Source organism: Alkalihalobacillus deserti (assembly GCF_020734105.1).
GTDB lineage: Bacteria > Bacillota > Bacilli > Bacillales > Bacillaceae_D > Halalkalibacter > Halalkalibacter deserti.
Genome location: NZ_JAJAFR010000002.1, coordinates 230,686 through 346,028, shown reverse-complemented (window position 1 = coordinate 346,028; position 115,343 = coordinate 230,686). Strand labels below are relative to the sequence as shown.

The 115,343-nt window shown below is 38.1% G+C and carries 115 protein-coding genes, 1 pseudogene and 1 other annotated feature (1 of these 117 running past the window's edge); of the genes and pseudogenes, 9 read left to right on the top strand and 107 right to left on the bottom strand.

The window, feature by feature from the left end:
• The 20 genes from topA to smc form a co-directional block, all read right to left on the bottom strand.
• Nucleotides 1-666: the beginning of a type I DNA topoisomerase gene (gene topA / locus LDX58_RS05270; protein WP_227935799.1), read on the bottom strand. 1,410 nt of this gene lie to the left of the window's left edge; 666 of the gene's 2,076 nt are visible here — the first part of the coding sequence; the start codon lies at nt 664-666; its stop codon lies beyond the left edge, outside the window.
• 129 nt (nt 667-795) lie between these two features.
• On the bottom strand, nt 796-1,671 hold the full coding sequence (gene dprA / locus LDX58_RS05265) for a DNA-processing protein DprA (protein WP_227935798.1): 876 nt from the start codon (nt 1,669-1,671) through the stop codon (nt 796-798).
• 71 nt (nt 1,672-1,742) lie between these two features.
• Complete coding sequence (sucD, locus tag LDX58_RS05260) at nt 1,743-2,657, bottom strand: succinate--CoA ligase subunit alpha (protein WP_227935797.1); 915 nt, start codon at nt 2,655-2,657, stop codon at nt 1,743-1,745.
• A gap of 18 nt (nt 2,658-2,675) precedes the next feature.
• Nucleotides 2,676-3,836: an ADP-forming succinate--CoA ligase subunit beta gene (gene sucC, locus LDX58_RS05255; RefSeq protein ID WP_227935796.1), complete on the bottom strand. Its 1,161-nt coding sequence runs from the start codon at nt 3,834-3,836 to the stop codon at nt 2,676-2,678.
• A gap of 243 nt (nt 3,837-4,079) precedes the next feature.
• Nucleotides 4,080-4,238 (bottom strand): hypothetical protein, encoded by a 159-nt coding sequence (locus LDX58_RS05250; RefSeq protein ID WP_227935795.1) that lies wholly within the window; start codon nt 4,236-4,238, stop codon nt 4,080-4,082.
• A gap of 166 nt (nt 4,239-4,404) precedes the next feature.
• On the bottom strand, nt 4,405-4,677 hold the full coding sequence (locus LDX58_RS05245; RefSeq protein WP_227935794.1) for an EscU/YscU/HrcU family type III secretion system export apparatus switch protein: 273 nt from the start codon (nt 4,675-4,677) through the stop codon (nt 4,405-4,407).
• On the bottom strand, nt 4,674-6,365 hold the full coding sequence (locus tag LDX58_RS05240; protein WP_227935793.1) for a hypothetical protein: 1,692 nt from the start codon (nt 6,363-6,365) through the stop codon (nt 4,674-4,676). The genes LDX58_RS05245 and LDX58_RS05240 overlap by 4 nt, the downstream gene beginning before the upstream one ends.
• 10 nt (nt 6,366-6,375) lie before the next feature.
• A complete protein-coding gene (rnhB, locus tag LDX58_RS05235) occupies nt 6,376-7,143 on the bottom strand; it encodes a ribonuclease HII (protein ID WP_227935792.1) in 768 nt (255 codons plus the stop codon).
• 224 nt (nt 7,144-7,367) lie between these two features.
• Nucleotides 7,368-8,216 carry a ribosome biogenesis GTPase YlqF gene (gene ylqF / locus LDX58_RS05230; RefSeq protein ID WP_227935791.1) on the bottom strand — a complete coding sequence of 283 codons (849 nt, stop codon included), beginning with the start codon at nt 8,214-8,216 and terminating at the stop codon, nt 7,368-7,370.
• Nucleotides 8,217-8,230: 14 nt separating this feature from the next.
• The gene (gene lepB, locus LDX58_RS05225) at nt 8,231-8,764 is read right to left on the bottom strand and encodes a signal peptidase I (protein ID WP_227935790.1); all 534 of its coding nucleotides are present in this window, start codon (nt 8,762-8,764) and stop codon (nt 8,231-8,233) included.
• 126 nt (nt 8,765-8,890) lie between these two features.
• The gene (gene rplS / locus LDX58_RS05220; protein WP_034629686.1) at nt 8,891-9,235 is read right to left on the bottom strand and encodes a 50S ribosomal protein L19; all 345 of its coding nucleotides are present in this window, start codon (nt 9,233-9,235) and stop codon (nt 8,891-8,893) included.
• A gap of 486 nt (nt 9,236-9,721) precedes the next feature.
• Nucleotides 9,722-10,456: a tRNA (guanosine(37)-N1)-methyltransferase TrmD gene (gene trmD, locus LDX58_RS05215; protein WP_227935789.1), complete on the bottom strand. Its 735-nt coding sequence runs from the start codon at nt 10,454-10,456 to the stop codon at nt 9,722-9,724.
• Nucleotides 10,457-10,978 carry a ribosome maturation factor RimM gene (gene rimM, locus LDX58_RS05210; protein WP_227935788.1) on the bottom strand — a complete coding sequence of 174 codons (522 nt, stop codon included), beginning with the start codon at nt 10,976-10,978 and terminating at the stop codon, nt 10,457-10,459.
• Entirely contained in the window at nt 10,962-11,381 is a 420-nt protein-coding gene (locus LDX58_RS05205; RefSeq protein WP_227935787.1) for a YlqD family protein, read from the bottom strand. Before LDX58_RS05205 ends, rimM begins: the two co-directional genes overlap by 17 nt.
• Nucleotides 11,382-11,616: 235 nt before the next feature.
• Nucleotides 11,617-11,841, bottom strand: a complete 225-nt coding sequence (locus LDX58_RS05200; protein ID WP_227935786.1) for a KH domain-containing protein — start codon at nt 11,839-11,841, stop codon at nt 11,617-11,619.
• A 172-nt stretch (nt 11,842-12,013) separates the two neighbouring features.
• Nucleotides 12,014-12,286 carry a 30S ribosomal protein S16 gene (gene rpsP, locus LDX58_RS05195; protein ID WP_227935785.1) on the bottom strand — a complete coding sequence of 91 codons (273 nt, stop codon included), beginning with the start codon at nt 12,284-12,286 and terminating at the stop codon, nt 12,014-12,016.
• 87 nt (nt 12,287-12,373) lie between these two features.
• Nucleotides 12,374-13,732, bottom strand: a complete 1,359-nt coding sequence (ffh, locus tag LDX58_RS05190) for a signal recognition particle protein (RefSeq protein WP_227935784.1) — start codon at nt 13,730-13,732, stop codon at nt 12,374-12,376.
• Nucleotides 13,733-13,743: 11 nt separating this feature from the next.
• On the bottom strand, nt 13,744-14,073 hold the full coding sequence (locus LDX58_RS05185; RefSeq protein ID WP_227935783.1) for a putative DNA-binding protein: 330 nt from the start codon (nt 14,071-14,073) through the stop codon (nt 13,744-13,746).
• A gap of 96 nt (nt 14,074-14,169) precedes the next feature.
• Nucleotides 14,170-15,162 carry a signal recognition particle-docking protein FtsY gene (ftsY, locus tag LDX58_RS05180; protein ID WP_227935782.1) on the bottom strand — a complete coding sequence of 331 codons (993 nt, stop codon included), beginning with the start codon at nt 15,160-15,162 and terminating at the stop codon, nt 14,170-14,172.
• A 141-nt stretch (nt 15,163-15,303) separates the two neighbouring features.
• On the bottom strand, nt 15,304-18,882 hold the full coding sequence (gene smc, locus LDX58_RS05175) for a chromosome segregation protein SMC (protein ID WP_227935781.1): 3,579 nt from the start codon (nt 18,880-18,882) through the stop codon (nt 15,304-15,306).
• A gap of 130 nt (nt 18,883-19,012) precedes the next feature.
• Here smc and LDX58_RS05170 point away from each other — a divergent pair, with 130 nt between their 5' ends.
• Nucleotides 19,013-19,234, top strand: a complete 222-nt coding sequence (locus LDX58_RS05170) for a DUF1128 domain-containing protein (RefSeq protein ID WP_227935780.1) — start codon at nt 19,013-19,015, stop codon at nt 19,232-19,234.
• Nucleotides 19,235-19,294: 60 nt separating this feature from the next.
• Here the strand turns inward: LDX58_RS05170 and rnc are convergent, their stop codons facing one another.
• The 11 genes and pseudogenes from rnc to LDX58_RS05110 form a co-directional block, all read right to left on the bottom strand.
• Nucleotides 19,295-20,092, bottom strand: a complete 798-nt coding sequence (rnc, locus tag LDX58_RS05165; protein WP_289623460.1) for a ribonuclease III — start codon at nt 20,090-20,092, stop codon at nt 19,295-19,297.
• A 165-nt stretch (nt 20,093-20,257) separates the two neighbouring features.
• Complete coding sequence (acpP, locus tag LDX58_RS05160; protein WP_227935779.1) at nt 20,258-20,491, bottom strand: acyl carrier protein; 234 nt, start codon at nt 20,489-20,491, stop codon at nt 20,258-20,260.
• A gap of 124 nt (nt 20,492-20,615) precedes the next feature.
• The gene (fabG, locus tag LDX58_RS05155; RefSeq protein WP_227935778.1) at nt 20,616-21,359 is read right to left on the bottom strand and encodes a 3-oxoacyl-ACP reductase FabG; all 744 of its coding nucleotides are present in this window, start codon (nt 21,357-21,359) and stop codon (nt 20,616-20,618) included.
• Nucleotides 21,359-22,306: an ACP S-malonyltransferase gene (gene fabD / locus LDX58_RS05150; RefSeq protein ID WP_227935777.1), complete on the bottom strand. Its 948-nt coding sequence runs from the start codon at nt 22,304-22,306 to the stop codon at nt 21,359-21,361. Before fabD ends, fabG begins: the two co-directional genes overlap by 1 nt.
• A 12-nt stretch (nt 22,307-22,318) precedes the next feature.
• Nucleotides 22,319-23,314, bottom strand: a complete 996-nt coding sequence (plsX, locus tag LDX58_RS05145; RefSeq protein ID WP_227935776.1) for a phosphate acyltransferase PlsX — start codon at nt 23,312-23,314, stop codon at nt 22,319-22,321.
• Nucleotides 23,311-23,892, bottom strand: coding sequence for a transcription factor FapR (gene fapR, locus LDX58_RS05140; RefSeq protein WP_227935775.1), 582 nt, complete (start codon nt 23,890-23,892; stop codon nt 23,311-23,313). The genes plsX and fapR overlap by 4 nt, the downstream gene beginning before the upstream one ends.
• 89 nt (nt 23,893-23,981) lie before the next feature.
• Nucleotides 23,982-26,030: an ATP-dependent DNA helicase RecG gene (gene recG, locus LDX58_RS05135; RefSeq protein ID WP_227935774.1), complete on the bottom strand. Its 2,049-nt coding sequence runs from the start codon at nt 26,028-26,030 to the stop codon at nt 23,982-23,984.
• A pseudogene (locus LDX58_RS05130) lies at nt 26,027-26,143 on the bottom strand (L-serine ammonia-lyase, iron-sulfur-dependent, subunit alpha); the annotation flags it as partial. The gene recG and the pseudogene LDX58_RS05130, both read right to left, overlap by 4 nt.
• A 367-nt stretch (nt 26,144-26,510) precedes the next feature.
• Nucleotides 26,511-27,368, bottom strand: a complete 858-nt coding sequence (locus tag LDX58_RS05120) for a DegV family protein (protein ID WP_227935773.1) — start codon at nt 27,366-27,368, stop codon at nt 26,511-26,513.
• Between the two features lie 26 nt (nt 27,369-27,394).
• Nucleotides 27,395-29,086 carry a DAK2 domain-containing protein gene (locus LDX58_RS05115; RefSeq protein ID WP_227935772.1) on the bottom strand — a complete coding sequence of 564 codons (1,692 nt, stop codon included), beginning with the start codon at nt 29,084-29,086 and terminating at the stop codon, nt 27,395-27,397.
• 17 nt (nt 29,087-29,103) lie between these two features.
• A complete protein-coding gene (locus tag LDX58_RS05110; RefSeq protein ID WP_227935771.1) occupies nt 29,104-29,469 on the bottom strand; it encodes an Asp23/Gls24 family envelope stress response protein in 366 nt (121 codons plus the stop codon).
• Between the two features lie 221 nt (nt 29,470-29,690).
• Between LDX58_RS05110 and rpmB the strand changes: the two genes are divergently transcribed.
• Nucleotides 29,691-29,879, top strand: a complete 189-nt coding sequence (rpmB, locus tag LDX58_RS05105; protein ID WP_227935770.1) for a 50S ribosomal protein L28 — start codon at nt 29,691-29,693, stop codon at nt 29,877-29,879.
• Nucleotides 29,880-29,960: 81 nt separating this feature from the next.
• On the opposite strand, the gene spoVM is transcribed toward rpmB, so the two are convergent.
• From spoVM to LDX58_RS05030, 15 genes are all read right to left on the bottom strand, one after another.
• Nucleotides 29,961-30,041 carry a stage V sporulation protein SpoVM gene (gene spoVM, locus LDX58_RS05100; protein ID WP_227935990.1) on the bottom strand — a complete coding sequence of 27 codons (81 nt, stop codon included), beginning with the start codon at nt 30,039-30,041 and terminating at the stop codon, nt 29,961-29,963.
• A 510-nt stretch (nt 30,042-30,551) separates the two neighbouring features.
• Nucleotides 30,552-31,202: a ribulose-phosphate 3-epimerase gene (rpe, locus tag LDX58_RS05095; protein ID WP_227935769.1), complete on the bottom strand. Its 651-nt coding sequence runs from the start codon at nt 31,200-31,202 to the stop codon at nt 30,552-30,554.
• Nucleotides 31,202-32,086, bottom strand: a complete 885-nt coding sequence (gene rsgA, locus LDX58_RS05090) for a ribosome small subunit-dependent GTPase A (RefSeq protein WP_227935768.1) — start codon at nt 32,084-32,086, stop codon at nt 31,202-31,204. Before rsgA ends, rpe begins: the two co-directional genes overlap by 1 nt.
• 65 nt (nt 32,087-32,151) lie before the next feature.
• Entirely contained in the window at nt 32,152-34,164 is a 2,013-nt protein-coding gene (gene pknB / locus LDX58_RS05085) for a Stk1 family PASTA domain-containing Ser/Thr kinase (protein WP_227935767.1), read from the bottom strand.
• Nucleotides 34,161-34,901: a Stp1/IreP family PP2C-type Ser/Thr phosphatase gene (locus LDX58_RS05080; protein WP_227935766.1), complete on the bottom strand. Its 741-nt coding sequence runs from the start codon at nt 34,899-34,901 to the stop codon at nt 34,161-34,163. The genes pknB and LDX58_RS05080 overlap by 4 nt, the downstream gene beginning before the upstream one ends.
• A gap of 10 nt (nt 34,902-34,911) precedes the next feature.
• The gene (gene rlmN / locus LDX58_RS05075) at nt 34,912-36,003 is read right to left on the bottom strand and encodes a dual-specificity RNA methyltransferase RlmN (protein ID WP_227935765.1); all 1,092 of its coding nucleotides are present in this window, start codon (nt 36,001-36,003) and stop codon (nt 34,912-34,914) included.
• 22 nt (nt 36,004-36,025) lie between these two features.
• On the bottom strand, nt 36,026-37,372 hold the full coding sequence (gene rsmB, locus LDX58_RS05070; protein ID WP_227935764.1) for a 16S rRNA (cytosine(967)-C(5))-methyltransferase RsmB: 1,347 nt from the start codon (nt 37,370-37,372) through the stop codon (nt 36,026-36,028).
• Nucleotides 37,365-38,315 (bottom strand): methionyl-tRNA formyltransferase, encoded by a 951-nt coding sequence (fmt, locus tag LDX58_RS05065; protein WP_227935763.1) that lies wholly within the window; start codon nt 38,313-38,315, stop codon nt 37,365-37,367. Before fmt ends, rsmB begins: the two co-directional genes overlap by 8 nt.
• Nucleotides 38,316-38,585: 270 nt before the next feature.
• Nucleotides 38,586-40,982, bottom strand: coding sequence for a primosomal protein N' (priA, locus tag LDX58_RS05060; RefSeq protein ID WP_227935762.1), 2,397 nt, complete (start codon nt 40,980-40,982; stop codon nt 38,586-38,588).
• Nucleotides 40,979-42,190 (bottom strand): bifunctional phosphopantothenoylcysteine decarboxylase/phosphopantothenate--cysteine ligase CoaBC, encoded by a 1,212-nt coding sequence (coaBC, locus tag LDX58_RS05055; RefSeq protein ID WP_227935761.1) that lies wholly within the window; start codon nt 42,188-42,190, stop codon nt 40,979-40,981. The genes priA and coaBC overlap by 4 nt, the downstream gene beginning before the upstream one ends.
• Nucleotides 42,191-42,331: 141 nt before the next feature.
• The gene (gene rpoZ / locus LDX58_RS05050) at nt 42,332-42,553 is read right to left on the bottom strand and encodes a DNA-directed RNA polymerase subunit omega (protein ID WP_227935760.1); all 222 of its coding nucleotides are present in this window, start codon (nt 42,551-42,553) and stop codon (nt 42,332-42,334) included.
• Complete coding sequence (gmk, locus tag LDX58_RS05045; RefSeq protein ID WP_227935759.1) at nt 42,554-43,168, bottom strand: guanylate kinase; 615 nt, start codon at nt 43,166-43,168, stop codon at nt 42,554-42,556.
• A gap of 51 nt (nt 43,169-43,219) precedes the next feature.
• Complete coding sequence (remA, locus tag LDX58_RS05040) at nt 43,220-43,480, bottom strand: extracellular matrix/biofilm regulator RemA (RefSeq protein WP_227935758.1); 261 nt, start codon at nt 43,478-43,480, stop codon at nt 43,220-43,222.
• A gap of 94 nt (nt 43,481-43,574) precedes the next feature.
• Entirely contained in the window at nt 43,575-44,456 is an 882-nt protein-coding gene (locus LDX58_RS05035; RefSeq protein WP_227935757.1) for a YicC/YloC family endoribonuclease, read from the bottom strand.
• Nucleotides 44,457-44,624: 168 nt separating this feature from the next.
• Nucleotides 44,625-47,330 carry a calcium-translocating P-type ATPase, SERCA-type gene (locus LDX58_RS05030; protein WP_227935756.1) on the bottom strand — a complete coding sequence of 902 codons (2,706 nt, stop codon included), beginning with the start codon at nt 47,328-47,330 and terminating at the stop codon, nt 44,625-44,627.
• 315 nt (nt 47,331-47,645) lie between these two features.
• Between LDX58_RS05030 and LDX58_RS05025 the strand changes: the two genes are divergently transcribed.
• Nucleotides 47,646-49,352, top strand: coding sequence for an Rqc2 family fibronectin-binding protein (locus tag LDX58_RS05025; protein ID WP_227935755.1), 1,707 nt, complete (start codon nt 47,646-47,648; stop codon nt 49,350-49,352).
• 163 nt (nt 49,353-49,515) lie between these two features.
• Here the strand turns inward: LDX58_RS05025 and LDX58_RS05020 are convergent, their stop codons facing one another.
• The 45 genes from LDX58_RS05020 to LDX58_RS04800 all read right to left on the bottom strand — a co-directional run bounded on the left by LDX58_RS05020 (nt 49,516) and on the right by LDX58_RS04800 (nt 97,387).
• Nucleotides 49,516-50,169, bottom strand: a complete 654-nt coding sequence (locus tag LDX58_RS05020) for a class I SAM-dependent methyltransferase (RefSeq protein WP_227935754.1) — start codon at nt 50,167-50,169, stop codon at nt 49,516-49,518.
• 29 nt (nt 50,170-50,198) lie between these two features.
• Nucleotides 50,199-50,831: an orotate phosphoribosyltransferase gene (gene pyrE / locus LDX58_RS05015; RefSeq protein ID WP_227935753.1), complete on the bottom strand. Its 633-nt coding sequence runs from the start codon at nt 50,829-50,831 to the stop codon at nt 50,199-50,201.
• A gap of 2 nt (nt 50,832-50,833) precedes the next feature.
• Nucleotides 50,834-51,541, bottom strand: a complete 708-nt coding sequence (gene pyrF, locus LDX58_RS05010) for an orotidine-5'-phosphate decarboxylase (RefSeq protein ID WP_227935752.1) — start codon at nt 51,539-51,541, stop codon at nt 50,834-50,836.
• Entirely contained in the window at nt 51,523-52,452 is a 930-nt protein-coding gene (locus LDX58_RS05005) for a dihydroorotate dehydrogenase (protein ID WP_227935751.1), read from the bottom strand. The genes pyrF and LDX58_RS05005 overlap by 19 nt, the downstream gene beginning before the upstream one ends.
• On the bottom strand, nt 52,449-53,228 hold the full coding sequence (locus LDX58_RS05000; protein WP_227935750.1) for a dihydroorotate dehydrogenase electron transfer subunit: 780 nt from the start codon (nt 53,226-53,228) through the stop codon (nt 52,449-52,451). Before LDX58_RS05000 ends, LDX58_RS05005 begins: the two co-directional genes overlap by 4 nt.
• Before the next feature lie 15 nt (nt 53,229-53,243).
• Nucleotides 53,244-56,435: a carbamoyl-phosphate synthase large subunit gene (gene carB / locus LDX58_RS04995; protein ID WP_227935749.1), complete on the bottom strand. Its 3,192-nt coding sequence runs from the start codon at nt 56,433-56,435 to the stop codon at nt 53,244-53,246.
• A gap of 18 nt (nt 56,436-56,453) precedes the next feature.
• Nucleotides 56,454-57,542, bottom strand: coding sequence for a carbamoyl phosphate synthase small subunit (locus LDX58_RS04990; protein WP_227935989.1), 1,089 nt, complete (start codon nt 57,540-57,542; stop codon nt 56,454-56,456).
• The gene (gene pyrC / locus LDX58_RS04985) at nt 57,539-58,822 is read right to left on the bottom strand and encodes a dihydroorotase (RefSeq protein ID WP_227935748.1); all 1,284 of its coding nucleotides are present in this window, start codon (nt 58,820-58,822) and stop codon (nt 57,539-57,541) included. The genes LDX58_RS04990 and pyrC overlap by 4 nt, the downstream gene beginning before the upstream one ends.
• 20 nt (nt 58,823-58,842) lie before the next feature.
• Nucleotides 58,843-59,751, bottom strand: a complete 909-nt coding sequence (locus tag LDX58_RS04980; RefSeq protein ID WP_227935747.1) for an aspartate carbamoyltransferase catalytic subunit — start codon at nt 59,749-59,751, stop codon at nt 58,843-58,845.
• Nucleotides 59,752-59,933: 182 nt separating this feature from the next.
• Complete coding sequence (locus LDX58_RS04975) at nt 59,934-61,229, bottom strand: solute carrier family 23 protein (RefSeq protein ID WP_227935746.1); 1,296 nt, start codon at nt 61,227-61,229, stop codon at nt 59,934-59,936.
• 135 nt (nt 61,230-61,364) lie between these two features.
• Nucleotides 61,365-61,901: a bifunctional pyr operon transcriptional regulator/uracil phosphoribosyltransferase PyrR gene (pyrR, locus tag LDX58_RS04970; RefSeq protein WP_227935745.1), complete on the bottom strand. Its 537-nt coding sequence runs from the start codon at nt 61,899-61,901 to the stop codon at nt 61,365-61,367.
• Between the two features lie 197 nt (nt 61,902-62,098).
• Nucleotides 62,099-63,013, bottom strand: coding sequence for an RluA family pseudouridine synthase (locus tag LDX58_RS04965; RefSeq protein WP_227935744.1), 915 nt, complete (start codon nt 63,011-63,013; stop codon nt 62,099-62,101).
• Nucleotides 63,013-63,480, bottom strand: a complete 468-nt coding sequence (lspA, locus tag LDX58_RS04960) for a signal peptidase II (protein WP_227935743.1) — start codon at nt 63,478-63,480, stop codon at nt 63,013-63,015. Before lspA ends, LDX58_RS04965 begins: the two co-directional genes overlap by 1 nt.
• Nucleotides 63,481-63,552: 72 nt before the next feature.
• Nucleotides 63,553-64,203, bottom strand: a complete 651-nt coding sequence (locus tag LDX58_RS04955) for a TraR/DksA C4-type zinc finger protein (protein ID WP_227935742.1) — start codon at nt 64,201-64,203, stop codon at nt 63,553-63,555.
• A 313-nt stretch (nt 64,204-64,516) separates the two neighbouring features.
• Nucleotides 64,517-67,273, bottom strand: coding sequence for an isoleucine--tRNA ligase (gene ileS / locus LDX58_RS04950; RefSeq protein WP_227935741.1), 2,757 nt, complete (start codon nt 67,271-67,273; stop codon nt 64,517-64,519).
• Nucleotides 67,274-67,405: 132 nt separating this feature from the next.
• Nucleotides 67,406-67,622: a binding site (T-box leader), on the bottom strand.
• A gap of 72 nt (nt 67,623-67,694) precedes the next feature.
• Nucleotides 67,695-68,180: a DivIVA domain-containing protein gene (locus LDX58_RS04945; protein ID WP_227935740.1), complete on the bottom strand. Its 486-nt coding sequence runs from the start codon at nt 68,178-68,180 to the stop codon at nt 67,695-67,697.
• Between the two features lie 137 nt (nt 68,181-68,317).
• Nucleotides 68,318-69,088 (bottom strand): YlmH family RNA-binding protein, encoded by a 771-nt coding sequence (locus LDX58_RS04940; RefSeq protein ID WP_227935988.1) that lies wholly within the window; start codon nt 69,086-69,088, stop codon nt 68,318-68,320.
• A 19-nt stretch (nt 69,089-69,107) separates the two neighbouring features.
• On the bottom strand, nt 69,108-69,371 hold the full coding sequence (locus LDX58_RS04935) for a YggT family protein (RefSeq protein WP_372459102.1): 264 nt from the start codon (nt 69,369-69,371) through the stop codon (nt 69,108-69,110).
• Between the two features lie 13 nt (nt 69,372-69,384).
• On the bottom strand, nt 69,385-69,840 hold the full coding sequence (locus LDX58_RS04930) for a cell division protein SepF (RefSeq protein ID WP_227935739.1): 456 nt from the start codon (nt 69,838-69,840) through the stop codon (nt 69,385-69,387).
• A 22-nt stretch (nt 69,841-69,862) separates the two neighbouring features.
• Nucleotides 69,863-70,543, bottom strand: coding sequence for a YggS family pyridoxal phosphate-dependent enzyme (locus LDX58_RS04925; protein WP_227935986.1), 681 nt, complete (start codon nt 70,541-70,543; stop codon nt 69,863-69,865).
• A gap of 2 nt (nt 70,544-70,545) precedes the next feature.
• Nucleotides 70,546-71,373: a peptidoglycan editing factor PgeF gene (pgeF, locus tag LDX58_RS04920; protein ID WP_372459117.1), complete on the bottom strand. Its 828-nt coding sequence runs from the start codon at nt 71,371-71,373 to the stop codon at nt 70,546-70,548.
• Between the two features lie 127 nt (nt 71,374-71,500).
• Nucleotides 71,501-71,794 carry a YlmC/YmxH family sporulation protein gene (locus tag LDX58_RS04915; protein ID WP_227935737.1) on the bottom strand — a complete coding sequence of 98 codons (294 nt, stop codon included), beginning with the start codon at nt 71,792-71,794 and terminating at the stop codon, nt 71,501-71,503.
• Between the two features lie 113 nt (nt 71,795-71,907).
• On the bottom strand, nt 71,908-72,693 hold the full coding sequence (gene sigG / locus LDX58_RS04910) for an RNA polymerase sporulation sigma factor SigG (protein ID WP_227935736.1): 786 nt from the start codon (nt 72,691-72,693) through the stop codon (nt 71,908-71,910).
• Nucleotides 72,694-72,999: 306 nt separating this feature from the next.
• Entirely contained in the window at nt 73,000-73,713 is a 714-nt protein-coding gene (gene sigE, locus LDX58_RS04905) for an RNA polymerase sporulation sigma factor SigE (RefSeq protein WP_227935735.1), read from the bottom strand.
• Between the two features lie 24 nt (nt 73,714-73,737).
• Entirely contained in the window at nt 73,738-74,664 is a 927-nt protein-coding gene (gene spoIIGA / locus LDX58_RS04900) for a sigma-E processing peptidase SpoIIGA (RefSeq protein WP_227935734.1), read from the bottom strand.
• A 355-nt stretch (nt 74,665-75,019) separates the two neighbouring features.
• On the bottom strand, nt 75,020-76,183 hold the full coding sequence (ftsZ, locus tag LDX58_RS04895) for a cell division protein FtsZ (RefSeq protein WP_227935733.1): 1,164 nt from the start codon (nt 76,181-76,183) through the stop codon (nt 75,020-75,022).
• A 37-nt stretch (nt 76,184-76,220) separates the two neighbouring features.
• Nucleotides 76,221-77,501, bottom strand: coding sequence for a cell division protein FtsA (gene ftsA, locus LDX58_RS04890; protein WP_227935732.1), 1,281 nt, complete (start codon nt 77,499-77,501; stop codon nt 76,221-76,223).
• Between the two features lie 193 nt (nt 77,502-77,694).
• Nucleotides 77,695-78,048, bottom strand: a complete 354-nt coding sequence (locus tag LDX58_RS04885; protein ID WP_227935731.1) for a small basic family protein — start codon at nt 78,046-78,048, stop codon at nt 77,695-77,697.
• Nucleotides 78,049-78,051: 3 nt separating this feature from the next.
• A complete protein-coding gene (locus LDX58_RS04880) occupies nt 78,052-78,759 on the bottom strand; it encodes a DUF881 domain-containing protein (protein WP_227935730.1) in 708 nt (235 codons plus the stop codon).
• 7 nt (nt 78,760-78,766) lie between these two features.
• Nucleotides 78,767-79,483 carry a DUF881 domain-containing protein gene (locus tag LDX58_RS04875; protein ID WP_227935729.1) on the bottom strand — a complete coding sequence of 239 codons (717 nt, stop codon included), beginning with the start codon at nt 79,481-79,483 and terminating at the stop codon, nt 78,767-78,769.
• Nucleotides 79,467-80,246, bottom strand: coding sequence for a cell division protein FtsQ/DivIB (locus LDX58_RS04870; protein WP_227935728.1), 780 nt, complete (start codon nt 80,244-80,246; stop codon nt 79,467-79,469). Before LDX58_RS04870 ends, LDX58_RS04875 begins: the two co-directional genes overlap by 17 nt.
• A gap of 130 nt (nt 80,247-80,376) precedes the next feature.
• Nucleotides 80,377-81,297, bottom strand: coding sequence for a UDP-N-acetylmuramate dehydrogenase (murB, locus tag LDX58_RS04865; protein WP_227935727.1), 921 nt, complete (start codon nt 81,295-81,297; stop codon nt 80,377-80,379).
• A gap of 172 nt (nt 81,298-81,469) precedes the next feature.
• A complete protein-coding gene (gene murG / locus LDX58_RS04860) occupies nt 81,470-82,567 on the bottom strand; it encodes an undecaprenyldiphospho-muramoylpentapeptide beta-N-acetylglucosaminyltransferase (RefSeq protein WP_227935726.1) in 1,098 nt (365 codons plus the stop codon).
• A 204-nt stretch (nt 82,568-82,771) separates the two neighbouring features.
• On the bottom strand, nt 82,772-83,869 hold the full coding sequence (gene spoVE, locus LDX58_RS04855; protein ID WP_227935725.1) for a stage V sporulation protein E: 1,098 nt from the start codon (nt 83,867-83,869) through the stop codon (nt 82,772-82,774).
• 235 nt (nt 83,870-84,104) lie between these two features.
• On the bottom strand, nt 84,105-85,454 hold the full coding sequence (murD, locus tag LDX58_RS04850) for a UDP-N-acetylmuramoyl-L-alanine--D-glutamate ligase (RefSeq protein ID WP_227935724.1): 1,350 nt from the start codon (nt 85,452-85,454) through the stop codon (nt 84,105-84,107).
• On the bottom strand, nt 85,455-86,429 hold the full coding sequence (gene mraY, locus LDX58_RS04845; RefSeq protein ID WP_227935723.1) for a phospho-N-acetylmuramoyl-pentapeptide-transferase: 975 nt from the start codon (nt 86,427-86,429) through the stop codon (nt 85,455-85,457).
• A 166-nt stretch (nt 86,430-86,595) separates the two neighbouring features.
• Nucleotides 86,596-88,050 (bottom strand): UDP-N-acetylmuramoyl-L-alanyl-D-glutamate--2,6-diaminopimelate ligase, encoded by a 1,455-nt coding sequence (locus LDX58_RS04840; RefSeq protein WP_227935985.1) that lies wholly within the window; start codon nt 88,048-88,050, stop codon nt 86,596-86,598.
• Nucleotides 88,051-88,118: 68 nt separating this feature from the next.
• The gene (locus LDX58_RS04835; RefSeq protein ID WP_227935722.1) at nt 88,119-90,044 is read right to left on the bottom strand and encodes a stage V sporulation protein D; all 1,926 of its coding nucleotides are present in this window, start codon (nt 90,042-90,044) and stop codon (nt 88,119-88,121) included.
• Nucleotides 90,045-90,136: 92 nt separating this feature from the next.
• The gene (locus tag LDX58_RS04830) at nt 90,137-92,314 is read right to left on the bottom strand and encodes a penicillin-binding transpeptidase domain-containing protein (protein ID WP_227935721.1); all 2,178 of its coding nucleotides are present in this window, start codon (nt 92,312-92,314) and stop codon (nt 90,137-90,139) included.
• A gap of 83 nt (nt 92,315-92,397) precedes the next feature.
• Complete coding sequence (ftsL, locus tag LDX58_RS04825; protein WP_227935984.1) at nt 92,398-92,751, bottom strand: cell division protein FtsL; 354 nt, start codon at nt 92,749-92,751, stop codon at nt 92,398-92,400.
• A 19-nt stretch (nt 92,752-92,770) separates the two neighbouring features.
• On the bottom strand, nt 92,771-93,703 hold the full coding sequence (gene rsmH, locus LDX58_RS04820; RefSeq protein ID WP_227935720.1) for a 16S rRNA (cytosine(1402)-N(4))-methyltransferase RsmH: 933 nt from the start codon (nt 93,701-93,703) through the stop codon (nt 92,771-92,773).
• A 98-nt stretch (nt 93,704-93,801) separates the two neighbouring features.
• A complete protein-coding gene (mraZ, locus tag LDX58_RS04815) occupies nt 93,802-94,233 on the bottom strand; it encodes a division/cell wall cluster transcriptional repressor MraZ (protein ID WP_227935719.1) in 432 nt (143 codons plus the stop codon).
• 153 nt (nt 94,234-94,386) lie between these two features.
• Nucleotides 94,387-96,006, bottom strand: a complete 1,620-nt coding sequence (gene bshC / locus LDX58_RS04810) for a bacillithiol biosynthesis cysteine-adding enzyme BshC (RefSeq protein WP_227935718.1) — start codon at nt 96,004-96,006, stop codon at nt 94,387-94,389.
• An 81-nt stretch (nt 96,007-96,087) separates the two neighbouring features.
• The gene (locus LDX58_RS04805; RefSeq protein ID WP_227935717.1) at nt 96,088-96,471 is read right to left on the bottom strand and encodes a DUF3397 domain-containing protein; all 384 of its coding nucleotides are present in this window, start codon (nt 96,469-96,471) and stop codon (nt 96,088-96,090) included.
• The gene (locus LDX58_RS04800; protein ID WP_227935716.1) at nt 96,464-97,387 is read right to left on the bottom strand and encodes a 2-dehydropantoate 2-reductase; all 924 of its coding nucleotides are present in this window, start codon (nt 97,385-97,387) and stop codon (nt 96,464-96,466) included. The genes LDX58_RS04805 and LDX58_RS04800 overlap by 8 nt, the downstream gene beginning before the upstream one ends.
• A gap of 168 nt (nt 97,388-97,555) precedes the next feature.
• On the opposite strand from LDX58_RS04800, the gene LDX58_RS04795 reads away from it, so the two are divergent.
• Nucleotides 97,556-98,077: an N-acetyltransferase gene (locus LDX58_RS04795; RefSeq protein ID WP_227935715.1), complete on the top strand. Its 522-nt coding sequence runs from the start codon at nt 97,556-97,558 to the stop codon at nt 98,075-98,077.
• 45 nt (nt 98,078-98,122) lie between these two features.
• Here LDX58_RS04795 and LDX58_RS04790 read toward each other — a convergent pair whose 3' ends face one another.
• The 4 genes from LDX58_RS04790 to LDX58_RS04775 form a co-directional block, all read right to left on the bottom strand.
• Nucleotides 98,123-98,683 (bottom strand): RsfA family transcriptional regulator, encoded by a 561-nt coding sequence (locus LDX58_RS04790; RefSeq protein WP_227935714.1) that lies wholly within the window; start codon nt 98,681-98,683, stop codon nt 98,123-98,125.
• 234 nt (nt 98,684-98,917) lie between these two features.
• Nucleotides 98,918-99,679, bottom strand: coding sequence for an enoyl-CoA hydratase/isomerase family protein (locus tag LDX58_RS04785; protein WP_227935713.1), 762 nt, complete (start codon nt 99,677-99,679; stop codon nt 98,918-98,920).
• 196 nt (nt 99,680-99,875) lie between these two features.
• Nucleotides 99,876-100,049, bottom strand: coding sequence for a 50S ribosomal protein L32 (rpmF, locus tag LDX58_RS04780; RefSeq protein ID WP_227935712.1), 174 nt, complete (start codon nt 100,047-100,049; stop codon nt 99,876-99,878).
• A gap of 95 nt (nt 100,050-100,144) precedes the next feature.
• A complete protein-coding gene (locus LDX58_RS04775) occupies nt 100,145-100,660 on the bottom strand; it encodes a YceD family protein (RefSeq protein WP_227935711.1) in 516 nt (171 codons plus the stop codon).
• A 204-nt stretch (nt 100,661-100,864) separates the two neighbouring features.
• Between LDX58_RS04775 and LDX58_RS04770 the strand changes: the two genes are divergently transcribed.
• Nucleotides 100,865-102,079 (top strand): nucleotidyltransferase, encoded by a 1,215-nt coding sequence (locus LDX58_RS04770; RefSeq protein WP_227935710.1) that lies wholly within the window; start codon nt 100,865-100,867, stop codon nt 102,077-102,079.
• 120 nt (nt 102,080-102,199) lie between these two features.
• Here the strand turns inward: LDX58_RS04770 and LDX58_RS04765 are convergent, their stop codons facing one another.
• Both LDX58_RS04765 and LDX58_RS04760 read right to left on the bottom strand, forming a co-directional pair.
• The gene (locus LDX58_RS04765; RefSeq protein ID WP_227935709.1) at nt 102,200-103,237 is read right to left on the bottom strand and encodes a SepM family pheromone-processing serine protease; all 1,038 of its coding nucleotides are present in this window, start codon (nt 103,235-103,237) and stop codon (nt 102,200-102,202) included.
• A complete protein-coding gene (locus tag LDX58_RS04760; RefSeq protein WP_227935708.1) occupies nt 103,221-104,027 on the bottom strand; it encodes a patatin-like phospholipase family protein in 807 nt (268 codons plus the stop codon). Before LDX58_RS04760 ends, LDX58_RS04765 begins: the two co-directional genes overlap by 17 nt.
• A 123-nt stretch (nt 104,028-104,150) precedes the next feature.
• Between LDX58_RS04760 and spoVV the strand changes: the two genes are divergently transcribed.
• Complete coding sequence (spoVV, locus tag LDX58_RS04755) at nt 104,151-105,377, top strand: dipicolinic acid transporter SpoVV (protein WP_227935707.1); 1,227 nt, start codon at nt 104,151-104,153, stop codon at nt 105,375-105,377.
• Nucleotides 105,378-105,525: 148 nt separating this feature from the next.
• Here the strand turns inward: spoVV and coaD are convergent, their stop codons facing one another.
• Together coaD and rsmD are read right to left on the bottom strand one after the other, a co-directional pair.
• A complete protein-coding gene (gene coaD / locus LDX58_RS04750; RefSeq protein WP_227935706.1) occupies nt 105,526-106,011 on the bottom strand; it encodes a pantetheine-phosphate adenylyltransferase in 486 nt (161 codons plus the stop codon).
• A gap of 19 nt (nt 106,012-106,030) precedes the next feature.
• Nucleotides 106,031-106,582: a 16S rRNA (guanine(966)-N(2))-methyltransferase RsmD gene (gene rsmD, locus LDX58_RS04745; RefSeq protein ID WP_227935705.1), complete on the bottom strand. Its 552-nt coding sequence runs from the start codon at nt 106,580-106,582 to the stop codon at nt 106,031-106,033.
• Nucleotides 106,583-106,976: 394 nt separating this feature from the next.
• On the opposite strand from rsmD, the gene LDX58_RS04740 reads away from it, so the two are divergent.
• The gene (locus LDX58_RS04740; RefSeq protein ID WP_227935704.1) at nt 106,977-107,366 is read left to right on the top strand and encodes a DUF7147 family protein; all 390 of its coding nucleotides are present in this window, start codon (nt 106,977-106,979) and stop codon (nt 107,364-107,366) included.
• 166 nt (nt 107,367-107,532) lie between these two features.
• Here LDX58_RS04740 and LDX58_RS04735 read toward each other — a convergent pair whose 3' ends face one another.
• The 4 genes from LDX58_RS04735 to uvsE all read right to left on the bottom strand — a co-directional run bounded on the left by LDX58_RS04735 (nt 107,533) and on the right by uvsE (nt 111,061).
• Nucleotides 107,533-108,771, bottom strand: a complete 1,239-nt coding sequence (locus LDX58_RS04735; RefSeq protein ID WP_227935703.1) for an MFS transporter — start codon at nt 108,769-108,771, stop codon at nt 107,533-107,535.
• Between the two features lie 182 nt (nt 108,772-108,953).
• Nucleotides 108,954-109,232 carry a YlbG family protein gene (locus LDX58_RS04730; protein ID WP_227935702.1) on the bottom strand — a complete coding sequence of 93 codons (279 nt, stop codon included), beginning with the start codon at nt 109,230-109,232 and terminating at the stop codon, nt 108,954-108,956.
• A gap of 358 nt (nt 109,233-109,590) precedes the next feature.
• Complete coding sequence (locus tag LDX58_RS04725; protein WP_227935701.1) at nt 109,591-110,028, bottom strand: YlbF/YmcA family competence regulator; 438 nt, start codon at nt 110,026-110,028, stop codon at nt 109,591-109,593.
• A gap of 58 nt (nt 110,029-110,086) precedes the next feature.
• Nucleotides 110,087-111,061, bottom strand: a complete 975-nt coding sequence (gene uvsE, locus LDX58_RS04720; RefSeq protein WP_227935700.1) for a UV DNA damage repair endonuclease UvsE — start codon at nt 111,059-111,061, stop codon at nt 110,087-110,089.
• A 183-nt stretch (nt 111,062-111,244) separates the two neighbouring features.
• Here uvsE and LDX58_RS04715 point away from each other — a divergent pair, with 183 nt between their 5' ends.
• Nucleotides 111,245-112,030: an ATP-grasp domain-containing protein gene (locus LDX58_RS04715; protein ID WP_227935699.1), complete on the top strand. Its 786-nt coding sequence runs from the start codon at nt 111,245-111,247 to the stop codon at nt 112,028-112,030.
• Here the strand turns inward: LDX58_RS04715 and LDX58_RS04710 are convergent.
• The 3 genes from LDX58_RS04710 to LDX58_RS04700 all read right to left on the bottom strand — a co-directional run bounded on the left by LDX58_RS04710 (nt 112,008) and on the right by LDX58_RS04700 (nt 113,242).
• Nucleotides 112,008-112,445: a hypothetical protein gene (locus LDX58_RS04710; protein WP_227935698.1), complete on the bottom strand. Its 438-nt coding sequence runs from the start codon at nt 112,443-112,445 to the stop codon at nt 112,008-112,010. The two genes, LDX58_RS04715 and LDX58_RS04710, sit on opposite strands and share 23 nt — an antisense overlap.
• A 92-nt stretch (nt 112,446-112,537) precedes the next feature.
• Entirely contained in the window at nt 112,538-112,801 is a 264-nt protein-coding gene (locus LDX58_RS04705; protein ID WP_227935697.1) for a YlbE-like family protein, read from the bottom strand.
• A gap of 18 nt (nt 112,802-112,819) precedes the next feature.
• Nucleotides 112,820-113,242, bottom strand: a complete 423-nt coding sequence (locus LDX58_RS04700) for a YlbD family protein (RefSeq protein WP_227935696.1) — start codon at nt 113,240-113,242, stop codon at nt 112,820-112,822.
• Nucleotides 113,243-113,379: 137 nt separating this feature from the next.
• Here LDX58_RS04700 and LDX58_RS04695 point away from each other — a divergent pair, with 137 nt between their 5' ends.
• Nucleotides 113,380-113,883: a PaaI family thioesterase gene (locus LDX58_RS04695; RefSeq protein ID WP_227935695.1), complete on the top strand. Its 504-nt coding sequence runs from the start codon at nt 113,380-113,382 to the stop codon at nt 113,881-113,883.
• 250 nt (nt 113,884-114,133) lie between these two features.
• Here the strand turns inward: LDX58_RS04695 and LDX58_RS04690 are convergent, their stop codons facing one another.
• Nucleotides 114,134-115,219: a CAP domain-containing protein gene (locus tag LDX58_RS04690; protein ID WP_227935694.1), complete on the bottom strand. Its 1,086-nt coding sequence runs from the start codon at nt 115,217-115,219 to the stop codon at nt 114,134-114,136.
• Nucleotides 115,220-115,343 lie beyond the last annotated feature (124 nt).

Genomic DNA, 115,343 nt, shown 5'->3' with positions numbered 1-115,343 from the left:
ATCTTCTGATGAAAGCTCCTTTTTCTTACCTTCAATCCCGTAAAACTTTGCATCAAATGTCTCTTCTTCAAGAGAAAATTGTGCCGGAATACTCCAGTATTCTTCAGGAACAAAACTTTGGATCTCTTTTTCACGTTCAATTATCATTTTAACAGCAACAGATTGCACCCGTCCGGCACTTAGCCCTTTTTTCACTTTCTTCCATAGTAAAGGACTAATGTTATAACCAACTAAACGATCAAGAATACGCCTCGCTTGTTGAGCATCTACTAAGTCCATATTAATAGGACGAGGAGTTTTAAATGCATCTTTAATTGCTTGCTTTGTTATTTCATTGAAAACAACTCTGCAATCAGAGTTTTCATCGATATTAAGACTGTGAGCAAGATGCCAAGCAATTGCTTCACCTTCTCTATCGGGGTCAGCCGCGAGATAAATTCTTTTTACTTTTTTGGCAGCTGTTTTTAACTCTTTCAAAACGGGACCTTTTCCACGTATTGTAATGTACTTGGGCTCATAACTTTTTTCTACATCTACTCCCATTTGACTTTTTGGTAAGTCTCTAACATGTCCCATTGAAGCTTTAACAATATATTTTTTCCCTAAATATTTTCCAATGGTCTTTGCTTTGGCGGGAGATTCAACGATTACTAAATAATCGGCCATATAGCAACTCCCTCTCTCGAAGATATAATTAAAATCTTCCCTATTATTAAACAGACATTTGGTATTTGTCAAACAGCAGTTGGTAAATGAGGGAAGAAGAGAGGGGTGAAACATGTCGTTTTTTGTAGATTAATCATTTAACTCTAGCAAAATATCTTCTGCTTGTGTAATTAATTTTGCTCCTTGTTGGATTAGATAATTGGTTCCCTTCGATTGCTTTGAAAAAATAGATCCTGGTACAGCAAACACATCTCTACCTTGCTCTAATGCTTGGTCTGCTGTAATCAAAGACCCACTTTTTTCCTTTGCTTCTATGACAAGCACAGCTTGAGATAAACCGCTAATAATTCGATTACGAGCTGGAAAATGCCACTTTTTTGGAGGAGTATGTGGAGGATATTCTGTAAGGAGTAAATTATTTTGTGACAATTTTAAAAATAGTCCGATATTTTCTTTCGGATAAATATAATTAAACCCTGAACCTAATACAGCAATTGTATGACCCGACGTGTTAATTGTGTTCCAATGAGCTAATGAATCAATTCCTCTCGCCAATCCGCTTACAATTGTCCAACCTTTTTCAGCGATAGGAGGAATTAATTCAGTTACTGTTGCCACACCCACTTTACTTGGTATTCGGGTGCCAATAACAGCTAATCTTCTTTCCTCTAATAGTATTTCTATTCTACCCATCCCATATAAGACAAAAGGAGGATCAAAAATTTGCTTTAACAAATGAGGATAGTCCTTATCTTCTATAGTAATAATGTGAATGTTCTTTTTTTGAAAGTAGTTTAATAGTTGTGGTGGTGTGTATGAGTGGAGATGCTTAAAGAGGGATTCTGCAGTTTGTGGTGAGAGTTGTAACAACACCTTCCATTGATTAATCGAGTAGTCATAGATTGATTTTAATTCATTATCTAAGTTTAAAATCTTACATAATGCGTTTCTACTAAGCTCTCGGCAACTATGAAGATGGATTAAACGTTGTCTAAAGTCATACATTAGAACTCCCCTTTCTTTTTCATTACAAAGAAAGCCCTCAAATTCGAGGACTTTCAATAGGAAATCAATCGTTAGTTTGTTACTTTGTGTGTTATACATTTTTCAAGTAAATCGTTCTCTTTTAAAGCAGCGATAAGAACCTCACCCATAACAGAAGGTGTTTCTGCTACTTTGATTCCGCAACTTTCAAGAGTTTTAACCTTTTCAGTTGCTGTACCCTTACCACCAGAAATAATCGCACCAGCATGGCCCATGCGCTTTCCTGGAGGCGCTGTTTTACCACCAATGAAGCCGACAACAGGTTTAGTCATATTCGCTTTTACCCATTCAGCAGCTTCTTCTTCCGCTGTACCACCAATTTCACCAATCATGATAACAGCATACGTATCTGGATCTTCATTGAATAGGTTTAATACGTCAATGAAGTCTGTGCCGTTAACTGGGTCTCCACCAATACCTACAGCAGATGACTGTCCTATACCATTAGTTGATAATTGATGAACGGCCTCATACGTAAGGGTACCAGAACGTGATACAACACCTACATGACCTTTTTTATGAATGTATCCTGGCATAATACCAATTTTACACTCTTCAGGCGTAATTACTCCTGGGCAGTTTGGTCCGATTAAGCGAGTTTTCTTTCCTTCCATATAACGCTTAACATTAACCATATCCATTACAGGAATTCCTTCTGTAATACAAATAGCTAAATCAAGTTCAGCATCAGTTGCTTCCATAATCGCATCTGCAGCAAATGCAGGTGGTACGTAAATAACGGAAGCATTAGCTCCTGTTGCTTTTACTGCTTGTTCTACTGTATCAAATACCGGAATTCCTTCAACCTCTGTACCACCTTTACCAGGTGTTACACCACCAACGATTTTCGTACCATATTCAACCGCTTGCTTCGTATGGAACAAACCAGTAGCTCCTGTAATACCTTGAACAATTACTTTTGTATCTTTGTTAATTAGGATACTCATTTTCTACGTCCCGCCTTTCTATTTCACTAATGAAACGATTTTTTGTGCGCCGTCAGCCATTGAATCAGCAGCTGTAATATTTAATCCAGAATCTTTAAGGATTTGCTTTCCAAGATCGACATTTGTACCTTCTAGTCGAACAACAAGTGGGATTTCAAGACCAACTTGTTTTGTAGCTTGAATTACACCTTCAGCAATGATGTCACATTTCATAATACCACCAAAGATGTTAACGAAAATTCCTTTAACGTTTTCATCAGAAAGAATAATTTTAAATGCTTCTGTAACTTTTTCAGCCGTCGCACCGCCACCAACGTCAAGGAAGTTAGCCGGATCGCCACTGTAATGTTTAATGATATCCATTGTTGCCATTGCAAGACCGGCACCATTAACCATACATCCGATATTACCATCTAATGAAATATAGCTTAGGTCATATTTAGATGCTTCAATTTCTTTTGCATCTTCTTCTTCAAGGTCACGATAGGCAAGAATATCTTTTTGACGATAAAGGGCATTAGAATCAAAATTAAATTTTGCATCTAGTGCCATTACCTTGCCATCACCTGTAGTAACAAGTGGGTTAATTTCCGCAATTGAACAATCCTTCTCCGCGAAAACTTTATAAAGTCCCATCATGAATTTAACAGCTTGTCCAACTAATTCTTTTGGAATGTTAATGTTGAAAGCAAGACGACGTGCTTGGAAGCCTTGAAGGCCAACAGCCGGATCAATGACTTCTTTAAAAATCTTTTCAGGAGTTGCTTCAGCAACTTCTTCAATTTCAGTACCGCCTTCTTCAGAAGCCATCATGACAACTCTTGAAGTATCACGATCCATTACTAAACCAATGTAATACTCACTTTTAATGTCGCAGCCTTCTTCAACAAGTAAGCGCTTTACCTCTTTACCTTCTGGGCCTGTTTGATGAGTTACTAATGTTTTACCAAGTATCTCATTTGCATATGTACGAACTTCATCCAAACCTTTGGCAACTTTAACACCGCCAGCTTTTCCGCGGCCACCTGCATGGATTTGTGCCTTTACTACACTTACACTAGAACCTAATTCTTTTGCTGCTTCTACTGCTTCGTCAACTGAGAACGCTACTTTCCCGTTAGGAACAGCAACACCATATTTACGAAGGAGCTCTTTTCCTTGATACTCGTGGATATTCATTCTCTCTCCAGCCTCCTATCAATTGCTTGTAATTTCAGACCATCCAGTCCATTTAATCATGAATGGCTGAATCCTTCTTTATTCTAACATTGTTTTCACAAAATAGGGAGGGAAAATTCCCTCCATCTTTCAAATAAATAATAAAGTTCGACATTTGCAACGAATACAAGAATTATTCATTTGACTTTTCATCTTTATCAAAATTACTCACGTTTTTCATCCACTAACTAATTCGACCACAACTTATTCCTTAGGTTTTTCTTCTTTCTCATTTTTCTTACCTTTTTGTCCCAAAAGAAATTTAGCCAAATCGATCTTCGCATCGGATTCTTGTACGGAATGATGAATACCTAATTCATGAGCATACTCTTCATTTTCTTGATTAACTTTTCTATTATGCATCTTTCATTCCTCCCATATCGTCTGGATTACATGGCCTGCATTATTAAGTTTGTCCAAAAAAATAAAAACTAAAAAGGAGAATGAAAAAGTTAATAACCACTTTTCGTCCTCCCCTTAAAACAGACTCCCATAATTAAGTATGTGCCTGATTTAACACAATCCTTTTTTACTTAGCCTTTTGGTCAATCCGATATATAAAAGCAAAAACTTCTGCTACTACTTCATATAACTCTGGTGGAATGGATTGATTTACTTCGAGCTGACTAAGCATTTGAATTAGCGAAGGATCTTCTTGAATAGGAATATGATGCTCCTTAGCCAATGAGATGATTTCGTCTGCCATTATTCCTTGACCTTTTCCAATCACTTTAGGTGACTCGTCTTTATCGGCCTGATAACGAAGTGCAATTGCCTTTTTGCTATCTAGATTTGTTTTCATATTCTTATGTCTACTCCTTGATAACTGTTTCTTGGTTGATAGACTGAAGCAGGCCTTTTTTCTTGTTGTTCACTAATTTTTTTCCAAATAATTGATGATAGCTGATAATCCTGCTTAGCAAGAGCTCGCTTCAAAGAAGGTGAAAGCAGGTCAATTAAAGCATGTGGTTTATCTTCCTCGTTGTAAACCGTTACAGTAACAACTCGGTTTTGAATTTGTAAATCGATAACAGTTTCTTGTAAACGCTCCAAGGTTAGGTAAAACAGAACACGACAAAATGTAGGATCAAGCTCTCCTTCCTCATTCTTTTTTCCTTGCCATTGCATCGTTAGCTCTGTTTGATATGAACCTAAAGCAATAGGTAACTGAAAGAGCATGTGATGAAAAGGTCCAGTTTGTTCCTGTAAAAGCAGCTGTTGTCCTGTTATACGAAGTAAAGTTTGATTGACCTGATCTTTAATAGTCTGAGGCAAATCTTGTTGTTGTAGCGACAAAAGCAATCCTTTTAACCGTTCAGAATGAATTGATTCACGTTCGCCATCCCCTTGCAGAAAACGTGTAACATCATGTTCATATTGTAGTCCTAGCATTGATAAAATTGATTTTAGGTGTGACCCTGCCGTTTTTTCACTGCTGGAAAAACTAGTCGCTGACTCTAAAACCTGCTGTAGGATAGCCCTTTCTTCTTTTCCTAAAGTATTAGTTGGTAATTGAAGCCATTTAGTTTGTACTTCTTCAGCTGACGCAGGAGTTTTAAGTAAGGTTAGGAGCTGATCTAACTTATGCATTCCTTCTTTCCCCGCAGGTATTTGGAGTTTGGCCACCAGAGACTGCATTTCTAGAGTTCCGTTATTAGAGAATCCTGGCCATAGTCGGTCAACTACTTGTTGATTGCCTTGGTTTAATAAGGCTTGTCTCATATGCTCGTGTAATTGTTGAGTAGAAGTTCCCCCTTGGATAATCCCCAATCGAACTAAAAGCTGCATGGCACCAGGCTCGTTATTCATTACAAGAGAGAGTAACTGGGCAATCGGTGAGTTGGCAGTTTGAAAAAAGCCAGGTTTCAGCATTGTTCCAATCAGTTCTTTTACATCTTGGGCTGTTCCTAAATGAACATTCTCTAATGAGGTTTCGAGTTGAATCAACTGCATTGTTAAGGATGGTTGATTTGCCATCGATTGGTAAGCCAAGAACGACTCTTTAGTAATTGGCAATTGCTTTTGCGACATTTTTGCAATAGACTGATAGCCTTCCTCATTTAATTGATTTAGCTCTGTAAGCACTTGAAATCCATTGAGTAATGCCTCTTTTGAAAATGGTGTTTTAAGAGCCGTCAGCTGACTGACAAAGCTCTCCATAGCTTTAGAAGGAGACAACCCTAGTTGCTGTAGCAATTTTTCGGTTGCCGTATTAGCAGAAGCACCTTCACGTCTCATATTGTTGTCATCTAGAACTTTTAGACGTGGGAGTCCAGTTGCATCCTTCACTTCAAACCAATAGCGCTGCCCTACTGTAAGCGCCGCTTCTAAACGAGCCGTTAACTGCATTCCAGTTGCTGATAATGCTGCAACATTATTCGGAAATATTTTTGTGATTCTCCCTTGGAATAACTGTCCAGCTGATAATGAAAGAGTCCTCGCTTGCTTTACAGAATGAACAGATGTCGATTGATTTTGTACGTGAATCATGGACTCCCCCCTACTTATTCAAATCTTTAATTGGACGGAAACTTTTACGATGTTCTTTCGTAATACCTAATTTAGCGACGGCCTCCAAATGCTCTTTAGTACCATATCCGACGTGTTGCTTAAAACCATAACCAGGGAACTCTTGATCCCTATCTGCCATATATTGATCTCTAGCCACTTTAGCCAATACTGAACTAGCAGCAATCGTCAGACTTTTTTGGTCACCTTTAATAAGCGAGGTTTGTGGTAATGGTAAGTCTAGACTCATTGCATCAATCAGTAAATGGTCAGCTGCAACGTCAAGTTCTTGAACGGCCCTTTTCATTGCTAGTTTAGTAGATTCATAAATGTTTATTTCATCAATCTCCACAGCATGGACCATTTGAATTGAAAAGGCAACCGCTTGCTCCTTAATAACCTCAGCGAAAACTTCTCTTTTTTCTTTTGAAAGCTTCTTTGAATCCGTTAAACCCAATAATTTAAAGTTTTCAGGTAAAATAACGGCCGCAGCGACGACAGGACCTGCAAGTGGACCTCTTCCAACTTCATCAATTCCAGCTATACATGTATACCCTTGATGTCTTATGTCTATTTCATATTGTGTCATTTCTTCATGCATCTCTTTTAATGTATTGATTTTTAACTGAATAGCTTCATAACGCTTCAACAGTTTTTGAACGCCTATTCTTTTATCACTTTGCAACGAAACAAATAAAGTTTCATCTAATTCTTTCGTATGTAAAATTTTTTCTTCTAATTCTTTGATCGAGAGGCTCATAAAATCATCTCCTTAAGTATATCGGCTATTTTTCTGCTTGTATAAGCAGTAATTTTTAAAAATGAGATGCTATGGCAAGCGCCATTTAATGCTACAAGTAGTAAATATGACTGGGTAAGTCTTTTTACTCTTGATTGTCATTGAACCGACCACGTGTTAAAAGGTCGTTTATACCATTAACAAAGAAAAAAACCGCTGAAAAGCCCACGGGCTCTTTCACCGGCTTATTCATTTGGGCGTTCTAATGATATTCGTCCAAGCATACCTGATCGCATCTCTCGTAAAATAATTTCTGCAGCTTTATCATAATCCACATAGCCGCCACCAAGAAGACAACCACGCTTCTTACCAATTTCATCAAAAAGGGCAAGTCCATCTTCAGGAACACTTTCTAACTTATATCGTTCTTGAATCAGACTTGGGTAGAAGTCTTTCAAATAATTCAATAAAAATAATGCAATATCTTGAAAATCAAGAAGTTCATCTTTAATGGCACCAGTAGCAGCTAATCGATACCCAATAATTTGATCCTCAAACTTCGGCCACAAGATTCCAGGAGTATCAAGGAGTTCTAATTCAGTTCCTACTTTAATCCATTGTTGTCTTTTTGTTACACCTGGACGATCTCCAACCTGAGCTGTACGTTTTGATGCTAACCGATTAATCAATGTTGACTTACCAACATTAGGAATTCCTAAAATCATTGCACGAATGGCTCTTGGCTTCATTCCTCTAGAAACCATTTTTTCAATTATTGGTTTTGCTAATTGCTTACAAGCATTTGGAATTTTTTCTGTTCCTTTGCCGTTTTGGGCATTAATAGAGAGCACAGTTGCCCCCTTAGCTTCAAAATATGATTTCCAACTAGCTGTTACAGTTGGATCAGCTAAATCAGCTTTATTAAGTAGAATTAATCTAGGCTTATGCGAGACTAATTCATCTATCATTGGATTACGTGAGGCTAGCGGGATTCGCGCATCAAGAAGTTCAATTACAACATCAATAAACTTGAGCTTTTCTGTGACTTCTCGTCGCGCCTTCGCCATATGGCCAGGAAACCATTGAATTGTCAAAACCTTCCACCTTCCTATTTTGCAATACGAATATTTGAGACAGGCCAGAATACGACATTAGCTTTCCCAATTACTTCATCAATATCAATCGTACCAATATCTCGACTATCTTTGCTTCTCCCACGGTTATCACCCATTACGAATAATTCACCTTCAGGGACTGTTACTTCTTGAAAATCTCTCGTTAACAGGTCTCCATTATAGGCCTGCTTTAACTCATCTAAATAAGGCTCAGGTAGAGCTTCCCCGTTTACATATAGAACATCATCACGATACTCAATTTCATCACCAGGTAAGCCTATAATACGTTTAATATAATCTTTGCCAGCCGGCGCGTGAAAAACAATAATATCAAACCGATCCGGTTCACCGAATGTATAGCTAATTTTGTTGACAATCATCCTATCATTATGTTCAAGTGTTGGCATCATTGACTCTCCATCAACAATTACTGGAGCAAACAAAAAATGACGGATAACAAATGCAAGGACAAGTGCTATAACGACCGCTTTCAGCCACTCCCACGACTCTTTCTTCCCCTTACTCATGCTAGCGCCCTCCATCTATGTAATAATCACAAGGATTAGTTTATCATACTCTCTATAAAAGCTCATCATTTTCTATCTAACCTGAAGAAAAAAGAGCTTAGTCTCCTAAGCTCTTTTCTTTGCTCTTTATCGAATTTCTTTAATACGAGCTTTTTTACCACGTAGGCTACGTAGGTAGTAAAGTTTAGCACGACGTACTTTACCGCGACGCTTCACTTCGATCTTAGCGATCTTAGGTGAATGTAATGGGAATGTACGCTCAACTCCTACACCGTACGAAATCTTACGCGCTGTGAAAGTCTCGCTAATACCAGTACCACGACGCTTGATAACAACGCCTTCGAATAACTGAATACGCTCACGAGTTCCCTCAACAACTTTAACGTGGATAACTAAAGTGTCACCAGGACGAAACGCTGGAAGATCACTACGTAGTTGCTCACTAGTAATTTCACGGATAATGTTGTTCATATAATTCCACTCCTTCCATACAGATGCTCATGTCAGCTTAAACTACAGCGGAACATCGTAATAACAGGCCATAAGCCACAAAATCTATAATAGCATATTCTAGCAGTGATAACAAGGAGTTTCTACAAAAAGGTCGCACTTTACCTTTTTGTAGAAACTCCGATGCAATGAGCGCAGCCGATGCCTTCTTTTAAGGCTGTTCTGAGCGCTCTTTTCAGAACAGCCGCGCATCGTGCGGAGCCATTGCAGACTCCATCTATCACGCTCTCTATAATTGAGTCGCACTTCACCTTTTTATAGAAACTCCGATGCAAACTCAACATACCCGCTCATCTCAAATCTAATAATTGCACAAAACTCCATGATCATTGCACGAAAAACTGATTAATTGCACGGGTTAAAAAATTATTGCACCAAATCTATCTACTTTTGCACAAGTTAAGCACATGAACGTATTTCGTCGATCACTATCAGACTAAACCATCACTACTCTTCTTTTCTAAAGTCCGCAATCCATAGTTGTTCTTTTTCACTTAATTTTTTTTCTTTAAGTAAATCAGGGCGTCGTTCCCATGTACGCTTAAGAGATTCTCGCTGTCTCCACTCATCTATATTTGCATGATGACCCGATAATAGTATATTTGGTACGCTCATACCACGAAACTCAACAGGTCTTGTATAGTGAGGGTGCTCTAATAAACCATTTGAATAAGAATCAGTAACTGCAGATTCTTCATTTCCTAGTACTCCAGGTAGTAACCGAGTCACACTATCTGCAATAACCATCGCACCGAGTTCTCCTCCCGTTAATACATAATCACCAAGAGACACTTCATCGGTTACTAGATATTGCCTCACACGTTCGTCATAGCCTTCGTAATGACCGCAAAGTAAAATCAGATGCTCCTCCATCGCAAATTCTTCTGCTTTTTTTTGCGTGTACCTTTCCCCTTGGGGACAAAGCATAACAATGCGTGGTTTATTACTACTCTTTTGCTGCAAATCTTCAACAGCATCGAAAATCGGCTGGGCCCGCAACACCATCCCAGCCCCACCACCGTATGGATAGTCATCCACTTTTTTATGCTTATTGTCTGCGTACTGGCGAAAATCGGTAACTTCAAATGTGACATGTCCTGCTTCCTTAGCGTGCTTTAAAATGGAAGAACCAAAAACACCAGTGAACATTTCAGGAAAAAGTGACAAGACATCAATTCTCATTCAGTCAATCAACCCTTCCATAACATGGATACGTATCATTTTTTCTTCTATATTAATTTCCTTTACAACATCCTCAATATAAGGAATTAAAATATCTTTTCCTGCTCCCGAACGTTGAATGACCCAAACATCATTTGCACCTGTCTCTATGATTTCTTTAATTTTCCCTAATTCCTCGTCGGATTCCGTTATCACTTTACAACCAATAATTTCATGATAGTAAAATTCGCCTTCTTCTAATTCTTCTAGTTGTATCTCTGAAACATAGAGAGTTGCTCCTTTAAAGCGCTCCACTTCATTTATCGAATGGTAATTTTCAAATTGAAGTAAGTCAAAGTTTTTATGTCGACGGTGATGACGAACACCCACAAGAACCTCTTCTTTTGCTCCTTCATGTTTAATCATTAATTCGGTGCCAATTGCATAGCGCTCTTCTGCAAAATCTGTTGAAGATATAACTCGAATTTCTCCTCTTACCCCGTGTGTATTAACAATTTTTCCAACTTTAAACCATTCTGTCATCATTATTCCTACTTTCTCGTATTTCTATTATGATTCCATCTTTTATAATAATTTCCGCTGCTTGGTTAATGTTAGGCCAAGAGTCACCAATGTCTACATCAATGATGCTATCGACTTTTCCTTCTTGAATTTCGATTCCCATTTCAAGTTTTTGCATTTGATCTATTTGAAACGAGATGTTTTTTAATTTTTCCTCACGAGATTGAATGTCTTTATTATATCTAACATGTACCTTTTCTTGGTCACATTCATTAGCATTACGCAGTGCTTTATGTAATTGAAAGGTTAATTGTTCAATCTCACGTTTAGTTTGAATCCAGTCTTCTTTAAAGTCCTGAATGATTTGAGATTTCTTCTTTTCGGTTACAATGTGTTTTACGATAACAGGTCGTATTAGCCTCATCATTCACCTCATCCATTATTACTAGGTTGTTCAAAGATAAAACGTCTTAGACATACATTTAAAGAGGATGCAACGGCCCCACTAGTCGTCCTTTCAAGAAAAATCATTTGATTTTTTAAAATGCAGCAGCTTCTCTCATTGCTTCTAGGTTGTTCAAAAGAAGGGAAACAACTCTTTTGAACAACCTAGAAAATACAAAAAGGGAGAGGTTATCCCTCACCCTTTTCTGGCGTTACTAATCCACGATGTCTAATCGAACTCGCTGCGATGGCGATGCGGCATATAAAACCGAACGAATTGCTTTTGCGGTTCGACCTTGTTTCCCTATGACCTTACCCATATCATCAGGATGGACAGTTAATCGTAGGTTAAGGGTTTTTCCCTCTTCTACTTCTTCAACTTGAACGTAGTCTATGTGGTCAACAAGAGCCTTAACAATGTGTTCAACTAACGCTTTCATTTGCAATTCTCCTTTTAAAATCGACTTAATAAAAAGAGAGGGCGATGGCTCCACACGCTGCACGTTTAATCGAAGAAAACCACTCCGATTAAACTTAAAACATTGCAGCGGCTCCGCTCATCGCTTCGATTTATTTCAAAAAAGCAAAACCGGCTTTTTTGAAATAAATCTCTTACTTTTGGTTCTTTGCGTTGTGAAGCTTTTCCATTAAGCCTTGTTTAGAGAAAAGGTTACGAACTGTATCAGAAGGCTTAGCACCTTTTAACATCCAGTCAAGAGCTTTTTCTTCAGCAATATCAACCTTAGCTGGTTGAGTTAATGGGTTGTACGTTCCGATCTCTTCGATGAAACGACCATCACGCGGTGCGCGTGAATCTGCTACTACTACACGATAAAATGGGGCTTTATTAGAACCCATACGCTTTAAACGAATTTTTACTGCCATTCGTGGGACACCTCCAAAAATATTTACACAATAGTTTATAATATCATCAATTTTTCTAATTATCAACTAGAAAAAGCGACTTCTCAATTAAAATGGAAGCTTAAAGCCTCCAAGACCTTTGCCTCTTTTCTTACCTTTACCTGAGGTCATACCAGTCATTTGTTTCATCATCTTTTTCATATCCTCAAATTGCTTTAAGAGTCGGTTCACATCTTGAATCGTTGTTCCACTTCCCTTAGCAATTCGACGACGTCTGCTTGCATTCATCAGACTAGGATCTTGCTTTTCCTTCTTCGTCATTGAACGAACAATTGCTTCAACTTTACCAATTTGCTTATCATCGACTTTCAAGTCTTTCAAGCCTTTTGCTTTGTTCATTCCTGGCATCATTCCAAGCAATTCGTCTAACGGTCCCATACTACGGACTTGATCGAGCTGTTCTAAGAAATCATCAAACGTAAAATCCATCGTTCGCATTTTTTTCTCAAGTTCACGAGCTTTATCTTCATCTACATTAGATTGAGCTTTTTCAATTAACGAAAGCACATCTCCCATACCAAGTATTCTAGATGCCATTCGGTCTGGGTGAAATGGTTCGAGTTGGTCGATTTTTTCTCCCATACCCGCAAATTTAATCGGTGTATTTGTGACAGCCTTTACTGATATAGCTGCACCACCACGTGTATCACCATCGAGCTTCGTTAGAACTACACCTGTTATATCGAGTTGTTCATTAAAACTTTCGGCAACATTAACAGCATCTTGACCAGTCATTGCATCAACAACAAGTAAAATCTCATCAGGTTTAGCGATTTCCTTTACTTCTTGTAATTCCCCCATTAAGGTTTCATCAATATGCAAACGACCTGCTGTATCAATTAAAACATAATCATGATGATCTTCTTTCGCCTTTGCAATTGCTTGTTTAGCAATTTCTACCGGACTAACTTGATCGCCAAGTGAGAATACAGGCATGCTTAGTTGCTTACCAAGTGTTTCTAACTGTTTGATCGCCGCAGGACGATAAATATCAGCAGCTACTAAAAGGGGCTGACGATTATGTTTCTTTCTTAAGTGGTTGGCAAGCTTTGCCGTTGTAGTTGTTTTACCTGCCCCCTGCAACCCTACCATCATAACAACCGTAGGTGCTTTTGGCGCAACAGCAATTTTACTTTGCTCCCCACCCATTAAAGCCGTTAATTCTTCATTAACTACTTTAATCACTTGTTGTCCAGGCGTTAAGCTTTTCATCACTTCTTGCCCAAGTGCTTTTTCTTTCACACTTGCAATAAATTGTTTGACAACTTTAAAGTTAACATCCGCTTCAAGCAATGCAAGTCGAACTTCGCGCATCATATCTTTGACGTCTTGTTCGCTCACTTTTCCTTTACCGCGAATTTTTGTTAATGTACCTTGTAGTCGTTCCGCCAAACCTTCAAAAGCCATGTTGTCGCCTCCTAGTCCAATTTCTCAAGAGAGTCAATCAGTGACATGATCTCCTCAGGAGTCGCGTTAATTTCCATTGCTAATTTCATTTGAGCAACAAGTTCTGTGCGTTTCTCGAATTTAGAGAAAAGCTTTAACTTGTCTTCGTAGTCTTCTAGCATCGCTTCTGTACGCTTGATGTTATCATAGACTGCTTGGCGACTAATTTCAAATTCTTCAGCAATTTCACCTAACGAGAAATCATCAAGATAGTATAATGACATATACTTATGCTGCTTCTGTGTTAGCAAGGATTGATAGAAATCGAACAAATAATTCATCCTAAGTGTCTTATCTAACACACAACCAACTCCTTGTTAAGTGATTTCCCTTTACGAGATATCATGTTACAACATCAACAGATAAGTGTCAAGTTTTTTTCTTAACATCGTTTTTAATTATTGTTCTTCCGTTTCTGCCTCAACAAGTTCACGGAATAGCCCGTACACAAATTGTTCTGAATTAAACACTTGTAGGTCATCCACTTTCTCTCCAAGACCTACAAATTTAACCGGTATATCAAGTTCATGGCGAATAGCAAGGACGATACCACCTTTAGCAGTCCCATCAAGCTTCGTTAACACAATTCCTGTTACATCTGTTGTTTGTCCAAAAGTTTTTGCTTGTGACATCGCATTTTGGCCTGTTGTTGCATCAAGAACCAACAGAACCTCATGCGGGGCACCTGGAACTTCACGTTCAATTATTCGCTTAACCTTCTCAAGCTCATTCATTAAATTGACCTTGTTTTGAAGTCGACCCGCTGTATCACATAACAACACATCAATATTTCGTGATTTAGCTGCTTGGAGAGCATCATACATAACTGCAGCCGGGTCTGAACCCGCTTGTTGTTTAATGACTTCAACGCCAACGCGCTCCCCCCAAACTTCCAACTGCTCAATCGCACCCGCCCGAAACGTGTCACCAGCAGCCATCATGACTGATTTCCCTTGTTCTTTTAAGTGATGGGCAAGCTTTCCTACCGAAGTTGTTTTCCCTACTCCATTTACACCAACAACGAGAATAACCGTCATACCATTTTCTTGAATAGCAAGAGCTGCATCATCTCCTTCTTTTTCTAGTAACTCGGACAATTTCTCTGAAATAACGGGTTGGATTTCTTCGGTGTCTTTTATATTTCTTAAGCGAACTTCATCTTTTAATTGATCAATTAGTTCCATAACAGTTGTAACACCAACATCGGAACTAATTAACAACTCTTCTAGTTCTTCAAAGAAATCCTCATCGACTTTACGATACTTATAAACAAGTTCATTCATCTTCCCGACAAATGAATCACGTGTTTTTTCCAATCCTTCTTTAAACTTATCTGATACTTCTGTTGTTTGGCTTGTAATTTTTTCTTTTAGTTTCTTAAAAAAACTCATATAATCACCTAACTTTCTAAAAATTATCGTAATGATTTCGCAGGTGGCATGCCTGTTCCTAGAAAACACTAAGAGGATACTTAAAATGTAAGACATCTGAAGGCCAAAAACGGCTACGTCATTTCTTTGACATTGTGCAAATCAACCTTTTTGCACAATGTCTAATAATTCTTTTGTTTCTTCTAATTTGACAGACACGAGCCTAGAAACCCCTGATTCTTGCATCGTGATACCATAGAGAACATCCGCTTCTTCCATTGTTCCTTTTCGGTGCGTAATAACAATAAATTGAGTGGCCTCACTGAAATCCTTTAAAAAATGAGCAAAGCGACTAACATTGGCTTCATCAAGGGCCGCTTCTACTTCATCAAGGATACAAAACGGAACGGGCCTTACTTTTAAAATAGCAAAAAGTAAAGCAATTGCGGTCAGTGAGCGTTCTCCACCAGAAAGTAAAGCAAGGTTTTGCATTTTCTTCCCTGGAGGCCTAGCAATAATTTCGACACCTGTTAACAGGAGGTTTTCGGGATCTGTTAAGACAAGGTCTGCCTGACCACCACCAAACAAGTCACTAAATACTGTTTGAAAATGGGATCTTATTTGCATATAAGATTCATAAAAACGCTTTGTCATTTCCTCATCCATTTCGGAGATAACAGCGTGTAGTGTTAATTGGGCTGCTTGAAGATCTGTTTGCTGTTCATGAAGAAAATCAAATCTTTCTTTTACTCGTTCAAATTCTTCTATTGCGCCAATATTCACTGTCCCTAATTCCTCAATCGCTAATTTAATTAATTTCACCTTTGTTCTTGCCTCTTCAGGATTCATTGCTAACTTATGATTTTCTTTTGCTGCTTGAAAAGAAAGTTCATATTCCTCCCGCAAATGAGTAAGACGGTTATCTAAATCGACATCCATTCGATTTACCTTCACCTCAATTTTACGGCACTCTTCAGCTAAATACTGGTGATCTGCTTGTTGCTCTTTTAACTTTCGTTCAAGTTCTGCATAAGAATGATCGACATTTTCTCGTTCCTTCTTCATGTTCGCGATTTGCTCAGCTAGCTCATCCTTCTTTTGTCTTGCCAACTTAATTCGTTCATCTAAACTACTTTCTCCATTTGAGCGGTCAGACATTTCCCCAATGAGCAAGCCAAAATGATCTTTTAGTTCACTCAATTCTTCTTCGATTTGCTGTTTCGTTAGTGACAATCTTTTGGCTTGTCCTTCAACTGCTAGGAAACGTTCTTTAGCAGCGGCTAGATCTATTTTATCACTCATTAACTCTTCTTGAAGATGGTCACGTGATTTACGTTGTTCCATCCGCTGTTCTTCAAGAAGCTTTACTCGATGATCAAGATCATTGATTACTTTAGTAGCAATACTATATCTTTCTTCTAACTGAACCAACCGTTCTTGGATTCGCTTAATTTCATTGGCAAATCCTTGCTTATCCCGATCAAACCTTGAGAATTGATCCTGAGATCTTTCTACCTCTCGTTCAAGATCACGCACCTTCTCTTTTGCCTCTTGGACCATTAAACGAATCTGCTCGCCTTTTAATCTAAGCTCTTCTAGGAGTTGCTCTTTTTCAGCTTGCTGCTGTTTTGATTGCTTGACCTCTTCTTCAAGTTGTTTAGTTACAATTAAAAGTTTTGCAAGCTTTTCCTTTAAATCATCAAGTTCACGTTTACGCCCAAGTAACGGGGTTTGTTTTTGCTTAACAGATCCTCCTGTCATCGATCCTCCAGGATTCACAACGTCTCCCTCAAGCGTCACAATGCGATAACGATGTCCTGATATTTTAGCTAGTTCATTTGCTCCTTGAAGTGTATTGGCCACAACCACATTCCCCAGTAAATTGGAGATCACATTTTCATACTTTTTTTCAAAAGAAAGCAGAGATGCTCCAATTCCAACAAACGCTGAATGATTTTTTAGCTGTTCAAGCTGAAAATCAGGAATGACTTTTGGCTTCATCACAGGTAATGGCAGGAATGTTGCTCGTCCAATTCGATTTTGCTTTAAAAATTGAATCGCTTTTCTGGCGTCCGATTCAGTTTCCATCACAATATGCTGAGAAGCACCACCTAAGGCGATTTCAAGTGCCGTTTCATAATCTTTAGGAACTTGAATTAATTCAGCAACAGCACCTTGAACTCCCGTCAGGTTCCCTTCCCGTGCTTTTAAAATCTCTTTTACACCATGAAAGAAGCCCGAAAAGTCGGCCTGCATTTCTTCTAAAACATCTGCTCTTGACTGCAAGCGTTGCGTTAGTTGATACGTTTCATATAGCTTTGATTCTTTTTTATGATAACGTTCTTTAAACTGCTCAAACTGTCTAGTATGCGTCCGGAACTTCTCTCCCAGTTCTGCGAGTGTCGTTTCGTGTTTCACCACTTCTTCTTGAGCCTCTTCTAATTCTTTTGATAGCTCCTGGCGGTTCCCTAGTAAATCTTTATTTTCTGTTAGCAGGCGCCCTTGCTTCCTTTGTTGTTGTCGCAATTGCTCTTCAAGATAACGCCTTTCATTCCTTATACTTGCTTGTTCATTTAGCCCTTCAATATAATCAGCTTTTAGCTGGTCAATTTCTTCCTCTACATCCGTTTCTGTTCTCTCAACGATTTGCTGTTTATTAGAAACAGCTTCTTTAAGTTCTTTTAGTCTTTCCTTCGCTAAATTAAAATCAGCATGTCCCACTTGCCATTCTTGTTGAATTTTTTCTAGTTGAGTCGTCTTATCACGTATCGAACGTTCTAGCTGATCTTTATTTTGTGTCGCATTTTTTTTACGTTCTTTTAAAACTTCCCGTTTGCCTTCTCTTTTCTCTAAGTCCTCACTCGCGTGTAGTAATTCTTCCTGTAATTTTGTGAACTGATTAGATAGTTGATTTGTTTTATCTCGTAATGACACTCTATCGGCTTCCATTTCTTCAAGAGCTTTTTGCCTATCTTGATAAGACCCCATTAGCGATTGAAGTTTTTCTTTTTGCGTTGTCCATGTTCCATGGAGCTCGTCAATTTCATAAACAAGTAAAGCAATGTCGACTTCTTTCAATTCTTCACGCTTATGTAGATAGTCTTTTGCTATTGAAGCTTGAATTTCAAGAGGTTCGACTTGCCCTTCCAATTCATGTAAAATATCTTCAACCCGATTTATATTATCTTGGGTTTCTGAAAGCCGCTTTTCTGCTTGGACTTTTCTGTTTTTGTATTTTAAGACCCCTGCTGCTTCTTCAAAAATGACTCGACGATCCTCAGCTTTATTGCTTAGGATCTCTTCTACTTTCCCTTGTCCAATAATCGAATATGCTTCTCTTCCTAGGCCGGAATCCAAAAATAAATCGACAATGTCCTTTAAGCGACAGGTTTGTTTATTAATCATATACTCGCTCTCTCCTGAACGATATACCCTTCGCGTTACGCTAACCTCACTATAGTCAATGGCGAGATGCTGATCCTCATTATCCAAGATCAAACTAACTTCCGCGTAATTTAACGCTTTTCTACTATCACTACCGGCAAAGATAATATCTTCCATCTTTGCACCTCGCAATGATTTGGCTGACTGTTCTCCTAATACCCAGCGAATACTATCTGAAATATTACTTTTTCCACTTCCGTTTGGCCCAACAACTGCTGTAACACCAGGAACAAAATCAATATTAATTTGTTCAGCAAATGATTTGAACCCCACGACTTCAAGTCGCTTGAGGAACATATTCCTTCCCCCTATCATTATTACCAACTAAATTATTTTACCATAAGACCTTTCTTAATTACAGGTAGTGAGGACAAATGGACCACACTATGATACGATGAATGTATCTAGATATTTAGGAGTGAAACTCATGAATCTTGAAGCCAATACTCGCGACAATATTGAATACATGCTTGAAGCAATCAAATCTAAGTTACAAATCGTTAATGCAGCTGCTCTTAATGCCAAAAGCTTCGATACCGATCAATATGAAGATTTGCGTGATATCTATCAAATGATTGAACGTAAGTCATCGTTTTCAGTAAGTGAATTAGACGCAATTGTAACTGAATTAGGTAAACTACGTAAATAGTCGCATTTAAAGTGACTATATAAAAAAATGTCCTCTCTAATCTTCGGAGAGGACATTTCTTTATTTTAATTTATCTTGATCACTTAATTTCATTAAGGCTTGTTGTGCAGCATGTTGTTCGGCTTCTTTTTTAGATCTTCCAGTACCAATACCAAGTGCAGACTCATTAAGTTGGACTTCAGAAACGAACTCACGGTTATGAGCAGGCCCTCGTTCTTGCACAATGATATATTGTATTTGTCCAAGGTTATCACGTTGAATAAACTCTTGAAGCTGACTTTTGAAATCCATCATATGAGAAAAAGCACCTTCGTTAATTTTAGGATAGATCGTATCAGTTAGAAATTGAAACACCGCATCAAGTCCTTGATCGAGGTATAGAGCTCCGATAAATGCCTCAAATACGTCCGCTAGCAAAGCAGGTCTAGCACGGCCGCCCGTCATCTCTTCCCCTTTTCCAAGTAAAACAATGTTTCCAAAACTCAATTCCTCAGCAAATAGAGCTAATGAAGGCTCACAAACAATCGATGCACGAAGTTTTGTCATATCCCCTTCACTCATTGCCTTAAATTTTTTGAATAAGAATTGAGATACAGCTAACTCAAGGACAGCATCACCTAAAAATTCTAATCGCTCATTATCTTGAAACGAATAAATTCGGTGCTCATTCACATATGATGAATGGGTGAAAGCTTGGATTAAGAGCTTTCTATTTTCAAAAGTCAACTTCGTTTGTTCCATCAACTCGTCAAATCTTCTTTTTTGTTCTTCTGTAAGGATCATTTTTCTGTTTCCCCGTCTTCGATCATTTCCTTGATGGGGTCTCGATTTACGTTGGTATTTCGAAGATTGTGGCATAGTATCCTCCAACATCATAAATTAGCAACCACTGTGTTAAGGTGATGAAAAAGTAGTTTTAATACAAACCTTGCCAACAAACCCTTAAGTACAATGTGTAGTGTGTTCCCATTAAGTTTTAAAAGCAAGCCCCACATGGAGTAACCACATGGGACTTTTCGTACCTTACTGACGGCTGTTTATGTAATCAACTACATCAGCTACAGTTGAAATTTTTTCTGCTTCTTCATCAGAAATCTCAAGATCAAACTCATCTTCAAGTTCCATTACAAGTTCAACCACATCTAATGAATCTGCGCCTAAATCATCTTTAAAAGAAGCTTCTGGTTTCACTTCAGCCTCTTCAACACCAAGACGATCAACGACGATTTTTGTAACACGTGAAATTGTATCTGCCATGTCATTCACCCCCTCTCAAGAATAAACTTTAAGCTCATTCTTAGTAAATAATTGGACGAAGGCTAGGAAAAGTTTACCGATGAATAACCCCTTCTGTCAAGCAATCATTTTATTTGCATGATTTTTATGGCATCACCATACCACCATCTACATGAAGTGTTTGACCAGTCATGTAATCAGCATCTGAACTAGCTAAAAAACGAATGACGCGAGCAATGTTCTCAGGTTTTCCTAGCGAAGCTAACGGAATTTGTCCTAACAGGTGCGCCTTCATATCATCTCCAAGTTCATCAGTCATATCAGTTTCAATAAAACCTGGTGCAACTGCGTTCACATGAATGTTTCGATTAGCAAGCTCCCTCGCCATTGACTTTGTCAAGCCAATTACCCCTGCTTTTGCAGCAACGTAATTGGCTTGACCTGCATTTCCTAACACTCCAACAACTGAGGCAACATTAATAATACGACCGTAACGTTGTTTCATCATCTGACGCGTAACGGCTTTCCCGCAATTAAACACGCCTTTTAAATTCGTGTCGATAACCGCATCCCACTCATCTTCTTTCATTCTCATAATCAAATTGTCTCTCGTAATCCCTGCATTATTAACGAGAATATCAACTCGTCCAAACGCTTCGATGGTTTCTTTTACCATTGCTTGTACTTGTTCGCTATTGGCTACATCTGCTTGGATAGCAAGACCATCTACACCCAATGCCTTGATTTCAGCAACAACCTGTTCAGCTCTTTCTTGGCTTCCTGCGTAGTTTACTACGACATGAGCCCCATTACGTGCAAACTCAATCGCAGTTGCTCTTCCGATCCCACGTGATGCACCTGTGACAATGGCTACTTTTCCTTGCAACATTATTCAGTCACTCCTTCTACTAATTCTTTAACTTTTAGAACCCCTTCACGGTTGCTTACAGCAACTGCTTGTACCCGTCTTTCTACCTTGCGCACAAGTCCGGTTAGTACATTACCTGAGCCGACTTCTACAAAGGTATCTACTCCTAACGCAAGTAGCTCTCTAATCGTATCCTCCCATAGAACAGGTGAATAAACTTGTTCTAATAGATTAGAACGAATGACTGACGCGTCTTGCACTGCTTCTGCCGAGACATTAGCAATAACGGGTATTGTTGCACCTTTGATCGTTAATTGATCTAGTACCTTATCTAACTTATCTGCAGCAGGTTTCATTAAACTAGAATGAAAAGGTCCACTAACTTGTAATGGAATTACTCTTTTAGCCCCTGCCTCCTTTGCTTTTTCGCTTGCTAACTCGACACCTTTAGCAGAGCCAGAAATCACAATTTGACCTGGACAATTTAAATTAGCTAGTTCAGCGATTTCATTAGAATGACTAACATTTGAACATACATCTTCAAGAGTCGCTCTTTCTAGACCAAGAACAGCGGCCATTGCGCCTTCCCCAAACGGAACAGCTTCTTCCATAAACAATCCTCGATTTCTAACAGCAAATACTGCGTCCTCAAATGACATCGCTTCTGCTGCAACAAGTGCGCTGTATTCACCTAAACTATGACCTGCAACATAATCAGGTTGAATTCCCTCTGCTTTAAGAAGCTCTAAGACCGCTGTACTCATTGTCACTAAAGCTGGTTGTGTATGTTCTGTACGTTTTAACGTTTCTTCAGGACCTTGAAGCATTATTGAAGACAAGGAATACTTAAGTGTTTGATCTGCTCGATCAAAAATCGCTTTACATGCTTGTTCTTGTTCCACTAAATCCTGACCCATTCCAACCGTCTGAGATCCTTGGCCTGGAAACAGAAATGCAATTTTCCCCATATAAATCCTCCTCTATTCTTTTTCTTCCGTTTTAGCTACTTCATTTTTAATAATCGTAACAACCTGCTGTTCCACCATGTCACGAGTCTGACGGATTGCATGGAAAATCGCAGTTGAATCAGAAGAGCCATGTGCTTTTATGACTGGCGCTTTTAAGCCAAATAATCCTGCTCCACCATACTGAGAATAACTCATCTGGTTTTTAATATCTTTAAAATTCGACTTTAAAACACCAGCTGCTAACTTGTTAACCAAAGAACTTGTCAATTCTTTCTTCAACAAAGAAAATAAAGTTCCTGCTGTTCCTTCAATCGTTTTTAAGACAAGATTTCCAGAAAAACCGTCACAAACGACAACATCTGCTACTCCAGATAATAAATCACGAGCTTCGACGTTCCCAATAAAGTTTATATCACTTGACTGAAGTAAGGAGAAAGCCGCTTTTGTAAGTTCATTTCCTTTTCCACGTTCCGATCCTACATTCAAAAGACCAACGCGAGGTTTGCGAACATTCTTCACCATTTCCATATAAGTATTCCCAATAATTGCATATTGTCGAAGCTGCTCTGGTTTTGCATCCATATTTGCTCCAACATCTAAAAGAAGGAACCCTTTCCCATCAAGAGTTGGAAGCATTGGAGCCAATGCAGGGCGATCAATTCCTTTTATTCGACCAACATATAAGAGCCCCGCTGTCATTAGTGCGCCCGTATTCCCTGCAGAGATACAGGCATCCGCTCTTCCTTCTTTCACTTCTCTTATAGTAAGAACCATCGAGGAATCTTTTTTACGACGAACCGCTGTTGTAGGTTGGTCCGTATCCTCTATTTTGTCAGTTGTATGTAAAATCTTAATTTGTTTATCATTCTTAAGATGCTTTTTAATTTCTTCTTCATTTCCTACTAAAGTAATATTCAGCTCAGGAAAAGCTTCAATTGCTTGTTGAGCAGCTTCAACATGAGCTACGGGCGCGCAGTCTCCTCCCATCGCATCTATTGAGATATTCATTCAGACCCTCTCCTTTTTTTCTCTCTTTCATTCGTTCGATACATGACAAATTCTCCTGAAAAAACAAGTTCCTGGTCTACATAACTTTTTACATCTACCGTTGTTCTTTCTTTCTCAATATCGACAACATTCGCTTTGGCAATGACACGTTCACCAGCTTGTACTTGTCTTGTAAATCGAATCATAGCCCTTGCTGTTAGAGCAAGTTCATCATTTATAATGGCAACTGCCAAAGAATTCGCCTGCGCAAATAAATGGTGGCCTCTCGCTATTCCGCTTCTTGTAAAAACATGTTCATTTCCAACATCTAAAATCGATATAGCCCGTTCATCCAATTGAAGATCTACAATCTCTCCAATGACTTCCTCTAGCGATAATGCTTTTACATCATCGAGTTGCTGCTGAGCTACTCCTTTAATCCGTTCTCTTAATTCTGGTATCGCTAATTCTAAGCGATCAAGGCGGATCGTTTGAATGCTCACAGAGAACTGATCAGCTAAAGTCTCATCAGTCATAAAAGGATTTAATTCCAGTGTTTGTTTAAGGAGATCTTGTCGTTCTTTCTTTTTTCGCTTCATTACATTCCACCGTCCGCTTATCCTCTTCATCAGATTATATGACTAGGTACTAAGAGTAGTATATAATTGCTTCTCGTCGATTTCAATAGTTAATCAATTTTTTGACCATTTAGCACACCCTGATCTTCTATATAATTACGCAGACCTTCATATTCTTTCTTTGTCCAAAAATCGTTTGAATGTATTAACTTCACAGCATCCTGTCTTGCTACTTCAAGTGCCCTGTAGTCATGTACGACATCAGCTACTTTGAAGTCAGGCAAGCCACTTTGCTTTGCTCCAAAAAAGTCACCAGGTCCCCTTAGCTCCAAGTCTCTTTCCGACAAAACAAATCCATCGTTCGTTTCGGTCATAATTCTCATTCGTTCTTTTCCGACTTCTGATTTAGGATCGGCTAATAAAATACAATAAGATTGTTCTTGGCCACGTCCAACTCTTCCTCTTAGTTGGTGTAACTGCGCTAACCCAAAACGTTCAGCATCGTAAATAACCATTACGGTGGCATTCGGAACATTAACCCCCACTTCAACAACCGTTGTCGACACTAATATTTGTGTTTCATTTTTACTAAATGCTTCCATAACATCATCTTTTTCAGTTGCACGGAGACGACCGTGCATAAGTCCCACATCCCAGATGCCTTTGTAATGCTGATTGAGAATCATATGGACATCAATAGCATTTTGAACATCGAGCTTTTCTGATTCCTCAATTAACGGGCAGATCACATAAGCTTGACGTCCTTTTTGTAATTCTTTTTGAATAAAATCAAGAACACGCTCAAGCATATCTGGTTTTGCCCAATATGTTTCAATTTTTTTTCTTCCAGCGGGCATCTCATCAATAATCGAAACATCCATATCACCAAAAACAGAAATAGCCAATGTTCTTGGAATGGGTGTAGCCGTCATAAAAAGGACGTCTGGGTTTTCGCCTTTATCACGTAACACTCGACGTTGCTCAACACCAAATCGATGTTGCTCATCGGTAATAACAAGACCTAATTTTTGAAATCGAACATCGTCTTGAATGAGAGCATGAGTCCCAACCACTAATGAGAGTTCTCCATTTTCCAAAGCAGTTAGTTTCTCCGCACGCTTTTTTCCTTTTACAGAACCAGAAAGCAGCTCAACCGTAATTCCTAAAGGTTCAAATATTTCTTTGAGTGATTGAACATGTTGTTCAGCTAGAATTTCAGTTGGAACCATTAATGCAGCCTGATAACCAGCTTGAATCACTGCATACATACAAATTGCTGCAACGACTGTTTTCCCAGACCCTACATCGCCTTGCAAAAGTCTATTCATACGATAAGGTGAGCTAATATCCTGTATGACTTCACTAACAACTCTTTGCTGAGCGCCTGTTAACGGGAAAGGTAGCTGTTTGATAAAGGATTCAATTTCTTTTTCAGGTATGTCTAAAGCCCTTCCATTTGTCCGATCTCGATTCGCTTTTCTAAAGGCCTGCATTTTCAATTGAAATAGGAGAAATTCTTCATACACCATTCTTCTCCTAGCATGCTTCATTGATTCTGCATTAGGCGGAAAATGCAGTCTTGAGAGCGCCTCTTTTTTGGTTGGAAGTTTGTAGGACTTTAGCAATTGGTCTGGAATGAGATCAGGAATTTCAGCACTGTATTGATTCATCGCCTGGTAAATATACTTGCGCATCGATTTAGTAGTTAATTTACCAGACACTGAATAAATGGGAGCGATCGTTTGCTCCCTCTCTTCTCGACCCTTTCGACATTCGCTTCCTGTAATTGTCATTCGATGTTGATCCCATTTGCCCGTAATGGTTAATTCAGTACTTACATTTATTTGATTTTTTAAAAATGCACGATTAAAAAAGGTAACGGTCACTAGAATCTGATTAACAAGCAGTCTAAAAGAAAGACGATTTTTCTTTTTTCCAAAATATCGAATTGATGGCTCACTTTGAACCGTTCCAACAACTGTTACTCTTTCTTCATGCTTCACTTCATGTAAATCTTTCAACTGATAATCTTCGTAGCGATAAGGAAAATGTTCAAGTAAGTCACCGACCGAAAAGATTCGAAGACCTTGTAATAGTTTAGCTGTTTCTTCTCCTATTCCTGTTACCGCTGTCACTGGTTGATTCAATGCTTCATTCATTTTTTATCTGACGACAACCCAAAAGTTTCCGCTTCTAACTCACGATCCGTTGGTGTCGCTACTAACCCTCCCTGAGCGGTCTCTTTTAGTGCTTCTGGCATAGTTTGTCCTATTATCTTTTTTCCTTCTGACTCAGCTACGTTTCTAAACATGTTAACCCACCCGCTTCATCATGAATTTTCGTCACTTTTTTAAAATTAGTTAAAATCTCTAAAACTCCGTGTTACTCTTCTAATTCTAGCAGCCCGCTGTATGGGAACTTGATGGACCCATTATAACATGTCCGATAATATTAAAGATTGTTTGATACTTCATTGCTTTTCCTCCAATCTTATCTTCGTAAAAAAGGAGGGTGACTCATAAAGCTCAGGACTTATCCTAGCATTGCAATATAAGAGCAAAAGCCGAGCTTTCACTTTTTATACCGCATACTAGAGGTCTGAGACTTTCATTTTGAGTCACCCTCACATTTATCCATTATTAAGCTTTAGTCATGGCAATGGAAACCGTACCCGGCCCTACATGCGCTCCAATGACTGCACCAATAGAAGAAAGGACATCACTTTTAACATCAAATTCGTCTTTGATGCGATTAACTATTTCGATTGCTAATGATTCATTCACTGCATGTGAAATACCCAGATGTACAGGTTCTGATCCATATTGCTCTTTTAATAACTCAATAATCCGATTCAATGCTTTCTTTTGCCCTCGTTGTTTCTCTACAGGGAAGACCTCCCCTTCTTTAGACAAAGATAAGATCGGCTTAATTTTAAGCATGGAGCCAAAAACGGCTGAGGCTTTTCCGATTCGACCATTTTTTTGAAGATAGTCTAGTGTGTCAACCATGAAGAAAACAGTCGTAGTTGCAAGCAGTTCATTTAACCTAGCTATACAATCTTCATATGACTTTCCTTCTTTAGCAAATTTCGCAATTTCGACAACAATGATTCCAATTGCATTTGAAGCTCGTTTAGAATCTACCACGTAAATAGAATCACCTGCATCTATTGATTGCTTAGCAATCGTAGCTGCTTGAAACGTACCACTCAATATAGAAGATAAGTGAATCGATAAGATCTTGCTGTCCTCACCGCTCAACAAAGATCGGTACACTTGCTCAAATTGATAAGGAGTTGGTTGTGAAGTCGAAGGAATCACATTAGTCTCTGCGACTTTTTTATAAAACTGATCCGAAGTTAATGTCACACCATCTTCATAGATTTCATTGTCAGAGAAAATAACATTTAAAGGGACAACGGTAATTTCTAACTGCTTAATCAACTCAGCAGGAATATCTGCCGTACTGTCTGTTACGATTTGAATTTTTGCTGACAATTAGACCACTCCTTTTACTCGACTCTTTACTCAACTGAAATAATATACGAGTAAAGTGGCTGATTTCCTAACTGTACGTCCACTTCTACTTCTGGAAACTCTTGTTCTAAGAATGAAACAAGCAAATCGGTTTGCTCAGTCGTTACATCTTCACCTTGTAAGAGTGTAACAATTTCGCTGTCCTCATCAATCATTTGTGAGAGAAGCGATTTTGTAACCTCTAATACATCAGCACCTGAACTAACAATTTTCTTTTCAGAAATACCCATAAAATCATTTTTCTTTATGTCGATTCCATCAATATTCGTATCACGAACTGCAAACGTTACTTGACCGGACTTTACCGTAGTCAAAGCATCCTTCATCATTCCAGCATTCACGTCAAGTCCTTGAATAGGATTAAAAGATAGCAATGCAGCTAAACCTTGTGGAACTGTTTTAGAAGGAACCACAACAACTTTGTCTCCAACAACTTGTGCGGCTTGCTCTGCTGCCATAATAATATTCCCGTTATTTGGAAGGATGATCACTTTTTCTGCATGGACTTCCTCAATCGCATTCACAATATCTTCTGTACTTGGGTTCATCGTTTGTCCACCCTCGATGACAACTCCAGCTCCTAACCCTTTAAAAAGCTTAGCAATTCCATCCCCCATTGCGACCGTTACAATTCCGAACTCGCTCTTTTCCTTTATAGCAGGTTCTTGTTTTGCTACTTGGCCGTATACTTCCTTCGTCTCATCAAGAAGATGAGTATGCTGTTCACGCATATTTTCTATCTTTATATTAATTAACTCTCCAAACCGTTGGGCTTTTGTTAAAACTTCACCTGGTTGCTCAGCGTGAATATGCACTTTGATAAGGTCTTCGTCCGAAACAACTAAAAGAGAGTCGCCAATTTCACTTAGTTCCTGTCTGAATGCGATCTCATCAAACGGATTCTTTCTTGTCTTTTCCTTCTGAATACGCACCATTACCTCGGTACAGAACCCAAACTCAATATCTTCAGTTGCCAGATGACTCTGAGCATTATGATGTTCCACTTTAACCAGATTGTCCATCGTCATTTCATCAGATTCTAGAGTCTCAGGCAATTTCTCTCCTTTTAAGGCAGCTAGGAACCCTTCATAAATGTAAACAAGTCCTTGACCACCTGAATCCACTACACCCACTTCTTTTAAAATAGGTAATAGATCTGGAGTACGTTTTAAAGACGCTCTGGCTTCTTTTAACGTTTCTTCAAGTACATAAATAACATCATCATGCTTTTTTGCTGTTTTCATAGAATGTTTCGCAGCGTCTTTTGCTACCGTTAGTATGGTACCCTCTACAGGCTTCATCACAGCTTTATAAGCTGTCTCCACTCCACGTTCAAAAGCATGTGCTAGATCTGTTGCTGAAATTTGAGTTTTTCCCTCTACTTGTTTAGAGAATCCTCTAAACAATTGGGAAAGGATGACGCCAGAGTTCCCTCTAGCTCCCATCAACAGACCCTTTGCAAACGCGCCAGCCACCAAGCTTGCATCGTCTTTTATATTTTGTTTTACTTCTTTTACACCTGAAGAAATCGATAGGTTCATATTCGTACCTGTATCACCATCTGGAACTGGGAATACATTTAATGCATCTATCACCTTAACGTGTTTTGATAAATTGGCAGCTCCCTCGATAAACATGAAAGCGAGCTTCTTACCCTCAATTTGTTTTGCCACGAACATTTCCTCCTAACTAGCGCTTACGGGTTCGTGACGCGGACACCTTGAACAAAGATGTTCACGGAATCAACATCAAGCCCCAACATTTGTTCTAGCTGATATTTAACTTTTGTTTGCACATTGTAAGCCACTTCGGAAATCTTCGTGCCGTAACTAACAATTATGTACATATCAATATGAATTTGATCTTCATCTTCTTCTCGGATGACTACGCCACGACGGAAATTCTCTTTACCAAGCAAATCTGTAATACCATCTTTCAATTGCTTTTGAGATGCCATACCTACTATTCCATAACAGTCTATAGCTGCACCACCAGCAATTGTTGCAACAACATCCTTTGAAACATCTACAACACCTAATTGAGTTTTCATTTCAATTGACATTTCCATTCCTCCTCTGAAAAAAAACTTGATTCATTAACGTCATTTTACTATACTACACCTGAATTTAAAAGCGTATTCGACTTATAGCTCTTCCACATGTAGTGTGTCAAGTATCTTTACTTGATAAAGTTTCTACGAAGCTATTGCATTATACCAAGTGCTATGCTACTATATTTAAGTATGATTTCAAGGTCTGTATTGGAAATAAGGAGGTGCATATAATGGCACGTAAATGTTATATTACAGGTAAAGAAGCTCGCACAGGAAACAAGCGCTCTCACGCACTTAATAAATCGAAGCGCCGTTGGGGTGTTAACGTACAAAAGGTTCGTATTTTAGTAGACGGTAAGCCTAAACGTGTATACGTTTCTACTCGCGCACTTAAGTCTGGTAAAGTAGAACGCGTTTAAGTTTTATTAATGATGAAAAGTTATGAGAGCTTATGCTTTCATAACTGTACAAAAAAGCACCGTCATACGGTGCTTTTTTGTTTACCCTTTTTTGAATGAGTTCAATACTGCTCTGACAAACCCACCTAAAAATCTAGGTAGCTTGATCGTGTAGAATTTCATAGCTCCTCCTCCTCAACGTGAATAGCCCATGGGGATATTATTCAAGAAACTTAACTCACGACCATAGGACGTGAAGCGAAGTCGCCCCTATCCTTCAAGCCATTTGTTCAGACAAGAATCATGATAAGGATAAAAATAATTGCTCTCTTAAAGTAATATATGCAGATACGACAAATTATTCCTATTTTTCAGGCTCGCCATATCATGTAAAACCGTGAGCAACTTATCCTTTTCTCTCTATCATTATGCATATGCCCTATACCTCAATATATGTCTAATTAAAAAGAATGTTCATTCTGAGGCAAAAAAAAAACAACATGCTAAAGGCTACTGAAAAAGGTCATTTTCACCTTTTTCAGTAGCCTTTAAGCAATGAGTGGAACCGTTGCTTTGTCTTAAGCCTGCTATGAGCGGTTTTCCATAGCAGACGCGCAACGTACGGAGCCATTGCCGCTTCCTCAGAAATCTTCAAATATTGATTTTTACCTTTTCAGTAACCTTGCATGTTGTTCATATTTCTCCTCTGATGTCTGCAATTGCTTTGGCCCGATCAACCTCATTATAAATCGCTGAGCCTGCAACCAAAACATTTGCTCCTGCCTCAATACATTGCTTTGCAGTAGCTTGGTTAACCCCACCATCTACCTCAATTTCTACGGATAGACCTCGACTGCGAACAAGTGCAGAAACTTTTTCAATCTTAGTTAAAACCGATTCAATAAATCTCTGACCACCAAATCCAGGATTAACCGTCATTAATAAAACTAAATCTACATCTTCAATAATAGGTTCAATCACTTCGACAGGAGTAGCTGGATTCAAAACAATCCCTGCCTTTACACCCTGATCTTTAATAAGATGGATCGTTCGATGTAAATGACGACACGCTTCAACATGAACTGAAATAATATCAGCACCCGCTTTAGCAAAATGTGGAATATACGTATCAGGATTTTCAATCATAAGATGGACATCTAAAGGCAAGCTCGTTATTGGACGAATCGCTTCAACAACAAGCGCTCCTATCGTTATATTAGGAACAAAGTGACCGTCCATCACATCCACGTGAATATAATCAGCTCCACCTAACTCCACCTCTTTAATGTCCTCACCTAGCTTTGCGAAATCAGCTGATAGAATAGAAGGCGCAATTTTAATCATCAGTCATATCTCCTTTTTTGACTTTTAATTTCATCTAAAAACTGGTTATAGTGCTTCATTCTAGACTTACTAATCTCTCCTTGTTCAAGAGCTACTTTTACTGCACATTTCGGTTCTGAGGTATGGGTACAACCTCTAAATTTACAGTTTGAAGAGATTTTCGCCATTTCTGGGAAGCAATTCGAAAGGTCTTCCGCCTCTAAATCAACAAAATCAAGCGAACTAAATCCCGGTGTGTCAGCTACGAGACCTCCACCTATTTTCAACAATTCAACATGCCTAGTTGTATGTTTCCCTCTCCCTAGATGTGAGGATATTTCATTCGTTTCAATATTTAATTCCGGTTTTAAGCTATTTAATAATGAGGACTTCCCTACTCCTGATTGTCCCGCTACAACGCTCACCATACCTTCTAGATAAGGAATAATCTCATCTATCCCATCACTATTAAATGTTGAAGTTAGTAACACCGTATAACCAATATCTTCGTACTGTTGTTTATATGCGTCAATCTCTGTTAACAATGTGTGATTAAGCAAATCAACCTTACTAATAATAATAATAGGCTTTAAATCATTGGCTTCTATATGTACAAGAAAACGATCGAGTAACAAAGGACTAAAATCTGGTTCTAACGCAGAGAAAACAAGTAGAGCTTGATCAACATTGGCGATTGGCGGTCTTATCAGTTCATTTTTACGTTCAAACACGTCAAGGATATACCCATCCGTTTTATTCTCAACTTGAAATTCAACTTCATCGCCAACTAGTGGCTTTATTTGTCTCAAGCGAAAATTTCCTCGCCCACGACATTGAAAAACCCCATCTTCAGCCTGAACATAATAAAAACCACTTAACGCTTTTATAATCATTCCTGTTGCCATCCAAAACCTCCTACTTAATTGAAAACAACAAGGTTACTATTTTAAAAAACCTGTCGTCATAAAGTTTAAAATTCATATTCTTCCGATTGTCTCACCATTTCTCCATTAATATACACTTCAAATAAACCACTTTGCGAAGGCTTTACCAGAAGCTCAATGGAATATTCTTGTGTTTCTTCAATTATTTCCTCATACAATACTTGTTTTTCGCCACCAGTCGTTGCATCTCGATATAGAATTCGAACCTCAAAGGTTTTCCCAGCTTCACGATCTTCATCAGATACGTCCACTGGTTGTTTAATGTGATAAAGGCGAGTAGGTTCTGGTTCTAGTTCTGGTTCTGGTTCTGGTTCTGGTTCTGGTTCTGGTTCTGGACCTTTAGAGAGAACAATCCTCACTTCATCGCCTTTGTTTAATAACGTAAATGGGTTAGGCGATTGTGAAATGACACGACCGGACGTTATTGAATTTGAATGTTTTGATTCAAAACGAGCAATTAACCCAACATCATTTAGATAATTACGTACAGTTGATTCTTCTTCGTTTTCAAGATTTCTTAATCTTATTTGAGCAGCGACACTGTAGGTAAGATAAATGGTTGTTTCATTAACTACCACACTAGTACCTTCTTTGGGATCTTGCAATAGAACAGTACCAGGAGTTTGTTTATCTGTGGCTCTTTCGGTTCTTTCAACAGTAAAACCAAGTCTTTCTAACATCGTTTCTGCTTCTTCTACAGGCAGGCCGACATAATTATCAAGCTCAATTTCTTCCTTGCCCATGCTTACAAATAATCGAATTACCGCTTTTTCCTTTACTGTTGAATCCGGAAGTGGATTTTGTCTCACAATATGGTCATTAGGGATGACATTGTCTTCAACATCTTCACGTTCAACGATTAAACCCTCTTCTAGTAATATGGCTTCCGCCTCTTCAAAAGGTAACTCAACAACATTTGGAACAACTACTTCATTAACGTGAAAAAGACTAGGTAAAAGAGCAAAAGCAGCAATGACTGCACCAAAAAGGAAAATCGTAATGAATAATAAAATAACAAACCATTTTTTCTTTTTGCCTTTTTTCTTTGGTTGTTCTTTTTTATCATTGTGTACAGGTGGTGGTTGAGCGACAACTGGTTTCTTCGTAGGTGGCATCTCAACTGTTTTATCTAAGGCAACAGAATCATGGTTACGTATGATCGGAATTGCTTTAGTTGCCTCTTCATCCTCGTGAAAAATAAAAGGAGCTTCATTTATACGTTCGGAATTTAAAGCAGTAATGACGTCCTCTTCCATTTCTTGAACGGTTGCATAACGCTTTGTCGGATCTTTAACTGTTGCTTTACGAATGATGTTTTCAATACTTTGTGGTAATTCAGGTATTTTTTCCTTCGCCGAGGGTACATCGTTCTGAAGATGCTTAATCGCAATCGATACAGCCGTATCTCCAGAAAAGGGAAGAACTCCTGTTACCATTTCATAAAAAACAATTCCTAAAGAGTAAATATCCGATTTATAAGTGATATGACCTCCACGTGCTTGTTCTGGCGATAAATAATGAACAGAACCCATAACGGCATTGGTATGAGTAATCGTTGCAGCTGAAATCGCTCGAGCAATACCAAAATCGGTAATTTTCACAACACCCTCATGACTAATTAAAATATTATGTGGCTTAATATCACGATGAATAATGTGATTAGCATGGGAATGTTCAAGCGCAGCAAGCATCTGCACCATATAATCAACACAGTCCCCCACAGGAATGGGTCCAGTCGATTGAATCAATTCTTTTAGCGTCTGACCTTCAACATATTCCATCACTATGTAATAAGTATTACCTTCTTCACCAACATCATAAATATTAACAATATTCGGGTGCGCTAGACTTGTTGCTGCCTGAGCTTCCCTTCTAAACCTCTTGATAAATTGTTCATCATCTGAGAACTGGGGTTGGAGTACTTTTACTGCAACATGACGATCTAAAATGACATCGAGCGCTTTGTAAACATTAGCCATTCCACCGCCGCCAATTGTCTCGAGGACTTGATAACGACCACTTATTCTCTGCCCAATCATTGTTCAGGTCCCCCGTATTGGACGATAGCTACTGTAATGTTGTCCTCTCCGCCACGCTCATTTGCAAGTTTAATTAAACCGTCTGCTCTTTCAGATAAGGAATCGCCTTTTTCTATTTGCCATTTAAGGTCTTCCGTTGATAATTTATTTGTCAGTCCATCAGAACATAATAAAATTAATTGATCTTCTTCAACCTGTAAAGTTGTAGTCTCCATCTTAATTTCTTTTTCTGTTCCCATTGCTCGTAAAAGGACATTTCTTCTTGGATGATGCTCCGCCTCTTCTTCAGAAATCTGGCCATTACGAACGAGTTCTTGCACAAGAGAATGATCATTTGTTTTTAAATTAAAACCAAATTCATTAAAAACATACGCACGACTATCTCCTATATGGGCGATAGAAATGAATTCTTCCGTACACAATGCAATAACGATGGTCGTCCCCATTCCATGACATTCCTCATGTTGCTGGGCATGTGTGTATAACTCAGTGTTCAATTTTTCAAAATGTTCCGCCAACCATTTTTCAGCTTCTACTACTGAGTTGATCTCTTGTTCTTTTTCCCATATTTGGCGAAAATAATCAATCGTCATCGCACTAGCGACATCACCAGCACGATGGCCACCCATTCCGTCTGCTACAATAGCTAATAACCCAATTTGATTTTTAAAGACACCGCCACTGTCCTCATTATGAGAACGAACTCTCCCTATATCTGTTCGAAATGTAAAGTTCATCTTTTTAAAATCACCTCGTCTCCTCTTTTCGCTCCTTTGCACGAAGCTGTCCACATGCTGCATCAATATCATGACCTTGTTCACGACGAATGGTTACATTAATCTTATGTTTTTTTAATACTTTTTCAAACGCAAAAATTTGATCTCTTGGTGTTCGTACATAATCACGTTCAGGAACATAATTTACCGGAATTAAGTTAACATGGCATTTAATGTCTTTAATTAAGTCAGCTAACTGTTCTGCATGTTCCTCCTGATCATTAACGCCACCAAATAATCCGTATTCAAAAGTAACTCGTCTTCCGGTTGTTTCAATATAATAACGAATAGATTCCATCAACTTCGGTAGAGGCCATGCACGGTTTACCGGCATTAACTTACTGCGAATCTCTGTAGTTGGCGCATGTAAGGAAATAGCAAAATTAATCTGCATTTTTTCATCAGCGAATTGATAAATTTTAGGTACCACTCCACTTGTCGAGACGGTAATATGTCGTGCCCCTATGTTTAATCCTTTTTCATGGTTGATCGTTTTCAAGAATGGAACAAGCTCTGCGTAATTATCAAATGGCTCTCCAATTCCCATAACGACAACCGAACTAACTCGTTCTTCTACTTCATCCATTGCTCGTTGAGATTCTAATACTTGCGCAACAATTTCTCCTGCTTCGAGGTTACGCTTTAAACCTCCTAGTGTCGAAGCGCAAAATGTACAACCTAAACGACAGCCTACTTGGGTTGTCACACAAACACTGTTACCGTAGTCATGACGCATAACAACTGTTTCGATTGAATATCCATCATATAATTCAAACAAAAATTTAACCGTATTACCATCTGAAGATATTTGTCTTGTAACAATTTTAAGCGTCGTTAATACAAACGAATTCGACAGCTTTCCTCTTAATTCCTTTGAGAGATTCGTCATCTCTTCAAAATCTGATACTCGGCTTTTATAAAGCCATTCAAATATTTGCGTCGCTCTAAATTTTGGTTCTTTTTGTTCCACTAGCCATTCTTGTAATTCTGTAAACTGAACAGAATAGATTGAACGAAGCTGGCTCGTATTTGGTCGTTCACTAGTTGTTTTTAATTCCTCCATGATTACACACCTTTCGTTCCCCTTATTGTTTAACAAGACTAGCAATAAAGAAACCGTCTGTTTCAAAGTCTTGCGGTAAAATCGTGATCATCCCACTTTGATAAAGCTCAGAATTTCTTGCTTTTTCAGGTAGTCGTTCACCTAACGTTTCATCAAGTTGAAATTCTGGATGTTCCGTTAAAAATGCTTGGACCACTTCTTCGTTTTCATCTTTATCTACCGTACATGTGCTATAAATAAGTTTGCCTCCACCTTTAACTAACGCGCCTGCTGCCTTGAGAATATCTCGTTGAATTGTTTGAATGGCTTGAATATCCTTTAATTCCTTTGACCATTTTATATCTGGTTTTCGCCTAATCACACCAAACCCGCTACAAGGTGCATCTACCAACACACGATCAAATAATTGATCACCTAGATGTTCTTTTAACTTCCTAGCATCTAGTGCTTGTGCCTTAATGATAGCAAGTTCTAGACGACTTGCTTGTTCTCGAATCAATTTGACTTTATGTTCGTGTAAATCAAAGGATAAAACCATCCCTTGGTCATTCATTTGCTCTGCAATATGAGTGGATTTGCCACCTGGAGCCGCACATGCATCAATGATTTGCATTCCAGCCTCAGCGCCAATTGCTCGTCCCACTAACATCGAACTCTCATCCTGAGCAGTGACAAAGCCGTCACGGTAAACACTCGATTGAAAGACATTTCCTTTTTTTATAATAATAGCATCCTCAGACAAATCTCCACGTTTCACTTCTAATCCAACTTGCTGAAGTAAGTCTAGAGCTTGATCTACTGTTGCTTTTACACGATTAACACGAACGGTTACAGATGGAGGAACAAGACTTGATTCACACATCGCCTTTGCATTTTCTACTCCATACTGATCAACCCAGCGCTTTACAATCCAAATAGGGAAGCTTGTCTCAAGAGCGATTTTTTCCGTTTCGCCTTTAACAGAATCTAATGTTGGCATCCCTTCACGTAACATAGATCTTAACACACCATTTACCATCCCACTAATCCCTTTATGCCCTCGTTTCTTGGCAATTGTGACCGCTTCATGAACTATTGCTCGGTCAGGGACACGGTCTAAATAAACTAACTGATAAACAGATAATCTTAATAAAACTTTCACCCAATCTTGAAGAGAATCGACTCCTTTTTTGATGAAGGGTTGAAGGTAAAAATCAAGGGTATCTCTTCGTTGGATCGTACCGTACACCATTTCAGTTAACAAACCAACATCTCTAGGATCTAAGTTCGTTCGTTTCACTGTTTGATTCAATAATAAATTACTATATGCTTGATTCTTCTCAATTTGTAGTAACACCTCAAGGGCTACTTCACGAACTGGTTTACTCATTCGATTCTCCTAGCTTCATTCCAGTAGTTAAATGGGCTCCTGCACCACGGATAAATGACTCAGCATCCATTTTCTTTTTTCCAGATGGCTGTAATTCTGTAATCTTGATCGCAACTTGATTACCTGTTGCTATAACGAAGCCATTTTCTTCGATTCGTTCTATCATTCCAGGTCCAACTTCTTGCTTGGATGGCACTTTTTGTCCCCACCAAATTTTTAATGGCTTCCCTTCTAACATCGTATAAGCTACAGGCCACGGATGTAATCCTCGAATTTGATTGTATAAATCTTCACCAGGTCGACTCCAATCAAGTAGCTCCATGTCTCGTGTAATGTTCCGAGCAAATGATACCTCGGATTCATTTTGTTGTACCGGCTCTATCTTTTTGTTAATCAAATCAGGTATTGTTTCAATTAAAAGTTTGGCTCCTGCAACGCTAAGTTTGTCATGCATGGAACCAACATGATCTTCCTCTGCAATTGGAACAGTAACGTGGGAGAGCATATCACCAGCATCTAATTTTTCTACCATATACATAATTGTTACTCCTGCTTGTTTTTCACCATCAATAATTGCTTGGTGAATCGGTGCCCCTCCACGATATTTGGGAAGTAGAGAAGCATGAACGTTTATGCAACCATGCCTTGGACTTTCCAACAATTCTTTGGGTAAAATTTGACCATAAGCAGCTGTCACAATCAAATCTGGATTAAAAGCTAAAACCTTTTCTACCTCATCTGAATTGTTAATTTTTTCAGGTTGCAAGACAGAGATTTGATGTTTTTCTGCTTCTATTTTTACAGGAGGAGGTGTTGCAATTCGCTTTCTCCCAACGGGTCGGTCAGGTTGAGTGACGACTGCAACAACGTTATATCCTTCTTGTATTAGGTTGCGCAATATAGGAACCGAAAAATCAGGAGTTCCCATAAAAACTATTCTCAAATTGATTACCACCTTTCAACTTGCATTTATACAACGTATTTTATTTTATGTATATATTTTAAAGTTTTTCATGTCGATTTTAGCGAAAAAGGTAAAGGGCGACCTTTTTCTTGGTATTTTCCTTGGCTCATATGCGGTGTTGCAATGGCTACTCTCGCTACGCGCCTACTTCGAGAAACTCGCTCGGAGTACGCTTAAAACCCAGCAGCTGTTCTGCTCATTGCGTCGATTTTAGTGAAAAAGGTAAAGGGCGACCTTTTTCACTAAAATCTATGTAAATAAATATGGATGCATATCTATTGATACTTGTAATTGTCCTTGATTGATTTCGCGGATGTAGTGTTGCTGTATTTCTTGTAATGTTTCTCTTAGCCTCGACTCGTTTCTGTATTTTATCATGCATTGATAACGATATCTATCTTTTATCCTTGCTAGTGGTGAAGCGACAGGACCGAGAATGACTGTTTGATCTGAGACCTCTCTTTTTAAAAAGGAAACTATTTTTTCTGAAATATGGATGACATGGGTTAACTCAGGATGTGAGATGTTTATTAAAATCATGAATACATAAGGAGGATATAATCCCACTTTACGTTGAGACATTTCCATTTGGAAATACTGCTCATAATTATGGGTTTTAACAAGTTCAATACTATAATGATCTGGAGTGTATGATTGTATAATAACCTCACCTTCTAAATCATGTCTACCTGCTCGTCCACTAACTTGTTCCATCAACTGAAATGTACGTTCAGCAGATCTAAAGTCTGGTATATGCAACATCGAATCTGCAGCTAATACACCAACTAACGTTATTTTAGGAAAATCCAGTCCTTTTGCGATCATCTGTGTTCCTAGTAAAATATCAGCCTCACCTCGTCCGAAAGCGGACAAAAGTTTCTCATGAGAGCCTTTACGCCTTGTCGTATCGATATCCATTCGAATCACTTTTGCTTCTGGAAGAACACGAGTAAGCTCTTCTTCTACTTTCTGCGTACCCGATCCGAAAAAACGAATGTGATCACTTCCACATGATTCACAAGTATCCGGCATTTTCTCTTCGTGGCCACAATAATGACATTTCAAAGAATGCTGGGTTCGGTGATACGTCAATGAAATATCACAGTGATCACATGTAGCTACATATCCGCAGTCTCGACACATTACAAAGGTTGAATACCCTCTTCGGTTTAAAAAAAGAACCGTTTGTTCTCCTTTTTCGAGTCTGTCTTTTAATTTATCTAACAGAGAATACGAAAACATAGAGCGGTTTCCTTGTCGTAACTCTTCGCGCATGTCAACAACTTCCACAGAAGGCATGGCCCGATTGTTTACACGTTCCTTTAAAGGTAATAGCTGATAAACACCTTTTAAAGCTCTTGCGTAGGATTCAAGCGAAGGTGTCGCACTCCCTAAAATAACAGGACATCGATGATATTCCCCTCGATGAATGGCCACATCTCTTGCATGATACCTTGGATTTTCTTCTTGCTTGTAACTAGTCTCATGCTCTTCATCAATTATAATAATTCCTATATTGGTGAATGGGGCAAAGATTGCTGAGCGAGCTCCTACAACTACACGAACTTCTTTTCTAAGGATTTTACGCCATTCATCATATTTTTCTCCCATTGATAATCCTGAATGAAGAACTGCAACCTTTGAGCCAAACCTTCCTTTAAATCGCTGGACCATTTGCGGAGTAAGAGCAATTTCAGGTACAAGCACAATCGCTTCTCGTCCTTGCTTTAGAGCTTTATCAATAGCTTGTAAGTAGACTTCGGTTTTTCCGCTACCAGTTACTCCATGAAGTAAAAAGGAGCGATGTTTATCGTCTTCAAGTGAGTGCAAAATAGGCGCGATCACTTCTTGCTGTTTTTCTGTTAACTGTAAAGGGTTTGTTCGTTCATATTCGACTCCTGCAGTCGGATCTCGATAGACTTCTTGTTCAAATTCTTCTACAAACCCTTTTTTAATAAGAGTCGTTAAAACCTGTCTCGTCATTTGTGTTTCCTGAAGAAGAGATTGAACGTTCATTGGCTGTTTTCTTTCTTCTATATATGTAAGTAGATCCTTTTGCTTTACAGCTCTAGCAGGTAATGGCTCTAATGTATTAATATTAGAAGCTACTTTGACATATCGTTCTGTTTTTTTCTTTCCTTTTTCTTCAACTAGATAATCTACTTCAAGTAACCCTTCCTTTACGGCTAGTTGGATGGATTTTAGTAATTTTTTATTTTCTTCTAACTTGCCCCACTCTATTTGTATGGCCTCCGCAAATAACGGCTGAATTTTATCTGGTAAAAGATTGGGGTCTGTTTTTAAAACAATCTTCTTTTTAACTTTCGTCCGTAGAGCTGCTGGTATCATTAATTGATATGCTGATAATTTGAAAGAAAGTGTATGATGAGACAACCACTCTCCTAATTGAACAAGCTCCTCTGTTAACACTGGCACCATATCTAGCACTTCATAGATTGGTTTTGTTTTATCATGAGATGATTCACTTACGATCTCTACAACAAATCCTTGAATCTTCCTAGGTCCAAAAGGAACGATGACCCGAATACCCACTTGAATGACATCTACCCATTCTTCAGGAATGTCATAATCAAATAAACGGTCCGTCTGTGAACTCGGCACATCTACTATGACCTTAGCAATCATAGATTTCCTTTCCTTTCCATGTAGGAAGCTATGTCATTTAGAATAGATATAGCCGCCTCTGCTTTTGAAAGCAATGGATATTCCTTCTTCTTTCCATCTTTCGTAATCGTCGTAATAACATTGGTGTCTCCTTTAAAGCCTGCACCCTTCATTAGGATGTTGTTAGCAACGATCAAATCTAAATTTTTTGCTTGAAGTTTTTTAGTAGCATACTCTTCAACATGTTCAGATTCCGCTGCAAAACCAATCAAAATTTGAGAGTTTTTGTTTTCACCCATTGTTTTTAATATGTCGATCGTTCTTTCCATACCGACAAACCAGTCACCATTTTGCTTTTTCCTTTTTTGAGTAAAGGTTTCACTGGGGCGGTAATCAGCAACAGCAGCAGCTTTAATCACAATATCAGCTTGGTGATAATACTTCATCGCTGCTTCATACATCTCTTGAGCAGAAATAATATGTTCAACTTGTATCCCTTCAGGTACCTGTAACGAAGTAGGTCCTGATACAAGGATCACATCAGCTCCTTGATCTTTGGCAGCTTGAGCAATCGCATATCCCATTTTCCCTGAAGAATGATTCGTAAAATAACGGACTGGATCAACTTTTTCTTGTGTAGGTCCCGCTGTGATTAAAACTCTTTTCCCTGCTAAGGCTCTGGTTTTCACTGTGAAATGACTTTTCAGTACTTGTAATAAATCTTCAGGTTCAGCCATTCGACCTTTTCCTGTCCAACCACAAGCAAGGAATCCTTCTGATCCATCTACGAAAGTGAAACCATCCCGTTTTAACGTTTCCACATTTCGCAGGACGGCAGGATGGCTATACATATTGACATTCATAGCAGGTGCTACGTAAACCTGCGCTTTTGTGGCAAGTAATGTAGTCGTTAACATATCATCTGCTAAACCATTGGCAAGCTTGGCTATAACATTTGCTGTTGTTGGAGCAACGAGAACCACATCAGCCCAATCAGCTAGATCAATATGAGCAATTTTCGTCGGGTCAGGCTCAATAAATGTGTTATCGTAAACAGGCTGACGTGAAAGCGCCTGAAAAGTCAGCGGTGTAATGAACTCTTTTGCTGATTTTGTCATAATCACTTTTACATTTGCTTCTGCTTGGATGATCTGACTAACTAATGCAGCAGCTTTGAACGCAGCAATTCCACCACAGACAGCTAATACAATATTTTTTCCTTTTAACATATTTCTCCACCTACTCTAAACTCAAAATATAAAAACAATAAAAAGAAAAAGGGCTGACTCAAAACATCAGACCCTTGTTGCCTTATTTCCATTCACTTCAAACATAGGTCTGAGCTGAGATATCAGTCAGCCTCTTAGCTCCTATTCCTCATCTTCTAACGGCGTTATACGTTTAAAATGTAAATGATCGTCAATGATTTCTTCGAGGGCAATCCCAACTGGTTTATATGAGACAGGACGATGGATCATAGGTCCGCGAGACAAGTCTTCTTTGATTTCACGAGCTCGTTTTGCTGATACCGTGACGAGTGTGTATTTAGAATCTAATTTAGTCAATAGTGAGTCAATAGACGGATATAGCATTTATTCAACCTCCACAAGTTCTTTGTATTTTTCAATTAAACGCTCTCGTTTACAATGCTCTGCTGTTACGATTGATTTAATACGGTTAACAGCTAATTGAACTTGATCATTTTCTACAACATAATCATATTTTTTCATCATATCTATTTCTTCACGGGCAACCGTCATCCGCTTGTTAATAATATCCTCGGTTTCCGTTCCACGACCAACAATACGACTTCTGAGTTCAGCTAAGCTAGGCGGCATTAAGAAAATAAACACTCCCTCAGGGAAACGTTCTCTAACTTTCAACGCACCTTGTACCTCAATTTCTAGAATGATGTCTTGACCACTATTAAGCGTTTCTCTTACATAATCAATAGGCGTTCCATAATAGTTTCCTACATATTCTGCCCATTCTAATAATTGGTCTTGCTCAATCATTTTTTCAAACTGCTCTCTCGTTTTAAAAAAATAATTTACTCCATCTTGTTCTCCTTCTCTTGGAGAACGCGTTGTGGCTGAAACAGAATATTGTACAGAAGTGTTTTCTTCACGTAACGCTCCACATACTGTTCCTTTTCCAACACCTGCTGGTCCCGATAATACAAGTAATAGACCTTTTTCTTTCTTCATGGAAACCTCCTACACGTTCACTCATTCGTGCTTATGTAACAAAAATTTCAACTAGTCCTCTCCACCGTCATCTTTGCTAGTTAAACGTTGTGCAACCGTTTCAGGTTGGACAGCACTTAGTATAACATGATCACTATCTGCAATGATAACAGCACGCGTACGTCTACCATATGTAGCATCTACTAACATATTGCGATCACGGGCATCTTGAATAATACGTTTAATCGGTGCTGACTCTGGACTTACAATGGAAATAATTCGATTAGCTGAAACAATATTTCCAAACCCAATGTTTATTAATTTTATGTTCATACCATTTACCCCCACTTTAGGAGAGCAGCAACACTCTCAACATTATTATCCAAACTAATCTAACTATATACGAAACTCCGTTCGATTTCTACTTCTATTCAACATTTTGTACTTGTTCTTTTAGTTTTTCTAATAAACCCTTCATCTCAACCACGTGTTGGCGTATAGATGTATCAGCTCCTTTTGAGCCAATTGTATTTACTTCACGATTCATTTCTTGGATAAGGAAGTCGAGACGTCTGCCGATCGCTTCTTGTTTTTCTAAATAAAGTTTAAATTGATGAATATGAGCTTGAAGTCTTACTAGTTCCTCACTCACATCTACTTTTTCAGCAAAAATAGCGATTTCTGATAGTAATCTTGATTCATCTAGATCTACTTTTTCATTTAGAAATGATCGAATTCGTGATTCGATTTTTTCACGATAACGGTAAATTAATTCAGGAGCTAGCTTCTCGACTTCCTTACAACATTTGTCTAAGTGCTCTAACCACTTTTCCATATCTTGTTGTAAGAAGTTGCCCTCATTTTCTCTCATCTCATTGAAAGATTGTAAAGCTTGGTTAAGCCCACTTACTATTAATTGTTGTTCTATATCAACTTTATCACTAATTTCCTCAACGGAGGTTATCATCATATTATCAGTTAATAAAGCGGTCACATCTAGTTTCGCTTCTTGTCCAAATTTTTTTTCAATTAACTCAAATGCTGATACATACTGATTTAATAAATCCTCGTCCAAATGAAGAATTTGCTTTTTATCGCCTTCTTCTTCTAGACGAATAGAAATATCTAAATTTCCACGGAGTACTTGATCTTTTATTCGTTTACGTAATTGATCTTCCATTGGTTGCAAGGCATGTGGGAGTTTTAACTGCAAATCGAGAAAACGATGATTTACCGCTTTTACTTCAATGGTTAACTCTCCAAAATCACTTTTTACAACAGAAGTTCCGTATCCTGTCATGCTCTTCATTATTTATCACATCCAACGATTATTTTACCGAAAAAAACCATATACAACAAGTAAATAGAATAACGCTGCCTTCAACATTTATAATTGAGGTGAAAAGGGAGTTCTAAAATATAAAAAGTTGACTTCATTTACGTAGAGTGTTTGTAAATGGAAGCCAACTTTTGTCCGCTATTTTCTTTTTATTAATTGAAACCCACCGAGTGCCACCGTAGGAATTGAAGCCATTGCTAAAACAAGCAACCACTCACGTCCGCTTAACGCTACTGTATGGAAAACAGTTTGTAAGGGTGGATAATAGATGACGATAAGCATTAAAAGGGTGGATAAAGCTACTGCACCAACTAGATATTTATTTTCAAATGGATTTCTATGATAGACCGAATATTCACTTCGGCAATCAAACACATGGATGAGTTGCGCCATGACAAGTGTGACAAACGCTACCGTTTGAGCTCGCGTTAAATCATTTGGATCCCCTTGTAACGTCATCCAAAAAGCCAGAAGCGTGACAACCCCAATCATAAAACCACGGCTTAAAATCTTCCATGTTAACCCACGAGCAAACACACCTTCATTGGGATTTCTTGGTGCTCGCTTCATCACATCTCCTTCAGCTTGGTCCATTCCAAGCGCCATAGCTGGCAAACCATCCGTGACAAGATTAATCCACAAAATTTGAATCGCTACTAAAGGCAGTGGCATCCCAAGCATCATCGCAAATAACATGACTAAAATTTCTCCGACATTAGATGCCAACATGTAACGAATGAATTTACGAATATTTTCATAAATATTTCGTCCTTCTTTAATCGCTGCTTTAATTGTTGCAAAATTATCATCACTTAATATAAGCGAGGACGCTTCTTTTGCGACATCTGTTCCTGTGATCCCCATAGCGATTCCGATATTAGCTGCTTTAATGGCCGGTGCATCATTTACACCATCCCCCGTCATCGCCACGATATGTCCTTTTGCTTGAAGAGCCTTCACAATCTTTAATTTATGCTCTGGGGAAACCCTCGCATAAACATCAACATCATCAACGACCTCTTCAAGCTCTGCTACACTGAGTTTAGATAGCATTTGACCATCGAGAACCTTTCCTTGTTTTGTTAAAATTCCTAATTGAATCGCAATCGCTGCTGCTGTTATTTTATGATCACCTGTAATCATGACCGTTTTAATTCCCGCTTGCCGGCATTCTTCAATCGAATCCTTCACTTCTGGCCTTGGAGGGTCGATCATGCCTTGGAGCCCAATGAAAGTTAGACCGCGCTCAGCTTCAAATGCCTGTTTGCACGTTTCATTAGCACCAAGAGGGCGATATGCGATGGCAATCGTTCTTAATGCATTTCCAGCTAAATCTTCAATAACTGAATCCGCTTCACTCCGTCTCTTTGAAGTTAGTGCCTCTTCGGTTCCTCCATATACAATCTTTGTACATTGTCCCAAAACCACATCCGGAGCTCCTTTTGCAATAACAAATGAACGCCCCTTTTGATCTTTAACAATTACTGACATCATTTTTCTAGCTGAGTCGAAAGGAAACTCATACGCTCTTTTATAATGCTGATCTAACCCTTTTTGCGTATAGCCTGCTTTCATCGCTGCAACAACTAAGGCACCTTCTGTTGGATCGCCATCCATTACATAGTCCGTAACCTCTTTTCTTAATAATCCTTGTTTTACTGTTTTCTCTAGTAAACTTGCGTTATTACAAAGCCAACCAAAGCTAAGGAGTTGTTGAAGTTTTCGGTCTGAATTTGGATCGATTGTATGATTATGCTGTAGAAATTCCCCTTTTGGTTCATACCCGCCACCGGATATATTCCAAAGCTGTCCGCCGCTCCAAGCATGCGTAACAGTCATTTTATTCTGAGTTAACGTTCCTGTTTTGTCTGAACAAATAACAGAAGCACAGCCAAGTGTTTCAACTGCAGGTAGTTTACGAACAATCGCTTTGCGCTTAATCATGCGCTGTACACCAAGGGCTAGGGCAACCGTTACGATCGCTGGAAGTCCTTCAGGGATAGCGGCTACAGCTAAGGAAACACCAGATAAAATCATCGTATATACATCGCGACCTTGAAGCACACCAATGATGACCACAAGAGCTGTGAGAACTAAGGCAACAGCAATTAGAATTTTCCCTAATTGTTCAAGACGGCGTTGCAGTGGCGTGACTAGAGTTGTAGTGGATTGTAATAGGTGGGCTATTTTTCCCATTTCTGTCTTCATCCCTGTTCCAATTACAACTCCAATAGCGCTCCCTTGCGTAACGAGAGTCCCCATAAAGGCCATATTCGACTGATCTCCTAGCTCCACATCTATTTCGTTAAGTGACTGATGACTTTTTTGAACTGGGACCGACTCCCCGGTAAGAGAAGATTCCTCTATTCTTAATCCATTTGAACTCAGTAATCGAAGATCAGCTCCAATTCGATCTCCACTTTGAATTTTTACCATATCGCCTGGGACAATCTCAGCGGACCATACTTTTTTCCATATTCCATTCCGAAGAACCAGCATTTGCGGAGCGGAAAGTTCTTTTAAGGCATCAAGTGATTTCTCGGCCTTTCTTTCCTGAACAAAACCAAGTATTCCATTTAATAAAACAATTACCATTATTGTAATCGCATCAATATATTCCCCTAACATACCTGAGATAAAGGTAGCAGCTAGAAGAACGAGTACCATAAAGTCCTTAAACTGACCGAGAAAAACAAATAAGGCAGATGGTCTTTTCCCTTCATCAAGCTTATTAGGTCCGTATTTCTTTAAGCGCTTATCTACCTCTTTTTCTGTTAACCCTTTATCGAGGCTTGTTCCTACAGATGAGGTTACTTCATGTTCCTCTAACTTATACCAATTCATTACACACACCCCACATGATCTTCATATGTTTTGACTAAGAGGCTTATCCTCTTCTTTATACAAGCCATCATATTCAGTGAAGTCGAAAAACATGCTATACTCGAGAGAGCAAATCTATGGGATTCCAAAATTGTTTCATATTTGAAACAGTAAAAACTTGATGAGTACAGTTATTAGTATCATAATCTCTTTCTGACTAGGGGCTATATCAAGAGTGAGTCCATTTAATTTTTGATCTACACACTTATGAGCAGCTACTCCCTCGTTACTAAAGAATCATATTAGTAATCTCAATTCGAAAGGATGAAAACAGCCATGTCATTTGACGGATTTATGACAAGGGCGATGACACACGAACTTGAAACGTTGTTAACGTCAGGTCGAATCTCAAAAATATATCAACCATATAAAACGGAACTTGTTTTTACCATTCGCGCAAAAGGAAAAAATCATCATTTATTACTTTCCTCAAATGCAAATTTCGCTAGAATACATTTAACTAATGAGAAATATGACAACCCTTCTAGCCCACCTATGTTTTGTATGTTGCTGCGCAAGCATTTAGAAGGCAGTTTGATTGAAAAAATTGAACAACTGGCAATGGAACGCGTCCTTATTTTTCATATAAAAAATAAGGACGAACTCGGAGATGAAACGTTCAAATTACTTTATGTAGAAATCATGGGAAGGCATAGTAATATTACGTTAGTTGATAAGGAATCAGGTATCATTTTAGACAGCATAAAACATGTAAGTCTTGCACAAAGCAGCTATAGAACTGTTTTACCTGGTCACATTTATAAACGTCCTCCTGAACAACATAAAGAGAATCCTTTTGAGATTGATGCTGAAGGATTACTGAAACGAATCGATTTCAATACAGGTAAAATGGATCGTCAATTAGTCGAACAAATCGCTGGACTTTCTCCTCTGTTAGCAACAGAAATAGTCTACCGAGCTGGTTCTATTGTCAATCGAACTACATTGCCAGAAGCTTATTTAAATGTTATATCTCAATTAAAAGAACATCATTACCAGCCTGAACTTGTCATTAGTAACAAAGAACTTTTTTACATGATTCATTTAAAACACCTACAAGGTGAACGTAAATCATTTGAAACGACAAGTGAATTACTAGATCGGTTTTATTATGGAAAAGCGGAACGGGATCGCGTTAAACAACAAGCCCATGATCTTGAACGATTTCTTCGTAATGAATGGCAGAAAAACAAAAAGAAAATCAAGAAATTAGAGCGAACGTTAACACATGCCGAACAGGCGAAAGAATACCAAAAGCTTGGCGAGCTCTTAACAGCGAATCTACATATGGTGAAGCGTGGTGACAAAGCCATTGAAGTAATTGATTATTATGACGAAGAAGGACGAACCATTACAATCGAACTTGATCCACAAAAGAATCCTTCAGATAATGCTCAAGCCTATTTCAAGCGTTACACGAAAGCTAAAAATTCAGTTGCTGTTGTCGAGGAGCAAATTCTAAAAGCGAAAGAAGAAGTAGAATATTTTGATCTACTTATTCAGCAAATGGAAAGCGCGGCCCCAAGAGACATTGAGGAAATTCGTGAAGAATTAATCGAAGAAGGCTATATAAGAAGACGACAAAAACAACAAAAGAAAAAGAAAGAAGTAAAACCCCAGATTGAACACTATTGTTCGACTACAGGAATTGACTTTTTTGTTGGAAAAAATAATAAGCAAAATGATTACATCACGAACAAATTTGCTAGACAAGACGAAATTTGGTTACACACAAAGGATATTCCCGGATCACACGTTGTCATACGTAGTACGGAACCAGACGAACAAACGTTAATTGAAGCTGCTACCGTTGCTGCTTTTTTTAGTAAAGCCAAACTGTCAAGCTCCGTTCCTGTGGATTATACAAAAGTTCGTCATGTAAAAAAACCAAATGGGGCAAAACCAGGTTACGTCATTTATGAACAACAAACTACGGTTTATGTCACACCAGATGAAGATCTTATCCGCTCACTCAGAAAATAGCATAAGCGAAACATAAGGGTGACTTCAAAGTAAAGTCACCCTTATTTGATTTTAAAAAAACATTCCTCATAACTCTTTTCATTTGTTACTTCTTGTCTTTTCTACCTTCCTACAAAAAAACAGACTATTCTTTCAAAAGAAAGAGCAATCTGTTTTTATCTCATTATTTTACTGCAACGGTTATCGTTGCTAGCCCATTTAAAACAGCCGTATGTTGAACATTCGACAAACCCATACTTGTTAATAATTGATCTAGATCAGTGTTCGAATAGCGATGACGCTTTGTTGACACATCTGACCACATTAATAATGATTCACGTTCAAAACCTGAAAATGAATATAGTTTAGCATATTGACTCGCTGCTTCTGGATTCATACCTAGGGCAGGATTTAGCATCGCAATTACTCCACCCGAATTTAAAACTCGTACTATTTCTGCTAATCCTTTTTCTGGTTCAGGAAGGAGAAACATAACACAGGTTGATAAAGCTACATCTACATAATCAGCGTTAAAAGGTAAATCATAGGCATCTGCTACTTTAACTAAACTATCCGTCGAAAATGCTTGCGCGAGAAGAGATCGACTTTTCTCCACCATTTCTATTGAAAGATCTATACCAATCAGCTGGTTGGCCTCACCAATCCCGCGTTCGAGTAAACGTCCTGTTCCACAACCCACATCGAGAACTTTTTTTCCTTCCCAACTTCCAGATAAATCCTTTAGTTGATCATGAATGGCTGTTAACCATTTCGTTTGTGCCATTGCGTCAAAAAAGTCAACAAGATTATCAAAGTCGGTTCCAGTCATTTTCCTCATGACATCCTCCTTATGCTTCTGTAGCACATTTAAACTTGTTCCGTCATCCAAGCTTGAGAAGTTGGATCCTTGCGCCACTCGTTTAAACGATCCACTTGATCTGATGTAATCGTTCCTTTTTCCTTAGCAACATTTAAAAGCGCTGAATAAGATGTAAGAACATGAGTCGGTAGACTAGCTTCTTCAAGTGCATCATACGCTTTTTGGAATTCATATGTGAAAATAGCTACAACAGCTACAACTTCTGCACCGCTTGCCTTTAATGCTTCAGCTGCTTGAATCACACTTCCCCCTGTAGAAATGAGATCCTCAACCAAGACCACTTTTTGTCCTTTTTCAATCTTACCTTCAATTTGATTTTGCTTCCCGTGACCTTTGGCGCTACCTCTCACATAAATCATCGGTAAATCCATTGCATCTGCAAGCAAAGCAGCATGTGGGATTCCAGCTGTTGCTGTCCCTGCAATCACATCTACCTCTGTATTTTTTAGAAGTTCTATAAAGCCCGCAATGATGTCTTTTCTTACATTAGGATATGAAAGAGTTAATCGATTATCACAGTAAATCGGTGATTTAATCCCAGATGTCCAAGTAAATGGATTTGTTGGTTGGAGATGAACAGCCCCTATATCTAATAAATGACTCGCAATTTGATCTTTCATGATTAACCCTCCCAATCTTGTTTCATTGCTTGATATACTTCAAGTGGCTTATTTGCACTTGTAATACTTCTTCCGACTACGATACCGTAACAGCCTAACTCTCTTGCTTGTCCTGGTGTAACCACACGTTTTTGGTCGCCTACCGCGTCTTCCATTCTGCGAATACCTGGACATACTGTGTAAAAGGTATCTCCACACGCTTCGTGAATAAGCGGTGCTTCTTTAGCAGAACACACAACACCCTCTACTCCACTCTCTTTTGCAAAAGAGGCATAAGAACGAACTACATCATTTAGCGGTTGTTTGATCAATAATTCGTTTTGCATCGTGACTTCATCTGTGCTTGTTAGTTGAGTGACTGCAATTAGCAGTGGGCGTTTTTGACCAGCAATGGTTCCTTGCTCCAAGCCTTCGCGAGCGGCACTCATCATTTTTTTACCGCCAGCAGCATGAACATTGACAATGTCAATATCCAAACTAGCTAATTCCCGCATCGATCTTTGAACCGTATTCGGGATATCATGTAATTTCAGGTCAAGAAAAATTTGATGACCTTCTTCTTTTAACTCTTCGAGGACTTGTCTGCCTTCGCGGTAAAACAACTCCATCCCGACTTTAACAAAAAGAGATTGTCCTTTAAGTTCTTCGAGTAAAGCTAAACGTTTGTTTCGATTATCTAAATCTAAAGCAATTATAAATGGACGTTGCATGTTTTCCAGCTCCCTCCAATGAGATCAGTCACTTTATCGACTTCCAACTCATCTAATAAGCCCGGTAACTCATCAATAATAGTAGGACATACAAGTGGGTCTGTAAAGTTCGCTGTTCCAACTGCGACTGCACTAGCTCCCGCTAGCATAAATTCAACTACATCTTCAGCTGTTTGAACTCCGCCCATTCCGATGATCGGAATATCGACTGCCTGACTCACTTGATGAATCATTCGAATCGCTACTGGCTTAATGGCTGGACCAGATAATCCGCCATACCCATTTGCTAATATCGGTTTTCTTTTACGTAAATCAATCCTCATCCCGAGTAACGTATTAATCATTGATAAGCCATCAGCACCAGCCTCTTCCACTGCACGTGCGATCTCAACGATATCAGCTACATTAGGAGAGAGTTTTACGTAAACTGGTTTAGTAGATACGTTCTTCACTTCTCGCGTTAATTCAGCCGCTACATGTGGAATTGTTCCAAAAGCAATTCCACCTTGCTTTACATTTGGACAAGAAATGTTTAGTTCAATGGCATGAACATTTTCAACTCTTGAAAGCTTAGCTGCCGTTTCGACATAATCAGCAATCTCTGTCCCTGCTACATTTGCAACAATGGGTACATTAAATTGATTAAGCCAATGTAATTCATTATTTATAACCCCTTCAAGCCCTGGGTTTTGCAAGCCAATTGCATTTAACATTCCCGCTGACGTCTCAGCCACACGGGGTGTTGGATTCCCAAAGCGAGCTTCGGCTGTTGTTGCTTTAATTGCAATCGCACCTAGTAGCTCAAGACTAAAGTAATTCGCATATTCTTTTCCAAATCCAAAACAGCCAGAAGCCGGCATAATCGGATTTCTCATTGAAAGTCCTGGTAGTTCAATGCTTAATCGACTCATAGTACAACCTCCCCCACCGGAAAGACTGGACCATCTGTACAGACTTTGCGGTAACTTGTTCCTGTTTCGTCCCCTACAACATGACAGACACAGGCAAAGCATGCTCCAACTCCACAGCCCATCCGCTCTTCAAGCGATAAGAACAAGCGCTTATCATAATAGGCTTTCTGTAGGGCTGAAAGCATTGGTGTTGGTCCACATGTATACATCGTGTCAAATGTAAGTTGTTTTTCTTTAATGACATCTGTAACAAAGCCTTTTTCGCCGTAAGTCCCATCTGCTGTTACAACATACGTATCACCAAGTTGTGAGAATTCCTCTTCATAAAAGACATTTTCCTCACTATGAAAACCTAGTACGTGAATGACGTTAACCCCACGTTCTTTTAATTGCTTTGATAAGTAGTATAGAGGAGGGACACCGATTCCACCACCGACGAGGAGAGCTGTCTCTCCTCGCTCGGTAGCTTCTAGTGGAAAACCATTACCAAGTGGTCCGAGTACATCAATCTTTTCCCCTTCTTGTTTAAGTGAAAGACGTTTTGTACCTTTCCCCTCGACACGATAGAGCATTGTGACCGTTTCTGTCTCTACATTTACATCACAGATGCTGATCGGTCTTCTAAGCAAAAGATCATCACCAGAATCCACACGTAAGTGTAAGAATTGTCCTGGTTCTGTCATTTGTTTAGCAAGAGGTCCTGAACATGTTAATTCCATTATGTTCGCTGCAATGGTCTTATGTTTTCTAATTGTTAGCCAATCTTTTTTTATCATAGTCCCTCCACCTCTCTACATTTGCATTTGCGGCATGCTTTCAGAAGAAAACGTAATTGATTCAAGAACTCTTAAAAGTGCTTCAGCTGTATCAATAGACGTTAAGCACACGACACCATTTTCTACTGCTTCACGGCGGATACGGAATCCATCACGTGCTGGTTGTTTTCCCCGAGTCAATGTATTAATTACAAATTGTGCTTGACCTTGTTGGATTACATCTAGAAGATGAGGTTTTTCCTCACCAATCTTATTTACGACTGTAACAGGAATATTCACATCCTTAATATAGCTAGCTGTGCCTGCTGTCGCTAAAATGTCAAAACCAAGAGCATTAAAACGTTCAATTAAACTCAATGCTTCTTCTTTATCTTTATCTGCTACAGTGAACAACACCGAACCATGTGTAGGAATGCTCATTCCTGATGCAACTAACCCTTTATAAAGAGCTTTTTCTAGAGTCATATCTCGTCCCATTACTTCTCCTGTCGATTTCATTTCAGGTCCAAGTGTGATATCGACACGACGAAGTTTAGCAAATGAGAATACTGGTACTTTAACTGAAACTTCTTTTGCTTCAGGTTGATAACCTGTTTCATATCCCAACTCTGGTAACGTTTTTCCAAGCATCACTTTTGTTGCAAGGTTAGCCATTGGTACTCCAGTAATCTTACTTAAAAACGGAACTGTACGACTTGAGCGCGGATTCACTTCAAGCACATACACTTCATCTTTATGCCAAACGAATTGAATATTTAAAAGTCCAATAATTTTCAAACCTCTTGCAATTGCTATAGTACGGTCAATTAATTTTTGCTTTAAATCTTCAGGAACGGTTTGTGGCGGATAGACAGCAATCGAATCACCAGAGTGAACCCCAGCTCGTTCAATATGCTCCATGATTCCAGGAATAAAGACATTTTCTCCATCTGAAATCGCATCAACCTCAAGCTCTTTTCCAGTTAAATAACGGTCAACAAGAACAGGGTGCTTCGGATTTACGTTTACCGCATTTGTCATATAGTTAAGCAGCTCTTCTTCTTTATAAACAATTTCCATCGCTCTTCCTCCAAGCACATAAGAAGGACGTACAAGAACTGGATAGCCGATTTTATTTGCAATTGTAATTGCACCTTCAACCGAAGTCGCCGTGCGACCTAATGGCTGTGGAATATCTAGAGATAGAAGCTTTTGTTCGAATTTATCCCTGTCTTCAGCTAGGTCCATGCTCTCAAGCGATGTACCGATAATTGGAACCCCTCTTGCTTCAAGTTCCCCTGCTAAATTGATCGCCGTTTGTCCTCCAAACTGGACAATGACTCCTTCTGGTTTTTCTTGCTCAAATACATGCATAACATCCTCAACTGTTAACGGTTCAAAATAAAGCTTATCGGATGTGCTAAAGTCTGTTGAAACCGTTTCTGGGTTGTTGTTTATGATAATCGCTTCATAGCCTGCTTCTTTAATAGCCCACACCGTATGAACCGTTGCATAATCAAATTCAATTCCTTGACCGATACGTATTGGACCAGAGCCTAGAACTAAAATGCTTTTCTTCTCTGTTTGCATCGCTTCATTTTCATCCTCATATGTGCCATAAAAATATGGAGTTTCAGATTCAAATTCAGCTGCACACGTATCAACCATTTTGTAAACTGGGCGAATATTGTTTTCTTTACGAATATCCCAGATCATACGCTCTTCTTGATTCCATAATCTTGCAATGGCGATATCAGAAAAGCCACGTTCCTTCGCTTTTTGAAGAAGTTCAAGGTCATTCGGAGATTCTGTTAATTCTTGTTCTAGCGCTACAATTCGAGCTAATTTCTGCATAAAGAAACGATCGATCTTTGTTAAATCACAAAGTGTCTGAACCTGTTCACCTCTTCGAAGCAACTCTGCTAACTCAAATAACCGTTCATCATCCGCTTTTTGAATTCGCTTTAGCAAGTCTTCTGTCTCTAGTTTCTCAATTTTCGCATCATAAATGTGATCATAACCAGCTTCTAAAGAACGGACGGCTTTAAGAAGAGATTCCTCTAAATTACGACCAATAGCCATAACTTCGCCTGTTGCTTTCATTTGTGTACCTAGGGAACGATTCGCTGCTTCAAACTTATCAAACGGCCAACGTGGTATTTTAGATACTACGTAATCTAGGGCAGGCTCAAAACTTGCATATGTCTTTCCTGTGATTGGATTTAACAACTCATCTAGACTATATCCGACAGCAATTTTCGCAGCCATTTTCGCAATTGGATAACCCGTTGCCTTTGAAGCAAGAGCTGATGAACGACTTACACGTGGATTTACTTCGATAATGTAATATTGATCGCTATCTGCATCGTGAGCAAATTGTACGTTACACCCACCTTCAATTCCTAGTGCGCGAATGATTGTTAATGATGCATTACGTAAACGTTGATAATCACGATCTGTTAACGTTTGACTAGGTGCTACAACAATTGAATCTCCAGTGTGGACCCCAACAGGATCGAAGTTTTCCATGTTACAAACAACAATCGCCTGATCTTTTGCATCGCGCATGACTTCATATTCTACTTCTTTAAAACCAGCAATGCTTTTTTCAATTAAACATTGAGTCACTGGGCTGTATTTAAGACCACTTGTAACGATCTCACGCAATTGCTCTTCGTCGTGAACAATCCCTCCACCTGTACCACCAAGTGTATAAGCTGGGCGGACGATAACAGGGAATCCTACGATCTTGACAAAGCTCTCAGCTTCTTTAAGTGTATGAACGATCTCACTTTCAGGAACAGGTTGATTTAATTCATGCATAAGTGTTCTGAATAAATCACGATCTTCTGCTTTCCTAATTGCATTAAGGTCCGTACCCAGTAATTCAATATTATATCTTTCGAGAATGCCAGCTTCTTCAAGCTCCATTGCCATATTAAGCCCAGTTTGTCCGCCTAACGTCGCTACAATTCCATCAGGACGTTCTTTACGAATAATCCGACTTACGAAGTCCAATGTAATAGGTTCAATATATACCCGATCCGCCATCGTTGTATCTGTCATAATCGTTGCTGGATTAGAATTGATTAAAATAACCTCGTACCCTTCTTCTTTTAAAGCCTGACATGCTTGAGTTCCAGCATAGTCGAATTCCGCAGCTTGTCCAATCACAATCGGACCAGAACCAATTACTAATATTTTATTTATATCATTACGTTTTCCCATGTGTTTCTCTCCCCTCGTTTACGCTTTAACAGCAACTTTCTTTTCAGTTTCCATCAACGTCATGAATTCATCAAATAAGTGATTCGCATCATGTGGACCTGGTGACGCTTCTGGGTGATACTGTACGCAGAATACTGGATGTTCAACATGCTTTAGTCCTTCAACCGTTCCATCATTGATTGCAATATGGGTTAATTCAAGACCAGTGCCTTTTAATGAATCATTGTCTACTGTATATCCATGGTTCTGTGCTGTAATGGCAATCTTCCCAGTTGAAAGCTCACGAACTGGATGATTCGATCCGCGGTGACCGAATTGTAATTTACTTGTCGTTGCACCACAAGCTAGTGCTATTAACTGATGTCCTAAGCAAATCCCAAAGATAGGTACTTTTCCAATTAAAGCTTTGATCGTTTCAATTGCTCCTTGCACATCGACCGGATTCCCAGGACCGTTACTGAGCATGATGCCATCCGGATTTAACCTGAGGATTTCTTCGGAACTTGTGTTATAAGGTACGACTACAACATCGCATTGTCTTGAGATTAATTCTTGTAAAATATTATGTTTCATTCCGTAATCAACTAAAACGACTCTGTTACCACGACCTGGAGCATGATAGGGTTCTTTCGTTGAAACACGATGAACTTGATCACGAACAAAAGTTGTCTGTTTTAACTCTTCAATTACGGCATTGGCGTCTACATCTAATGAGCAAATACGTCCGCGTCTCGTACCATGTTCACGAATCAAGCGAGTTAACTTACGAGTATCAATTCCAGCTAGCCCTGGAATGTCCTTAGCTTTAAAAAGCGTATCCAGTGATTCTTCCATACGCCAATGACTTGGTTCCGGCTCATATTCTTTAACGATAAATCCATTTATAGCAGGTGTAATTGATTCAAAATCATCACGATTAATTCCGTAGTTACCGATTAACGGATAAGTCATTGTTACAATCTGTCCACAGTATGAAGGATCTGATAATGTTTCCTGATAACCAGTCATCCCCGTAATGAATACTACTTCCCCACTCATTTCCTTGTCTGCACCAAATCCTTCTCCTACAAAAATATTGCCATCTTCTAATATTAACTGACGTTTCATGCTGTCACCTGTCCTTTCTCCCATACAAGTTTTCCATCTACAAACGTATAAACTGGCCACCCTTGGCATACCCACCCGTTAAATGGTGTATTTTTTCCTTTTGAAAGAAATGCTTCTTTATCAATCTCACGCTCTTCTTCAAGATCGATGACGGTAATATCAGCAAGTGCTCCTTCTTCGAGTACTCCTGATTGTAGTCCGAACGTTTTTGCTGGTTTAACCGTTAACCAATCAACTAACTGCTTAAGAGTAACTTTTTCTGTTTTAACCATATGTGTATAAAGAAGAGGAAAAGCTGTTTCTAACCCAACAATTCCAAGTGGTGCTCTGTCCATTCCTTTAGCTTTTTCTTCTTCTGTATGAGGCGCATGGTCTGTTGCGATAAAGTCAATCGTTCCATCTAGCAAACCTTCCCAAAGCGCTGCTTGGTCCTCTTTCGCTCTAAGTGGAGGATTCATTTTATAATTAGAATCGAGTCCTGGAATATCATCCTCACAAAGTAATAAATGATGCGGCGAGACTTCAGCGGTAACATTAATACCAGCTTTTTTCGCATCTCTAATCACTCGGACAGATTCCTTTGTACTCACATGACAAACGTGGTAGTGTGCTCCTGCCGCTTCTGCTAATAGTACATCTCTTGCAATATGAACAGATTCACAAACCGATGGAATTCCTGGCAGGTTATGTTCAGCAGAAAATTTCCCTTCATGTACACATCCACCGTGAATCAGTGTATCTTCTTCACAATGAGCAACAACCGCCATTTTCACTTCTGCTGCTTTTTTCATTGCTTGAAGCATTACATCAGCTGATTGAACACCCACCCCGTCATCCGTAAAAGCAAAGGCACCCGCAGCTTTAAGGGCTGCGAAATCCGTTAATTCTTTTCCAAGCTGCCTTGTTGTAATTGAAGCGTAAGGTCGTACACGCACATGTCCTGTTGTTTTAATTCTGTCTTGCATCCATTCCATTTGTTCTTTTGTATCGGGTACTGGTCTTGTATTTGGCATCGCTGCTATCGTTGTAAAACCCCCTGCTGCTGCAGCTAATGTCCCAGTTTCAATCGTTTCTTTTTGCTCGCCGCCCGGCTCACGTAAATGAACATGCGCATCGACAAGTCCAGCTGATACTAACTTACCCTTTACTTCAACGATCTTTACGTCCTCTGTAGAGTTCGGTGCTGTAAAACTAATTTTCCCGTTTACGATAAAAACATCCTTTTCGACCAGTTTTCCATTACCATCTAAGATAAATCCACTTTCAAGTTTAATTGTCATAATAAACATCCCCCTTTATTTTAAGTTAATGCTCTTTTCACAACCGCTCTTCTAACTGCTACACCATTTTTCATTTGTTTAAAAATGCGTGAACGATCACACTCTACCAGTTCACTTGCTAACTCAACACCTCTATTAACAGGAGCTGGATGCAAGATGATAGCTTCTTTTTTCATTCGTTTTTCCCGTTCTATCGTTAAGCCATATTGTTTATGGTATCCCTCTTTTGACCATTGCATTGATCCTTCATGTCGTTCATGTTGAATTCTAAGTAGCATTACCACATCAGATTCTGGCAATGTGTCATCTAATGAAACATGATCATATGCCGTATTAAAACCAGCCATCCACTCTTTCGGTCCAGTAATTTTTACTTTAGCTCCTAGGCGTGTCAAGACTTCTGCGTTTGACCTTGCGACACGACTGTGACGAAGGTCTCCTGCTATAACTACGTTTAATCCGGCAAAGCTATTAAATTCTTGCTGAATTGTTAGTAGGTCTAACAATGATTGTGTTGGATGATGACCACTTCCATCTCCTCCATTAATGATTGGAATCGAAATCTTATCACGAATGAATTTAAAATAATCATTTTCGGGATGTCTAATGACAAGAGCGTTAGCGCCAATAGCTTCAAACGATTTAACCGTATCTAGTAGCGATTCACCCTTTTGGACACTTGAGTTTTCTTCAGAGAAAGACAAGACATGGAGTCCTAGTAACTTTTCTGCTACTTCAAAGCTATATCTAGTTCTTGTACTAGGCTCAAAGAATAAATTAGCGATAAATAAATCCTTTTCTGACTTCCATTGCTTTCCTTGTGCAAAATGCTCAGCCTCTTGTAAAATAGTTGAAATCTCGACCGTTGACATTGTTTCTAATGTAAGTAATTCCCCTCTAGATGCCTTTTGTTCTGTCATTGCCACCATTCAAACCAGCCTCCTCATTTTATTATGATCAAGTTTTAAAAAGATTGGACACCATTTTTATAAGTAAAAAACCCTGAGGGCAAGAAACTCTCAGGGCATAAGGACCAGAGAAGTTGCTACACAACCTCCTTGGATCCTCACCCCCTTTGAAGTCTCTCTGTACCTCTTAAAAGGGAACGATATTAATCTGCTTGAAACATGGATTTCTTACCGTAGCTTTCTTCTTTTTCCGGCAAGATCTGGTGGAGAATAATTCCGATAATTGCCGCAAGTGCCATGCCAGTTATTTGAATATTTTCGTTTACTTGGATAAAAGCTCCACCAATTCCAATGACTAAAATGACCGAAGAAATGATGAGGTTTCGCTTTAAGCCAATGTTAATTTCATTATCAATTAGCATTCTTAATCCAGAAGAAGCGATAACCCCAAATAGAAGGATCGATACGCCTCCCATTACTGCTGTTGGAATCGTTGTGATGAACGCTGCAAACTTACCAATAAAAGCAAAGATAATCGCTAAGACCGCTGCACCTGCAATAACAAACACACTAAACACTCTTGTAATAGCAAGTACTCCTATATTTTCTCCATAAGTTGTATTCGGTGGACCACCAATTAGTGATGCAATGACGGTCGCTGTTCCATCCCCCAAAATAGAACGATGTAAACCCGGTTCTTTAATGAAGTTCTTTCCAACTACTTTACTTAAGACCATCTGGTCACCAATATGTTCAGCTAATGTAACAATAGCAATTGGGACCATGATCGCAACTATCTGCCAGGAAAACACTGGTGTGTATGTGACAAAAGGAACAATAACATCCGGCAATGCAAACCATTTTGCTTCTTGAACAGGAGAAATGTCAACTAGTCCAAAGAAAAACGCTGTAATATAGCCTCCAATAATTCCGAACATGATTGGAACTAGACTAAAGAATCCTTTAAAAAACATAGTTGCAAGGACTGTAATCAATAAAGTGATAATCGCAACTGCAGAGTAGGTCGCGCTGTAAGATTCTGCGCTTGGGTTGTTCATCGCCATATCAATTGCGACAGGAGCTAAACCTAATCCGATTACGATAATAACTGGCCCAACCACAATTGGAGGTAAGATTCTCATAATCCAATCCACTCCAATTGTCTTTATTAAAAGAGCAACAACTCCATACACAAGTCCAGCTAAGAAACTTCCGACCATTGCCCCTTCTGGACCACTCGTTGCTGTTGCAGCAATAATCGGTCCAATGAATGCAAAGGATGATCCTAAGTAAGCTGGTATTTGACCTCTTGTAATCAGAAGATAAGCGAGTGTTCCTAATCCACTCGATAGTAAAGCTACTGCAGGACTTAATCCAACTAAGTAAGGAACAAGAATCGTTGCGCCAAACATGGCGAATAAATGCTGTAAACTGAATATAATCCATTTATCAAATCTTGGTACTTCTTTAATTCCAACTTCTTTTCCTCTTGATGACATTGTTCTCCCCCTAGTACTTATGAAAAAAACCTCTCTGCGTAGGCAAAGAGGTCGAATCATCTTTAAATCAGATCATCGAGCCTCTTTTTAGCCTCACGGGACTAATTTAAAGAGAGATAGTTATTATTTTATTTATTATTTTTGTTCAATCGTAACTTCATCAGTCATGTCAACTTCACATAACTTCGCTACAATTTTTTCACTTTTAGATGTGGGCACATTTTTCCCAACATAATCTGGTCTAATCGGCAATTCGCGGTGACCACGATCAATTAGGACTGCCAGTTGAATTTGCTCTGGTCTTCCTATATCAATTAACGCATCAAGCCCTGCTCGAACCGTTCGACCTGTATATAGGACATCATCGACTAAAATGACTTTTCGATCTCTTATATTAACAGGAATATCTGTCCCTTGAATGATCGGTTCTTTGTTGCTTGATTTAACCGTTAAATCATCCCGATAAAGCGTAATGTCAATTTCTCCGACTGGAATTTTCGCTCCTTCAATTTGTTCAATCCGTTCAGCTAAGCGTTTCGCAAGGTAGATTCCACGAGTTTTAATCCCAATAAGAATACAATTATCTATGCCTTTATTATGTTCAATAATCTCATGTGCAATTCGAGTGATTGCTCTTCGTATAGCTTGTTCATCCAATATCACTCTCGACATCTTTTTCCACCTCCATAAATCATTAGAAAACGAAAAAACCTCTCTGTCCATTGGACAGAGAGGTAGTGACGTAAGTGAATAGAGACTAGCTATAGCTCCTATTCTTTCCGTTTTCCTTCTCAGCCTCACGGGACTGTAGTTAAAGGACTATTAAGTTCTTATATAGTATGACCGACAAATTTCGCGCTGTCAATCTTTTATTTTGTCCGAATAAGATGTAATAACCTCTCCATTTCTTCAGGAAGAGGGGCTTCAAATATGACTTCTTCTCCTGTACGTGGATGGATAAAGCCGAGAACTGCTGCATGAAGCGCTTGACCTTCAATATCAAACATTTTCTTTTTCGGACCATATTTTGGATCCCCCACTAAAGGATAGCCGATATATTTCATATGGACACGAATTTGGTGGGTTCTACCCGTCTCTAATTCACATTGTACGTACGTATAATTATCAAAAGTCTCAAGTACTGTAAAATGAGTAACGGCATCTCGACTATTTTCATCTGTTACTGTCATACTTTGGCGGTCCTTCTTATCTCGTCCGATTGGAGCATCAATCGTTCCATGCTCATGAGGAATCACACCATGTACAACGGCTTTATATAATCTAGTTGTTGTTTTAGCTTTTAATTGCTCAACTAATGATTCATGTGCATGATCATTTTTTGCGACCATAATTAAACCAGAAGTGTCTTTATCAATTCGGTGAACAATCCCAGGTCTTATAACTCCATTAATCCCAGATAAGTCTTTGCAATGATGCATTAATGCATTTACAAGAGTACCTGAAGAATGACCTGGAGCCGGATGAACAACCATCCCTCTAGGTTTATTGATCACGATCACATCTTCATCTTCGTAAGCTATATCTAACGGGATGTTTTCTGCCACTATTTTTAGTTCTTCAGGTGCTGGAATAACAAGAGTAATAACATCATCTATTTCAACTTTGTAATTCGTTTTTGCTTCACCATCATTTACTTTAAGGTGCCCATCTTTAATCCAAATCTGCACCTGTGTGCGTGACCAATTTGCATTTAAAGTGGTTATAAGCTTATCTAACCGTGTAGATTTTTGCTCACCTGTGACTATCCATTCAAAACTTTCCATTACTTTTGCTCCTTCTTTTGTTGACGTTCATCTTGAATCATTTTTATAAATAAAAGGGCCACTCCAATACATAGAGCTGCATCAGCTACATTAAAGATCGCAAAATCATAACCGAATATATATGTATCAACAAAGTCTACTACTTCGCCTCGGAACAGACGGTCAATGAAATTACCGATCGCTCCCCCAAGGATGAGAGCTAATGATACACCAAACAATGCACTATTTTTCGCTTCCTTTTGCATGTAATAAACAATACCGACAATAACAATTAACGTGATAATATAGAAAAACCACATTTGACCTTGAAGAATACCAAAAGCAGCACCTTTATTTCGATGTGATGTGAAATAAAGGACATGATCAATTAACGTGATTCTCTCTCCAATAGCCATCTGAGTATCAATAATCCATTTACTAATCTGATCAATAATTAAAACAACCAATGCTATAAAATAATACCTCATCGTCATCCCCCGATCTCGTCCACATCTTTCCATACGAATAGCATTATAGCACAAAAAGAGGGGGATAGCCCCCTACTTTCCGTTCAAGTATTGGTCGTAATGGACATTTCTCTGAAAAACAACATCTTCGTCGCCGGTATAGCCTTCAATTCCAGTTGATAAAAACCCTTCAATTTGTTCAACATAGCCGATAAGCTCACCTGTCTCTTCAAGTGAGGAATCTTCATATATCATTGGTAATTCATTGAATTCAGCAACTGATTGATAAGCATCCTCAGCATCAAATTCTGTCTCATCATCATCTTGATCAAAATTATACTTTCTAAACCCTCCCAAAACAGTTTCTTCTGAAGGTCTTTCATCAGTGATACGATTATCTACAGCTTCAACAATGGTGCGTGCTGCTGGACTTGCTTCTAGTCGTTCGTAGGGGATCGTTTTTCCTGTGACCTCACAAATACCGAACGTTCCTCGATTAAACTTTTCTAATGCATGCTCAATTTCTTCATGTTCCCTTTCTAGTTGTTCAAGTAATGCGAAGTCCTTTTCACGCTCGTAAAGGTCAGTTGCAGCATCTGCTGGATGATTATCGTATTGCGATAACTCACCTGTTGAAAATGACAATGTACGATTTTGTTCTTCTTTAAAATGCTGATTAATATGATCTTCCACTGTCTTTAGTCGTTGTTCAAGTGCTTGTTTAATCTGTGTATAATTTGTCATTTCATCTCCCCCAATCAAGCAACTCACGTCTATAGACGCTCATTCCTTATTGTGACCATGAAAAGCAGATGTAGCCAACACAACTTTTAACAGCATAAGAAAAATGGCAATAGACTGTTTTTTCTTAGAAGCATGAGCTGAACCGTTGCTTTCATTAAACCGAACAAAAAATGGTTCGGCCCCGCATGCGTGTGAAAGTTATTGCCACCCTTGAGAAGGCTTTCTTGCTTTATTATATCAATTCTGTATTCACTCAATTTTATACATTAACTCCCAAAAAAAAACCACTGTATAAAACAGTGGTTTGATCACCTTAAACATAAAACTTTGTAACTGTATCCGCACAAGATGAACATAAGCTAGGGTGTTCTTCATTTGTACCAACTGATGTTGAAACAACCCAACAACGTTCACACGTTTCTCCTTCAGCTGGTTGAACAACAATAGCTAATTGTTCAAACGTAACGGCATCTTCGGGAGCTTCGTTCGTTTCTCCAGCCAATTCAACACGGGAGACAATAAACAACTTCTCAAGTGAAGGAACGGAAGTTAAAAGCTTACGCACATCTCCACTTGTGTATAACGTAATTGAAGCCGTAAGTGATTTACCAATTTTCTTGTCATTTCTTGCTTGCTCAAGTGCTTTTAGAACATCATCTCTTACAGCCATAAAGTGACTCCATTTGGCTTTTAATTCTGTTACATCACCAAAGGTTTTCACTTCAGGCATGTCAGTAAGTTGTACACTTTCTTCACCTATACCAGGGATATGTTCCCATACCTCATCTGCCGTATGACTTAAGATAGGAGAGACAAGCTTTGTTAGAGCAACAAGAACGTCATACATAACTGTTTGAATAGCACGACGATTTGGATGGTCAGCATGTTCAATATAAAGTGTGTCTTTAGCCAAATCCATATAGAAAGAACTTAAATCAATTGTACAGAAATTATGAATCGTATGGTAAACAGTTGAAAATTGATATTGTTCATAGGCTTGCTTTACTTTTTCAACAACTTCATTCAACTTAACAACCATGAAAAGATCTACACCTTTTAGATCTGATACATAATGTTTTGCTGGGTCAAAGTCATGCAAATTTCCTAATAAGAAACGGAATGTGTTACGAATTTTGCGATACGATTCTGAAACTTGTTTTAAAATTTTATCTGATACTCGAACATCTGCCTGATAATCAACAGAAGCGACCCATAGACGTAAAATATCAGCACCTAACTGTTTCATTACATCATTTGGAACAACGACATTCCCAATGGACTTACTCATTTTCCGACCTTGTCCATCTAGCGCAAAACCATGACTTAAAATACCTTTATAAGCAGATTTCCCCGTAACCGCAACGCTTGTTGAAAGCGATGAATTAAACCAACCACGATATTGATCGGATCCTTCAAGATATAAATCAGCTGGGCGAACCAAGTCATCTCGTTCTTCTAATACGGCTTGATGAGACGAACCTGAATCAAACCATACATCCATAATGTCCATCTCACGAGTGAAAGTACCATTTGGACTATGTTCAGATAAGAAGCCTTCAGGTAACAACTGAGTCGTATCCCATTCAAACCAAATGTTTGAGCCATGCTCGCGGAATAAAGTAGATACATGATCAATCGTCTCATCTGTGATAATTGGTTCTCCATTCTCACCATAAAACACAGGAATAGGTACTCCCCATGCACGTTGACGTGAGATACACCAATCACCACGGTCACGAACCATATTAAATAAACGAGTTTCTCCCCACTTTGGAACCCACTCCACCTCTTCAATTGCAGCTAACAACTCATTGCGGAAATTTTCAATGGAAGCAAACCATTGAGCAGTTGCACGATAAATAACAGGTTTTTTTGTACGCCAGTCATGAGCATATGAGTGAGTAATGAACGTTAATTTCATTAATGCTCCTACTTCCTTAAGCTTTTCGGTAATAGGCTTGTTAGCAGCATCATAAAATAATCCTTCAAATCCAGGAGCTTCTTCCGTCATATTCCCTTTGTCATCAACTGGACATAAAACATCTAAACCATATTTTTGACCGACAATGAAATCTTCTTCCCCATGGCCTGGAGCTGTATGGACACAACCAGTACCGGCATCTAATGTGACATGGTCCCCACACATTACCAATGATTCACGACCATAAATCGGATGTACAGCTTTTACAAACTCTAATTCTGCACCCTTTACAGTCTTAAGTACTTCTATATTTTCCCATTCAAATTCTTTCTCAAGTGTTTCTAACAAACCAGCAGCAACGACATATTTATTATTGTTTACTAATACAACGTTATAATCCAGTTCAGGATGAACAGCGATTCCTAAATTAGCTGGAATCGTCCATGGAGTTGTAGTCCAGATGATAATTTGCTCATCTCCCTCTAAAACTCCATTGCCATCACTCACATTAAAAGCAACATAAATAGATGGAGAACGCTTGTCTTGATATTCAATTTCAGCTTCGGCAAGAGCTGATTCAGAAGAAGGAGACCAATAAACTGGTTTTTTCCCTTTATAAATAAACCCTTTTTTAGCCATTTCACCAAATACCTTAATTTGTTGGGCCTCATATGCCTTATCTAAAGTGACATAAGGGTTCCACCAATCCCCTCGAACGCCTAGCCTGATAAACTGTTCACGTTGACGATCAACTTGTTTTCTAGCATATTCTTCACAAAGCTTACGAAATTCAGCAACGCTCATGGATTTTCGGTTTACTTTTCCGCTTTTTGTCAGTGCTGTTTCAATTGGCAATCCATGTGTGTCCCAACCTGGAACATAAGGAGCATTATAACCACTCATTGACTTAAAGCGAACAATGAAATCCTTTAAGATTTTATTTAATGCGTGACCCATGTGAATATCACCATTAGCATAAGGAGGACCATCATGCAAAACAAATGATGGACGGCCTGCTGTTCGTTCCTGTACTTTCTTATAAATATCCATCTCTGCCCATTTTTCCTGTCTTTCTGGCTCACGGTTTGGCAAATTCCCTCTCATTGGAAATTCAGTTTTTGGCATTAATAATGTTTCTTTGTAATCCATTTTTTCTTCCTCCTAAGGATATCGCCTACTAATAAGTTTGTGGATGAATAAATCCCCTGATCTCGCTTAGACAGATGCTCGCACTAATTAATGCTAAAGCAACCACTAAAACACAAAAAAACTCCTCTCCCAAAAAGGGACGAGAAGTTAACCCGTGGTACCACCCTGTTGAAAAGAACGATTTCTTTCCACTCATGATTCGTAACGTGAATAACCCGTTGCAGCCTACTTTCATTTCAGTGCAAAACTAAAGGGTGATCTTCCAATGGTTAACGTGTTCAGGCTTTCACCATCCCTGAATCGCTATTCACGTTTGTTACCTTGTACTCTTCCCTATCAACGTCTTAACATATTTAAATTAATGAGTATCATTATATGATAGCCCTAGAAGAAGTGCAAGTCAGTAATCAAAAAATCGGCACTACCGTTCCTCAAAAACTTCCTCTTCTTTAGTAACATCGTACCAGTCATCCGTTTGAAGCATTTCGAGTTGAGCTTCAATTAACATTTTGAAACGCATTTTATAAACAGATGCTTGTTTCTTTAATTCTTCCATATCGATCATTACTTTTCTTGATTTAGACAAGGCGTCATTAATAATACGATCTGCATTTTTTTCTGCTTCTTTTACAATAAGTTGCGCTTCTTTTTGAGCATTTCTTCTCACTTCTTCAGCTGCTTCTTGAGCAACTAAAATCGATTTATTCAGAGTTTCTTCGATATTTTTGAAATGACCAAGCTTTTCATCTAGATCTGTCACTTGTTCAAAAAGTTCCTTTTTCTCACGAAGGACCGCTTCATAGTCTTTTATCACTTGATCTAGGAATTCATTAACCTCATCTTCATCATATCCGCGGAACCCTTTTGTAAATTCTTTATTATGGATATCTAAAGGGGTCAAAGGCATGTTAGCCACCTCCAAGTTGTAATGTCATTTTATCTTCAAATATGCCATTTCCAAGCATAAAATTGAATAAAAAATTATACTGATGTCATAAATTCGACAGATATAGCAAAAATCCTTCATTTTTTTTATTTTTTTTCTTATCGTTTACGTCCTAAGCGTATCCGATACTTTTCTTTTTTGGTCATCCCTTCAATAGCCAAGATTCTTGCACGACCAAAAGTACGAACAGATATGTAGTCGCCCTCAGCAATTAAAAAGTCAGTTTTGTCTACAATTTTCCAGTTTACCTTCACTAATCCTTTTTCTATTAAAGGAGTAACTTTCGTTCGCGAAAGCTTGTACATCTGTGCAATGACCACGTCAAGCCTCATAGAAGATACAGTTACTGTTGATTCATCCCATTCATCCTTAGGCTTAATGTGCTCAGATAAAGAAATTCGATTCAGGCGAACGGTAGCTTTTCCAATTGTTTGTAAGTTCATTTCTATATAATCAGCTATTTCAGTAGCGACGATTATTTGAGTTGCTTCCTCACCAATAAAGATGTCACCAAATTTATCTCGCTTTATACCTAAGTTCATCATCGCTCCAAGAATATCTCGATGCTCTAAGGTAACGAATTTAACTGGATAATCAATTGAAAAGAGAGTTAACAGATAGTCTTCTATTGTCGTTTCTAAATATGAAGGAGTTAAGCGCATACGACATCGCTCCGCATAACGAGAGCCTCCCGAAAAAGAGAGGCTTACATCATCATGTCCAATTATCCCACGAACAATTTCTTGTTGTCTTGGATCAAGAAAATCACTTAGCCGATCCAAATGGCGAATAGTAACAGCCTCTTGCCATTCAAGAACTTGGTCAATAAACGGGCGCTCTTCCTCACGAAAGTGCTGATATATACTAATGGTTGTTCACTCCTAACTGTTAAAGACCAAAAAGGGCGGCAACGCCACCACCGGCTAAGCGTAAAACAATAATTGCAACGATAGGAGATAAATCAATCATCCCAAGAGGAGGAACAAATCTTCTAAATGGTTCAAGATATGGCTCTACGATTCTTCCAATAAACTGTCCTAAGGAAGATTCACGTGCGTTAGGAAACCATGACATTAGGATATAGCCAATAATGAAAAAAGAATAAATATAAATCGCATTATAAAGTAACCCACCGATTAACTGCAAAAACATTCACCACCTTCTACTATGCTTCAAAATGCTGTTGCATCATCTCTGTAATGGTTCCTGAAACATCGACATTATCAGGTGTACAAAGAAAAATATCAGCACCTATTTTTTGTATATCTCCTCCAATAGCATACACTGTTCCACTTAAAAAATCGACTATACGCTTTGCTTGATCATAAGAAATTCGCTGTAAATTAATAATAACTGCTTTGCGATTTTTCAGATGATCTGCTATTTCTTGAGCTTCATCATATGTTCTTGGTTCAAGTAAAATAACTTTAGTTCCTTTTTGGACACTTTGAAGACTAACCACATTTTGAGGAGTACTAGTTGACTGCTGCTTTGTGTATTGACTTCTTGAACGACGTTTTGGTTCATTCTCCTCGTCAAAACGCTCTTCTTCATATTCTTCAACTTCTTCATATTCATCGCCTAATTCAAAGAACCGCTTAAATCTTGACTTCATCCCCATATATATTCCCCTCTCAAGCTTCTTATTCTCGTCCTACTAGTGCCGAACCAAGTCTTATAAAGGTAGCTCCTTCTTCAACGGCCACTAAATAGTCATTAGACATTCCCATTGAAAGCTCTGTACATGGAGCATGTTCTAACTGTAACACTTGTACCTCATCTCTTAATTCTCGCAATTTTTTAAACACAGGGCGAGTGGATTCAGGGGCTTCGTAAAAAGGAGCCATTGTCATCAAACCAACAACTTGTATCCCTTTATACTGAGATAATTGTCTGATAAACGAATGAAGTTCTTCTGGCGTAATACCCGCTTTAGACTCCTCCCCAGAAACATTGACTTGGACAAAGCATTTCATAATTTCTCCTGGTTCTAATCGCTTGTCCACTTCTTCAGCTAAAGAAAGTCGATCTAAAGAGTGTAAGTATGCAAATTTCCCTATGATTTGTTTTACTTTTCGCGTTTGCAAGGAGCCAATAAAATGCCAGATCCCTCTGTCGTGTAACGCATTCCACTTTTCTATTGCACCCTCTGCACGATTTTCACCAATATGCGTTAGACCATGATCAAGTGTTTGTTTTGTTGTTTCTACACTAACATATTTAGTAACAGCTACAATATGTACAGAATTACGATTACGTCCGACTTTTTCACACGCATGTTCAATCTCTTGTTCAATGGAATTCAATCTTTCTTGCATGGACATTTTCATTCACCACCTCTTAATCCAATAAAGCTCATCATCCTGCCAGTTTTCCCCTTGTCAGCACGGTGTGAGAACATTCGTTCATCCGCTGCTGTACAGATAGATGAAACAATAACATTTTTAGGTTTAATCCCTGCTTGTAAAACAAGTGCTTTATTAACCTCACGCAAATCAAGTAAGTATTTATCATTCGTTTGCTTCTTAAAAGGCATGTAATTTAAATTAATAGGCCAACATCCATTTATTTTGTCAATCACTTTTTGATCTACTTCATATGAATTCTGACTAATGCAGGGTCCAATAGCAACTTGAATATCTTCTAATAAGATTCCTTCATTTTCATGCCAAAGCTTAATCATTTTAGCACCAATATTTTGAACAGTGCCACGCCAACCTGCGTGAGCAAGTCCAATAGCCCCATGCTTGGGCGCATAGAAATACAATGGGACACAATCGGCGTATAAGCTAGTTAATAACAAATTATTTTCAAGTGTATATAACCCATCAGTGCTAGCAAGGGCCGAACCAAGACTTTCACTTCCTTTTCCGGCATCACTTAATGTAACTTTTTGAACTGTAGATTCATGAACCTGCTCAGATCCTATCCAGTTAGCTAACGGAATTTGAAGGTCGTTAGCTAGCAACTTTCTGTTTTCTAGCACATTTTTTGGGATATCTTCAACATGAAGTCCCATATTCAAACTAGAATAAGGCCTCTGGCTTTTGCCGCCACCCCTAGTTGTAAAACCAACAACGAGGTGAGGCTGAGGTCTACTCCATTGTTCAATTGAAAGATATCGTTTGCTAACTTGAACAAAAGGTTCCATTATTCCTTACCTCCCTCATCTAATTCTTTGTTTTCAAAAAGGTAAAGGACGACCTTTTTATCTGTAAAAATCTGCTCATAGTTTATTTTATCACAGGTACATCCCTACAAGAAACGACTTTCTTTTTCAATCATCGCTTTCTTGGTGTCGAAGGGGGTTCGAATTTCATCGGTTTTCGCTCGAATGTTGTAGGTACTTCCACTAGAATAACATCAGAACCAATTCTAATAATGTTTTTCCATGGAATAATTATTTCTTCTGATTCTTTTCCAAATAGGCCCATCATTTTACCAGAAGCGTTAATAACTAAAGCCTCGATCGCTCCTGTTGATAAATTAATATCTAAATCTGTTAATTGTCCTAATCGTTTTCCATTGCCCATATTCACTATATCTTTAACTTGCAACTCGGAAATTTTCATCATTTTCTACTGCACCCCATCTCATAGTGTTCGTTTTCTACTATATGCGAGGTTGTAGATGATTTATGAGCATGAACACAAAAAGAGAATGACTTTTTGAGTCATCCTCTTGTTCTTTAAATTTGAGCATGTTTATTCATTTGTTGAATTGCTGCTTTTTCCAAACGAGATACTTGCGCTTGAGATATTCCTATCTCATCAGCGACCTCCATTTGTGTTTTCCCTTGGAAGAACCTCATATTCAAAATCATTTTTTCTCGATCATTCAATCTAATCATTGCTTCTTTTAAAGCGATTTCTTCAACCCAATTGACATCTTTATTCCGTTCATCACTGATTTGGTCCATGACGAATATCGGATCCCCGCCATCATTATAGATTGGCTCAAATAGAGATACTGGATCTTGTATAGCATCTAATGCAAAGACAACATCCTCCTTTGGTACGTCTAATACCTTGGCAATCTCTTGGACAGTCGGTTCTTTCTCACGTTTCTTTTCGGACATGATTTGATCACGTACCTGCAACGCTTTATAAGCGATATCTCGCAAAGAACGAGAGACACGGATTGGATTGTTGTCTCGTAAATAGCGCCTGATCTCACCTATGATCATAGGAACCGCGTATGTAGAGAATTTAACGTTTTGGCTTAAATCAAAATTATCAATTGATTTCATTAAACCTATACAACCTACTTGAAATAGATCATCCACGTATTCTCCGCGATTGTTAAAACGTTGAATAACACTTAGAACCAGACGTAAATTTCCATTTACTAACGTTTCACGTGCACTTGTTTCTCCACTTTGCAATCGCTGAAATAAATCGCGCATTTCTGTGTTCTTTAGAACAGGTAACTTCGAGGTATCTACACCGCAAATCTCAACTTTATTTCGTGTCAATTCTTTCCCTCCTATCGCGGGAGATGATGTCTAAGAAAAGTATCTCCTCTGGAGGAAAAAATATGCACGAGCCTTGTCGAGTAAAAATCACTTGACAAGGCTCGTGCATGTTATGACAACAAAAAATCATTGAAAAAAATTTTTTAGGGTTGTTCTAAAAAATTAAATAAGCAATATAACTTTAATAGCCTCTTATCATCTATAACAATCAAGCCACTAAACCTGTAACAATGCCTCTTAGACCTGTTCCGCCCATTGTTTCGAAAAGGTTCAAAAAGGGAAAGACCGACCTTTTTGAACCTTTTCTCAAACCATCTTATTGAATTCTTTTTGTAGTCGTTTAATGATTCTTTTTTCCAAACGCGAAATATATGATTGTGAGATCCCTAACATATCTGCTACATCTTTTTGTGTTTTTTCTTCATCTCCAGCTAGTCCGAACCTTAGCTCCATAATTTGTTTCTCGCGATCATTTAATGTATGAAGAGCTTTAACTAAAAGTCTTCTATCTACTTTTTCTTCAATTCCTCTTGTAATAATATCCTCTTCTGTTCCTAAAACATCAGATAGGAGAAGTTCATTTCCATCCCAATCAATGTTTAGCGGTTCATCAAAAGAGACTTCGGAACGTGTTTTGTTATTTCTTCGCAAATACATGAGAATTTCATTTTCAATACATCTTGAAGCATAAGTTGCCAATTTGATTTTCTTCTCTGGGTTAAACGTATTTACCGCTTTAATTAAACCAATTGTTCCAATACTGATTAAATCCTCGATGTTAATCCCTGTGTTTTCAAATTTACGCGCAATATAAACAACTAGTCTTAAATTACGTTCGATCAGCATTGAACGTACGGCTTTATCACCCGAAGGTAATTTTTTTAATAAAACAGCTTCTTCCTCTTTTGAAAGTGGAGGTGGTAGTGCTTCACTCCCTCCTATGTAATAGATCTCGTCTGCCTTCATTCCTAATCGATACATTAATTTGTACCACATTAAGGTTAATTTTAGTTTTAACATGTTGTGAGCCCCCTAAATACTGGATTATGCTAGCTTATCAGTGGAAACACCGAGTACTAACTTTGGATGAACAATACACTGGAATACCCCATCTGGAGATAACTCCTTATCGTGTAACCCAAGTAATACATTCTTCGTAACAAATTGTTGATTTTGGTAATAGATTTTAACCTGATCTGGTTTAAGCCCTGTTATAAATGGTGAAGATTGTCCGATGACTCGATAAGGGATAATACTTGCACGTTCAATTAGTCGTTCATCAGACCCAACATCAACTTCTGGTTGCTCATGAAAGCTCATAATGTGTTCCACTGCTTCTTTTTGAAAATAAGAGTAGAGCAATTGAGCCTCAATGATCATAACCGGTTTTTTCGTTAATGGATCAGTTAATTGGTTACCACTGTCAATCAACCCTCTTGCACTAAATGAATGTCCTGATAGTATCATTTCAACATCTACAAGTTGATCATATTGAACTTGTTTCACCTCAATTTCCTCAAAACGATGTTTTGAAAAAAACCAAATTAACGGAAAACCAACTATGACAAAAATCCAACTAATCCCACTGCCAAAGTATCCAGAGTTTACTTTGGCAATGCCATCTAATATGGCTACTTCGGTCTGCCAGAAAAAATGAAGTGCGAATAAACCACCGCCTGTCATAAAGGCAACAAAATAAAACATGAGCAAACCTTGAATAAAATAACGAAATCGCTTAAAACCAAAGGCAATAAAAACGATGACGGCGGAATAAAGAAATTTCATCCATGGCTCATAAAACAAAGATGCAACAGGACTGAACATCAAAAATACAATGAGTGATGCAAATATTGCAGCTAGGATCATGCGAATGTGCTGAAAGCGGCGCTTCAAAACTAAAGCTGTTAGAGCGATTAATAAGTAATCAATACAAAAGTTCAGTAACCAGATCACATCAATATATAAGGTCATATCCATCCTCACATCCATTGATTTGAAACAAGTATATTACACATTCTATTAAGAAGTCTGTCGCTTCATGACAAGCAACAGGGGGTTATTTTGAGAGATTTTAAGATAAATTGTCAGCTTGTTTGAAGTCGGGAAATAATAAACATTAACTACCTGATAAAATGAATCAAGTAATAAAAAAAGGAAACCTATTGTATTACCTTTATCTGGCTAATTTTCAGTAATAAAAGGGGTACCTCTTATTGATTATTCCGCTCATTTCTTATATTACAATCAAACTAGCATCATATTTCCCAAAAAAAAAAGCTGATTCAACTCGTCTCATGCGAGACTCTTGAATCAGCTTTTCATTATTTTAACGATTACGATTTCGACGATTACGTAAAAATGTCGGGATGTCTAATGTCTCTGTTGGTTCTGGTGTAGAATTACTTTGCTGAGGAGCAAAACGTTGTTCCTTTTGCTCTTCTTGAATTGGCGCTTGAGTTGTTTGTCCTCTTGAAACCGATGGAGTATCTGGACGTTGGTGTTGGTGTTGATGTCGCTGTTGATTATTACCTTCAGCAGCAACATCAAATCCTGTAGCAATTACTGTAACGACAATCTCATCTTTTAAATTTTCATTAATGACAGATCCAAAGATCATATTAACCTCAGAATCAGATGCAGCTGAAACGATTTCTGCAGCTTCATGTACTTCATAAAGAGAAAGGTTGGATCCACCAGTAATATTCATCAAGACACCTTGAGCACCGTCAACGGACGTTTCAAGCAATGGGCTCGAAATGGCCTTTTTAGCCGCTTCACTTGCACGATTCTCTCCGGTTGCAATCCCAATTCCCATCAAAGCAGATCCTTTTTCTTTCATGATTGTTTTAACATCAGCAAAATCTAGGTTAATTAAACCAGGTACTGCGATTAAATCAGATATACCTTGTACACCTTGACGTAGTACGTTATCAGCTTCCCTGAAGGCTTCTAGCATGGGCGTGTTTTTATCAACAATTTCTAATAAGCGATCATTTGGAATCACAATTAATGTGTCAACTTTTTCTTTTAAAGCTTGTATACCATCTGCTGCGTGTGTAGAGCGTTTTCGACCTTCAAACGTAAACGGACGTGTGACAACACCTACGGTTAAAGCCCCTAGCTCTTTTGCCACTTCGGCAATAACAGGTGCAGCACCTGTTCCAGTACCTCCGCCCATTCCAGCAGTAATAAAAACCATGTCTGCTCCTTGCAACACTTCTTCAAGTTGCTCACGACTTTCTTCAGCAGCTTTCTTCCCGATATCAGGATTAGCACCAGCACCTAAACCTCGTGTTAATTTCCCACCAAGTTGGAGCTTCGCTTCTGCCTTTGACAGATGTAGAGCTTGAGCATCCGTATTGACTGCAATAAAATCTACACCTTGTAAACCATTTTCTATCATTCTGTTAACGGCATTACTTCCACCACCGCCAACTCCAATAACCTTTATTTTTGCTAATTGATCCATATCCATTTCAAACTCTAACATGTAAGGTCCCCCTAATCAGACTAATCCCGCTTCATTTCTATTCAAAAAAGACTTTAAACCAGTTTTTCATTTTAGCTTTTGAATTTGACTTTTCATTTTTTGTTTTAGCTGTTTGTTCATTTTTGTCGCGTTTTGGTTCCTGGTATGTTTCTGGCGTACTAACTGCAGCTGCCACTTCTTTTCCTTGAACCTTTACATTTTTATAGGCAAATTGAATAAGCCCTACCCCACCCGTATACTGTGGCTCTCTAACTCCTAAATAATCAGGAACCGCAATACGAACATTTCCTTGCAATAATTCACTCGCTAAATCTAACACTCCAGGAATCATAACGGTTCCACCTGTTAGCACATATCCACTTGGAAAATCCTGATATCCTAACCGATTTATTTCTCGGTAAATTAATTCGAACATTTCTTCTACTCTTGGCTCAATGATATGAGCAAGATCGAATTGTGAACATTCTTCTGTTTCAGAACGCCCAATTGTTGAAACATTGAAGCGTTCATCTTTTGAAGCGTCATCGATATAAGCGTGTCCATGTTTTGTTTTGATACGCTCCGCTTCTTCTGTTGAAACTCGCAAGCAAATAGCGATATCATTTGTTATGTGATCTCCCCCAATTTGAAGGACAGATGTCGTTTGCAATGTTCCATGTTCAAAAATCGAAATGGTAATAGAGCCACCACCAATATCAATTAAACAAACACCCAAACTTTTTTCATCTTTAGAGATCGCAACCGAACTAGTTGCTAAAGGTTGCAAACAAATATCTGCCACTTGTAAACCAGCACGTTCAACACAACGAAGAAGGTTATGTAAAATCGTTTTAGATCCTGTAATAATCATACCTTCCATTTCAAGTCTTACACCGATCATACCACGTGGATCATTAATTTCATCAAGACCATCAACAACAAATTGTTTAGGAATCACATCAATAATTTCTCGTTCTGGAGGTATTGATACCACCTGTGCGGCATCAATAACACGAGTAATGTCTTCATCCCCGATTTCTCGATCAGGACTTGAAACTGCAACGACTCCATGACAAGGTTGAAGTTGAACGTGATTTCCATTGACGCCGACAACTACTTGTTTTATCGAAAGACCCACCATTCGCTCCGCTTGTTCAACTGCTCTTCGAATGGATTGAACCGTTTCGTCAATATCAACGATTGATCCTTTTTTTATTCCTTCAGAGTTTGACTTTCCAACTCCGATAATATTCATCGTACCATTTGACATTTCCCCAATTATCACTCTGACATTGGATGTACCGATGTCTAAACTTACGTAAATCTCGCTGTTGTTCAATCTGTGGCACCTCCTTGTAATTCATACGCCCTCAAAAATAACAACCATATTCTCTATCAAATTTAGAATTCACCTGAAAACTTCATAGATTATAAACTAATTCAACATAGGATTCGGTTATCCTTTTTATAAACGCTGATTTTCTCAAATTTTTATATTTTTTCATAATGCCTTTTCCCATTCGTTTGAGAAACTACCATTTTTCAGGTTTCCCTTGCCATTTCGACAACAATAACCGTCGAATTACAGCAATATTATTAAATAATCGAACCCCAAAGGCAAAAATTGCTGCTAAGTATAAGTCTACACCAAGATGTACACCTAGAAAAGCTAAACCTGCAGCTAAAAGAATATTAAAGAAAAAACCTGATAAAAAAACATTCGAATCGAAGGTTTCTTGTAAATAGGCTCGAATCCCCCCAAATAATGTATCAAGAGCAGCTAATACGGCAATTGATAAATAGCTTGAGTATTCAGCAGGAACACGGAAATCTGTCATTAAGCCTAGTAATACCCCAATTAACAAACCAATAATCGGTAACCACATCAATTACCCCTCCTTTACTTCCTCCATGTAGCGAACCCGTCTCGTTTCATCATATGCTGGTAGTTCTACTGCATCTACTATTTCAAATGATAACGAGAAACCTTCAATCTCAAATTCTTCTACAGAAGCTGATACGACCATTTGATTGTGCAATTTCTCTACTTTGTCAGATAGGATTCTTACTTCTATTGGAAGAGGAGGTAATCGACGATTGTTTAAATAAGTCACACCATTAACACTTCGAAACGCTGAATTTGTAATAATACGTTCATTACCTACTGAGATTTCCTGAGCCCCATAAATGTTCAATTCATTCACTAAAAAACGAAAAACATCCGGAGGTGGAGTTCTTCTAGCCTGTCCATAAAATTGATCGTTATATAACGCTTCAATTTTAATAATTAAGCCTTCTCCACTCATTTCAGTGAGACCAGCCTCTATTTGAAGAACTTCTACTTGTTGTAATAATACATCAATTATGTCGTGTTCACGGTTATCAACTGCACTCTCATACTGAACTAATAGCGCTTGTACTTTCTCAACTTCTGTGTTTAATTCCTGACGCCGCTCTTGTTCCGTTAATAAATCTCTTCGAAGCTCACGGATATCTCTTGTATCTCGAACAACTGGCTCTTGTGTAGTTTGAAACTGTATAGCTAGCATAAATCCAATTGTAAAAGTGGCCACTGTAAATATCCAGTTTTTATTCAAAGGTCGCTCACCCACTTTCTACAAGATGAGGCTCTAACGTAACAGCACTTTTCTTTTGAATGCGTACACTAATTTCATCATTAATGAGTTGATGATGGACTCCACCAGGTAAAGTAATTGCCGATTCCAAATGATCGGCATCACCAATCGCTGTAATGATAAAAGGGGCAGAAGATGTATTACCATCAACCCTAATTACCGGACCCGTACACTGAATATAGGATTGGTTTGATAATCTAAAACCATTTATAGCAATAGCCTCGGCACCAGCAACAAATAATTCTTCGACTACACGTTGAATGTGAAACTCATGAACGATATAGTTATTGGGATTATCTCCGTCTGGTATATAGTCAGCATCTTCTAATGAAATTTCAATTCCTTGTCCTTCAACCTTAACTTGACCAACAAGTTTTCTTAAACGTTCAATATCTTCTAATAAATTTTGTGCCTTTTCTTCTTGTTCTTTATCAATGGAGGCTAAGTTACTCTCAAGTTCTCTTACCTCAGCCTGAGCCAATCGTAAATCTTCTTGTAAATTCCGATTAGCTGTTTGCTCCATAATCACTTGATTTCTTAACTCATCTTCAATTTCCCATTGACGTTCATATCCTGGCAATAGTGATGAACTTCTTTCACTCGTAACTTCATAACTAAGTGCTAAGATAAAACCAGTTACGAGTAAGACGAAGGATAGAATGACATGTTTACCCTTCACTCTCACTAGCGGTTTCCTCCTCTGTCTTGAATTCCTCGAAATAAGGACTCATCCTCATATGAAGAATTCCCTTTTTGTTTGCGTCTAACTCCTCGACAATTGATGGATAAGAAGCAACATTTCCTGAGAAATCCCTGATTGAAGTATGAACCTCAATCCCATCTGTCATAAAAAGAACGATAGAAAGGGAGTCACTCTCAGATGGTCGATAGAAAATTTCAGAGATTCGCTCTATTAGTTGACTAGAAACCTTTTGCAATTCTGCTGATAACTCAGCTAATTCTTCACCTTGAGAAAAATCAATTAACAAAGGGGCATCTGATGGAAATTCATGTTTAGGTAGTTCCTTTAAATATTGACCCGTCTCAAGAATTGGGAAGTATTTATCATCACGATAAAGATACCCGATTCTTGCATATTCTTGAACTTCAACACTAACGGTATTGGGAAAGTGCCTATTTACGCTTACATTGGCAATTTCTTTATGTGAAAGGAGACGCTCTTTGATCTTGTCTTTATCTAGATTCCACATGCTTGTCCCATTATCAATCCCACTCAGTTTAATAATGGGTTCATCTGAAACAAAGTGATTACTTTCTACAATCACATTCCTTACATGGCTTAACGGGGATTGAAAATATACCATCAACATTAATAGTAAGAAAAAGAAAGATAAAAAGAACAGCAAGCGGCGGTTAGCACGCTGTTTTCGCTGCTCTTTAAGCGATGGGATTCGTTCATTAATTGTTACTACCTTTTCCCTGCTCATGCTTAATTCCCCCGACCCATCTTACGTACTCACATAAAGATCTCCTACCATCCAATTGTTTCAATTATTAAGGGAAAGGAGATACGTAATGATAGGTTCAATTGTACCATATTTTTGGTTAAAATTAATCTCATTTTTCGTTTTCTTTTCGTCTCCCAATCAATTCTACTTCCGTTTCAATCTCAATATCATGTTTAGCTTTAATCGTCTCTTTTACATGAGTAATTAAATCAACGACATCTTGTGCTTTGGCTTCTTCAACATTAACGATAAAATTAGCATGCATCGGAGAAATTTGCGCTCCTCCAATTTGATATCCTTTTAAACCGGCTTTTTCAATTAATTGACCAGCATAATGAGGAAGTGGATTTCTAAATACACTTCCACATGTAGGATGCTTCCATGGTTGCGACTCTCTGCGATAATCTTTGTATGCTTGCATATGTTTGACAATTTCTTCTTTCTCGCCCTTTTCTAATTGAAACACAGCCTCTACACATATTCCCTTTTCATTCTGTAATCTTGAGGTTCTGTAAGAAAAGCCCATATCTTCCCCTTTTATCCACTCAAGTCTACCATCTGAAAAAAGAATCAATGCTTCTTTTAAAATGTTTGATATATCTGATCCATGAGCCCCTGCATTCATAAATACAGCTCCGCCGACAGACCCAGGAATTCCACCAGCAAACTCAAGTCCAGAAAGACCTTTGCGACTAATTACTGTTGCTAATTTAATTAAGGGATAACCTCCCCCTACTTTTATCAAGTCCTCATTAATTTCAAGATAATCTAAACCTTTTCCTAGCTTAATGACAACCCCTTCAATTCCTCCATCAGCTACAAGCAAATTAGAACCCCTTCCAATTACTCGCCATGGTATGTTATGAAGTGTGATTAAATTTATAAGACGCTTTAAGCTTTCTAAATTATCTGGTTCTATTAAGACATCTGCTGGACCACCAATTTTCCAGGTGGTGTGATTAGAAAGATGCTCATTCTCTTTGATAGTACCAATTTGTTCTTTTTTAATTTGTTTTAAAAATGTATCCACCTAAGTTCCCTCATTTCATACTCTAAGAAGTTACTTCACGCTCATTATTATTATTTATGCTTAAGCCCATTTAATTGTTCAAGATGTAGTTCAAAACCCCCATGTTTTAGCAAACACCACGATGAATGCAAACTAGGACTTACGCCTTAGTTTTCGTATAAAAAGGTAAAGATCAACCTTTTTGAACTACATCTACAAGAACTTGATAGACATTTTCTGCTGCTTGGGGGACACCTAATTTTAGGGCTGCCTCATGCATCGTCTGCCAACTTCCATTCACATTAAATACACGATCAATATCATCTAGTAACATTTGGCCGCTCATCTCTTGTTCCTTACGGACGATTGCAGCACCATTTGTTTTTAAAGAATATGCATTCTTTTCTTGATGATTATTCGTTACATAAGGACTTGGGATTAAAATACTAGGTAAACCCAAAGCTGTGATCTCAGCCAACGTTGTGGCACCCGCACGCGCAACTATTAAATCGACAGCCCCCAGGACGTCCGGCATGTTATGGATAAAAGGTTTAACAATAATATTCGGTGATTGTTCCACCTCTTTGACCTTCTCCATAACAGCATCATAGTGCACCGCACCTGTAACGTAAACAACTTGGTAATTCTGTTTTGCCCATTTATCTAAAACCGAATTAAAAGCTTCGTTGATCGGACGTGCGCCTCTACTTCCTCCAACAATTAAAACCGTTCTTTTATTAACATCAAGCCCTAAAGACATGCGACCCGCTTTCCGATCAATATTCAAAACATCTGAGGCCCTTGGGTTTCCAGTAAAGACTACCTTTTTTTCAGGAAAAAATGACTTTGCTTCGTTAAAACAAATCGCTATCCGGTCCACATATCTACTAAGAAATTTATTTGTTAAACCAGGCACACTGTTCTGCTCATGAATAACAGTAGGGATTTTAAGTTTGGCAGCTGCATATACAACCGGCCCACATACATAACCACCTGTCCCGATTACAACATCTGGTTTAAATTGCTTAATTAACTTTTTAGCACGCTTAGTTCCCGTTATAAAACGCGTAATTGTCTTTAAGTTCTCTATGGAAAGTTTGCGTTTGAATCCCGAGATATGTATGGTTTCGAAAGGTATTCCTTCTCTAGGAACAATATCAGCCTCAAGTCCACGTTCTGTTCCTATGTATAATATTTCAGCATCAGTATGTTTCCTTTTTATTTCTTTAATTAAGGACATGGCCGGATAAATATGACCACCTGTGCCTCCTCCACTTACAAGTACTCTCATCGGTTTCCTCCCAAATAACTTGATTAGTATCATTTTATCATGAACAGAACTTGTATTATACACGATTCCTATTTGTTTTTCGCTCATACCATTATCTTTCATATTTCTACATGAATAACGAATGTTCGATAATAAACCAAGTTGCTCTGAAGAAAAAAACTGAGTAATGGTTTTTGTGCCACTACTCAGTTTAATTTATTTTATTTATCTTACATACCGACTTATATTTAATAACACTCCTATGGATACAAGCATTAACGTCAAAGAAGAGCCACCATAACTAAGCAAAGGCAGTGTAATTCCAGTTACAGGCATTAACCCCGTTACTACCCCAATGTTGATCATCACTTGAATAGCGACCATCGAGATAATCCCTACAGCTAAAAAACTACCAAATAAGTCAGGTGCTCCTAAAGCAATTCGAATTCCTCTCCATAGTAAAATACCAAATAGTAATAGAACAACAAAGCCCCCAATAAAGCCAAGCTCTTCTGATAAAATTGCAAAAATAAAATCTGTTTGAGGTTCCGGTAAATAAAAATATTTCTGCCTACTTTCACCAAGACCCATTCCCATTAATCCACCAGGTCCAATTGCGTAAAGAGATTGAATAATTTGAAATCCACTCCCTAAAGGGTCTGACCATGGATCTAAGAACGAAGTGATTCTCTTGATACGATAAGGAGCAGATGCAATCAATGCAATAAATCCCGCAAGACCTGCAACCCCTAACCAAGCAAAATGACTGAGACGTGCTCCAGCAACAAAAATCATAATGACACATGTTCCTACCATCACTGCGCCAGTTCCTAAATCTGGTTGAAGCATAATCATAGCAAAAGCCACCATGACGAGAGAAAGAGAAGGAATGACTCCTTGCTTAAAAGAACTGATCTTCTTTTGATTCTCTGATAGGTATTTCGCCAAAAACGCAATCATTGCCATTTTCATAAATTCAGAAGGTTGAATAGAAAAAGCTCCAACCCCTATCCAACTTCTCGCTCCACCTCGTACAAGTCCAACACCTGGTATTAATACGATTACTAATAAAATAAAACAGATGATTAGGATGACCTTAGCCCAAGTTCTCCATGTCCAATAATCAACACGCATCATAAAGAGCATAGCGATTACCCCTACCCCTGCAAAAAACAACTGACGTTTTGCAAAGAAAAAAGAATCATCGAACCTATAATTAGCCCAGGCAGCACTCGCACTATAAACCATAATCAATCCGATTACTAAAAGAGCAATCGTGGTAACCATCAAAACATAATCTGGTTCTGTTTTCTTATTTGGCATAGTAATAAACACCTCATCCAGCACGAATTAAGTATACAGATTTCCTGTACAACCCCTCAACCTAATCGTATGCATGAGTCGATTGAAACATGTCCACAATGATGAATGACAAAAAAGAAGATTGACTCTAATGAAATAAAAATGAGATTAAAAGACCAAATCAGACTTGATTTGATCTTACTCATACCCTTATTTCTTATCGTAGCTTAGCTGATTCACTAATCATTAGTCTTTATCATACTGTAAGACGTTCAATTGCTTCTACAAACCGTTTTCCTCGTTCTTCAAACGTCTTATATTGATCCCAACTCGCACAGGCAGGAGAAAGTAAAATAACGTCATCTAACCGAGATTGGCTAAAAGCAAGGTTTACAGCTTCCTCCATCTGATCTGCAAATAATATAGTTTCAACACCAGCTTCTTTGGCCACTCTAGCCAATTTTTCTTTAGTTTGACCAAATGTAACGAGGGCCTTTACATTCGTTAATGATGGAGCTAGTTCATCAAATTCATTCCCACGATCCAGTCCACCGGCTAAAAGAATAGTTGGTTCCTTAAAAGCTTCCAACGCTTTCTGTGAAGCCAAAATATTAGTAGCCTTTGAATCATTGTAAAACCGTCTGCCTTGAAATTCTTTTACAAATTGAAGTCTATGCTCTACCCCAGAAAACGTCTTTAACACATATTCTATTTGATTAACCTGTGCGCCCATTGTTAAAGCTGCTCCAATTGCTGCTAAAATATTTTCTAAGTTATGCCTTCCTGGCAAAACTACTGAATCTAATTGGACGAGTGGTTGTCCATTAAAATTAATAAATCCATTCTTTAAATCTAAACCTCTTGTTAACTCCCTCTTCGTTGAAAAAGGAATTAACGTAGCATGACTCGATTCAGCAACTTTAGACACTGCTTTGTCATCTGCATTATAAACGAGATAATCTTCTATTGTTTGATTAACAGTAATCTTTGCTTTTGCATTCTTATATTCTTCTTTCGTGCCATGATAATCAAGGTGAGCATCAAATAAATTCAAAAATACGCTGACCTTAGGCTTAAACTTTTCCGTTCCAAGAAGTTGGAAACTAGAAACCTCTAATACAATTACATTTTGCACGGTTGCCTGTTCAGCGACTTCACAAGCCACTGTACCGATATTTCCCGCTATTAGGGGTTTACGTAAACTATTTATTAACATCTCATAAATAAGTGTTGTTGTTGTTGTTTTCCCATTTGACCCTGTGATAGCCACAAATTCAGCAGCGCTTATGGCTGAAGCAAGCTCTACTTCAGTTACAACCGATATCCCTTTTTTTAATGCCCCTCTAACAATTGGATTACTATATGGTATACCTGGGTTTTTAACAACTATTTCAAACCCTTCTTCTAATAACTCCAAAGGATGATGTCCACAAATTACCTTTATTCCTAACTGTTCTAATTGTTGCGCCTGACTATTTTCTTCATAGGGTTTTGAATCATTGATCGTTACAATTGCCCCTAACCTAAATAGCAATCTTGCTGCCGCTTCGCCACTTTTGGCCAGACCTAATACTAGAATTTTTTTTCCTGTATATTGATTTTTCATTTACAACCACACCTCTAAATAGATTCCTAAGATAGCGAAAATCATACCAACAAACCAAAATGTAACGACAACTCGCCATTCAGACCAACCTGTTAATTCATAGTGGTGGTGCAATGGACTCATTTTAAAGATTCGTTTTCCTCTTGTTTTAAAAGAAATGACTTGGATAATAACAGATAAAGTCTCGATAACAAAAACCCCGCCAATAATAATAAGTAGGATTTCCATTTTCGTCATAATTGCAATCGCTGCAATAGCCCCTCCTAAAGCAAGAGAACCCGTATCTCCCATAAAAACTTTAGCTGGGTGAGCATTAAAAACTAAAAAACCTAAAACTGCACCAACAATTGCCGCACTAAATATAGATAAATCGATATAACCGACATGCCACGCAAGAATGGCAAAAGCACCGAACGCAATAGCACCCGTCCCAGCCAATAACCCATCAAGACCATCAGTGAGATTCACCGCATTAGAAGCTCCAACTAACATGACAATGACTAAAGGTAAGTATAGCCATCCTAAATCAAAAGTAATCCCTGTAACTGGGATGGTAATTTCAGTTGAAAAATCCATTTGAATGAGACCAATATAAAAAAGAATGGAAATAAGTAGTTGACCAACTAATTTTTGTTTTGAAGTTAATCCGAGATTTCTTTTTAGGACAACCTTAATAAAATCATCTAAAAATCCAACTAAACCAAATCCAACCGTTACTAACAAAAGCAATAAAATTTCTTGGCTGAATGATAAGAAACGTGTAGAAATAAAAAGAGTGGTCACTAATATCGAAAGGACAATTACAATACCACCCATTGTCGGTGTCCCCGTTTTCTTTTGATGTGATTTCGGTCCTTCTTCTCTGATACTTTGCCCAAATTTAAGCCTTCTTAAAAAAGGGATAAAAAGTGGAGAGAGAAGGACAGCAATAAGAAATGAAAGCAGTAAAGTAAGAAGTAAAATTCGTTCTAACATCACCGATCATTCCTCCTTTCTTCTCAACTATAACAGTATAATTTAATTTTTATGAAAGAACGGAGACCTTTACTAAATAAGGTCTCTTAATATTGATATCGTTCGTCCGCTTTTTATATGCTTTAAATAGAAAAATCCAACAAACAAACTGGTGTAGAATCTTTTATTAAACTCTTTCTCTAATAGCTAATCTTGCAATTTCCCTGTCATCAAAGTGATGTTTTTTTCCTCCAATGTCTTGATATGTCTCGTGACCTTTTCCCGCAATCACGATTATATCATCTGGATTAGCTTCTTTAATCGCTTGCTTAATCGCCTTTTCTCGATCTAGAATCATGACATATTCTCCTTCATTAACCCCAGCTGTCATGTCTTTTATGATTTGCTCTGGATCTTCTGAACGAGGATTATCAGAAGTGAAAATAGCACGATCCGCATAATCAACAGCGATTTTAGCCATGATCGGTCGCTTTGTCTTGTCTCTATCACCACCACAACCAACAATAGCAATAATTTGTTTTTGAGCAAATTCTTTGCAAGTTTTCAATACATTTTCCAAGCTATCACTAGTATGAGCGTAATCAACGATAACGGTAAAATCCTGACCTTCATCAACTGTTTCGAAACGACCAGCCACACCTTGGATTTGCTGTAAACTTTCTTTAATAGTTGATAAGGGAACGTTCGATACTAAAGAAGCAGCTGTAGCTGCTAATGCATTATAAACACTGAACAATCCAATTAAATTCATCGAAATCGTTTCACGTTTTCCGAAGGCAATCATGTCAAATTTAGTACCAGAAGGCGTAATAATAATATTCTCAGCTTTTATGTCAGCCAATTCATTTATTCCATATGTAACGACATCTACAGTTGTTAAGCGAGACAATTCAAGTGAAGCGGGGTCATCAGCATTAAGTATAGCTACTTTATCTGAAAAAGTATTTCCTAACTGAGCAAATAAAAGACCCTTAGCGAATAAGTATGCTTCCATCGACTGGTGATAATCTAAATGATCTTGTGTTAAATTAGTAAATACCGCTACATTAAAATCACAGCCTCTAACTCTTCCCATATGAAGCGCATGAGAAGAAACTTCCATCATGACTGTGTCTACTTGCGCTTCAACCATTTCCTTAAATAATCCTTGCAAAGGCAAAGACTCAGGAGTTGTATTCCTTGTTTCCTGCTCGGTATCTCCAATCTTGGTATACATTGTTCCTATTAATCCCGTCTTCTTACTCGCATCCTGCATGATCTTTTCAATTAAGTGAGTAACCGTTGTTTTGCCATTTGTTCCTGTCACACCAATTAGGTGTAGTTTTTTAGTTGGGTTATCATAAAAGTGGCAAGCCAACTTTGCCATAATCCGTTTGGTATCTTTTACAATAATAACAGGGATAGAGACAGAAAGAGGGCGCTCAGCGATGATCGCGACCGCCCCTTGTTTTTCTGCTTGAATCGCAAAGTCATGTCCATCAACTGTGTATCCTTGAATACAGATAAAAACAGTTCCATTTTTTACGTTTCTTGAATCCATCTCTAGTGAACTGACATTAGGATTCTCTTTAATTATATTGTGTTGAAAACGCAATGGTTTCAATAGCTCTTGTAACTTCATCATTTTGTAAAACCTCTCTATCATCCATTTACATATTGATTATCATGCCATTGATTATTTTAGACGTTCTAGTCCGATTTGTCACCCATATAAAGACGAATTGTAGAACCTTGCGTCACTTTTACACCAGGTTCCGGTGATTGAGCAAGGACATTTTGCCCTTCCCCATCAATTTCTACTTTTAATTCATAATAGGATTCATTAATTTCTCGCATCGTGCGTCCGACTAGATCAGGGACCTCGATTAAAGGCTCATCACTCCATGTCAATTCCTTTTCGATCTGGCCTTCTCTTTTTTCAACACCCATTGCAAGAAGACTATCACCTATGATATTACCAACTATTGGTGCTGCAACTACTCCACCAAATTGAACCGTGTTTTTCGGATTATCTATTGCCACATAAATGACAATTTGCGGGTCATCTGCTGGCGCAAACCCGATAAATGAAACTATATGGTTGTTCTCTAAGTATCTTCCATTTTTCGCCTTTTGTGCAGTACCCGTTTTTCCACCAACACGGTACCCATCATTATAAGCTCCTTTACCAGAACCAAGTGCAACTACATGTTCAAGAGCATAACGAACTTCTTTAGAAGTTTCTTCAGAGACAACACGACGCTTCAGGATAGGCGATTGTCTTTCAACAACCTCCCCCGTCATTGGGTCTAACCATTCTTTTGCTAGATAGGGTTGATATAAATAACCTCCATTGATCGCGGCAGAAACTGCAGCAACTTGCTGAATTGGAGTAACAGCAACCCCTTGACCAAAAGCAGTCGTTGCTTGTTCAAGCGGTCCGACCCGATCTCGGTTAAATAAAATTCCTGTCCCTTCTCCTTGCAGATCAATTCCCGTTTTCTCACCAAAACCAAAATCCTCAATATAGTCAAAGAGACGATCTTTACCGAGCCTTTCACCTAAGACAACAAATCCAGGGTTACAGGAGTTTTGAACCACTTCTAAAAACGTTTGATGACCATGACCACCTTTTTTCCAACACCTTAAATGTCTACCTGCTACCTCAATATATCCAGGATCGTTAAATGTATCTTTTTCAAGGTCAACTTCTCCTTCTTCAAGCGCAGCGGCTAATGTAATAATCTTAAACGTCGAACCTGGTTCGTATTGCATCCATACAGGTTTATTTTGATTATAAATATCCGGTGATACATTCCGGAAGTTCTCTGGATTATAATGAGGTCTACTACTCATACCTAGAACCTCACCTGTATTTGGGTTCATCGCAATCGCAATTGCTCCATCAGGGTTATACGTTGCTTCAGCAATATCTAATTCACGCTCTATTATCGTCTGAACGCGGCTATCAATTGTTAAACGCAAATCAAGTCCATTTGTTGGAGATGTATATTCATCAGCCAAATTAGGCATCCGGTTGCCTTTTGCAGTTGAGAAAAAAGAAACATGTCCACTATCACCTTTTAAATACTCATCATAGTACGCTTCAAGACCTGTTAAACCTTGATTATCTATTCCTGCAAAACCTAATACGTGTGAAAGATAACTGCCATTTGGATAATGCCTTTTACTATCTTCGGCTATATAAACACCAGCTAAACGTAACGCCCTCACTTCACTAGCTTTCTCTTTCGTTACTTTACGACCTTCTGGATTAACTCTGACAATCGACGCTTCTTTCGTAACAAATTCATAGGCTTTCTGACGATCCATATTTAACACCTTAGCTAGTTGCTCTGCTGTATTAACCGGATCCCTTACTTGACGTGGAACAACAAGTATCGACGGGGCACTCACATTCGTGGCTAATACAACATCGTTTCGATCTCTGATCTCACCTCTTTTTGCTTCAAAAGGAACATCTCTACTCCAAGAATCTTCCGCTCTATCTGTTAGCCAGTCTCCTAAGGCAAATTGAACATAACCTAGTCTAAGGGCAATGATCAAGAACATAGCCAGTCCCAAAAACATTACTAAAATGAGTCTTTTTCTTACTGTCACATTAGAAACTCGCACCGTCTATACCTCCTACAAACATTTGTCAGCTTGTTTTAACGTATGCTTGTACGCTTCAGGTTAGAACTGTGCGAGTCCTGTTGCATATTACTTTATTCAACTGTTTGATCAACTTCGTCTTCTTGTTCTACGTCTATCTCGGTGAGACTATCTAACTCAACCACTAAATACTCACCTTTTTTAATCATTGTCCCTGGTTCAACACTTTGTGTTTTCACATAGCCATTTCCAAAGAAGGTCGGGTTCAATTCCAAAACTTTAGCAAATCTCCGAACATCACGATTTGACCAACCTTTCATATCAGGCATTTTAAATGTATCACTATCCGTTCTTAGGAATAAGCGCTCTCTTGCTAGCATCCCTTTAGCTTCTATAGGCTGTTGAGCTTCGACTTTCATTCCATCTCCAAATATAACCAATTCGATTTGTTGTCCTGCTAGAGTTTCCTTTACTTTCTCGATTGATTGATTCAAATAATTAGCTGTCTCAAAGCCTTTTTCGGTCTTCTCTACAATTTCTTCTACTGTTGGTGTGATGTTTAAATACTGTAAACTATGTTTCATAATTGTGTTAAAGATCAGCGATGTAGGAGCTGATCCACTTTCCACTTGACTGATCCTAGGTCTTTCAACTGCAACGTACACGACCAGTTTTGGGTCTTCTTTAGGTGCCATCCCTAAAAAGGAGAAAATATTCTCACCATGCCCATGAATATACCCCGTAGTATTTGGATTTCTAATTTGAGCTGTACCTGTTTTCCCTGCAATATCAAAGCCTTCAATATTATAAGGATGTCCGGTACCAACTGGAGAAGTAACAACCTGTCCTAATAAATCTCTCACTCGCACCGCGGTTTCTTTTGAAATGGGTTCTCCTACCACTTCAGGCTCATTTTTCTTCATTGTTTCATTTGTATCTGGATTGACAATCCGATCTACAATATACGGTTTCATCATTTTTCCGTTGTTGGCTATCGCTGTTGCTGCTTGGATTTGTTGAATCGGTGTAACAGCTGTACCTTGCCCAAAAGAAGTTGCTGCCGCATCAACTCGTCCATTTCTAGCAATTAGAGCTTCTGCTTCATTTGGTAAATCAATCCCTGTTTTACTATCAAATCCAAAACGGTGTAGATAATCATATAGCTTTTCGACACCTAATTTTTCAAGTACTAATTTTGACATTGCAACATTTGATGATCTTAAAAATCCTTCATCAAAGGTGATCGTTCCCCAACCGCGCGCTTCGTTATGGTCTCCGAACCTAACATCTGCCACTTGAATGGAACCAGATTGATATTTTTCTTGACCATTGTATACACCTTCTTCGATCGCAGCAGCAACCGTAAAGATTTTCATAGTCGATCCCGGCTCATAGCGATCCGAAACGGCATAATTCAAATAATTGGTAATTTGTTCATATTCATTTGGGTTAAAGCTAGGACGATTACTCATTGCAAGTATTTCTCCTGTTTTAGGATCAGCCACAATTGCAATCATTTTCTCCGGATCATATTCTTTCTCTACCTGTGACATGACTTGCTCTAGTGCAGTTTGAATATTTGAGTCTAATGTCAAATAAACATCATTCCCGTTTGTTGCAGGCGTGATATGCTGGCTCGGATTAGGTAGGGGTAATCCCTTCCGATCACTTTGATAGTGTAATAAGCCATCTTCTGCTTTTAATAGTTGATCAAGACTTCGCTCAAGACCCATTCTTGCTTGTCCCATATCACGTTCTGTATAACCGATGACATGTGAAGCATAGGTTTGCTTTGGATAATAGCGCCTCGGCTCGTCACGAAAATGAATCCCACCCAATTTTAAATCTCTAATTTCACTTGCTTCAGCAAAGGTCAAATTCCTAGCGCCAGATCCAAGTTCAATTTGAAATTTCCCCTCTTCTTCTCCAGCGCTAAGAACTTTCCTTAAATGTTCCTCACTCGTATTGATTAACGGAGCTAGTTGTCTGGCTGTTTCTTCAACATCTTCGACAAAGCTATTTTGATCTTTATCTAAAACTGCAAAAACGGTGTAAGAATTCAATTCTTGTGCTAATGCACTACCTGAACGATCATAAATCGTGCCCCTTACACCCTCAATAACATCAGATCTATTCCAACGATCTTGTGCTATAGCTTGCAAGTTTTGACCATCAACTTTCTTGGTTGTTTGAATATAAACAATACGACCAAGTAAAATACAAAACAACATTATGAAAACAGTTAATAATAAAACGGCTCGTTTATTCGTTACAGATCGTTTAATCTCCACTTTCTTCCACCTCTCTAAATCCGGTATAATAGGTGAAATCGTATACTATGTCTCTTAGCCTGAAAAAACTAGCTCAATTTGAACTAGTTTTGTACGATTTTCACCTTATTATCATCGAGGGACATTCCTAGTTTTTCTGATGCAATATGTAAAATTCGATCAGGCGCACTCAGCTCTACTACTTGTAAACTTAGACCTTCATTTACTTGTGTTTGCTGATGCACCGCCGCTTCCAATTGACTTACTTCTCGGTTTATACTATAAAGTGTAGCATAATTATTAACGATCAGACATAAAACAATAAAAGTAACGAACACAATCATAGCGCCAATGAGCTTTTCACCAAGAGTTATTGGATTTCTCACTTGACGAATTCGTTTTTGTGGTTGTTGCTGTACTTGCCTTTGTTCTTGTTCTTGAATTCTTTGCGCTAACATACTCAACTAAAATCCCCCTTTAATTTTTCTCCGCTACTCGTAGCTTAGCTGATCTAGCTCGATTATTAACACCTAACTCGTCTTCTGAAGGAAGAATTGGTTTTCTTGTTATGAGTTTTAAAATTGGTTCATACCCTTCAGGAATGATCGGCAAACCTGGTGGTAGATCAGGTCCCTTGCTTTTTTCTCTAAAAATTTCCTTACAGAGCCTGTCCTCCAATGAGTGAAAAGTAATCACTGATAACCTTCCGCCTTCTCTTAATAGAGTAATGGCGTCCTCTAACGCATCTTCAAAAGCTCCTAATTCATCGTTTACTGCGATTCTAATTGCTTGAAACGTTCTCTTGGCTGGATGGCCTCCGGTTCTTCTAGCTGGAGCCGGTATCGCCTCTTTTATAATCTCAACGAGTTCTCCAGTCGTCTCAATTCTTTTTTTCTCTCGATGCGCCTCAATTTTTCTTGCTATATGCTTTGCAAACTTTTCTTCCCCATAGCGTGAAATAATTGAGACGAGTTTGGCAAAAGGCCATTCATTTACTACAGTAAAGGCTGTAAGTTCGGCTGTTTGGTCCATCCTCATATCTAATGCAGCATCTTGGTGATAGCTAAATCCCCTTTCAGCTTCATCAAGTTGTGGGCTTGAGACACCCAAATCAAACAAAATTCCATCGACCTCATCTACTCCAAGATTTTCAAGTTCTTGTTTTAAATATCTAAAGTTGCTTCGAATGAATGTTACTTTTTCTGCTAAAGGCTTCAACTGCTCTTTAGCATGAGCAAGAGCTTTATCATCTTGATCAAAAGCATAAAGATGTCCACCTTCACCTAGCATAGAAGCAATTAAAGATGAATGACCAGCCCCACCTAAAGTACAGTCAACATAAATACCATTTGGCTTAATATTCAGTCCATCTATTGATTCTTGTTTAAGTACTGTCACATGATGAAACATAACTTTTACCTCCAACAAACTTAACAAATTGTATTTTCTAAAGATGACTTTAACGAGTAATCCAAAAAGGTAAAGTTCGACCTTTTTGGATTACTCTCTTACATATCAAAATCCACAATATTTTCTGCAATTTCGCTGAATGATTCTTCTGATTCTGCAAAATATTCTTCCCAGTTTGATTTACTCCACACCTCAACGCGATTCGAAACTCCAATTACGACACATTCCTTATCTAATTGAGCATATTCCCTGAGTGGAGAGGCTATATTTACTCTCCCCTGTTTATCGAGTTCACATTCAGTTGCGCCTGAAAAGAAAAAACGGGTGAAGGCACGTGCATCCTTTTTAGTGAAGGGTAAGTTTTTAAGTTGGCTTTCTAGCTTTTTCCATTCATCCTGTGGATAAACAAATAAACACCGGTCAAGTCCTCGGGTCACAACAAAAGACGAGCCTAAATCATCCCGAAACTTAACCGGAACAATCATACGACCTTTCTCATCTACGTTATGGCGATATTCACCCATAAACATCGCTTACCCAGCTCCCCCCACTTACTACCCTAAAGTTACCACAATCCTCCACTTTACACCACAACAAATTTTCAAATTATCCACAACAAAAAAATCCTACCCTAGGGCAGGATTTTAATTATCCACATTTCGACGGGAAATCATTACACTAAATTACAAATACACAATTTTATGTGTGTGATTTAACGACATTTCTTTTGACAATAATCGTTGCAAACCATCTTCACCTATGACATTCATCAACAAGATTGGATGAATTACTCTTTCTTGAGGTCGATTGAACGGTGCTAACCAACGACCCGTTTCAGTGAATTTCGAAAGTGTTTGTTCATGACTTTGTCGAATGAAAAAATCCATTTTTCTTTCCATAAAATCAATCTGGCTTTTTAAAATAGCTAGGTTTTTTTCGCTCAATTCAGCCAAAGTGGGATTCATTTCTTTTGCTAACTGCCTAAGAGGAGTATGATCCTCTTCAATCTGTGTTCTAACTTTGTGAATTACTTCTTCGATCGGATAATGCTTTACTTCCTGTAACCACGCTTCTTGTATCTCCCTTGATTCCCCTTTTAAAAATGGTGAAATATTATACTCTTTTTCCTCTAACCACTTATTCACGAAAACAGGAACAAATGTTAGCTGTACTCTTGGGACAACCGGTGGAATCTTCACATTAAAATGATTAAATACAGGTTTAAGAGTAGCCCAATACAAAAGTTCACCAGGACCAGCTACAAATGATAAAACAGGTAACAGCCACTCTTGCATCAATGGTCTAGTTACAACATTATTGCTGAATTGATGTGGCGACTCCTTTAGCAACTCAATCAACTGTTCTTTTGTCCATGTTTGATTTGTCCCTCTAACCCTAAAATAAGGATCTTGAAAGTCTAAACGCCTTCGCTCTCCATCAACCTCTAGAAACAAATGGGCATTTTCTTCATCTGTCACAATAGGTTCGCCGTATCCAGCAACAGAAAAGGCTTTTGCTCCTTGTTGTTGGGCAAATTGCACTTCTTCTATGTCTTCAATTAATAACTGGAAATAGTTTTGCTCTAGTTTTCTAATTGCCGGATCATGAGCATCTAGTAAAAGTAATCCTTCTTTTCCAAAGAACCAATTCATCATTTGTTTGAAAAAGTCTGTTATGGTTACTGATTTTTCTAATAAATCAGTTATTTTTGCAATAATTGATTTCGTATGAGCAGTTTCAGGCAAGGAAGAAAATACACCATTTAGCCATTTATTCATTTCCTTTTTATTTAATTGAATACAGGAGGCTGATGCTACTGAAGGTGTATCATTATACATATGTTTTTTCCAACTCGCATTTTTCTCAATGTACACATATCTTATTTCATCTAGATCATGGTCTTCCCCAGCAATCCAAAATATCGGTACAACGGGAATACCTAATTCTTCCTCTTGTTGCTTCGCTAAACTGACGATTGACATTGCTTTATAAACCGTATAAAGAGGGCCCGTTAGCAACCCTGCTTGTTGACCTCCCACAACGACAACAGATTCAGGTCGACGCAGCTTTTCAATTTGAATATTCGCTTCCTTCGTATGCGGAAGAGACAAGTGAACGTCTGAAAAATAATCTGCTAGTGCGGATCGTTGATAAGTACGAGTCAGAATATGGTCCATTCTACTTTTATATTTCTGCTCGTCCGTATATGTATAATCAAAAAAATGCTCAGATACCTTATGGCCACTTACATAATCATTAAAAAAACCTTTATTTGCTTCTAGGTTTATTTCCGTTACTTCCATGTGTCTAGACGTCCCCTTCGCATTACTAAATTCTTATTCATCATAGCAAAGAATAAGTAAATGACCAAGTGTTACGTGCTGTTATGAGCTTAATATTCTTGATATCAACCCATACCCACTTAATAATACATAGATGCATAAGAATAATAAGAAATTAAAACGCCAAATCCCTCTAAATAATTTTCCGACATGAATATCGCCAGACAATTTCCAGTGTATCCATGTAAATAGAAGAGCTATGAAGAAGAAAACAGCTAAAATGACCCAAAGAAAAGACTTGGCCCATAATTCAATCATAATAAAATAAACAGCAACCATAAAAAGAACCGTTGTCCAATCAGATGCAAGTCTAATAGATCTCGATTTATTTTTTGATACTTTAACAGTTGTAATGTATATAAGATACCAACCTAGCAGGGGTATGGTAACAACGGTTGCAACAAACCAAGCAAATAGATTACTCAATTTCATTCCCCTCCACTTTCATTTCTTTTGCAAGAATACCTTGGAGTAGAAAAGGTAAAATAATAGCCTCTTGATTCTGCTCCTTTGCTCTTCGTATTAGATAGCCAACGATACTATCAATTTCCGTCTTACGGTTTTGTTTCAAATCTAACAACATAGACGAATCGTTTTCTGCTGTTTTCGCGCAAACATCTTTTACATGATTCCATATTTCATTTGCATGATCAAGATTGAGAATCATCATTACCTCTTTAAAGACCATATTCAACATCGAGAAGCAATAACTGTTATTTAACAACTCTCCGTTTTTAATTTCCAAAAGTCCCGTTAACGGATTCACACATGCATTGACAATCAATTTCTGTTCTAGCACCCGAGTCCACTGTTCTTCGTAGGAGATTGTAAAATGTACTTGTGAACTATTTGAAAGAAGAGATTGAATCTTCCCCTGCCCTTCACGAACGTATGACCACTTCACCTGGCCAATTCCGGTATGGTGAACAGTAAAATCATTTTCCCTTATAGCACCATGTTCAACAACCGCCACTGCAATTTCAGGAATTTCTAACGAAGGGATCAACTCTGTATGAGCCATACCATTTTGTAAGAATAAAATAGCACGGACATCTATATGTAACTCTTTTAAGTCTGACAGTACACCTTTTACTTGATATGATTTCACAGCTAAAATTAAGAGGTCAATCGGCTCATTAGACTGTATGTCTAAAAACGCACCTGCGGAAACACGCACATTCTCTTTTTCCTGACCTTGTAAGATAAGGTGAATACCTTTTTCATTTAAGACCTTTGCTTGTTCCTGCCGATTAGTGAATAACGATATATGCTGTCCTTTTTTTAATAAATAGAATGTTACTAACATTCCTATTGAACCTGAACCTATCATCACAACTCTCACAAGTAACACTCCTTAATTTTAAGAAAATTGTACCACAATATCATATAAAACTTACGATTATTTAACCAATTTTTTGGCATCTAAAAATTTTTTTTCGTAATTTTAACGTTCACAAGAAAAATTGTAGTAAAATAAATGTATAATGCTCTTTGAAAGGGGAAGTAAAACATGAACAACTATGAAGTTAAACGTTTACTTGTGAATTATAAAACGCTAGAAGAGTTTAAGAATTTTCGTGAATTCGGAGCTGCTGAACTTTCGATGAAAGGGGATTTAGAGGCTAATATCATTGAAAATGACAGCAAATCGCCTTTTTACGGAATTTATTATGGAAATAAACTTGTAGCTAGAATGAGTTTATATCAAATCGAAGGGAAATTTGACCGTTATTTTGATCCACCTCAAGATTATTTTGAGCTATGGAAACTCGAAGTACTTGAACCTTACCGCAAACAAGGATATGGGAAAGCACTTGTCAACTTTGCTAAGTCTTTTAACCTTCCCGTTAAAACAAATGCCAGACAAGGTTCGAGTGAATTTTGGAGCCATTTGGGGTTTGAGCCGACAACCTACCACGAATCAAGAGACCGTGGCGAGAGTCCTTTTGTTTGGTATCCTGCCGGAGTTCATGAACAGAATAAGGAACAAGAGCCTATAAATGTAGAAGCATCAGATGAGACCAATAAATAAAAAGACAGATGACATTTAACGATGTCATCTGTCTTTTTATCAGATTCATATCGACAACTTCCTTGCTCGATCCATGATCGATAACAAAGCACGGTAATCCTCTGTCATTATTTTTTTCTCTTCTTTTACCTTTTCAAGTTCTCTTTGTAATTGAATGTTTTCATTTCTCAGTTGTTCGATCTCTTCTTCGGGAACTTGTTTTTTCGTATTCTCATGATATTCTTCTAAAAAAGATAAAACTGTCTCCATTGTTAGAGGCTGATTAAGCATTGGTGTTTTTTCTACTAGCGTTTCTTTAACTTCAGCCACTGCTGGAACTGAATCAACTAACTCTTCACTGTTTTCTTCAGACCATTCTACCGCTTCAAGCTGTGATTTCTTTCCTTTTGAACGTTGCTTTTTGGCTAGCGCGATAGCAGACTCATACTTTTTTCGAATAGCTGAATTCCATCTAAATCCACAGGCTGCACTCGTTCTTGACAGACGCTCTCCAACTTCTTCAAAAGCTGATAGTTGTGTACTTCCCTCTCTTATATGTCTAAGAACAACTTCAGCAAGAATCAAGTCTTCATCTGTACTCCATGCATCTTGACGGATCGTTGTCATAGAATCCCTCCTCAAAGTTTTATATAGCTAATACGTATGCATCTACTAGAGTTAAAAGACTCATTATTTAGCAAAAAAGTATACTGTCTTGAAATTTTTCAATAGAATATGTTCGAGAGTTTGTTTAAAAAGATAGTTTTTTTACCATTTGAACAAACTCTAAACAATAAGCACTAGGAAACGCTCATATCTAGTAATAAATTATTACCCAATATCCTAGTATGTATTCAACATTTATTTTGAATCAGCCAGAAAACGTTTAACTGCTTGGTGATGTTCCTCAGTATCCCATAATAATGAACATGCTTTAATTTCTCTTTTTATATTGTTTTGAATAGAAATCACATCAAAACTATCTAATAGTCTCGCTTTATATGCTTTTAGCACTCCAGCATTTTGACATAAATATGTACTGAGCCATTTTGTCACCCCATCACGGAATGGTCCTGAAATGATTTCCTGAACAACCCCTAGATGAACCAGATCATCAACAGCATAAACTTGTGCAGAAAGCATCATTTCCATTGCATGTACTTTTGCGATTCTTTGAAGAAGAATTGTGCCCCCTCCCCAACCGGACGTTATGCCTAATTTCCCTTGTACAAAACCCATTTTCACATGAGGAGCTGCAACTCTAAAGTCACATGCTACAGAAAGTTCACTACCACCGCCCACGGCTGTTCCGTTAAGTGCTGCGACCGTTATCTTTGGAAAACTCATAATTCTTTCCAATATCGCACCCATTTTTATCAACATAGAATACGCTTCTTCACTCGTTTTCAAAAATTGAAAAACAGCTAGGTCTCCTCCTGAGCAAAAAGCTCGACTTCCTGTGCCTGTTAGAACAACAATTCGACTGTCATCCTTTTCTGCAATATGTAATGCTTCATTCAATTCGTCCATAACTTCTATGTTTATAGCATTTCTTATTTCTTCTCGATTAATCCGAATCCAAGTTACGCCATTTTTTTCTTGTTCCACTACAATATTACTCATCACACTCACCCTTTCTTTTTTAATTAGATTCGACAATATCAATTTTACTCCTGTCTTATCAAATTAATTCACTGCGATCAAATCTACCCATTCATTTATGCGCTTAATTAGGAGACAAAAGTTAAGCTTCGTACAGGGTAGTTATCAACCGAAAAAAAGACGAAGAGTATTTCTTCGTCTCATTAATCTTATTCAATTACTTACTAACCACGTCTTGGCCTTTGTAAGAGCCACACTCTTTACAAATACGGTGACTTAGTTTTAATTCTCCACACTCAGGACATTTAACCATACCAGGTACTGCTAATTTGTAGTGAGTACGACGCTTATTTTTGCGAGTTTTAGATGTTCTTCTAAAAGGTACTGCCATCATTCCCACCTCCTTAAAAATCTAATCGTTCCAACCTTTACTTAGTTGGTTATATGAAATGAAGGCCCGAACGTTTTGCCGGTGCTTCGACTTTCCTATTCCTTATCAAAAAATTTTGCTAAATCGGCTAATCTAGGATCAACCCGTTTTTTTTGTTCATCTTCCTTAAAAAGCTCCCAGTCTTTACCGGACTTAGGTGCAGGTCCTTCTACATCCTCTTCCGCAAAAACTTGAATTGGAATCTCTACTAAAATCAATTCCTGAATAGCTGGAATTAAATCAACTGTTTCACCCTCAAAGAAGTGAATATCATCTCGGTCTACACTCGCTGTCAAATACTCATCCTTTGGATGAAAATAAACAAATTCATGTAATTCAATTGGCAACTTAACATCTGCAAGAGTTCGTGAACAAGGCAGAATTAACTCCCCTGTAACATCAATTTCAAATGTAAGTAAGGAGCCGCGATAAACGACATCACCTTGCACCTTAATTGGAGATACGGATCTAATTTCAGAATTCAACTCTTTTAAGCTAGACAAATCAATCGTTTCTTCAAATGTAAATGGTTTACGCTTGGCAACCGATAATTGCTGTAATGACCATTTCATTTCTGATCACCTCTAAGACAACAAAATTAAGTATATCTCTACACCTTTTGAATGTCAACCTTTTTTCTTTACACTAGATTGACTATACTTTGTGTAGTTAATACTTGTTTAAAGCATGACATTTATTGTAGCATGACAGAAAAGAAGAGTAAAGCGAACCAACAAAGACAATACAAGACAAAATATAAAAAGAAGGTGAGTCAATTGAAAGCAGTTGGGATTGTTGTTGAATATAACCCCTTTCACAATGGGCATCTTTACCAAGTTAATGAAGCAAAAAAAATGACAAATGCAGATGTAGTCATAGCCGTTATGAGCACTTCCTTTTTACAACGCGGTGAACCAGCCATAGTATCAAAATGGATTCGAACACAAATGGCACTTTCTAGCGGAGTTGATATTGTAGTTGAGCTCCCCTATATATATTCTACCCAAAAAGCTGAAACGTTTGCGAACGGAGCTGTATCTATTTTAACTAATCTAGGTGTTGAATTCCTTAATTTTGGTAGTGAATCAGGAAATATTAAAGCCTTTGAACACTTAGTTTCCTTCATGGGAAGCCATGAAACAGAATTTGATCGATTAGTTCAAGATTATTCTAAGCTTGGATACAGTTATCCACGGTCCACATCTCAAGCTTTCAGTCAATTAAACTCGAATGAAGAAATGCTACAACTAACAGAACCCAATAATATCCTAGGGTTTCACTATGTGAAAGCGATTTACGATCAATCATCTTCTATTAAGGCAACAACAACCTTGCGTCAACAAGCTCATTATCATGATCCATCTATAACAACAAGCTCAATCGCTAGCGCTACTAGCATTCGTAATACGCTAAACAATGGAACGCCATTGCAAATTCGTCATGTTATGCCTAGTCAATCATATGAACTTCTGACAACCTATAAGCAAACCTACTCGCTTCTACATACTTGGGATCATTATTTTGATTTCCTACAATATAAAGTTCTCTCGACTCATGTAGATCAGTTGAGATTGATTTATGAGTGTGAAGAAGGACTTGAATACCGAGTAAAAGAAAAGATGCGGACAGCATCCTCATTTTCTGAGTGGATGCAACAGTTAAAAACCAAACGTTATACTTGGACTCGTCTTCAACGACTCGCAACGCATCTTCTAACCAACACAACGAAAGTCGAAATGGAGGATGCATTCGCTACAGTAAAACCTTCCTATATCCGGCTATTAGGGATGACAAAAAATGGACAAACCTATATCAATAAAACAAAGCAACACCGAGATACACCTTTAATTACAAAGTTAGCTAAGGCAGATGGAATTCAGGCAAAGATAGAGGAACGGATAACAAACGTTTATCTCACCCCTTTAAAGAAAGAACATCAAATAGCGGAGATGAAACAAGAATTTACCCGTACTCCTATTATGGTTCCATAATGAGAGAATTTTCTATCAAACCTAAAGTTAAATCTAATTCTTTGTGTATATCACTTGGCTACTATTTACCTTAAGAAAAGGCTGTCACAAGATCTCTGACCTTCGTGACAGCCTCTTCTATTATTCTTTTTTGGTCAATGATTCTAGGAATGATAATGCTTCGTCAAAATCATCAATAGGAATGACCTTCATCGATGTACCAATATCCTCCGCTGCTAGAAGTGCTTCTTGATAATTTGAGTCACTTGCTCCATCTTCATTTGGAGCGAAGAAATAATCAGCTCCAGCCTTATCTGCTGCTACTATCTTTTGTCTTGCACCGCCAATTCTGCCTACTTTACCTTCTTCATTTAGCGTGCCGGTCCCCGCAATATTATATCCTTTCGTCATATCTTGTTCAGTAAGTTGATTGTAAATTTCTAAGGAGAACATCAAACCAGCAGATGGTCCTCCAATTTGACTTGTATCAATCGTTACAGCCGGATTCAAGATAACATCTCTATCTGTCATAGGAGCGGAAATACCAATGCCCACTCTTCCATCTGGTGCATTCATTTCCTCAGGAAAAGAAGCAAAACCAATTTCAACTTGTTCTATATTTCCATCTCTAATAACGGATAATTCAACCGTATCTGTCTCTTCCATCCCGTGCAACAAATCAATTAGTTGCTCTGCTGAGAGAATTTCATTCCCATCAACTCCAACAATATGATCTCCCCTTTGTAAGACCGTAGAAGCTGGCATCCCTTCTATAATGGAGGTGACAAGAACACCTTTATAATCAAATTCAATCGACTTTCCAGCTTTTTCATAAGCAACAATTGCAGCGGCTTCTTGAGATCCCGTCATGGCCATCAACTGACGATGTTGATATTCTTCATCCGTTTCTCCCTCAAACCGAATTTGTTCCTCTGGATAAAGCATTCGATATGGACTTAACTGCGCCCAAACATAAAAGAAGATATTTGCCTTCCCCATTTGTACAGTTGTTAACATAAATGATCCTGCTTCTTCTTTGAATCCACCTTCTACATCAATGACATTGTCTAGAACTTTAGCTCCACCTGGTTGTGAATAATAAAAGGGTAATTGATAAAAATGTAGAAAAAGAAATGCAATAATCAGGAAAATCCATCTTTTCTTAATCCTTGATGTCATCTTCGTTCTCCTTCCAATTAGCGATGCAACTTTTTATCTCATCTATCTTTTCCATTGTTGCTTCTTCCCCACGACGTATTAAGCTGTCCACTTCTGTAAAATCAAGCGAGCTTGATTGCTTCACAATTGGACGAATCATTACAGAACAATCAAATTCTTGAACTCGAATCATTTCTCTTGCCATAATATCCATGCTTTGCATGATCACATCGTAAATCGTATGTAATTCTGGTTCTGTTCTAAAATAAGAAACATCTACTGCTATTGTAACATCAGCTCCCATTTCCTTCACTACCGACACAGGAACACGATCAATTACTCCCCCATCGACTAATAGGCGATTTCCTACTTTCTCCGGTACGAATATTCCTGGTATAGCAATACTTGCTCTTACAGCTGTTGCTACGTCGCCTTCTGTTAAAACCACTTTTTCTCCATTTCTAATATCGGTTGTCACAATAGCTACCGGTGGAGACAGTTCTTCTACCTTTTTTCCTTTAGCTAGCAAACGAATGACTTCCTTAACTTTTTGTCCAGCAACAAAACCTAACTTAGGTACAATAAAATCAATAAAGTATTTCCTTCGAAATAAAGTAGCGAACTTCTCCAAATTAGCCGGACTCTGCCCTACCCCATATAAACTTCCAACAAGAGCTCCCATACTACTACCTGCAATAAAGTCAATGGGAATGCTTTCTTTTTCTAATGCCTTAAGAACCCCAATATGGGCAAAACCACGAGCCCCTCCTGACCCAAGCGCTAGCCCAATTTTCGGACGAGTACTCCCCATATTACCCTCTCCTCACATTTTTTCCTTCCCACTTTAAAGATATGGTCTATTACAAGGTTGTATACGTATAGTTATAGTATGGACATGTTCCATGATGTTTACATAAAAGGAGGCCGCTTTAGAATGTCCTTATCTATAACCAAAACTCTCATGCTTGCACTCATGAGTATATTATTAGCTGCCTCGCTAATGGCGTTTCCTCAAGAAGCTCTAGAAGGCTCTGTACGAGGGTTACAGATTTGGTGGGATGTTGTCTTTCCTTCCTTACTGCCCTTTTTCATCGTTTCTGAATTACTAATAGGGTTTGGAGTTGTTACATTTATTGGTGCACTACTTGAACCGCTCATGCGTCCACTTTTCAGGGTTCCAGGAGTAGGTGGATTCGTTTGGGCGATGGGTCTTGCATCAGGAAATCCAGCTGGTGCTAAAATTACTGCTCGTTTACGTCAAGAAAATAAAGTAAGTCGTATAGAAGCGGAAAGACTCGTTTCTTTCACAAGTTCTTCAAATCCTCTTTTTATTTTCGGAGCAATTGCAGTAGGCTTCTTTCATAATGCATCCTTAGGAATTGTCCTTGCTACGGCCCATTACTTTGGTAATATTATCGTTGGTTTGATTATGCGCTTTCATGGTCGAGGAGAAGAAGCTTCTAGTTCTTCAGAAAAACCGAAAATAACTGGGATTGTTGTAGCTTTTAAATTACTTCATCAAGAACGAATCAAGGATGGACGTCCCATTGGTCAGTTATTAGGAGACGCCGTTCAATCATCTGTTCGCACTTTATTAATGATCGGTGGTTTCATCATTTTATTTTCCGTTTTAAATAAGATACTAAGCCTTGTTGGAATTGTCTCCCTCTTATCTTCTATTTTTTCAATCCTATTAACATTGTTTCACTTACCAAATGAGTTAGATGCCTCTCTTATTTCAGGTTTATTTGAAATGACACTTGGTGCTCAAATGGCTAGTGAAACAGGTACGGTCGGTTTATTTGAGCAAGTAGTTGTGACTAGTTTTATTCTTGCATTTAGTGGTTTCTCTATTCAAGGACAAGTAGCTAGTATATTGGCTGAAACAGATATACGATTTAAACCATTTTTTATTGCTCGTTTAATTCACGGTTTTTTTTCAGCCTTTTTTGTTTTTTTACTCTGGCATCCTTTGTACCTTAATCAGCAATCAACAGGTGAAGAATGGGTTGCTATTCCCGTGTTTTTAAGAAATTCAACAGATACGTGGTTTAACTCAACATGGAATGTAATCTTAGAATTCGGGTCTTTATTCACCTTATTTATGCTAATCACCTTCATAGCTATAACTGCCCGAAGAGCGTTAACGCAAACCCGTTAAAGTTGAAAAAAGGCTGACACAAAGATCATGATAACCAATGTGTTAGCCTGAAGAAACTAAATAACTGATTCTACAAAAAAATAGATTTTTCTAGGTTCAAAATTTAGACGAATGGCGTCGATGCTAAACTTGACATCTTGCGGAATAATTACGCATGTTTAAATTTTTCTTTTAATGCTTTTGCAACAACCTCTGGAACAATGTCTGAAACATCAGCGTCATATTTCGCGACTTCTTTGACAATGCTTGAACTTAAATAGGAATAATGGTTGTTTGTCATCATAAAGAACGTCTCAATTTCAGGTCCTAGTTTTTTATTAATGGAAGCAGCTTGCATCTCATATTCAAAATCTGAAACGGCCCTAAGCCCGCGTATAATTGTTTTTGCTTTTTTTTCTTTCATATAATTAATAAGCAGACCATTAAACGAATCGATTTCTACATTAACCAAATCTTTTGTTGCTTCCTCTAGTAACGAAACACGTTCTTCTACCGAGAACATAGGTTGCTTATTGCGATTATATAAAACCGCAACAATGACCTTATCAAAAACAGTAGCCCCCCTTGTTATAATGTCTAAATGACCTAATGTCACCGGATCAAAACTTCCTGGACAAACAGCTATACTAGCCATAATGCCACCCCTTTCGAGTTTATTTGTATGTATATATTGAGATCATTGTATCACCATAGATTTCAGAACGGTACTTCTTTCCTGTTCCTATCTCGTCTGGTAAAACCGCAGATGTTGCATGTTCGCAAATAATCTTACCGTTTTCATCGAGTAATTTATAGTCAAGTATAATATTTATTTCATTTGCAAGATTTTGTTCAGCATATGGAGGATCAAGAAAGACATAAGAAAAAGAAATTTCTCGTTTAATTAAAGCCTTTAATGCTCTAGTCGCATCATTTCGATATACTTCCGCTTTTTCTTCAAAGCGACAATGACTTAAATTTTGTTTAACGGTATCGATTGCTTTTCTATTTTGATCTACGAATATCGCTTTCTCAACTCCACGACTAATCGCCTCTATTCCTAAACCTCCACTTCCTGCATATAAATCTAAAACGATCCCGCCATCAAAGTATGGACCAATCATATTAAAGATTGATTCCTTCACTTTATCTGTAGTTGGCCTTGTCGACGACCCTGGAACTGCTTTTAAAGGTAACCCTCTTTTATCACCCGATATTACTCTCAATTCATCCACCCATCCTCTATGATCTATTACTTCTTATCCTACCAAAAAACAAGTAAAAAAGCATTTTACTCATACAACATTATCACCTAAAAGAGTACAGCTAAATGTTCTTTCAGAAAAAAAGAAATAAAATCTTATTATTTAGGTATGGAATAATTTTAAAAAGGTCATACTTCAATTAGTAGCACTCTTAAGGTGTTGCTACAACCGCGGAGAAGGCTTACGTTTCCCCATAAGTTCTTCCTCCGGTTTCTCCTCTCCCATAGCCTTATTACATACAAAGTATGTGTATGGGCACCTCGCAAGGAATCCTTGCGAGGATTTTTTTTTGCTCGACAAGCAATGTAATTCATGCTACATTTCAATCGAACTAGATATGAAAGTAGGTTGCTAAATGATTCAACGATTTGTATTATTAGGTGAAGGCTATAATGACTTATATGAGTTATTTGAGATTGCAAGATCAAACCAATCACGGATTCATATGCTTTTACGACTAGATACTAAAATAGATAGCAAGGAGCTATCATCTCTTGTTGTTATACTGCGTCCTGTTGAACCAGGAAAAATGATGCCTCTTTATCTATGCCTAGAAGGTATTCATCATCCAACTATTAAACCATCAGAACGTTATCGTTTATTTGAAAAGTTATCTGAAGAGCTTTCCAAACCGATTCACAGACTAGAGGTAAAGTCATCAACTGCCTTTGAAGAAAAAGAACTTTATTATCAATATTTAATAGGTGTTCTACGAATGAATCGCTATCTTCCACCGCTACAATAAGAGAGGAAGTAGAAAAGGTCGGTTTTAGCTTTTTAAAGGGTTCGTTTGCCTTGCTAGAAAGCTTTGATAGAACAATAGAAAAATCAAGTATAAAACCCTGTGCGATTTTACACTTGATTTCCTATTGTTTTTCTACATTCATTCTAGATTATTGGAACTAGTTACTTTATTGTGTAACGACTTTTTTATTTTTCTGCCTTACCTTTTCTTCTTTAAAAACCTTATTAGCGGTAGGTAAGACTTTCATTTTCACAAGAACAACATTGATAAACAATACCAGAGCACATACAAAAAACAGTCCTCTTACTCCTACACTGGCAACAACTAATCCTCCTAGTAACGGACCGATCATCGTCCCTAGATACATCGCACTATTTGAAAATCCATATGTTCGACTTTCCATACCAGATGGAGCATGCATTCGAATAAGCGTATTAACTGCTGGCAGCAGACCACCTAGACATAGACCTATTAAGAAACGCAAAATGATCAACTGCCAGATGTCGGTTACAAAAGCTTGTGGAATAGAGAAAACGGCTACCCCTATCATAGAGTAGGTTAATACATGTTGAGCTCCTTTTTTGTCACTTAATTTACCGAGTATCGGAGACGTAAGCATATTAGCGAACCCCATGACCGAGATCGCTACCCCCGCGTAAAAAGCAACCGTTGCAGGTGAGGTTAACTCCTCAACAAATAACGATAAAAGAGGATTGACTCCCATAACAGCAAACTGAATAAGAAAAATAACAACATACAAAGACAGAACAGGTCTTTTTGCCGTAATGGTTTTAAAATCACCAAGTGTGCTTGTTTTCTCTTTTACTTTAACTGGGGTAAATTTTTCTTTCACAAAAAAGAATACGACTAGTGTAGCTATAAAGATACAAATTCCCGTTATTATAAAAACCATACTATACCCGTAGTTTTGAGCTAATACACCTCCAATTAAAGGACCACAGATTGCACCCGAAACCGAACCTGATTGTAATAATCCTAATGCATATCCCACTCTTTCTTTTGGTGTATTCGTTGATACCAGTCCGATAGAAGCAGGAATAAAACCAGATACCACTCCATTTAATAACCTAAGTAATAGCAGAGAAATAGGTCCTATTGCAAAAGCCGTTAAACTTATAATCAATGCCATCCCAAATCCTGAACGTAAAACCATCATCTTTCGTCCATATTTATCTCCCATCCGTCCCCAAAAAGGAGAAAATAAAAAGGCAGTCAAAAAATTAGCACCAAAAATCACTCCGGCCCAAATACTTAATGTTTCTGGATTATTAACCCCTAAACTTTGTAGATACATAGGTAAAAACGGAATAATCATTGTCATCGCACTTATGACAAGAAACTGACTCACAACAAGAATCCATAAATTACGTTTCCAATCTACCATCGTACCACTTCCTTTAATACTCCCATTATAAATTTCGTTCACCGAAATAATCAACTTAGGTTTTTATATCTTCACATGCATTAGATACCTATTTCCAACCAAATCATGCATTTTTCTCCTTTTTCCACAAAAAAAAAAAACCGAATAAGGGACGTCTACCTTCTCTGTCCTATATCCGGGTTCTAAATGCCCATTTTATAATCATATTCTTTTGCTTTATCGGGCTTTGCATTTTGAAATTCTGTAGCAATAAAAGGTCGCATCGAAGGCTTTACATCACGAACAAAAGAAAACGCTTGTAATTTTTCAATTGTTTCATCTACTTTGTCTTGGTCACAGTAAAAAACAACATATTTCATTTTTTTTGAAACATAATGTACATTACCAAACCTGCGTAATTGCCTAGCAAATTTCAAAGATGTGAGCCAAACAGCGATACCCTGACGCTTTGCACCTAACATGTTTTGTTCTCCTTTAACGTTAATCTTTTCTAAGTCTAGCATGTCCTGACATTTCCATCAATAGAGCATTCAGTTAACTCCGCTATTCCCTTTATAATAAAAAGGAGTAATTTATGAGGATGGTGTATATGAATCTTGACTTAATTATTTACAGGTGTTCCATTATAAATATTAGAGCAATTAGAGCAACAAGTAATTCAATGTACCACCACCAACAACTAGGGATCCCTTATCCATTCTACTGCAAAGGCTAATATGGTAAACTAAGCACATGTGATATTATTTTTGTCCATATGAAAGCTAATACTTTTAACGAAAAAAGGGCTCAAAAAGAGATAGTCCTTTTGAACCCCCTTTTCTAACTGCAACCACAACTACCAGTACTACATCCACCGCTACATGACATATTATCAAAAAATGGATTTCCAGTTGGCACTTTGATCGTTTCAGATACTGACCTAGCAATCACTTCACAGATCTCATTTAAAAGTGACTCAAGCTCTTTTTCTGCTTTTTTAAAGGTGATTACCGTACCTGATAAGTCAACCTCACGTTTAATCTTTCGAATCTCCGAGGAAACTTTATCGTAGTCTGGGTGATATTTCCCAAACCTTTGTACTTCTTCATATTGGTCTTTCATTTGATTAAATTGTTGAATTCGTTCTTGAGCGACAGCATCTACTTGTAGTTCCCTTTTTGCCTCTATGTAGGCAATGTAAGTCTCAGATTGTATCACTGCTAAACCAAGATCACTTGCATGATCCACTAACTCAAAAGTTGATATGGTTGCGAGCATCACTCTCACCTCCTAAAAAACAGTATAACATGTCTTCTTCAATTAAGATAATACTCTACTATTTAAAGTTTATGGAAGTTGGTGTTTTAGCTTCTATTCCCTCCATCACTTGAAGATCTTCCATTAGTTTTAATAAGGCTGCATCTTTTTGTTTTGCTTCAATCATAACATCCACGTAATCCACTGTACCTGAAATGACCGATAAAAATTCATGGAACCTTTCTGCATTAATATAATCATGGTGCCTACGATCTTCTTTTCCCTCTTTCGGACTGGAAATATGTATTTTCACAGGCAAAGGACTGTCCTCCCATGTGTTCACAACTCTTTTCCATAACGATTCAAGATCAGTCGATTCATGATGAACATCATAGTGATGAAGATCAAATACAACTGGAATATTCAACTTTTCACCTAGATAAAGAACATCTTCAATAGGATAATTAAGATCATCATTCTCTAGCATAATCATTCTCTGAATTGGAACTGGTATCATTGAGAAATTAGCGATAAACTGTTCTAATCCTTCCTCTCTTCCTTGCTTTTTTCCGCCTACATGGAGAACACACCGATGTACAGGGGAAATCCCCATTTCTCTCAATAGTTTATAATGCATAACTAATGTTCTTAAAGACTGTTGAAGGATGTCTTTAGATTTACTATTTAAAACAACAAAATGATCTGGATGAAAATCAACTCTCATCTGTTCGTTATGCACGAAGTCACCAAGTACCTTTAACAAAGGGGAAAGAACCCTTTCAAACTTCCAACCTTCTGTTAGTGGATGATTAGCGAGCGGAATGAGCCTTGATGATAACCGAAAAAAGCTGATATGATGAGCCTTATTATGTTTTAATAATCTTAAGCAATTTTGTAAGTTTGCTGTAGAAATCCTTTCTAATCGCCTGAGTCCAGCTTCTTTATCTGTAATTTGTTCATACTGTTTCACCGTTATTGTTTGTGATGGGGATGCATTAGAAAGCAGTACACTCATTGCTACATACCCTAAGCGAATTGATAACGTTTTATCCATGTTGACTTCCCCCTGAACTTTGACTATAATTCACACGACTTATAACTTCCGCTATAACTGGTTTATATTGATCGATTTGCTAGACTTTTACGTCTTCTTACAGACGACATGTATCATGTAGCACCATTGCTATTAGCTTTAGCGAACTTAAAATGTATAGAAAGAAGAAGGTGTAAAATATAAATGAATATTGTTACCTTTAACCCATTCCGAACAATCGGAATGCCAGGGATCAAATATGTTAAACCTGAACGAATGTTTGAAGATGAAGAAAAAAGAAAAATTGAAGAAGCTGACGTCTGTCTATTTCCTGAAAATTGGCAAGTGAATGCGCTTGTTTATGGGATGAAAAAAAAGATTTTCCCAAGCATCCAATCCATTCAAATGGGATTTAATAAGATTGAGGTAACTCGTGGTTTATGGAGTGTTTGTCCGGAACATGTTCCTAAAACAGTTATTTTAGGTCGAAACCATGAAAATATTAATCGGATCTTTGCTGATTTTCCTTTTCCCTTTGTTGCAAAAGAGATCCGGAATTCAATGGGAAAAGGTGTCTTTCTCATTGAAAACCATAAACAATTTAATGAGTATGCAGAAAATAACCCTTACTTCTATGTTCAAGAATACTTACCAATTGATCGTGATTTGCGTGTTTGTTTTGTGGGCGGTGACGTTGTTGCAGCTTATTGGCGGATAAATGAACGAAACACTTTTAGAAACAATGTTGCACAAGGAGCTCGTATCTCTTTTGACGATATTCCCGAAGAAGCGATTGAATTAGTTAGAACGACAGCAAGAAATTTAGGAATTGATCACGCAGGTTTTGATGTTATCTCTGCTGGTGGGAAATTTTATTTCCTTGAGTTTAATACTCTTTTCGGCAATCAAGGCTTTCAACAGCTTGGGATTTCTGTTGAACAGAAAATTTATGATTATCTACAAACCTCTATTGAGGAATCGTTATTGTAAAAGTTTCTTCCATATCATAGGGCGATCTATCATTTTTCACGATCACTACTTTAACTTCATATTCTCCCTTTGGAAGATCTCGAATAATAAAAGCAGGTTGATACAAAGTATCTACGTGTTCATCATTTATATAAAGTCGGATATGACCTTCGTTTTCTTGATGAAGTGATCCGACTTTATTTTGGTTAAAGTGAAACCCGTTCACGAAACATTCAACATAAACATCACTCTCACTAACTTTATGATCGACTTCTAACACATTAGGCTCTTGAATGGTATCTACATGAATAACACCTGTGCTTTGTAAAGGAACGATCGTCAGTTGATGTAAATAGGAGGAATTATTAGCTTGTACATTTATAGCTAACCCAACTATACTTATAATACAACAACATAAAGCTATCAAATTTTTCATGATCATACTCCTTTATTTTCCTTTATTCATGTATATCATCCCTCGAACCAATTGTCTTTATTCCACTAAAAATTTTAAAAAGGACCTGCCATCTATTGACTAGGCCCTTCGGCTCCCGTTACAGATGCTTGCCCCATCTTCAACATTTCCATCATCATCATGACTAGACCAAGTGAATTTTGAACCTTTTCCACTCGCTGTGGTAAAGTCCTTCCATAAAATTGATTAGCCTCTTTTTCTAGAAGTTGTATTTTAGTAGGATCTCTACTTAACTTACGATACCAATTCGGATGTTGTCTGATGTAGTGACGTAACTCTGGTCGTTCAAATAACAGTTGTTGAATCTCAGCCCTCATTGCATATCACTCCTTCTCCTAGTCGCGTCTAAATGAAAACGGATGATCTTGTTGACTCTGATTAGGTGGATTACTCGGTTTTTGAAATGATTGGATGACATTTTGAACATTCGCTAACACTGAGCTGAATTGAGCAACATGATTTTGCAAATCTTGAACGTTCATACGTTTAACCAAACCCATTATTTGACCAAGTGTATCCGTTGTAGTTTGTGTAGTTCCTTCATTTGTAGCCTCTTGTGTTCCTTCATAAGAAGTTTTCGATTGATCCTTCTTATACGGAACCCATTGTTCATTATCTCCTCCTAATACACTCCATTCTTCATAAAGTTCCTGTAATGTCTTTCTTTCTTCTTTTACTTCTTTTAATAGCAATGGATGTTCTTTTATAAAATGCTTAAATTTCTGAACTGAAGGATGTAACCCCTGCTTTGAATTCATTTTACCTTATCCTCCTTTTATCCTCTTTATTTATACTACACAGACGCCCAGTCCAACGTTCTAAAATTTTTTATTAGCTAAATAACTTACATAACTGCTACAATATGAAGAGCATGATGAATGGAGGAAAGGAACTAATGAATCAAATGGATCAAAACCAATTACGACTTAAACTAAATACCTTTCTTGAGAACCCAAGCGAGGAAGAGCTTACACTACTTAGCACGATTCTAGACGGCTTCGAAAAAAAAAGAAAAGGTGATTTCGAAACTTATCTTGAAGCTATGACTCATATTGAAAGACGAAACCTCGATAACGGGGATTATGAAATCGTTCTCCCTATCCAACCACTTATTGAGAATCCACTTAGAATGGTACACGGAGGAATGACCGCTACACTTCTTGACACAGCCATGGGAACTATAGTTAACCAATCAATTCCAGCAGATTCAGCCGCTTTAACAGCAGAAATGAATGTGCATTATGTAAAACCAGGTATTGGGAAATTTTTACGCTGTGTTGCTTCTCTGTCTCATCGTGGAAAGCAACTTTGTGTGACTGAAGGAAAAGTATATGATGAAAATGAAAAATTAGTTGCCATGGCAACAGGTACATTCTTCATCATAAGACGACCACATTAGGTGAAAGTAACCGTTGCTATGATTTCATACCTTTTAAGAGTATATTTCTCCTAAAAGAGCTTGTTCAAAAAGGCGCGCAACATGTTGAGCCTTTGCCTTTCTTTGAGTAATCAATCAAAAGAAGCGACTTCTAACATACTTTCACACTGCTTAAATCGTAATTCAAACATTATAAATCCTACCCCTTCTTGAAAAAAAGATGGCTCAGGTAAGATGATCGACCATCTTATCTGAGCTATCCTCTCTTTCTTTATAGCCATGGCGTCATGAAGTTTTGTGTATAATGTTCTTGAAATACCCCCACTCCTAAATGTGTAAATTCATCGTTTAATAAATTCACTCTATGCCCTTCACTATTAAGCCATCCTTCTACTGAAGCAATACCATCGATATACTTGGCAGCAATATTTTCTCCAGCTAACCTAAATGGGACATCTCCTTTTTTAAATCGATCCAACACTTCACCGTTACTTGGTGATGTATGTGAAAAATAGTTATTTTCACTCATATCTTTACTATGCTGGTATGCAACATCAGCGACATCATCCTCCCATATAAAAGCTTCTAAATCATGGCGCGAGCGAATAATATTCGTATAATCAAATATCTGTCTTGCATTACCAGCTTCTATTTTCTCCCAATCTTCTCTCGAAAAACTCGGTCGTTCTGGAGCTGCTCCAATATAAGAAACTGAATAAGGTCTCTGTCTTACCAACACATCATCTACGACCATTCGAATGCTAGAAAGCTCGTTCGTATACGTATCAAAATAAAATTGAACCCAAGAGCCATCAATATTTGTTAAAGGTCTCATTCTTACGTCATCATTCGTTAATTCAAATTGATAAACCCCTCCATCATTTGTACGTACATCAACAATCTTCTTAAAATTAAATAGTTCATTTAATTCTTCATAAGATTGTCCTAGTGAAAAATGTTTTTCTCGAATTTCTCCAGTCAAAAATACAGTTACGACCTCTCCATCCTCCATTCCGATTTGCATATATGAATCTGTAGATATAGGGTAAACCCACCAATCATAACCATAAGCTGATAAATCAATACGCTTTGGATCACCAAATTCAGCTTTGATTTCCTCGGCAGTTAAGCCGAGAAACTGCTCATGCTTAGCTAAACTCGTCGTCTGCTCCTTTACGTCGTCTGATTCGGTAACAATTGTGGCAACCTCCTCTACTGATTTAACCTCTTTCTCAGATTTCCCCTCTCCACTTGGTTCTTGAAACCATTCTTGGATTTGGTGTTCATATAATTTTTCAAAAGAAACGATCGCTAGCAAAAAAACCAAACATCCCAAAAATAAACGCTTTTTTTTCATACATACCCCTCTCTCTTGTCCCTTTTAAAAGGTTCGTAATGAACAATATAAAATCCTTTCACTAACTATGTAAAGTTCTGTCGCCCAAACACTGAACCTGTCGAACACCAAAAAATATTGCTAA

Coding starts and splice junctions, on each gene's coding strand:
- dprA (WP_227935798.1), bottom strand. CDS start 1,671: ATGTATGACTTTAGACAACGTTTAATCCATCTTCATAGTTGCCGAGAG.
- sucD (WP_227935797.1), bottom strand. CDS start 2,657: ATGAGTATCCTAATTAACAAAGATACAAAAGTAATTGTTCAAGGTATT.
- sucC (WP_227935796.1), bottom strand. CDS start 3,836: ATGAATATCCACGAGTATCAAGGAAAAGAGCTCCTTCGTAAATATGGT.
- LDX58_RS05250 (WP_227935795.1), bottom strand. CDS start 4,238: ATGCATAATAGAAAAGTTAATCAAGAAAATGAAGAGTATGCTCATGAA.
- LDX58_RS05245 (WP_227935794.1), bottom strand. CDS start 4,677: ATGAAAACAAATCTAGATAGCAAAAAGGCAATTGCACTTCGTTATCAG.
- LDX58_RS05240 (WP_227935793.1), bottom strand. CDS start 6,365: ATGATTCACGTACAAAATCAATCGACATCTGTTCATTCTGTAAAGCAA.
- rnhB (WP_227935792.1), bottom strand. CDS start 7,143: ATGAGCCTCTCGATCAAAGAATTAGAAGAAAAAATTTTACATACGAAA.
- lepB (WP_227935790.1), bottom strand. CDS start 8,764: ATGAGTAAGGGGAAGAAAGAGTCGTGGGAGTGGCTGAAAGCGGTCGTT.
- rplS (WP_034629686.1), bottom strand. CDS start 9,235: ATGAACAACATTATCCGTGAAATTACTAGTGAGCAACTACGTAGTGAT.
- trmD (WP_227935789.1), bottom strand. CDS start 10,456: ATGAGAATTGATGTCTTGTCACTTTTTCCTGAAATGTTCACTGGTGTT.
- rimM (WP_227935788.1), bottom strand. CDS start 10,978: ATGACAGAATGGTTTAAAGTTGGAAAAATTGTTAATACACACGGGGTA.
- LDX58_RS05205 (WP_227935787.1), bottom strand. CDS start 11,381: ATGAGGCTAATACGACCTGTTATCGTAAAACACATTGTAACCGAAAAG.
- LDX58_RS05200 (WP_227935786.1), bottom strand. CDS start 11,841: ATGAAAGCGTTAGTTGAACACATTGTTAAGGCTCTTGTTGACCACATA.
- rpsP (WP_227935785.1), bottom strand. CDS start 12,286: ATGGCAGTAAAAATTCGTTTAAAGCGTATGGGTTCTAATAAAGCCCCA.
- ffh (WP_227935784.1), bottom strand. CDS start 13,732: ATGGCTTTTGAAGGTTTGGCGGAACGACTACAAGGTACATTAACAAAA.
- ftsY (WP_227935782.1), bottom strand. CDS start 15,162: ATGAGTTTTTTTAAGAAACTAAAAGAAAAAATTACAAGCCAAACAACA.
- smc (WP_227935781.1), bottom strand. CDS start 18,882: ATGTTCCTCAAGCGACTTGAAGTCGTGGGGTTCAAATCATTTGCTGAA.
- LDX58_RS05170 (WP_227935780.1), top strand. CDS start 19,013: ATGAATCTTGAAGCCAATACTCGCGACAATATTGAATACATGCTTGAA.
- rnc (WP_289623460.1), bottom strand. CDS start 20,092: ATGCCACAATCTTCGAAATACCAACGTAAATCGAGACCCCATCAAGGA.
- acpP (WP_227935779.1), bottom strand. CDS start 20,491: ATGGCAGATACAATTTCACGTGTTACAAAAATCGTCGTTGATCGTCTT.
- fabG (WP_227935778.1), bottom strand. CDS start 21,359: ATGTTGCAAGGAAAAGTAGCCATTGTCACAGGTGCATCACGTGGGATC.
- fabD (WP_227935777.1), bottom strand. CDS start 22,306: ATGGGGAAAATTGCATTTCTGTTTCCAGGCCAAGGATCTCAGACGGTT.
- plsX (WP_227935776.1), bottom strand. CDS start 23,314: ATGAATATCTCAATAGATGCGATGGGAGGAGACTGCGCGCCCGTAGCT.
- fapR (WP_227935775.1), bottom strand. CDS start 23,892: ATGAAGCGAAAAAAGAAAGAACGACAAGATCTCCTTAAACAAACACTG.
- recG (WP_227935774.1), bottom strand. CDS start 26,030: ATGAATGAAGCATTGAATCAACCAGTGACAGCGGTAACAGGAATAGGA.
- LDX58_RS05115 (WP_227935772.1), bottom strand. CDS start 29,086: ATGTTCGTGGCAAAACAAATTGAGGGTAAGAAGCTCGCTTTCATGTTT.
- LDX58_RS05110 (WP_227935771.1), bottom strand. CDS start 29,469: ATGTCAATTGAAATGAAAACTCAATTAGGTGTTGTAGATGTTTCAAAG.
- rpmB (WP_227935770.1), top strand. CDS start 29,691: ATGGCACGTAAATGTTATATTACAGGTAAAGAAGCTCGCACAGGAAAC.
- spoVM (WP_227935990.1), bottom strand. CDS start 30,041: ATGAAATTCTACACGATCAAGCTACCTAGATTTTTAGGTGGGTTTGTC.
- rpe (WP_227935769.1), bottom strand. CDS start 31,202: ATGATTAAAATTGCGCCTTCTATTCTATCAGCTGATTTCGCAAAGCTA.
- rsgA (WP_227935768.1), bottom strand. CDS start 32,086: ATGGCAACAGGAATGATTATAAAAGCGTTAAGTGGTTTTTATTATGTT.
- pknB (WP_227935767.1), bottom strand. CDS start 34,164: ATGATTGGGCAGAGAATAAGTGGTCGTTATCAAGTCCTCGAGACAATT.
- LDX58_RS05080 (WP_227935766.1), bottom strand. CDS start 34,901: ATGAACTTTACATTTCGAACAGATATAGGGAGAGTTCGTTCTCATAAT.
- rlmN (WP_227935765.1), bottom strand. CDS start 36,003: ATGGAGGAATTAAAAACAACTAGTGAACGACCAAATACGAGCCAGCTT.
- rsmB (WP_227935764.1), bottom strand. CDS start 37,372: ATGAGTAAACCAGTTCGTGAAGTAGCCCTTGAGGTGTTACTACAAATT.
- priA (WP_227935762.1), bottom strand. CDS start 40,982: ATGATTGCTAAGGTCATAGTAGATGTGCCGAGTTCACAGACGGACCGT.
- coaBC (WP_227935761.1), bottom strand. CDS start 42,190: ATGTTAAAAGGAAAAAATATTGTATTAGCTGTCTGTGGTGGAATTGCT.
- rpoZ (WP_227935760.1), bottom strand. CDS start 42,553: ATGCTATATCCGTCTATTGACTCACTATTGACTAAATTAGATTCTAAA.
- gmk (WP_227935759.1), bottom strand. CDS start 43,168: ATGAAGAAAGAAAAAGGTCTATTACTTGTATTATCGGGACCAGCAGGT.
- remA (WP_227935758.1), bottom strand. CDS start 43,480: ATGAACATAAAATTAATAAACATTGGGTTTGGAAATATTGTTTCAGCT.
- LDX58_RS05035 (WP_227935757.1), bottom strand. CDS start 44,456: ATGAAGAGCATGACAGGATACGGAACTTCTGTTGTAAAAAGTGATTTT.
- LDX58_RS05030 (WP_227935756.1), bottom strand. CDS start 47,330: ATGAATTGGTATAAGTTAGAGGAACATGAAGTAACCTCATCTGTAGGA.
- LDX58_RS05025 (WP_227935755.1), top strand. CDS start 47,646: ATGTCATTTGACGGATTTATGACAAGGGCGATGACACACGAACTTGAA.
- LDX58_RS05020 (WP_227935754.1), bottom strand. CDS start 50,169: ATGAGGAAAATGACTGGAACCGACTTTGATAATCTTGTTGACTTTTTT.
- pyrE (WP_227935753.1), bottom strand. CDS start 50,831: ATGAAAGATCAAATTGCGAGTCATTTATTAGATATAGGGGCTGTTCAT.
- pyrF (WP_227935752.1), bottom strand. CDS start 51,541: ATGCAACGTCCATTTATAATTGCTTTAGATTTAGATAATCGAAACAAA.
- LDX58_RS05005 (WP_227935751.1), bottom strand. CDS start 52,452: ATGAGTCGATTAAGCATTGAACTACCAGGACTTTCAATGAGAAATCCG.
- LDX58_RS05000 (WP_227935750.1), bottom strand. CDS start 53,228: ATGATAAAAAAAGATTGGCTAACAATTAGAAAACATAAGACCATTGCA.
- carB (WP_227935749.1), bottom strand. CDS start 56,435: ATGGGAAAACGTAATGATATAAATAAAATATTAGTAATTGGTTCTGGT.
- LDX58_RS04990 (WP_227935989.1), bottom strand. CDS start 57,542: ATGAAACGTCAGTTAATATTAGAAGATGGCAATATTTTTGTAGGAGAA.
- pyrC (WP_227935748.1), bottom strand. CDS start 58,822: ATGACAATTAAACTTGAAAGTGGATTTATCTTAGATGGTAATGGAAAA.
- LDX58_RS04980 (WP_227935747.1), bottom strand. CDS start 59,751: ATGGTGGCAATGACAGAACAAAAGGCATCTAGAGGGGAATTACTTACA.
- LDX58_RS04975 (WP_227935746.1), bottom strand. CDS start 61,229: ATGTCATCAAGAGGAAAAGAAGTTGGAATTAAAGAAGTACCAAGATTT.
- pyrR (WP_227935745.1), bottom strand. CDS start 61,901: ATGTCGAGAGTGATATTGGATGAACAAGCTATACGAAGAGCAATCACT.
- LDX58_RS04965 (WP_227935744.1), bottom strand. CDS start 63,013: ATGGAAAGTTTTGAATGGATAGTCACAGGTGAGCAAAAATCTACACGG.
- lspA (WP_227935743.1), bottom strand. CDS start 63,480: ATGAGGTATTATTTTATAGCATTGGTTGTTTTAATTATTGATCAGATT.
- LDX58_RS04955 (WP_227935742.1), bottom strand. CDS start 64,203: ATGACAAATTATACACAGATTAAACAAGCACTTGAACAACGACTAAAG.
- ileS (WP_227935741.1), bottom strand. CDS start 67,273: ATGGATTACAAAGAAACATTATTAATGCCAAAAACTGAATTTCCAATG.
- LDX58_RS04945 (WP_227935740.1), bottom strand. CDS start 68,180: ATGCCTTTGACCCCTTTAGATATCCATAATAAAGAATTTACAAAAGGG.
- LDX58_RS04935 (WP_372459102.1), bottom strand. CDS start 69,371: ATGTTTTTGCAGTTAATCGGTGGGTTACTTTATAATGCGATTTATATT.
- LDX58_RS04930 (WP_227935739.1), bottom strand. CDS start 69,840: ATGGGGATGAAGTCAAGATTTAAGCGGTTCTTTGAATTAGGCGATGAA.
- LDX58_RS04925 (WP_227935986.1), bottom strand. CDS start 70,543: ATGTCCATGCAAGAAAGATTGAATTCCATTGAACAAGAGATTGAACAT.
- LDX58_RS04915 (WP_227935737.1), bottom strand. CDS start 71,794: ATGATGAAAATTTCCGAGTTGCAAGTTAAAGATATAGTGAATATGGGC.
- sigE (WP_227935735.1), bottom strand. CDS start 73,713: ATGTTAAAACTAAAATTAACCTTAATGTGGTACAAATTAATGTATCGA.
- spoIIGA (WP_227935734.1), bottom strand. CDS start 74,664: ATGACCTTATATATTGATGTGATCTGGTTACTGAACTTTTGTATTGAT.
- ftsZ (WP_227935733.1), bottom strand. CDS start 76,183: ATGTTAGAGTTTGAAATGGATATGGATCAATTAGCAAAAATAAAGGTT.
- LDX58_RS04885 (WP_227935731.1), bottom strand. CDS start 78,048: ATGTGGTTACCGATTATTGGTTTGTTAATTGGGGTATTACTAGGCTTA.
- LDX58_RS04870 (WP_227935728.1), bottom strand. CDS start 80,246: ATGAGCAGGGAAAAGGTAGTAACAATTAATGAACGAATCCCATCGCTT.
- murG (WP_227935726.1), bottom strand. CDS start 82,567: ATGAGAGTACTTGTAAGTGGAGGAGGCACAGGTGGTCATATTTATCCG.
- spoVE (WP_227935725.1), bottom strand. CDS start 83,869: ATGCCAAATAAGAAAACAGAACCAGATTATGTTTTGATGGTTACCACG.
- murD (WP_227935724.1), bottom strand. CDS start 85,454: ATGAAAAATCAATATACAGGAAAAAAAATTCTAGTATTAGGTCTGGCC.
- mraY (WP_227935723.1), bottom strand. CDS start 86,429: ATGTTAGAACGAATTTTACTTCTTACTTTACTGCTTTCATTTCTTATT.
- LDX58_RS04840 (WP_227935985.1), bottom strand. CDS start 88,050: ATGAAGTTACAAGAGCTATTGAAACCATTGCGTTTTCAACACAATATA.
- ftsL (WP_227935984.1), bottom strand. CDS start 92,751: ATGTTAGCGCAAAGAATTCAAGAACAAGAACAAAGGCAAGTACAGCAA.
- rsmH (WP_227935720.1), bottom strand. CDS start 93,703: ATGTTTCATCATGTGACAGTACTTAAACAAGAATCAATAGATGGACTG.
- mraZ (WP_227935719.1), bottom strand. CDS start 94,233: ATGTTTATGGGTGAATATCGCCATAACGTAGATGAGAAAGGTCGTATG.
- bshC (WP_227935718.1), bottom strand. CDS start 96,006: ATGGAAGTAACGGAAATAAACCTAGAAGCAAATAAAGGTTTTTTTAAT.
- LDX58_RS04795 (WP_227935715.1), top strand. CDS start 97,556: ATGAACAACTATGAAGTTAAACGTTTACTTGTGAATTATAAAACGCTA.
- LDX58_RS04790 (WP_227935714.1), bottom strand. CDS start 98,683: ATGACAACGATCCGTCAAGATGCATGGAGTACAGATGAAGACTTGATT.
- LDX58_RS04785 (WP_227935713.1), bottom strand. CDS start 99,679: ATGAGTAATATTGTAGTGGAACAAGAAAAAAATGGCGTAACTTGGATT.
- rpmF (WP_227935712.1), bottom strand. CDS start 100,049: ATGGCAGTACCTTTTAGAAGAACATCTAAAACTCGCAAAAATAAGCGT.
- LDX58_RS04775 (WP_227935711.1), bottom strand. CDS start 100,660: ATGAAATGGTCATTACAGCAATTATCGGTTGCCAAGCGTAAACCATTT.
- LDX58_RS04765 (WP_227935709.1), bottom strand. CDS start 103,237: ATGACATCAAGGATTAAGAAAAGATGGATTTTCCTGATTATTGCATTT.
- LDX58_RS04760 (WP_227935708.1), bottom strand. CDS start 104,027: ATGGGGAGTACTCGTCCGAAAATTGGGCTAGCGCTTGGGTCAGGAGGG.
- spoVV (WP_227935707.1), top strand. CDS start 104,151: ATGTCCTTATCTATAACCAAAACTCTCATGCTTGCACTCATGAGTATA.
- coaD (WP_227935706.1), bottom strand. CDS start 106,011: ATGGCTAGTATAGCTGTTTGTCCAGGAAGTTTTGATCCGGTGACATTA.
- LDX58_RS04740 (WP_227935704.1), top strand. CDS start 106,977: ATGATTCAACGATTTGTATTATTAGGTGAAGGCTATAATGACTTATAT.
- LDX58_RS04735 (WP_227935703.1), bottom strand. CDS start 108,771: ATGGTAGATTGGAAACGTAATTTATGGATTCTTGTTGTGAGTCAGTTT.
- LDX58_RS04730 (WP_227935702.1), bottom strand. CDS start 109,232: ATGTTAGGTGCAAAGCGTCAGGGTATCGCTGTTTGGCTCACATCTTTG.
- LDX58_RS04725 (WP_227935701.1), bottom strand. CDS start 110,028: ATGCTCGCAACCATATCAACTTTTGAGTTAGTGGATCATGCAAGTGAT.
- uvsE (WP_227935700.1), bottom strand. CDS start 111,061: ATGGATAAAACGTTATCAATTCGCTTAGGGTATGTAGCAATGAGTGTA.
- LDX58_RS04715 (WP_227935699.1), top strand. CDS start 111,245: ATGAATATTGTTACCTTTAACCCATTCCGAACAATCGGAATGCCAGGG.
- LDX58_RS04710 (WP_227935698.1), bottom strand. CDS start 112,445: ATGAAAAATTTGATAGCTTTATGTTGTTGTATTATAAGTATAGTTGGG.
- LDX58_RS04705 (WP_227935697.1), bottom strand. CDS start 112,801: ATGAGGGCTGAGATTCAACAACTGTTATTTGAACGACCAGAGTTACGT.
- LDX58_RS04700 (WP_227935696.1), bottom strand. CDS start 113,242: ATGAATTCAAAGCAGGGGTTACATCCTTCAGTTCAGAAATTTAAGCAT.
- LDX58_RS04695 (WP_227935695.1), top strand. CDS start 113,380: ATGAATCAAATGGATCAAAACCAATTACGACTTAAACTAAATACCTTT.
- LDX58_RS04690 (WP_227935694.1), bottom strand. CDS start 115,219: ATGAAAAAAAAGCGTTTATTTTTGGGATGTTTGGTTTTTTTGCTAGCG.